At 62.7% G+C, this 115,343-nt stretch carries 98 protein-coding genes (1 of these 98 running past the window's edge); 49 read left to right on the top strand and 49 right to left on the bottom strand.

The features are described 5' to 3' along the window. Positions 1-841: the 3' end of an efflux RND transporter permease subunit gene (locus BUS42_RS19795; RefSeq protein ID WP_074309028.1), read on the top strand. Its footprint begins 2,324 nt before the window's first position; only the last 841 of its 3,165 coding nucleotides appear in the window; its start codon lies off the left edge, out of view; it ends in the stop codon at positions 839-841. Between the two features lie 271 nt (positions 842-1,112). Here the strand turns inward: BUS42_RS19795 and BUS42_RS19790 are convergent, their stop codons facing one another. From BUS42_RS19790 to BUS42_RS19780, 3 genes are all read right to left on the bottom strand, one after another. Next, positions 1,113-1,409, bottom strand: a complete 297-nt coding sequence (locus BUS42_RS19790) for a MoaD/ThiS family protein (protein ID WP_074311261.1) — start codon at positions 1,407-1,409, stop codon at positions 1,113-1,115. After that, entirely contained in the window at positions 1,409-2,524 is a 1,116-nt protein-coding gene (locus tag BUS42_RS19785; RefSeq protein ID WP_074309027.1) for a WD40/YVTN/BNR-like repeat-containing protein, read from the bottom strand. The genes BUS42_RS19790 and BUS42_RS19785 overlap by 1 nt, the downstream gene beginning before the upstream one ends. A gap of 631 nt (positions 2,525-3,155) precedes the next feature. Then, the gene (locus BUS42_RS19780; RefSeq protein ID WP_074309024.1) at positions 3,156-3,734 is read right to left on the bottom strand and encodes a cysteine hydrolase family protein; all 579 of its coding nucleotides are present in this window, start codon (positions 3,732-3,734) and stop codon (positions 3,156-3,158) included. 252 nt (positions 3,735-3,986) lie between these two features. Here BUS42_RS19780 and BUS42_RS19775 point away from each other — a divergent pair, with 252 nt between their 5' ends. Continuing rightward, positions 3,987-4,187: a hypothetical protein gene (locus BUS42_RS19775; protein ID WP_143206387.1), complete on the top strand. Its 201-nt coding sequence runs from the start codon at positions 3,987-3,989 to the stop codon at positions 4,185-4,187. Positions 4,188-4,227: 40 nt separating this feature from the next. Here the strand turns inward: BUS42_RS19775 and BUS42_RS19770 are convergent, their stop codons facing one another. From BUS42_RS19770 to BUS42_RS19760, 3 genes are all read right to left on the bottom strand, one after another. Further along, positions 4,228-5,469 carry an MFS transporter gene (locus tag BUS42_RS19770; protein ID WP_074311259.1) on the bottom strand — a complete coding sequence of 414 codons (1,242 nt, stop codon included), beginning with the start codon at positions 5,467-5,469 and terminating at the stop codon, positions 4,228-4,230. A 235-nt stretch (positions 5,470-5,704) separates the two neighbouring features. After that, the gene (locus tag BUS42_RS19765) at positions 5,705-6,655 is read right to left on the bottom strand and encodes a DUF1559 domain-containing protein (RefSeq protein WP_074309020.1); all 951 of its coding nucleotides are present in this window, start codon (positions 6,653-6,655) and stop codon (positions 5,705-5,707) included. Between the two features lie 149 nt (positions 6,656-6,804). Next, entirely contained in the window at positions 6,805-8,043 is a 1,239-nt protein-coding gene (locus tag BUS42_RS19760) for a cytochrome-c peroxidase (protein ID WP_254053622.1), read from the bottom strand. 463 nt (positions 8,044-8,506) lie between these two features. Between BUS42_RS19760 and BUS42_RS19755 the strand changes: the two genes are divergently transcribed. Beyond that, on the top strand, positions 8,507-9,703 hold the full coding sequence (locus BUS42_RS19755; protein WP_074309016.1) for a M4 family metallopeptidase: 1,197 nt from the start codon (positions 8,507-8,509) through the stop codon (positions 9,701-9,703). Between the two features lie 58 nt (positions 9,704-9,761). Beyond that, on the top strand, positions 9,762-10,079 hold the full coding sequence (locus BUS42_RS19750; protein ID WP_074309013.1) for a protealysin inhibitor emfourin: 318 nt from the start codon (positions 9,762-9,764) through the stop codon (positions 10,077-10,079). A gap of 275 nt (positions 10,080-10,354) precedes the next feature. On the opposite strand, the gene BUS42_RS19745 is transcribed toward BUS42_RS19750, so the two are convergent. Continuing rightward, the gene (locus tag BUS42_RS19745; protein WP_074309010.1) at positions 10,355-11,566 is read right to left on the bottom strand and encodes a cystathionine gamma-synthase family protein; all 1,212 of its coding nucleotides are present in this window, start codon (positions 11,564-11,566) and stop codon (positions 10,355-10,357) included. A gap of 804 nt (positions 11,567-12,370) precedes the next feature. On the opposite strand from BUS42_RS19745, the gene BUS42_RS19740 reads away from it, so the two are divergent. Beyond that, on the top strand, positions 12,371-13,468 hold the full coding sequence (locus BUS42_RS19740) for a DUF1559 domain-containing protein (RefSeq protein WP_074309006.1): 1,098 nt from the start codon (positions 12,371-12,373) through the stop codon (positions 13,466-13,468). Between the two features lie 42 nt (positions 13,469-13,510). On the opposite strand, the gene BUS42_RS19735 is transcribed toward BUS42_RS19740, so the two are convergent. Both BUS42_RS19735 and BUS42_RS19730 read right to left on the bottom strand, forming a co-directional pair. Further along, positions 13,511-13,972, bottom strand: coding sequence for an SRPBCC family protein (locus BUS42_RS19735; protein WP_074309004.1), 462 nt, complete (start codon positions 13,970-13,972; stop codon positions 13,511-13,513). Further along, the gene (locus tag BUS42_RS19730) at positions 13,965-14,294 is read right to left on the bottom strand and encodes an ArsR/SmtB family transcription factor (protein ID WP_074309002.1); all 330 of its coding nucleotides are present in this window, start codon (positions 14,292-14,294) and stop codon (positions 13,965-13,967) included. Before BUS42_RS19730 ends, BUS42_RS19735 begins: the two co-directional genes overlap by 8 nt. A gap of 360 nt (positions 14,295-14,654) precedes the next feature. On the opposite strand from BUS42_RS19730, the gene BUS42_RS19725 reads away from it, so the two are divergent. The 4 genes from BUS42_RS19725 (at position 14,655) to BUS42_RS19710 (ending at position 19,513) form a co-directional block, all read left to right on the top strand. Beyond that, a complete protein-coding gene (locus BUS42_RS19725) occupies positions 14,655-15,695 on the top strand; it encodes a DUF1559 family PulG-like putative transporter (protein WP_074308999.1) in 1,041 nt (346 codons plus the stop codon). A gap of 90 nt (positions 15,696-15,785) precedes the next feature. After that, positions 15,786-17,267: a metallophosphoesterase gene (locus tag BUS42_RS19720; RefSeq protein WP_074308996.1), complete on the top strand. Its 1,482-nt coding sequence runs from the start codon at positions 15,786-15,788 to the stop codon at positions 17,265-17,267. 268 nt (positions 17,268-17,535) lie between these two features. Continuing rightward, complete coding sequence (locus tag BUS42_RS19715) at positions 17,536-17,991, top strand: cupin domain-containing protein (protein WP_083670346.1); 456 nt, start codon at positions 17,536-17,538, stop codon at positions 17,989-17,991. Positions 17,992-18,583: 592 nt separating this feature from the next. Beyond that, the gene (locus BUS42_RS19710) at positions 18,584-19,513 is read left to right on the top strand and encodes a hypothetical protein (RefSeq protein WP_143206385.1); all 930 of its coding nucleotides are present in this window, start codon (positions 18,584-18,586) and stop codon (positions 19,511-19,513) included. A 560-nt stretch (positions 19,514-20,073) separates the two neighbouring features. On the opposite strand, the gene BUS42_RS19705 is transcribed toward BUS42_RS19710, so the two are convergent. The 5 genes from BUS42_RS19705 to BUS42_RS19685 form a co-directional block, all read right to left on the bottom strand. After that, positions 20,074-21,441, bottom strand: coding sequence for a transposase (locus tag BUS42_RS19705; protein WP_074304734.1), 1,368 nt, complete (start codon positions 21,439-21,441; stop codon positions 20,074-20,076). Positions 21,442-21,954: 513 nt separating this feature from the next. Continuing rightward, a complete protein-coding gene (locus tag BUS42_RS19700) occupies positions 21,955-22,356 on the bottom strand; it encodes a hypothetical protein (protein WP_074308991.1) in 402 nt (133 codons plus the stop codon). Between the two features lie 124 nt (positions 22,357-22,480). After that, positions 22,481-23,179 (bottom strand): hypothetical protein, encoded by a 699-nt coding sequence (locus tag BUS42_RS19695; RefSeq protein WP_074308989.1) that lies wholly within the window; start codon positions 23,177-23,179, stop codon positions 22,481-22,483. 386 nt (positions 23,180-23,565) lie between these two features. After that, on the bottom strand, positions 23,566-24,198 hold the full coding sequence (locus BUS42_RS19690) for a GNAT family N-acetyltransferase (protein WP_254053621.1): 633 nt from the start codon (positions 24,196-24,198) through the stop codon (positions 23,566-23,568). A gap of 439 nt (positions 24,199-24,637) precedes the next feature. Further along, complete coding sequence (locus BUS42_RS19685) at positions 24,638-25,642, bottom strand: phosphorylase family protein (RefSeq protein ID WP_074308987.1); 1,005 nt, start codon at positions 25,640-25,642, stop codon at positions 24,638-24,640. 661 nt (positions 25,643-26,303) lie between these two features. Between BUS42_RS19685 and BUS42_RS19680 the strand changes: the two genes are divergently transcribed. Beyond that, positions 26,304-27,677, top strand: coding sequence for a transposase (locus BUS42_RS19680; protein WP_074307590.1), 1,374 nt, complete (start codon positions 26,304-26,306; stop codon positions 27,675-27,677). A 124-nt stretch (positions 27,678-27,801) separates the two neighbouring features. Here the strand turns inward: BUS42_RS19680 and BUS42_RS44130 are convergent, their stop codons facing one another. Together BUS42_RS44130 and BUS42_RS19670 are read right to left on the bottom strand one after the other, a co-directional pair. Continuing rightward, complete coding sequence (locus BUS42_RS44130) at positions 27,802-28,218, bottom strand: hypothetical protein (protein WP_173878229.1); 417 nt, start codon at positions 28,216-28,218, stop codon at positions 27,802-27,804. Between the two features lie 493 nt (positions 28,219-28,711). Beyond that, entirely contained in the window at positions 28,712-29,551 is an 840-nt protein-coding gene (locus BUS42_RS19670) for an isocitrate lyase/PEP mutase family protein (RefSeq protein ID WP_074308983.1), read from the bottom strand. Between the two features lie 865 nt (positions 29,552-30,416). Here BUS42_RS19670 and BUS42_RS19660 point away from each other — a divergent pair. The 7 genes from BUS42_RS19660 to BUS42_RS43730 all read left to right on the top strand — a co-directional run bounded on the left by BUS42_RS19660 (position 30,417) and on the right by BUS42_RS43730 (position 35,375). Beyond that, a complete protein-coding gene (locus tag BUS42_RS19660) occupies positions 30,417-30,623 on the top strand; it encodes a hypothetical protein (RefSeq protein WP_074308980.1) in 207 nt (68 codons plus the stop codon). A 193-nt stretch (positions 30,624-30,816) separates the two neighbouring features. Next, positions 30,817-31,257: a hypothetical protein gene (locus tag BUS42_RS19655; RefSeq protein WP_074308978.1), complete on the top strand. Its 441-nt coding sequence runs from the start codon at positions 30,817-30,819 to the stop codon at positions 31,255-31,257. A 603-nt stretch (positions 31,258-31,860) separates the two neighbouring features. Continuing rightward, on the top strand, positions 31,861-32,622 hold the full coding sequence (locus BUS42_RS19645; RefSeq protein WP_074308974.1) for a dienelactone hydrolase family protein: 762 nt from the start codon (positions 31,861-31,863) through the stop codon (positions 32,620-32,622). 54 nt (positions 32,623-32,676) lie between these two features. Next, positions 32,677-33,015, top strand: coding sequence for an IS66 family insertion sequence element accessory protein TnpA (tnpA, locus tag BUS42_RS19640; protein WP_074306291.1), 339 nt, complete (start codon positions 32,677-32,679; stop codon positions 33,013-33,015). Continuing rightward, positions 33,009-33,377: an IS66 family insertion sequence element accessory protein TnpB gene (gene tnpB, locus BUS42_RS19635; RefSeq protein ID WP_074306290.1), complete on the top strand. Its 369-nt coding sequence runs from the start codon at positions 33,009-33,011 to the stop codon at positions 33,375-33,377. The genes tnpA and tnpB overlap by 7 nt, the downstream gene beginning before the upstream one ends. 72 nt (positions 33,378-33,449) lie before the next feature. After that, positions 33,450-35,108 carry an IS66 family transposase gene (gene tnpC / locus BUS42_RS19630; RefSeq protein WP_074308972.1) on the top strand — a complete coding sequence of 553 codons (1,659 nt, stop codon included), beginning with the start codon at positions 33,450-33,452 and terminating at the stop codon, positions 35,106-35,108. A 114-nt stretch (positions 35,109-35,222) separates the two neighbouring features. Further along, positions 35,223-35,375: a hypothetical protein gene (locus tag BUS42_RS43730; protein ID WP_159452261.1), complete on the top strand. Its 153-nt coding sequence runs from the start codon at positions 35,223-35,225 to the stop codon at positions 35,373-35,375. Positions 35,376-35,512: 137 nt separating this feature from the next. Here BUS42_RS43730 and BUS42_RS19625 read toward each other — a convergent pair whose 3' ends face one another. From BUS42_RS19625 to BUS42_RS19590, 8 genes are all read right to left on the bottom strand, one after another. Beyond that, the gene (locus tag BUS42_RS19625) at positions 35,513-36,064 is read right to left on the bottom strand and encodes a hypothetical protein (protein WP_074308970.1); all 552 of its coding nucleotides are present in this window, start codon (positions 36,062-36,064) and stop codon (positions 35,513-35,515) included. Positions 36,065-36,285: 221 nt separating this feature from the next. Continuing rightward, entirely contained in the window at positions 36,286-37,008 is a 723-nt protein-coding gene (locus BUS42_RS19620) for an REP-associated tyrosine transposase (protein WP_074308968.1), read from the bottom strand. A 222-nt stretch (positions 37,009-37,230) separates the two neighbouring features. Further along, a complete protein-coding gene (locus BUS42_RS19615) occupies positions 37,231-38,469 on the bottom strand; it encodes a hypothetical protein (protein WP_074308966.1) in 1,239 nt (412 codons plus the stop codon). A 15-nt stretch (positions 38,470-38,484) separates the two neighbouring features. Continuing rightward, positions 38,485-39,189: an HAD family hydrolase gene (locus BUS42_RS19610; RefSeq protein WP_074308964.1), complete on the bottom strand. Its 705-nt coding sequence runs from the start codon at positions 39,187-39,189 to the stop codon at positions 38,485-38,487. A gap of 459 nt (positions 39,190-39,648) precedes the next feature. Beyond that, complete coding sequence (locus BUS42_RS42870; RefSeq protein ID WP_159452260.1) at positions 39,649-40,884, bottom strand: DUF4062 domain-containing protein; 1,236 nt, start codon at positions 40,882-40,884, stop codon at positions 39,649-39,651. Positions 40,885-41,159: 275 nt separating this feature from the next. Then, positions 41,160-42,611 (bottom strand): P-loop ATPase, Sll1717 family, encoded by a 1,452-nt coding sequence (locus BUS42_RS19600; protein ID WP_074308960.1) that lies wholly within the window; start codon positions 42,609-42,611, stop codon positions 41,160-41,162. Between the two features lie 100 nt (positions 42,612-42,711). Then, on the bottom strand, positions 42,712-44,148 hold the full coding sequence (locus BUS42_RS19595; RefSeq protein ID WP_074308958.1) for a DUF1552 domain-containing protein: 1,437 nt from the start codon (positions 44,146-44,148) through the stop codon (positions 42,712-42,714). A 1-nt stretch (position 44,149) separates the two neighbouring features. Continuing rightward, a complete protein-coding gene (locus BUS42_RS19590) occupies positions 44,150-46,060 on the bottom strand; it encodes a DUF1592 domain-containing protein (RefSeq protein ID WP_074308955.1) in 1,911 nt (636 codons plus the stop codon). A 794-nt stretch (positions 46,061-46,854) separates the two neighbouring features. On the opposite strand from BUS42_RS19590, the gene BUS42_RS19585 reads away from it, so the two are divergent. Next, positions 46,855-47,340, top strand: coding sequence for a helix-turn-helix transcriptional regulator (locus tag BUS42_RS19585; protein WP_074308953.1), 486 nt, complete (start codon positions 46,855-46,857; stop codon positions 47,338-47,340). Positions 47,341-47,658: 318 nt separating this feature from the next. Then, positions 47,659-49,173 (top strand): carbohydrate porin, encoded by a 1,515-nt coding sequence (locus BUS42_RS19580; RefSeq protein WP_254053620.1) that lies wholly within the window; start codon positions 47,659-47,661, stop codon positions 49,171-49,173. 120 nt (positions 49,174-49,293) lie between these two features. Here BUS42_RS19580 and BUS42_RS19575 read toward each other — a convergent pair whose 3' ends face one another. Both BUS42_RS19575 and guaD read right to left on the bottom strand, forming a co-directional pair. Continuing rightward, a complete protein-coding gene (locus tag BUS42_RS19575; RefSeq protein ID WP_074308951.1) occupies positions 49,294-49,938 on the bottom strand; it encodes a putative antibiotic biosynthesis monooxygenase in 645 nt (214 codons plus the stop codon). A 214-nt stretch (positions 49,939-50,152) separates the two neighbouring features. After that, complete coding sequence (guaD, locus tag BUS42_RS19570) at positions 50,153-51,562, bottom strand: guanine deaminase (protein WP_074308949.1); 1,410 nt, start codon at positions 51,560-51,562, stop codon at positions 50,153-50,155. A 325-nt stretch (positions 51,563-51,887) separates the two neighbouring features. Here guaD and BUS42_RS19565 point away from each other — a divergent pair, with 325 nt between their 5' ends. Then, a complete protein-coding gene (locus BUS42_RS19565; protein ID WP_074308947.1) occupies positions 51,888-53,357 on the top strand; it encodes an RNA polymerase sigma factor in 1,470 nt (489 codons plus the stop codon). Between the two features lie 225 nt (positions 53,358-53,582). Here BUS42_RS19565 and BUS42_RS19560 read toward each other — a convergent pair whose 3' ends face one another. The 3 genes from BUS42_RS19560 to BUS42_RS19550 all read right to left on the bottom strand — a co-directional run bounded on the left by BUS42_RS19560 (position 53,583) and on the right by BUS42_RS19550 (position 56,121). Further along, the gene (locus tag BUS42_RS19560) at positions 53,583-54,926 is read right to left on the bottom strand and encodes an alpha/beta hydrolase family protein (RefSeq protein WP_083670342.1); all 1,344 of its coding nucleotides are present in this window, start codon (positions 54,924-54,926) and stop codon (positions 53,583-53,585) included. 189 nt (positions 54,927-55,115) lie between these two features. Then, positions 55,116-55,781, bottom strand: coding sequence for a hypothetical protein (locus tag BUS42_RS19555; RefSeq protein WP_074308946.1), 666 nt, complete (start codon positions 55,779-55,781; stop codon positions 55,116-55,118). Next, a complete protein-coding gene (locus BUS42_RS19550; RefSeq protein ID WP_074308944.1) occupies positions 55,759-56,121 on the bottom strand; it encodes a PadR family transcriptional regulator in 363 nt (120 codons plus the stop codon). The genes BUS42_RS19555 and BUS42_RS19550 overlap by 23 nt, the downstream gene beginning before the upstream one ends. 339 nt (positions 56,122-56,460) lie before the next feature. Between BUS42_RS19550 and BUS42_RS19545 the strand changes: the two genes are divergently transcribed. The 5 genes from BUS42_RS19545 (at position 56,461) to BUS42_RS19525 (ending at position 63,310) form a co-directional block, all read left to right on the top strand. Next, a complete protein-coding gene (locus tag BUS42_RS19545) occupies positions 56,461-57,168 on the top strand; it encodes a peroxiredoxin family protein (RefSeq protein ID WP_074308942.1) in 708 nt (235 codons plus the stop codon). A gap of 113 nt (positions 57,169-57,281) precedes the next feature. Beyond that, positions 57,282-58,910, top strand: a complete 1,629-nt coding sequence (locus BUS42_RS19540) for a hypothetical protein (RefSeq protein WP_074308940.1) — start codon at positions 57,282-57,284, stop codon at positions 58,908-58,910. Positions 58,911-59,085: 175 nt separating this feature from the next. Next, positions 59,086-60,330, top strand: coding sequence for an ABC transporter permease (locus tag BUS42_RS19535; RefSeq protein ID WP_074308938.1), 1,245 nt, complete (start codon positions 59,086-59,088; stop codon positions 60,328-60,330). Next, on the top strand, positions 60,330-61,769 hold the full coding sequence (locus BUS42_RS19530) for an ABC transporter ATP-binding protein (protein ID WP_074308936.1): 1,440 nt from the start codon (positions 60,330-60,332) through the stop codon (positions 61,767-61,769). The genes BUS42_RS19535 and BUS42_RS19530 overlap by 1 nt, the downstream gene beginning before the upstream one ends. A 140-nt stretch (positions 61,770-61,909) precedes the next feature. Continuing rightward, the gene (locus BUS42_RS19525; protein ID WP_074308934.1) at positions 61,910-63,310 is read left to right on the top strand and encodes a DUF1501 domain-containing protein; all 1,401 of its coding nucleotides are present in this window, start codon (positions 61,910-61,912) and stop codon (positions 63,308-63,310) included. A 250-nt stretch (positions 63,311-63,560) separates the two neighbouring features. Here BUS42_RS19525 and BUS42_RS19520 read toward each other — a convergent pair whose 3' ends face one another. Beyond that, positions 63,561-63,968, bottom strand: a complete 408-nt coding sequence (locus tag BUS42_RS19520) for a hypothetical protein (RefSeq protein ID WP_074308932.1) — start codon at positions 63,966-63,968, stop codon at positions 63,561-63,563. Between the two features lie 358 nt (positions 63,969-64,326). On the opposite strand from BUS42_RS19520, the gene BUS42_RS19515 reads away from it, so the two are divergent. From BUS42_RS19515 to BUS42_RS19505, 3 genes are all read left to right on the top strand, one after another. Continuing rightward, complete coding sequence (locus BUS42_RS19515; RefSeq protein ID WP_074308930.1) at positions 64,327-66,822, top strand: PSD1 and planctomycete cytochrome C domain-containing protein; 2,496 nt, start codon at positions 64,327-64,329, stop codon at positions 66,820-66,822. A 32-nt stretch (positions 66,823-66,854) separates the two neighbouring features. Next, the gene (locus tag BUS42_RS19510) at positions 66,855-68,222 is read left to right on the top strand and encodes a DUF1501 domain-containing protein (RefSeq protein ID WP_074308928.1); all 1,368 of its coding nucleotides are present in this window, start codon (positions 66,855-66,857) and stop codon (positions 68,220-68,222) included. 510 nt (positions 68,223-68,732) lie between these two features. After that, positions 68,733-70,103, top strand: coding sequence for an RNA polymerase sigma factor (locus tag BUS42_RS19505; protein WP_074308925.1), 1,371 nt, complete (start codon positions 68,733-68,735; stop codon positions 70,101-70,103). Between the two features lie 61 nt (positions 70,104-70,164). On the opposite strand, the gene BUS42_RS19500 is transcribed toward BUS42_RS19505, so the two are convergent. Then, positions 70,165-70,431, bottom strand: a complete 267-nt coding sequence (locus tag BUS42_RS19500) for a hypothetical protein (protein ID WP_074308923.1) — start codon at positions 70,429-70,431, stop codon at positions 70,165-70,167. 135 nt (positions 70,432-70,566) lie between these two features. After that, positions 70,567-70,995: a DUF2780 domain-containing protein gene (locus BUS42_RS19495; RefSeq protein WP_074308921.1), complete on the bottom strand. Its 429-nt coding sequence runs from the start codon at positions 70,993-70,995 to the stop codon at positions 70,567-70,569. 548 nt (positions 70,996-71,543) lie between these two features. Here BUS42_RS19495 and BUS42_RS19490 point away from each other — a divergent pair. Next, positions 71,544-71,810, top strand: a complete 267-nt coding sequence (locus BUS42_RS19490) for a hypothetical protein (protein WP_074308919.1) — start codon at positions 71,544-71,546, stop codon at positions 71,808-71,810. After that, positions 71,810-72,208 (top strand): HNH endonuclease, encoded by a 399-nt coding sequence (locus tag BUS42_RS46570; protein WP_074308918.1) that lies wholly within the window; start codon positions 71,810-71,812, stop codon positions 72,206-72,208. The genes BUS42_RS19490 and BUS42_RS46570 overlap by 1 nt, the downstream gene beginning before the upstream one ends. 224 nt (positions 72,209-72,432) lie before the next feature. Here the strand turns inward: BUS42_RS46570 and BUS42_RS19480 are convergent, their stop codons facing one another. The 3 genes from BUS42_RS19480 to BUS42_RS19470 are packed head-to-tail and all read right to left on the bottom strand — an operon-like array spanning position 72,433 to position 74,581. Then, positions 72,433-73,599 carry a hypothetical protein gene (locus tag BUS42_RS19480; protein WP_254053619.1) on the bottom strand — a complete coding sequence of 389 codons (1,167 nt, stop codon included), beginning with the start codon at positions 73,597-73,599 and terminating at the stop codon, positions 72,433-72,435. After that, positions 73,599-74,042, bottom strand: a complete 444-nt coding sequence (locus tag BUS42_RS19475; RefSeq protein ID WP_074308913.1) for a hypothetical protein — start codon at positions 74,040-74,042, stop codon at positions 73,599-73,601. The genes BUS42_RS19480 and BUS42_RS19475 overlap by 1 nt, the downstream gene beginning before the upstream one ends. Next, positions 74,039-74,581: an RNA polymerase sigma factor gene (locus BUS42_RS19470; RefSeq protein WP_254053618.1), complete on the bottom strand. Its 543-nt coding sequence runs from the start codon at positions 74,579-74,581 to the stop codon at positions 74,039-74,041. Before BUS42_RS19470 ends, BUS42_RS19475 begins: the two co-directional genes overlap by 4 nt. A gap of 659 nt (positions 74,582-75,240) precedes the next feature. On the opposite strand from BUS42_RS19470, the gene BUS42_RS19465 reads away from it, so the two are divergent. From BUS42_RS19465 to BUS42_RS19445, 5 genes are all read left to right on the top strand, one after another. Next, positions 75,241-76,206 carry an NHL repeat-containing protein gene (locus BUS42_RS19465; RefSeq protein ID WP_254053617.1) on the top strand — a complete coding sequence of 322 codons (966 nt, stop codon included), beginning with the start codon at positions 75,241-75,243 and terminating at the stop codon, positions 76,204-76,206. Between the two features lie 664 nt (positions 76,207-76,870). Then, complete coding sequence (locus BUS42_RS19460; protein ID WP_074308907.1) at positions 76,871-79,762, top strand: DUF1549 domain-containing protein; 2,892 nt, start codon at positions 76,871-76,873, stop codon at positions 79,760-79,762. Between the two features lie 53 nt (positions 79,763-79,815). Further along, positions 79,816-81,108, top strand: a complete 1,293-nt coding sequence (locus BUS42_RS19455; RefSeq protein ID WP_074308905.1) for a DUF1501 domain-containing protein — start codon at positions 79,816-79,818, stop codon at positions 81,106-81,108. Positions 81,109-81,166: 58 nt separating this feature from the next. After that, complete coding sequence (locus BUS42_RS19450) at positions 81,167-82,192, top strand: WD40 repeat domain-containing protein (RefSeq protein ID WP_074308903.1); 1,026 nt, start codon at positions 81,167-81,169, stop codon at positions 82,190-82,192. A gap of 534 nt (positions 82,193-82,726) precedes the next feature. Continuing rightward, a complete protein-coding gene (locus tag BUS42_RS19445; protein WP_074308901.1) occupies positions 82,727-84,613 on the top strand; it encodes a PQQ-binding-like beta-propeller repeat protein in 1,887 nt (628 codons plus the stop codon). Positions 84,614-84,692: 79 nt separating this feature from the next. On the opposite strand, the gene BUS42_RS19440 is transcribed toward BUS42_RS19445, so the two are convergent. Continuing rightward, positions 84,693-85,283 carry a riboflavin synthase gene (locus BUS42_RS19440; RefSeq protein WP_074311250.1) on the bottom strand — a complete coding sequence of 197 codons (591 nt, stop codon included), beginning with the start codon at positions 85,281-85,283 and terminating at the stop codon, positions 84,693-84,695. Between the two features lie 260 nt (positions 85,284-85,543). Here BUS42_RS19440 and BUS42_RS19435 point away from each other — a divergent pair, with 260 nt between their 5' ends. Further along, positions 85,544-86,455 carry an aldo/keto reductase gene (locus tag BUS42_RS19435; RefSeq protein ID WP_074308899.1) on the top strand — a complete coding sequence of 304 codons (912 nt, stop codon included), beginning with the start codon at positions 85,544-85,546 and terminating at the stop codon, positions 86,453-86,455. A gap of 119 nt (positions 86,456-86,574) precedes the next feature. Here BUS42_RS19435 and BUS42_RS19430 read toward each other — a convergent pair whose 3' ends face one another. Further along, a complete protein-coding gene (locus tag BUS42_RS19430; protein WP_074308896.1) occupies positions 86,575-88,134 on the bottom strand; it encodes an ArnT family glycosyltransferase in 1,560 nt (519 codons plus the stop codon). 33 nt (positions 88,135-88,167) lie between these two features. Beyond that, positions 88,168-88,983 (bottom strand): polyprenol monophosphomannose synthase, encoded by an 816-nt coding sequence (locus tag BUS42_RS19425; RefSeq protein ID WP_074308894.1) that lies wholly within the window; start codon positions 88,981-88,983, stop codon positions 88,168-88,170. A 245-nt stretch (positions 88,984-89,228) separates the two neighbouring features. Between BUS42_RS19425 and BUS42_RS19420 the strand changes: the two genes are divergently transcribed. The 3 genes from BUS42_RS19420 (at position 89,229) to BUS42_RS19410 (ending at position 92,501) form a co-directional block, all read left to right on the top strand. Continuing rightward, a complete protein-coding gene (locus tag BUS42_RS19420) occupies positions 89,229-89,633 on the top strand; it encodes a YkvA family protein (protein WP_074308892.1) in 405 nt (134 codons plus the stop codon). 194 nt (positions 89,634-89,827) lie between these two features. Beyond that, positions 89,828-91,198: a Gfo/Idh/MocA family protein gene (locus tag BUS42_RS19415; protein ID WP_074308890.1), complete on the top strand. Its 1,371-nt coding sequence runs from the start codon at positions 89,828-89,830 to the stop codon at positions 91,196-91,198. A 217-nt stretch (positions 91,199-91,415) separates the two neighbouring features. Beyond that, positions 91,416-92,501 carry a threonine aldolase family protein gene (locus tag BUS42_RS19410; RefSeq protein WP_074308887.1) on the top strand — a complete coding sequence of 362 codons (1,086 nt, stop codon included), beginning with the start codon at positions 91,416-91,418 and terminating at the stop codon, positions 92,499-92,501. 35 nt (positions 92,502-92,536) lie between these two features. Here the strand turns inward: BUS42_RS19410 and BUS42_RS19405 are convergent, their stop codons facing one another. Beyond that, positions 92,537-92,827, bottom strand: coding sequence for a ferredoxin family protein (locus BUS42_RS19405; protein ID WP_074308884.1), 291 nt, complete (start codon positions 92,825-92,827; stop codon positions 92,537-92,539). Between the two features lie 318 nt (positions 92,828-93,145). On the opposite strand from BUS42_RS19405, the gene BUS42_RS19400 reads away from it, so the two are divergent. The 4 genes from BUS42_RS19400 (at position 93,146) to BUS42_RS19385 (ending at position 96,792) form a co-directional block, all read left to right on the top strand. Then, positions 93,146-93,745: an RNA polymerase sigma factor gene (locus tag BUS42_RS19400; RefSeq protein WP_074308882.1), complete on the top strand. Its 600-nt coding sequence runs from the start codon at positions 93,146-93,148 to the stop codon at positions 93,743-93,745. Then, positions 93,738-95,033 (top strand): serine/threonine-protein kinase, encoded by a 1,296-nt coding sequence (locus BUS42_RS19395; RefSeq protein WP_074308880.1) that lies wholly within the window; start codon positions 93,738-93,740, stop codon positions 95,031-95,033. Before BUS42_RS19400 ends, BUS42_RS19395 begins: the two co-directional genes overlap by 8 nt. Positions 95,034-95,104: 71 nt before the next feature. Beyond that, positions 95,105-96,025: a nucleotidyltransferase domain-containing protein gene (locus tag BUS42_RS19390; RefSeq protein ID WP_074308878.1), complete on the top strand. Its 921-nt coding sequence runs from the start codon at positions 95,105-95,107 to the stop codon at positions 96,023-96,025. After that, positions 96,022-96,792: a nucleotidyltransferase domain-containing protein gene (locus tag BUS42_RS19385; RefSeq protein WP_074308876.1), complete on the top strand. Its 771-nt coding sequence runs from the start codon at positions 96,022-96,024 to the stop codon at positions 96,790-96,792. Before BUS42_RS19390 ends, BUS42_RS19385 begins: the two co-directional genes overlap by 4 nt. Positions 96,793-96,879: 87 nt before the next feature. Here BUS42_RS19385 and BUS42_RS19380 read toward each other — a convergent pair whose 3' ends face one another. After that, entirely contained in the window at positions 96,880-98,988 is a 2,109-nt protein-coding gene (locus BUS42_RS19380) for a M56 family metallopeptidase (protein ID WP_074308874.1), read from the bottom strand. Next, the gene (locus BUS42_RS19375) at positions 98,985-99,368 is read right to left on the bottom strand and encodes a BlaI/MecI/CopY family transcriptional regulator (protein WP_074308872.1); all 384 of its coding nucleotides are present in this window, start codon (positions 99,366-99,368) and stop codon (positions 98,985-98,987) included. Before BUS42_RS19375 ends, BUS42_RS19380 begins: the two co-directional genes overlap by 4 nt. 268 nt (positions 99,369-99,636) lie before the next feature. Between BUS42_RS19375 and BUS42_RS19370 the strand changes: the two genes are divergently transcribed. After that, a complete protein-coding gene (locus tag BUS42_RS19370) occupies positions 99,637-100,113 on the top strand; it encodes a carboxymuconolactone decarboxylase family protein (RefSeq protein ID WP_074308867.1) in 477 nt (158 codons plus the stop codon). After that, positions 100,113-100,970: a sigma-70 family RNA polymerase sigma factor gene (locus BUS42_RS19365; protein ID WP_074308865.1), complete on the top strand. Its 858-nt coding sequence runs from the start codon at positions 100,113-100,115 to the stop codon at positions 100,968-100,970. Before BUS42_RS19370 ends, BUS42_RS19365 begins: the two co-directional genes overlap by 1 nt. Positions 100,971-101,135: 165 nt before the next feature. Here the strand turns inward: BUS42_RS19365 and BUS42_RS19360 are convergent, their stop codons facing one another. Then, positions 101,136-102,386 carry an aldo/keto reductase gene (locus BUS42_RS19360; protein ID WP_074308863.1) on the bottom strand — a complete coding sequence of 417 codons (1,251 nt, stop codon included), beginning with the start codon at positions 102,384-102,386 and terminating at the stop codon, positions 101,136-101,138. Positions 102,387-102,850: 464 nt separating this feature from the next. Between BUS42_RS19360 and BUS42_RS19355 the strand changes: the two genes are divergently transcribed. Further along, complete coding sequence (locus tag BUS42_RS19355; protein ID WP_074308860.1) at positions 102,851-105,988, top strand: cellulase family glycosylhydrolase; 3,138 nt, start codon at positions 102,851-102,853, stop codon at positions 105,986-105,988. Positions 105,989-106,237: 249 nt separating this feature from the next. On the opposite strand, the gene BUS42_RS19350 is transcribed toward BUS42_RS19355, so the two are convergent. Then, a complete protein-coding gene (locus BUS42_RS19350) occupies positions 106,238-106,507 on the bottom strand; it encodes a PepSY domain-containing protein (protein WP_074308858.1) in 270 nt (89 codons plus the stop codon). Between the two features lies 1 nt (position 106,508). Next, on the bottom strand, positions 106,509-107,435 hold the full coding sequence (locus BUS42_RS19345; RefSeq protein ID WP_074308856.1) for a DUF1559 domain-containing protein: 927 nt from the start codon (positions 107,433-107,435) through the stop codon (positions 106,509-106,511). Between the two features lie 162 nt (positions 107,436-107,597). Here BUS42_RS19345 and BUS42_RS19340 point away from each other — a divergent pair, with 162 nt between their 5' ends. The 3 genes from BUS42_RS19340 (at position 107,598) to BUS42_RS19330 (ending at position 110,792) form a co-directional block, all read left to right on the top strand. Continuing rightward, entirely contained in the window at positions 107,598-108,269 is a 672-nt protein-coding gene (locus tag BUS42_RS19340) for a winged helix-turn-helix domain-containing protein (protein WP_074311249.1), read from the top strand. Further along, a complete protein-coding gene (locus tag BUS42_RS19335; RefSeq protein ID WP_074308854.1) occupies positions 108,250-109,677 on the top strand; it encodes a sensor histidine kinase in 1,428 nt (475 codons plus the stop codon). The genes BUS42_RS19340 and BUS42_RS19335 overlap by 20 nt, the downstream gene beginning before the upstream one ends. A 119-nt stretch (positions 109,678-109,796) precedes the next feature. After that, positions 109,797-110,792: an acrylyl-CoA reductase (NADPH) gene (locus tag BUS42_RS19330; RefSeq protein WP_074308851.1), complete on the top strand. Its 996-nt coding sequence runs from the start codon at positions 109,797-109,799 to the stop codon at positions 110,790-110,792. A gap of 126 nt (positions 110,793-110,918) precedes the next feature. Here BUS42_RS19330 and BUS42_RS19325 read toward each other — a convergent pair whose 3' ends face one another. The 5 genes from BUS42_RS19325 to BUS42_RS19310 form a co-directional block, all read right to left on the bottom strand. Beyond that, entirely contained in the window at positions 110,919-112,028 is a 1,110-nt protein-coding gene (locus BUS42_RS19325; protein ID WP_074308849.1) for an NAD(P)H-dependent flavin oxidoreductase, read from the bottom strand. Positions 112,029-112,067: 39 nt separating this feature from the next. After that, the gene (locus BUS42_RS19320; protein ID WP_074308846.1) at positions 112,068-112,424 is read right to left on the bottom strand and encodes a hypothetical protein; all 357 of its coding nucleotides are present in this window, start codon (positions 112,422-112,424) and stop codon (positions 112,068-112,070) included. A gap of 10 nt (positions 112,425-112,434) precedes the next feature. Continuing rightward, on the bottom strand, positions 112,435-112,641 hold the full coding sequence (locus BUS42_RS19315; protein WP_074308844.1) for a hypothetical protein: 207 nt from the start codon (positions 112,639-112,641) through the stop codon (positions 112,435-112,437). Positions 112,642-112,932: 291 nt separating this feature from the next. Next, a complete protein-coding gene (locus BUS42_RS46025; protein ID WP_256386177.1) occupies positions 112,933-113,061 on the bottom strand; it encodes a hypothetical protein in 129 nt (42 codons plus the stop codon). A 463-nt stretch (positions 113,062-113,524) separates the two neighbouring features. Then, a complete protein-coding gene (locus BUS42_RS19310) occupies positions 113,525-114,754 on the bottom strand; it encodes a carbonic anhydrase family protein (protein WP_074308842.1) in 1,230 nt (409 codons plus the stop codon). Between the last annotated feature and the right edge of the window lie 589 nt (positions 114,755-115,343).

Below are 115,343 nucleotides of genomic sequence, written 5' to 3'. Positions count from 1 at the left end.
CGCGCCGGAGTTCCGGCGGATCCCCGAGGATTTGGAGAATATGTTCGTCAAGAACGAGCAAGGGGAAATGGTCCCCTACTCCGCGTTCATGAAGCTCAAGAAGCGGCAGGGCTTGAACGAGATCAATCGCTACAACCTGTATCCCTCTGCCGCCATTCAAGGTGCACCGGCTACCGGCTATAGCAGCGGTCAAGCCATCAAGGCGATCGAAGAGGTCGCCGCCGAGACCTTGCCTCACGGTTATGACATCGGCTGGGAAGGCCTCTCTTATGACGAGGCGAACAAGGGGAACCTGGCGGTTTATATCTTCGCGATCGTCGTTGTCTTCGTCTATCTGGTGCTGGTGGGGCAATACGAGAGTTTCATGCTGCCGCTGGCCGTGATCCTGTCGCTTCCGGTCGGGCTCTTCGGTGCCTTCTTATTACTGAAGGTGATGGGGTTGTCCAACGACGTCTACGCCCAGATCGGTCTGGTCATGCTGGTCGGGCTGCTCGGCAAGAACGCGATTCTCATCGTCGAATTCGCGGTGCAACGGCGCCAGGAGGGCCTGAGCCTCAAGGAGGCGGCCATCGAAGGCGGAAAACTGCGGTTCCGGCCGATTCTGATGACCTCCTTCGCCTTCATCGCCGGTCTCCTTCCGTTGGTCGTTGCCACCGGCCCCGGAGCGATCGGAAACCGCACCATTGGCACCGCCTCAGTCGGCGGGATGCTCGTGGGCACCTTGATCGGGGTCTTGGTCATTCCCGGCCTTTATTACATCTTCGGTGTGATTGCCGAGAAGGGCCAACTCCTCCAGGACGAGGCGGATGAACCGCTGACCGAGGCCATCACGGCTCACTAAGGAACGGGCCGTAAATCGCTTGCCGATTTCAGGACGATTTACGGACGTGCCACGTCGGCTGGGTCTCGACCCAGCCGACTTTCGTGGGATGACAGCGGTTTGCCCTCGAGTCGCTCACGTCCATGTTGCTGGGGTCTCCGACCCCGGGGCAAAGGCCAGCAGACGGGGGGCACAGACCCCAGCGACAGAGAACGTTCAGAACTGGCGGTTCGGTCCCCATGATCCGTACGCCATCCAAAGCTAAACCACTGGAAACTCGGGACGTGATTTCTTAGCCGCCGGCGATGGCCCCCACGACCAAGAACGGCTCGGCCCCCGTGGCGATGGCGTCGGGGAGCGGGGTGTCCGGATGTTCGTGGGACAGGTCCTGCTCACAGGCGAAGAATCGTAAAAAGGGCCGGCGTCGTTGGGTTTCGTGGTCGCGGATCGTTCCGCGGAGCATTGGGAAGCGGACTTCGAGCGCGTCGAGGACCGAGCGCTGGGTGATCGGGGGCTCGACATGGAGCTCGGTTTCGCCATTGATGCGTGCCAGCGTCCGCAGATGGGTTGGGAGTACCACGCGGATGATCATGGCAGTGTCTGGACCTCGACGGAGAGGACGGCCGGAAGATCGCGGACGATGGGGACCCAGTTGTCGCCCGCATCCGCCGATGCGTACACCTGTCCCCCCGTGGTGCCGAAGTAGATCCCGCATGCGTCGAGCGAGTCAACGGCCATGGCGTCGCGGAGCACGTTGACGTAGCAGTCGCTTTGCGGCAGGCCGGCTGTGAGGGCTTCCCACTCGTTTCCGCCGGTCCGACTCCGATAGACGCGGAGCTTACCGTCGGGCGGGTAATGCTCGGAGTCGCTCTTGATCGGGACGACGTAGACGGTGTTCGGCTCATGCGAGTGGACGTCGATGGGAAACCCGAAATCGGACGGCAAGTTCCCGCTGATCTCGTGCCAGTTCTCCCCGGCGTCGTCGCTGCGCATGACGTCCCAGTGCTTCTGCATGAACAAGACGTCGGGACGCGCGGGGTGCAGGGCGATCCGGTGAACGCAATGGCCGACCTCCGCATTCGGGTCGGGAATGTACTGCGACCGCAGCCCTCGGTTCGTCGGCCGCCAGGTCTTGCCACCGTCGTCGGTCCGGAACACGCCGGCGGCGGAAATCGCGATGAAGATCCGCTCGGGGTTGCTCGGGTCGATGATGATCGAGTGCAGGCCCATCCCGCCGGCCCCCGGTTGCCAGCGCGGTCCCGACTCATGACCGCGGAGTCCGGGGAGTTCCTGCCACGTCCGGGCACCGTCGGCGGAATGGAACAGGGCGGCGTCCTCGACACCGGCGTAGACGGCCTCCGGATTGGTCAATGACGGTTCGAGATGCCAGACGCGCTTGAATTCCCACGGGTGCTGCGTGCCGTCGTACCACTGGTGGGTGCCGGGAACGCCGTCGTACTTGAACTCGTTGCCGACCGGTTCCCAGGTCTTGCCACCGTCGTCGGAGCGCTGAATCATCTGCCCGAACCAGCCGCTCGACTGCGACGCGTACAACCGGTCGGGGTTCACCGGAGAGCCCTTGAGGTGGTAAATTTCCCAGCCCGCAAAATGGGGGCCACTGATCTCCCACCGCTGGCGTTTGCCATCCGCCGTCAAGAGAAACGCGCCCTTGCGTGTGCCAACGAGTACCCGGACTTGGCTCATGCTTTACTCCTTTTTTTATCGCGTTTTCGTCAGGGGGACCCGAGGGTCGACCGCCCCAGGGTGGAAACGGCGTGGACACTCAGTAGTCGTCTGGCGTCGGTCGAATTCGACAACGACCAAAAGCGTGCGCCGGATTTTCTGGGCACGCACGCCGAGAAGCCACGTAACGGCATCCGGCGTAAGGTTTTGAGTTCTTCTGGTCTGTGCGCCGTCGCTTGGAAAAAAACAACGACCCGCCAGAGAGCGAGGAATTCCCCTCGTTCCTACGGTCCCCCGTGGGAATGCCGTCCCCGACGCTCCGCGTCGTCTGGCCGTCGCAAGCCGAGGACGCAGCGCGTCCCCGACTGCATTCCCACGGGGGACCGCTATGCCTTACCCACAAGTCGTAAGTCGTTAGCAATTCGGAGGTTACGGAAGGGGGCTGTGGCTCGAGCTGGATGCCACAACTGGAGGACTCTCAAGCGCTTGCGCCGATCACCCTCGCTGGACACCGGGCCAGCCCCCCACTTGTGGGTAAGGCATAGCGGGGGACCGTGGGAACGAGGCGCGAGAGGCTTCCTGGCCCTGGATCGGGTCGTTGTAACCGATGGGTGGGACGTTCGCGCTTCCGCCCCCTTGGCTCGCCTTATGTTTACGCCTGCGAGGAATCTGGCTTGGCTGACTTCCCCGCGAGGAACTCTTCGGTCGAGACTGAGCTCGCATAGCCGAAGCGGAGCGCTGACATGAAGGCCGCGTGCACTTGCTCGGCCGGGATCGGGACTCCGTTGAACTCAAGGTCACGCGAGGCGCAGGCGTCGTGAACGACGATGCAGTGGTAGCCGAAGTCGTTAGCCGCGCGAGTGGCTGCGTCGACGCACATGTGGCTCATCGCGCCGCAGATCACGACGTCCTCAATGCCGTTGCGGTCGAGGACTTCCTTGAGATCGGTTTCGCGAAAGGAATTGATGAAGTGTTTCAGAACCACATGCTCGCCGTCGAGATTCCGAACCTTCGAATGGATCTGGGCGCCCGCCGATCCTGGCGCAAAGAAGGGCGCATCGGCTGTCGGGAACTCGTGGCGGACGTGGACGACCAGATCACCTGCCGCACGCGCCGCGGCCAGGAGCCGGGCGGCGTTATCCGCGGCGGTTTCCATTCCACTCAGCTCCCAACGGCCGGCCGGGAAATAGTCATTCTGGATGTCGATCACGATCAGCGCACGCTTAGACATATTCTTAAGTCTCTCGCGTAAGATGTCAGGGAGGGAGACGACCGGCAAGGGCGGTCCGCAACGTAAAGTCACGATACCGTCGCTCTGCGCCGGGTGTCAAAGGTTCTCGTCGCGTTCACGAAGGCCCCGACGGTACGTCGAGCAGCCGGCTCGAGGGCTCGCGATTGCACTCAGTGACGGCCCCTGGCACCTTTGTTTTGCGCTCCCGGCGAATCCCTTCAGGCTCAGGCGAAGCCAACCGCGAATGACTTGTTGACGGATCGTTTCCGGTACGGACGATGGACCGGGATCGAACCCGTCGTACGCGGCGGGGAGGACGACGAGTTTCAGCAGCATGCTCGTGATCAGGCCGACGCCTCGGTCCGCTTCCTCAAGGATAGCGTCAGCATCCAGACGATCTGGTCGCTCGGGCCGCGGAGCGGGGGCGAAATCCTCAGCGCCGATAGCTATTGATGAAATGAATTGAGTGAATGCCCCGCTTGACCGTTGGGTCTCAACCGGGCTCCGGCAAGACCCCCTCCGGGGCCGATTCGCCTTCGTCCTCCGTCCGCCCGATCAGGCTTCGAGCGAAGCCAAGGAGCGGGACGGCGAGTTGCAGGCCGCAGACCGCGCAGACGCCCCCCCAGCCCCACCGCGACCAGGCGAACCCGCCCAGGATCGAGCCGACCCCGGCGCCGACGCAGCACGAGACCATGTAGATGGTGTTCAACCGGTTCTGAGCCTCGGGGCGCAAGGCATAGATCCGTGCCTGATTCGAGACGTGCGTCATCTGCATCCCGAGGTCGAGCAGGATGACCCCGGCCACGATCCCCCCGAGCCGATTCGAGCCGACCCAGAGCTCGAAGAACGAGGCCAGCATCAGGACGAGGCCGAGCACCGCCGTGAACCGGGAATCGCCCCGATCCGCGAGCTTGCCGACCAACGACGCGGCCAGGACCCCCACCACGCCCACCAGCCCGAACAGGCCGACGATCTCGCTCCCGTAGCGGAATGGGGGCTCGGCGAGGTGGAAGGCCAGCGTGGACCAGAACGCGAGGAAGACCCCGAACGTCGCCGAGCCAAACAGGCAGGCCTGCCGCAGCGCGGGCTCGGTTCGGACCATCTCCCAGAGCGAACCGATCAGGCGAGGATAGGTCAGCCCTGTGGTCGCCTTGTCCCTCGGCAACGCCCGCCGCAGGACCACCAGCAGGAGGATCGAAAGCCCGGCGGCGATCCCGTACATCGCCCGCCAGCCGAGGTATTGGCCGACGAACCCGCTCACCGTGCGCGACAAGAGGACGCCGATCAGAAGGCCGCCCTGCACCGTACCCACCACCCGCCCTCGTTCCCCGGGCGGGGCGAGGTGGGCGGCGAACGGGAGCAGCAGTTGCGGGGTGATCGTTGTGACCCCCAGCAAGAAACTCGCCACGGCCAGCAGCCCGAGCGTCGGGGCCACGGCCATCCCCACGAGCGCGACGATCACCGCGGTGAGCATCGCGACCACCAGCCCTCGCCGTTCCACCATGTCGCCCAACGGGGCGATCAGGAGCAGGCCGAGGGCATACCCGACCTGCGGCAGCGCCGGGATGTGGGCGACCCCACCCTCCCCGACGTGCAGGTCCCGGGCGATCTGGGGCAGGAGCGGCTGAACGTAATGCAAGTTGGCGACGGTGACGCCGCAGCCGATCGCCATCAATAAAGTGGTGCGGCGACCGAGGCGTCCGGCGCCGATCGGTTCTTCAAGTTCGGCATTCATGAGCAAAGGGTGGTGACCGAGTGGGTTTCCGGGCGGCGGATTCGTTCGCGCTCGAGTGGCGGCACTGAATGATAGGAGAATGCGTCAACCCTTCGGCCCTTGCCCATGACGGATTGAAAAAGAAAATCAATGCTTATGGAGGAGCTTGCCAAACGACTCGGAAGCCGTTTTGAGTGTCTCTCTGCTGGAGTGCCAAGCAAACGAGATCGGGAAAGAATTTGCGAATATCGCGTCTTCAATAACTGTCCGACGAGATGACCTCACCGCCTTGGCGGGTGAGCAGCGAGCCGAGGACCTCGATTGCCATCGTTTCCTTGAGGAACCGCACCGACCCGTCGGCCATCCCGACGTTGGCTCCGCCGGGATGGAAGCCGTAGATCCCGAACTGGTTCCCGCAGTTGATCGGGCACCGCCCCAAGTTTTTCGCGGCGCTGATCCAGTCCTTACCCGGATCGAAGCCCTTCACCGAGAACAGGTTGGCCTCGGCCCAGGCGCTGATCAGGACACTATTGCTTGCCGTCACACCCGAGCCGGGGACCATCGTCCGGCCCGATCGCCAGATTTGGGGCCGGCCGGCACATTCGACCAGCATGATCGTGTTGGAGGTCCCGTCGATGACCTCGCTGAGATTCCGCTGACCTTTCGCAGTGGTGCCCTGGAACACGCCGTCGACGCTGGGTGGCTGCGGACTCTGCATCAAGCCCGAGTCCCACATGGTGGAGGCGATGCCGGTGCTCGCCGCGTAGTCGGCGATTGCGGCCCCCCAACCCGGGGCCGGTTTCGTGACGAACGACGGATTGAGCCGGGGCCCGCTCGGCGTGCTCGGGCAGAGCATCGCGTTCATGTGGGTCTGGGCCGCCGTGCTGTTGTCGCCCGCGATGTGCGCCACCTGAATGTTGTAGCTCTGGTACAGGTTCGCTTGCTCGATGTACGGCAGGATCAGGGCGCCCCAGTAATAGGTCGGCTTGGTTTCCGAAGTCGGCAGGGCGTTGTTGGCGGAGTGGAAGTTGTGCACCGCCAGCCCCAATTGCTTGACGTGATTGGCACACTGGATCCGCCGCGCGGCCTCGCGCGCCGCCTGCACGGCGGGTAACAGCAAGGCGATCAGCACCGCGATGACCGCGATCACGACCAGCAGTTCAATGAGCGTGAAGCCGCCCCGGGAAGAATGAGGATTCCGATTCATGGTTCGTCGTCAGGGGATTGGGGCCGCAAGGCGGGGCGAGGCGGCGCCGGAACGAAGTCGCGGGGACCGCCCCGGGACCATCCTTGGGGGCCAGTGCTTGCGGGCTGAATCAAATCGGGAGCAAAGGACCGTTTCTCCCGGGTGCAAGTTTACTGAGGCCCCGGCGGGGGCGTCAAGTTGCGATTGAGATTCTGTATCAACTCGGGCGGACTGGGGGGGAGGATTGGCGGACGACGGAAGCCGCGGGGTTCGTTCAGGGATTCGAGGAAGGCTTTGAGGTCGGCGAGATCGCGATCGTTCAGGCCCAAGGGGCGGAGCCGCGGTGATTTGGTGGGGAACGGCGCGGCGTCCGGCTTCGGTGCGCCGGAGGGGCGGCGCAAGGTCGCCATCCCGGCGTTGTACATGCGCAACACCCCGTCGAGTTCGAAGACTCCGTTGTGCATGTAGGGCTTGGTGTTGCCGACGTTGCGGAGGCTGGGCGTGCGGAACCGGCCGACGTCGGCGGCGTCTCGGGTGATCCGGTAGCGGCCGAGGTCCTCGAGCTCCCGTCCGTAGTAGCTCAGGCCGAGGTCGTGGAACTGGCCGTCGCTGAAGGCCGGTCCGTTGTGGCAGTTCAGGCACCGCGCTGCGCCTCGGAACAGGTCGAGGCCGGCGATCGCCTCGTCGGTCAACGCTTGTGGATTGCCTTTGAGGAAGGCGTCGAACTTGCTCCGGCCGCCGACCAGCGTCCGCTCGAACGCGGCCAGGGCGAGGGCCACCGTATCGAGCGTCACGTCGTCTGCCCCGAACGCCTCCCGGAACGCCGGGCGGTAGCCGGGCACCTTGGCCACGGCCGCCACCGTCGCTTCGGCCGGGGCGTTCATCTCGTGCGGGTTCAGGATCACCGCGCGGGCCTGATCTTCGAGCGTCGCGGCCCGGCCGTCCCAGAATAGGCTCCGTGCCTGGCCGATGTTGAGCAGCCCCGGTGAGTTGCGCCGAAGTGCCTGGCGGTCGTGGCCGAACGACGTGGTCCGGCCGTCGGCCCACCCGAGGTCGGGGTCATGGCACGACGCGCACGCGATCTGCCCGCTGCCCGACAGCATCGGGTCGAAGAACAGCATCTTGCCCAGCGCCACTTTCGCCGCTGTCGGCGGGTTGGTGGCGGGGTGGGGCACCGGCGGCAAGATGCCCAACTCGACCCACTCCACCCCCGGGTCGACGTCCGGCTTGGGCCATTCCGCAGGAGGCCCCTGGTAGACCCGGCGCAACCCGGCGATCCGCTCCGCGCGAACGTCGGCGGACTCCTGGGGCCGGGGCGGGAGCCGGGGCAACCCCTTCTCCTGCCGCTCGGCCGTGGCGCCCGGGTCATCGTCGCCCCGGACGATCGCGGGGGCGCCCAGCAGCAACATGACCAAAACGCCCATCCCTAATGTCGATGTCCAGCGAACCAACCACCCTGATCGCATAACGCAACCGTCCTTAGCCTGGCTTCATTCATCGGTTCTGTGTTGAGACTGAATGTCATTGTCTCGAATGGCCGGTCGTTAAGTCCAGCCCAGGTCGACGCGTCCTGGCATTTCGGTGGAGTCGTTGGTCGTCGGCGTTCTTGGAAGATCAATGGCAACACAATATCCGCACGTGACGAGAATTTGTGGGCGTCATGACTTTAAAGATTATGAAATTCATGCAATGGCGTATTGTGGAAAATTTGAGCTATCGTTATGTTGGGTATTCAGTGATCCGCATGCCATTGATGGCAAAGCATGTTTCGATGGATCGTCGTCGAGCCCTTGTTGGGTGGGGGCCTCTTCATATCGAATGCCCCCTCGATTGCTCCGCGCTCTCGAACCCTTCGACGCAGGGAGACTGCTCATGAATCCGCACCATGACCCGATCCTGTGCATCGTCCCTCCCCACATCCTGCACGCCTTGGCCGCGAGCGACGATGAAAAACTTCGCGAGATCGGTCTGCGATCGTTGATCGCCTCATCCCGGCTGCGAGGGCGCCGCGATATCTTCGCCCAGTCGGCGCTGGGGACTCCAACCGGCACGTTGCGGCGAACCATCTACGACGCCAAGAACAACACCACGCTCCCTGGCGATCTTGTGCGGTCTGAAGGTGGACCCCTCTCGTCCGATCAGGCTGTCAATGAGGCATACGACGGCCTGGGCGCAACCTACAAGCTCTATTCCGACATCTATCACCGCAACTCGATCGATGATCTGGGCATGAGACTTGACGCCTCGGTTCACTTCGGCCAGGACTATGACAACGCCTTCTTCGATGGTCGGCAGATGGTCTTTGGCGATGGGGACGGCGTGATCTTCACCGGCTTTACCAAGGCGATCGACGTCATTGGCCACGAGCTGACGCATGGGGTCACCCAGTTCACCGCGGATCTCGAGTATCACGACCAATCCGGAGCGCTGAACGAGTCGATGTCTGACGTTTTCGGGTCACTCGTCAAGCAGTATTCGAAGAAGCAGACCGCCGCCAAGGCCGACTGGCTGATTGGCAGCGGCATCCTGGCCCCCGGTGTAAACGGCCAGGCGTTGCGCTCGATGAAGGCGCCGGGGACGGCCTACGACGACGACAGACTGGGTGGCAAGGACCCCCAACCGGCGCACATGAGCGACTACGTCGATTTGCCAAATACGGAGTCCGGCGACCACGGCGGTGTGCATATCAATTCAGGGATCCCCAACCATGCCTTCTATCTCGCCGCCGTCGCGATCGCCGGCCCGAGCGACAACGCCTGGGATGGGGCCGGCCTCATCTGGTACAACGCGCTGCTGCGGCTTTGGAGAACGGCTCAATTTCAGGATTGCGCCGATGTGACCCATGAGGTTGCGGGCACCCTTTTCGGGACGAATAGCGCGCAGCAGCAAGCCGTGGGACAGGCGTGGTCGAACGTCGGAATCGAGATCCAGGCCACCTCGGCCGCGGCCCGGAGTCGGGCGGCGAAGTCGCGGGGGCGTGCCGCTGCGAAGGCGTCAGGGAACGGCAACCTGAAGAAAGAGCTGGAGCATGCTTTGAGCGAGCTGTCGGGTATCATGGAACGAATGTAACCGGCGTGGCTTCGCTGATTCGATTCGTTGCGCTGGCGTTCGGCCAGGAAGAGGTGGCATGCGAGTGACTTACGAACGTGTTGGCGGCCAGCTTCCCTTCATGAAAAAGACCAACTCCATCGACACCGAAACGATGCCGGACAGCGAATCACGCGAGTTCCTCGAGCTTGCGGCTCGCTCCGGCATTCTGGGGATGGAGGATCGCCGGGTCGCCCCGTCAGCCGCCCGCGACCAATTCACTTATATTTTGACGGTTGAGGACGGCGGCAAGAGTCGTCGTGTCGAGGTGTCCGACACGGATATGCCCGCGTCGATTCGCCCTCTGATCGACTATTTCAGAGCACGAAAGGGCTCCGGTGGCCCGCGAAACCCGTAAAACCTGGGTCGGGCTTCCGGGGCGTGTCTCACGGCCAACTCACCTACACAGGCCCGAAAGGGTCTGTGTCTTTTCTTTGGCAAAAAATTGCATTTGTTGAATAGACCGTGGTCGGGACAAAAGGGCCTGCGAGGAAGCGACTCTCGACCTCGACCGTCGCGGCGGATTGACATGTAAGGCGAAGCCTATGCCTCCTCGGCCATTGCCGCGTTCACTCCGCCACGACCGCTTCGGAATTTGAAGCGGTCGGGGCAAGTTGGATTCTGCGGCCGATCTCAGGCGGACTGCGAGCCTTCCAGCGCCTGGTCGAGATCCGCGATCAGATCATCCACGTCCTCGATGCCGCACGAGTAGCGCACCAAGGTTTCGGGAATCCCCAGGGCGGCCCGCTCCTCGGCGGTCAGTTCGACGTGGGAGCCGGTCGCCGGGGGAGCGACCACGGTTTCCACCGCCCCGAGATTCGCGGCGCGGTGCGCCCAGCGGAGCCGGGGCAGGAACCGCTTGACCACGGCGAAGTCGCCGGGCAACTGGAAGCTGAGCACGCCGCCGAACCCGCCGGGCATCTGCCGCTTGGCGACGTCGTGGTTCGGGTGATCTTCCAGGCCGGGATAAAAAACATGCTCGACAAGCGGGTGGGCCCGCAAGTGGCGTGCGATCGCCAGGGCATTGTGGTTCTGGCGTTCCACCCGTAGCGCCAGCGTCTTCATCCCGCGGAGCAGCAGGTAGGCGGCATCGGCGTGCAGGGTCGCCCCCGTGATCTCCCGGCGCCGATAGATCGCCTTGATGAGCGCCGCGTCGCCCGCCGTCACGCCCCCCAGGGCATCGGCATGGCCACCGAGATATTTGGTCGCGCTATGGACCACCAGATGGGCGCCGAGCTCCAGCGGATGTTGATTGATCGGGGTCGCGAACGTATTGTCGACCACCACGATGGCTCCCTGCGCCCGTGCGCGAGCGGACAGGCGTTCGAGGTCGAGCACCTTGCAGGTCGGGTTGGTCGGGCTCTCCAGGTAGAGCACCCGTAAGCCGCCGTCGATCGCGGTCTCGATCGCCGCCTGGTCGGCCGTCTGGCAGAGCGTGACTTGCACCCCGACCCGCGGCAGAAACTCACTGAACAGGCGGTTGGTGCCGCCGTAAGTGTCGGTCACCGACACCACGCGCTGACCTGGCTCCAGCAAGGTGAACAAGGTGTCGCTGATCGCGGCCATGCCGGTCGAGAAGCTGGTGGCGGCCTCAGCCCCTTCCAGCACGCGCAGCTTCTCCTCGAAGACGGCGACGGTGGGATTGGTGTTTCGGCCGTAGATGTGCCCTTCGGTCTGCCCCAACGCGACCGATCGCCACTCGTCGAGGTCGTCATAACCGAACGAGACGCTGTGGACCACGGGAACCTGGGTGGCCCGTTGCATGTGGACACCCCCTTCACCCGCCCACACAGCCTGGGTGCGAGGATGCGGCTTGCCCTGGCGAGTCTGCTCTGAGTCGGACATTGACAGTGTTCCTGAACCTGGACGTCGCCGCAAGATCCGTGAAGCGACGTTGCCACCACGCCTGTGGTCTCGGGATTTTACGGCGGGACGCAGGTTGGGGTGTGTGGGTTCCGCGTGAAAGGGAGATCCGGGGCACGGGATCAATAATCAAGTCGTGTTGATTCGTTGCCCTCGTGCCAATCCCGAAAGGAACGACGGGGCGGTGTTGCACCACCTTCCCCCTCGGCCTTGGTCCTCTGGGGCAGCGTAGCGCTCGGGTCGTATCGAGCCGCCGACTCCTCCGACCAGGCCCTGCTTCATCGTACCGAGTGTTGCGTCGAGAAGCAAAGTTTGCCAATCGCAGTCCGGCTCCCTCCCGCCTGATCGATCCGTCTGAAAGCCGATTCCAATCCAAGGGGCCTACCCATTGGAGCTTGAACAAGCGGCAAGCGCGATGAATCCTGAGCATTTGGGTTCGCTCATGGTTGAAGGCCCATTCCTAAGCCATCGAGGAATCGCCGATGCGAACGCTGAACCCAAAAACTTGAGGGCGATTTGATTGATGAGGGGAAGAGGGCTTGCATGCAATCGCCGAAATCAGCAAGATAGGGATTCAGGAATCCCTTTCGGGTTTGAGGTTTCACGAGCGCAAAGAAGAGTTCACCTCTCGTCGCTTTCGAAGGCCCTTGGTTTTGGCACTCGTGTTCTCTCACGGGGATCGGTTGACCTGGAAGGGGGGGGGAACCCCGCCTGCGGATCGACGTGCTTGACGCGATGCGAGTACGCCGTTTCGGCTTTCTCATAAAAAAATAAGGGGAACAAGCGATGGTCGCAACCGGTTGCGGACGGGATCGAACGGCGTGGTCGCTCCGGCGGTTCGGCTTCACCCTGATCGAGCTCTTGGTGGTCATTGCGATCATCGGGGTCTTGGTGGCCCTTCTGCTCCCGGCCGTATCCAACGCCCGCGAGTCGGCCCGACGAGCGCAGTGTGTGAACAACCTGAAGCAGATCGGGATTGCGCTGTTGAATTACCACGATACGGTGGGTTGCTTTCCCCCCGGTCAGATTGGCGCTTCGGAATGGATGGTCTGGTCGGCCCACGCGATGCTCTTACCCTACCTGGAACAAAAGCCGCTCTACGACGCCGCCAATTTTGACTTTGGGATGGGCTGTCGGCCCGACGGCAAGGCGGTGGAAAACCGGACCGTGACCCGGACCAAGATCGACCTGTTTCTCTGCCCGTCCGACATCAATCGGCTGACCACCCCGGAGGGGCACAACAACTACGTAGGCAACAGCGGCAATGCGCTCGACTCGGCCTGTCACCCGGGTCGGTTCAGCGGGTTCTTCATTGGCCCGGACTTCAACTCGACCGAGGCCCAGGTCAAGGCGATCATCGACGTGACTGATGGGCTCAGCCAGTCGATCGCGTTCAGTGAACGCGTCAAAGGATTTAAGGATGCGAATTTTATCTATGATATATCGAAACCGTATATTACGGTTTATGTCGTTGATTTCGGTTTCATGGAATCCGCGATGTGGAGCCTTCCGGCGCCCTATGCCGATCGATGCCGCAGCCTCAAAATCCGCAACATGGCCAATGGCCATAGCTCGGGCATCATGACCGGAATGGGGTATTCGGCGGGGCAGGGGGGTGGGAGCGGTGGCTCCTGGGCCGTGGGCCTGCCGACACACACCCGCTATACCCATCTGATGACCCCGAATACCTGGAGTTGTGCCCCCACCGCCCCCGATTATCGGATGCACGGCGCGTTCACGGCCAGCAGTCGGCACCCGGGACTCGTCAACGCCCTGTTCGGCGACGGGGCGGTCCGATCGATCAAGGAATCGATCAATCGCGAACCCTGGTGGGCGCTCGGGACGATCGCCAACGGCGAGTCGATCTCCTCGGATCGCTATTGAAGGCAGGGATGCCCGGGGCCGAGATTCTGCCCGATCCCCAGTTCAGAGATCCTTGGGCCAGCGGCGGGTCTCTTCGAGGGATTCGCCGGTTTCGAGGAGGCTCTTGAGGCTGGCCAGGATCATCGGCCATCCGGTCGACGTCGCGTCGATCAGCTTCGAGTTGGCTTGCCCCATCTCGTGGGTGAGCGTGAGCTTGACCGCCTCGCCCTTCGCTTCGAGTTCGTAGGTCAGGCGCGAATGACCCTCGGCGTGCATCTCAGGGAAGAGTTCATTGCGCCACGAGAGGACGAGCCGCCGATGGGGCTCGATCTCGAGAATTTCGCCGCTGTCGCCGACTCGACCACCGGGAATCATCAGGCGCCACGAGGCGCCCGGCTTCCATTCGCACTCTTGCCAGGTTTCGCCCCAGAATTGCCGGGTGAACTCGGGCTCGATGAGCGCCTGCCACAGCTTCTCGGGCGTCGTGCGGATGTAGGTTACGTAGACGAATCGCGAATCAGCCATCGGTCTCTCCTTCCAGTCGCTTCTTGAGGTCGGCGAGCGCGCGCAGTCGCCCCCGCTCGAATTTCTCGATCCAGCGGTCGGCAATTTCGTGGATCGGCACCGGGTTGAGGTAGTGCAGCTTCTCGCGACCCCGCCAGATCGGCACGACCAGCGACGCCTCTTCCAGCACCTTGAGGTGCTTCGTCACGGCCTGACGGGACATCTCCATCTGTTCGCAGAGCTGCCCCAGCGTCTGACCGTTCTCCCGATGCAGCCGGTCAAGCAACAGTCGGCGGCCCGGGTCGGCCAGCGCTTTGAATACCTTGTCGAGATCAGCGTCCATCGCCTTATTGTGCAACCGCCGGGTTGCGTGTCAAGGCCGTCGAGTGGGTTTGCGGGCGAGAGACGGGGACGCAGCGAGTGGTTGCAGGAAAAAACGGACCAATTGTAATAATCGCATGTGTAAAAATAAGAATGTTACATTTGAATTTTCGGGTTATACGGCCGAGCCCCATTGAGGCGGTCCGCCGTCGTCGGGCATGGCGCCGGCTGGCGATCCTACCGGCTTCCCGCCGGTTCGTGGATTGGTGTTTCACGTAAAATTAATAAATGCTTTATATCAAGTTATTGGGTTTGTGCGGTAATCGGTCCTCTGCGTCGGCAGCTTGACGGCCGTTCTGATTCAATTAACCCCTGGTGCCCCATGAAGCGGAATGGCTTCACGTTGATCGAACTCCTTGTGGTGATCGCGATTATCGCCGTGCTGATTGCCTTGCTCCTGCCCGCCGTTCAGGCTGCCCGCGAGGCCGCCCGTCGGATGCAGTGCGTGAACAGTCTCAAGCAGATGGGCCTGGGGCTGCACAACTATGAGAGCTCGATCGGGGCCTTCCCGCCGGCCACGATCCTGACCTACGCCTCGGCCACCGCGACGAAGCCGATCTGGCAGGGTTCGTGGAGCATCAACGCCCGAATCGCTCCCTACCTGGAGCTCGGTCCGTTGTTCAACGCGATCAACTTCACGGGGACTTATAGCGACCCGTCGAACACCACCGTCAGCAACACGCCGGTCAATTTCCTCTTCTGCCCGAGCGACCCAGGCAGTCACATCGACAACGCGAGCTACGGCGGCACCCTGACCGCCACGAGCAGTTACGGCCAGTTCGTCGGCGATTGGTACGTCTGGTCGAACGGCGGCCCGATCAACCGGGGCCCCTTCGGGCCGAACGCCTCGCGCACGATCGCCCAGTTTACCGACGGCCTGAGCAACAGCATGTTCGCCTCGGAAGGGTATATCGGTCACCTCCAGGCGCGGAACTGCTATTCGAACCCGCAGAGTCCCCCGGGGATGAGCCCGAGCGTTGTCCCCGACCCGAGCGTCTCGATCACGACCCTCCAATCCCTGGTCAGCGCCTGTTCGGGGTCGGGCAAATTCGGCCTGAAATTGGGGCACACGCGGTGGACCAATGGCGGCGTCTACTACTCGGGCGTGACAACGGCCGTGCCGCCCAACACCAAGGTGACTTACCCCGGCTACAGCGGGCCGTTTGACTGGGTCAGCGTCGACGAGAACAACGGCGGCCCCACCTATGCGTCGTTGTCCGCCAGCAGCTACCATTCCGGCGGGGTGAACGTGCTCTTCGCCGACGGCTCCGTGAAGTTCGTGAAGGACTCGGTGAACGGCTTCACGTGGCGGGCTCTCGGCACGATCGCGGGCGGCGAGGTGATCTCGGCCGACGCTTACTGATTCGCCTTCATCGGGGGGCGAAGGCCGGCATTCACATTCTATCTACATCTGCCTGCGCAGAACATGCCATCACTTTTAGGATGCTACGCCATGAAGCTATCTCGCCCCTTGATCGCCTTGGCTTGGTCGCTCCTCGTCTTCGCTCCCCTGGTCCAGGCCGGTAACCCGACGCCCCGGGCCGTCTCGAATGCGCCCGACGGTGCCTTTGTCGTCAAACCCTATCTCCAAATCGGCCGTACCCCGGCCCCCGATACGCTTCAACTCCTCTGGCACGCTCCCGACACCGACACCGACACCGACGCCGACTGGTCCGTCGAGCACCGGGCTGCGGCCGACCGCCCCTGGGGGAAGGCCGACACTCTGGACTTCGTCCCTGTCGCAGTGGCGGGCATCGAGCCGCACCGAGTCTACCGCGCGGCCCTGACCGGCCTGGTGCCGGGCGGATCGTTCGCTTACCGAGTCCTCAAGGGAGGAGAGGCCGTTTTCTCGGCCGAGGCCCGCGCGCCCAAGAGGGCCGATCAGCCCTTCCGCTTCGTCGCCTTCGGCGACTGCGGAGCCGGGACCCCCGAGCAGAAGCCGCTGGCGCACCGGGCGTACCTGTCCAAGCCCGATCTCGCGGTGATCCCCGGCGACATGGTCTACGAGTACGGCCTGATCTCCGAGTACCGGGAGAAATTCTGGCCCGTCTACAACGCCGAGTCGCCCACCGAATCGGGCTCGCCCCTTCTCCGCTCGGTCCCGTTCGTCGCCGCGCCGGGGAACCACGACACCGAGATCCGTGATCTGGACAAGTATCCCGATGCCCTTGCCTATTATCTCGTCTGGGACCAGCCGCTCAACGGCCCGCTCGGGGAGGAAGGTGGCCCGTTCGTCCCGTCGCTGAAGGGGTCGGAGGCGAATCAGCGGGCGTTCACCAAGGCCGCCGGCAAGGCCTACCCGCGGATGACGAACTTTTCGTTCAACTACGGAAACGCCCACTGGACCATCGTCGACTCCAACCCCTATGTCGACTGGACCGACGCGAAGCTCAAGGAGTGGGTCGCCGCCGACCTCGCCTCCGCCAAGGACGCCACCTGGAGGTTTGTCGCCTTCCACCACCCTGGATTCAACTCGGCCAATGAGCATATCGAGCAGCAGCACATGAGGCTCCTGGCCCCGATCCTTGAGGCCGGTAAGGTCGACATCGTCTTCAGCGGTCACGTCCACAACTATCAGCGATCCTTCCCCCTCCGATTCGAGCCGCTGAAACAGGGGACGCTCATGGTCGGCGGCCGGGACCGCAAGACGGTCCGTGGCCGGGTCGTTCCCGGCCGGTGGACGCTCGATCAATCCTTCGACGGCAAGACCGACACCTCGCCGGAAGGCGTGATCTACATCGTCACCGGCGCCGGCGGCCAGAAGCTCTACAATCCCGAGCAGAATGACGACCCCGACTCCTGGCAGAAGTTCACCGACAAGTTCGTCTCCAACGCCCACTCCCTGACCGTGGCCGACGTCGACGGCAAGACCTTGACCATCCGTCAGCTCACCGCGGAAGGCAAGGAAGTTGACCGATTCGTCGTCACCAAATGACCCAAGTTCATGAATAGGATCTTTGAGAATTTTGCGGTGATCCGTGGGATGCCAGAGTTCGGCTCGCGTCCCCAGGTTAGCCCGGAGGGGGGCGCTCGAGGGACAGAGTGGCTCCTCTCCTGTTGGCCAGGCACCTCCCTATAGAAGGAAATGCGGGAAACCTGGATAATCCGTCAAGGTGGGCGGCTGACCGCCCATTTTTACTGAAACTCCCAGATGACCCACCTGAAGTGCCTGGCTACTCCTTTCTCTCGAAGGAGCCTCATCAATGATGCCATCCGTCCCTACGATCCTGACTCCCGACGAGGGCGTTCGATTCGCCGTCGGCCCGTTCGCCATCACCAGCCGGGTCCTTGGCAGCCAGTCGGGCGGAGCGTTCGAGCTCTACGAGCTCACCCTCGGCGCCGCCACGATCGACTACCACGTCCACGACACCATGGACGAAACGATCTGCGTCGTCGCCGGGGAGATCGAGTTCACCGTCGCCGGCCAAAAGTTCTCCCGGCCGGCAGGGTCGGTGGCATTCATCCCCCGAGGCGTCCACCACGGGTTCACCAACCACGGCCCGGCGCAGGCCACAGTCCTGATCCTGTTCACGCCGAGTCGAAACCAGAACGAATACTTCCGAGAACTCGAGCGGCTTTTCGCCGCTCCGACCCTGGACCTAGAGGTCCTGCAAACCCTCCAGCAGCAATTTGACCAGGCGTTGGTCCCGGCCGATTGAAGTAGCGCAAACGAAAGAATTTGTCAATGATGACTGACAGTCAGAAAAGTAATGTCCGCAATTTGCAGCCCCGGAGGGGCGACCGTCAATAGCCAGGGGCGCAAGCCCCTGGGAATCATGTTCAAACCAGGATTTTTGTAGCCCCGAAGGGGCGACCGTGAATCACCGAAGCCTGACGCGGACGGTCGCCCCTGCGGGGCTGCAAAAAAACAGACTTTACTTTCCTGACTCTCAGTAAAACCGGCGAGCGCGTGCGCAACGCGATGGTAAACCGCTGCAAGCAATGATACTTTTTTCTCCGCCCGCCCGCTCATCCCTCTCCCCAAGAGGACTTCCCTCCGGGCCGCCCCGGCCGCCTTGCTCCGCTGCTCCAGAATCAACACCGGTGAATGGGTCATCAAGAAGCCGGGCTGCCTCCTCGAGAAGCGAAGCGATCCACCCTCCTCTGGACCCTTCCAATCCTCCCCGCTCGAAGTTTCTTTTCGATTCGGCGCTAAACTTGCTTGCGATAGCCTTCCGATTCTTATTTAAGGGATCATAGGTCTGAATTTGTTGGGACAGGTTTCGTGGGTGAGAATCAGGGAGACAGACCATGCTTCAACGTACCAGGGCAATGCGACAAGTCCCCCGCCGTTCCCGGCGACTGGCCCCCGCAATTGATCGATTGGAGGGGCGAGCGTTGCTCTCGACCGCCCCGACCACCACGGCCAGCATCATGGGCCAGGCTGGGGCCAACGGGTATTACGTCAGCCCTGTGACGATCGACTTGACGGCGACCGAACCGAATGTCACTCCAGCCTCGCTGACGACGATGTATCGTGTGAACAATGGTCCGTTCACGGCAGGTAACCAGGTCGTCCTGACCGAGGACGGGACGGACGTCGTTCAGTTCTTCTCGGCCGATGCCAGCGGCAACGTCGAGGCGCCCCAAACCCTCTTCGTCAAGATCGACACGACGGCTCCCATCGTCACCGAGTCGGCCCAGCCCACGACCCTCTGGCCTCCGAACCACAAGTTCAGCACTGTGACCGTGACTGGGACCGCCATCGACAGTGTCTCCGGCATCAATGGCTCGCGGATTCTTTATTCGGTTCGCGACGAGTACGGCCAGGTGCAACCACAAGGGACAGCCGTGGTGAACGCGGACGGGACTTACTCCTTCAACGTCCAGCTCCAGGCGAGCCGAACCGGGCAAGACCGCGATGGTCGTCAGTACACGATCGTCGTCCGTGCGCAAAACGGGGCAGGCCTGGGCGCAACCCAGAGTACGATCGTGACGGTGCCGCACGACCAAGGACACGCGGGAGCGGGAGGCTCGGGATCCAGCGGCGGCGGCCACCGAGGTGGAAAGGGGAATCCGGGGCATGGTCGTGACCAACATCAAGGGGACGGGCATGGCCAAGGTCACGGGAATGGGAATGGGCACGCGAAGGGCCAAGGTCACGGGAACGGGAACGGGAACGGGAACGCGAATGGGCAAGGTCACGGGAATGGGAATGGGCACGGAAACAAACACGGTTGATTCCTGGTTCACGCGGACCCGACAAGAGCTCGAGCGAGCGTGGTCGTCGTGATCTTGAGCGTAGTTCCCTGGTCGCAGAAGTGGCTGTCCTGGTCGTACCCGGGCGCTGCGTCGCGGCCGTAGGGACGCGTAAACCTTCAAAACCTTTGCCCACCCGACCACGCGGATTGAGATCGAGGTGGCCGACCTCGAAATGGCCACGAGACCGACGGCCTTCCTCCCCCCTCTTTTTTTCAACGACCCGCCAAAGAGCGAGGAATCATCCTCGTTCCCACGGTCCTCCGTGGGAATGCCGTCCCCGACGCTCCGCGTCGTCTGGCCCTCGCAAGCCGAGGACGCAGAGCGTCCCAGACTGCATTTCCACGGGGGACCGTGGGAACGAGTCGCGAGCGGTTTTCTAAGCCGTTGGTCTCGGTTTTCTTTGATTTTCTGATGGGTGATCGCGGGGATGCATAGCCCACTGGGTGCCACGGGTTGTACTCAACCCGTGAGCGATTGCCAAGGTTTTTGGCTCACGGGTTGAGTACAACCCGTGGCACCCAACGTCGATTACTGATGCCTCATCCTACTGCACTCATGTGCTTGTTTAGCAAGGCTTTCTGTTCCTGAGTCAGGGTGTGGAGCACAGGCGGTTTCGGCGGCTTATGCGGTTTGCGACGAGGCCACTTGCGTGTGGCTTTCGGGCTCTTCTGCTTCCGGCACCCGGCGCGGCAGCCCGCGAGTCGCTTGTGGTAACACTTGGCCTTGGGTTTCACGGCCGCGTCGATCTCCTTGCGGATCTCGATCAGAACTTTGCGGGGGCTGATCACTGGGCCATCGGTCGCCGACGCCGACGCCGGCCGAAGCGCCAGGTCGGCATGCGCCAGGAGGATCTGCGTGGCCAGCAGTGACAACTCGGCCTCGCGATGCACCAAGGCCACCGTGCGGCTAGCGAGTTTCAATTTATTGATTATACGCTTGTATGTGCGAAATAGTCCTTCATTACGCCATCTCCAGCGGTAGAATTTGGCGGCCGTCGCCGCCGACATCCGGGCTGGGTCGAGGACGTCGGTCAGGAGCCAGACGTCGCGTTTGACCGACCCCTTACCCTTGCCCTTGGCCGGGATCCGGATCAAGCGGCATTGGATCGGCGCTTCCCCTTTCTTCTGGACATAGTTCGGCCAGTACAAGACAGGGCCTTCGGTCCAATCCTCCAGGTTCGCCACTTCGAGGGTGTAGAGGTCGACCCGCGACGACATCCGGAACAGGAACGATCGCTTGACACCGAGGATCGCCCGGACCAGATCGAAGCCCATATAAGCGGCGTCGCAGACGATCAGGGCCTCGGGCGAGAGGGTGGCGAGCAAGTGCCTCAAATGCTCTTGCTCGGCCGCGGTGCCCGGGCCGAGTCGCCACGACCAAAGCAGTCCCGTGGGCAAGTGGACGAACGCCGTCAGCCAGACGTTGGGGGCCGCGTCGTTCTTGCCGGCCTGCCCGAGTCCCCGTTCCAACTCGGGGGTGCGGGGGCACTCGATCCGCGAGCCGTCGCAGCCCATCGGCTCGAAGCCGTCGACAATCCGCCGCGACCCCAGTCGGGCGTGGATCTGTTGCCGAACCCCCGCGGCCAACGCCCTGAGTTGTCGCATGGGGACGCGTCGCATCGCTTTCTGGAAGCCGACGAGGGTCTTTCCCGGGCGTCTTCGCGACTCATGGCAGGCGACGTAGTATCCCCGGGCCTTCTCAAACCTCTCGGACTCGGAGTCGCCGGTGGCCCAGGTCATGGCGAGCATGACCACGACCAGTGGCTGGAGATCCCACCGCGGCGCCGACCGCCTTTGAGGAACAACCCCTCGGGCTTGCTTCCAGACCGTCGGGGTGAGAAACTGTCGGACATAGCCGATCAACGACTGCGGTTGCTGCAAGCCTTGCAGCGTCCGAGCTGCCTTCATCGCCGTTCTTCCTCAATCCAGGTGAGTGCCGGTTGCTAGCCGCACCCATCATGACGAAGAACGGCGATTTTTTGCCCCCCCTTCTCTCGAACGAACCGCAGCCACGGAGCGGCAGTAATTCTCTGGTCCGGTGAGAGTTACATCCGTTGTTGACGACGCCGAGTTACTGACGTTGCGTGGCACCCAGGGCTTGCACATCATTCAATATTAAGGAAGACCATGTCCACCTGCTTAGCTCTGGATCGGGTCGTTGTTTTTTTACTTTCCCAAGCTCCACCTTCGAATCAAGCAGGCTCTCCGCGCCGATGATCCGACACGGAATTCACTTCCAAGGGGAAATTATGATCTGAGACCGAATGATTTCGGGCGAATGGACTTCGCGGAGGAGAGGGAGAGGAAGTTGTTGATAAGTAGGCCGACGAAGCGATGGATTTTGGCCGATGGATCGATCCACCCTCGCCCCTGTGAGCCCATCATGCTCTCTCGACTTCTCCGCGTGGGTCAGTCTTTCGATCACCAGAGTTCCTCGTATTTGTTCCAGACGGCGAGTATCAGGATGAGGCCGTAGGGTGTCATATTCACGAGGGGGACGTTGAGCCTGCATGCTCTGATGAGGTCGGCCGAAAAGCTGACACAATCCCGCACGCAGACAACATAACTTCCGGTCGAGTATTGCCTGGCCACCTTTTCCCCAGCCTTGGCCAGGACCGTGTCGGTCACATGGATTCGGATGCCATGGTTCATGCGGTAGCTCTCGTCGTCGTGAAAGACCTTGCCGACCCTCGTGGCCGGCGACCGGTGCGTCGACGGCCCAAACCCGAGCCAGTCATCCTTATATTTGATATCATTAAACTCGAGCTTGCAGGCGCTATGAGGAACGGCCCCGGTGACACTGATAATGCTCAATTGACCCACGAGGGCCTCCTGGTAATCAGGGGGAGTGAGGAAGAAATCGGTGTCAGATCATCATGGCTTCGTATGCTGTCAGGCCAACAGAGGAATCATCAAGAATCATAGGATTTGACACCGAATGATTTGGTTAGCTCCCCACCGAGAAATAACCGGCGAAGACGGAGACGCTGAAGAGCGCTCCGCGATACCCCGAGATCGGCCGGTTCAGCCCGGTGGTATAAGGTGGCGGGCTCGTGCCGTTCGCGTTCCTGATGTTGATCGTCATGAAATTGCCCGTGGCGGCTCCGAAGTCGAACAGGACGGGAGCTGTGTTTTTTGGGATCGTCTTGACGATGGACTGCCCCGTGTTGTTCAGGTTCACGGTGACCGTCAGAGTCAGGGAGGTGTTGTTGGCGACCCGGACGCTATCGAGGCTCGACTGGGGCGCCACCACGCCCGGTCCGGGGAAAGCGGCGGCGTGCTTGCCGGTCACCCGGATCGCGCCGGTCGCGACCCCGGCGGCAACGTCCCGGTTCAGGTCGGCCAGGAGCAGCCGCACCGTCGCTCGCCCCGAGCCGGGTACAGCCGAGTTGAACGACGCCAAATCGCTGATCCAGGCGGACGCGAGCTCCGTTCTCCCAAACGGAATCCGTGTCGAAAGCCTTGTCAGGCTGTTCTCCGCCTGGGCGGTGTTGTGGGTCTTCGCCAGCCTCGCCACCACGGTTGCGACGTCGGCAGCGACGGTTTCATAGGTCCGTGAGGTCAGGACCGGGGTGAGCCCCGACAGCAACTGCCGCGACTCCACCGCCTCGACCTGCAACGTCGTACGCGCACTCGGCTTTCGCATGGATGTAGCCCTCCGCCCTCGATTGCCGGATCCCGTCTCGTGGAGTCGCCGCCCGCGACGGCTCCATGCGCTGGAGAGAGGGGCGGCGACCGAATCGAGTGTCTGTCTCTCCAGGATAGGCCATGTTAGCCGGTTTCAATCCGGTTGGTACCGTTTTCCAGAGCGCACGGGGTAGGTGACCTTGGTTAGATATTTTTGAGAAAGTAAATAAGTTATTGGTTGAATAAGTGGATGCCAAGTGCGAATTGCGGGAATGACCCGGTTTTTCGTAATCTCGGTGCCTGGTCGCCGGTCTTCTTCTTGTGTCATGGGCTGACTCCTGGCTGGGTGAAAAAGGACCAACCCCGCAGGATCGCCACGCTGACAAGTCGGGATTGAGCGATCGCTTACCCCATTGCTCGGGGGTCGCCGCTCCTCCGAATTCGATAGAGCACGTGTCGCCGCAACCTGTGTCCCACGGGCAACTTTGGATGGTCGAAGTCCTCCGCTTCCGACCGGGTCATTCCAATCCGCTCCATCACGGCCCGCGACCGGGTGTTGTCCGGCACGGTGAACGACACGATCTCGTCGAGCCCCAGCCGTTCGAAGCCGTAACGCAGCGCGCCACGCGCCGCCTCGGTGGCATAGCCTTTGCCCCAATGCGCGCGGGCAAGACGCCAGCCGATCTCGACGCAGGGGGTGAAGGGAGCCTCGAAGGTTTCGTGGTGCAGGCCGACGAAGCCGATGAACGAAGCGACGTCTGGAACCTCCAACGCCCAGAGACCGTAGCCCTGCCGGTCGAGCAAGTCGCGGAATCGGGTTGCGAGGGAATCGCTCTCCTGCCGGTTGAGCGTCTTCGAGAAATATTCCATCACCGCCGCGTCGGCGTTCATCGCGGCGAAGGGTTCAAGGTCGGCCTCGCACCAAGGGCGGAGCAGGAGCCGGTCGGAACGGAGGAAGCGGTCGGAAGTGGTTCCGTCGCCGTGCGAGAAGTCGCCGCCCATGATCGGTAGCCCTCGAACCTGGTCGCTCAAAATCATCCCAGCCTGTCCAGCACGGTGCGGTTGCCATCGGTGATTCAAGAACTACGAAATCAGGGTAACGATGATTTGCAAATCCGTGTTTTTTACTGTCGAAGCACGAGCAGCAAATCACCCGCGTGAAATATCCACACAGGAAAATGCTCCGATTCCAATTGTCAATTGCCCCATTGATCATTGAGGCCTGCGATCGAGAACGGGACCATTCCCCTCGTGTTCGGCACTCCGTTTGTTCTGCGGATTTCGACCTAAGCATGGACCCCTCGGCGCCATTGGGGCGAGCCACCGAGGGAGGCGTGTCGCAAACGAGGGAGTGGTGGGGCCACCCCTTGCCACGGAAATGATCCGAGCGGCCCCTTGAAGTGCCTGGCGACACTTCGGCTCGTGGAGAAGAACCCGTTTGCGCCGTGTCGGAGGCTTACTCCCGAGGCAGAACGATTCAATCGGTCGGGAGTGCGGCGAGCGCCTGGAACGTGATATCGATCATGCGATCGGTGTTTGCCGCGTGATTGGTGGCAAACCGGTTGTTTCGCCGATCGCCGATCGCGTTGCAGAACGACGTGAACAGGTGCCCCTGGCCGCAGAGCTTCGACGCGAGAACTGCATTCTCCATCTCGATCGCTTCGATCTTTCCGAAGGGCGCGACCGCTTTCATCGCGAAGAGAGCCTTGTCCAGGTCCGGCAAGCACGCTTGGAATCGGCTAACCGGGCGCCACTGTTCATCGTAGAATCCGGGACAGGTCACTCCGATTCCCACTGCGATCGGGAACCCCGCTTCGTTTGCCGATTGCTTCAGTGCGTCATTGAGCTGTTGCGAGGTGGAGTTCATGTACGGATAAAACACATCCCGTCTGTCGACCCACGGTGCGATCTGGTTCCGGACCGTAGCCCAGAAGGCTTCGAACAGGACATTCTCTTCCGGTGTCCGGTCGGGCCGTTTGATCATGTGGCCCCCGACATCCAGGCCGAAGGTGGCGGTGGTGATAATGCCTGAGCCGGGAGCGGTCTCCAACTGTCCGAATCCACAGGTTCCAATCCGCACAGCCCGGATCTGCGGGAAGCGCTCTCGACGACGTTGAGTCGTGAAGTCCATCTCGGTCAGGAAGATGGCTTCGTCGACGACGATCGCCGTACTGCCGACTCCCATATGAGTGGTAAATACCCCAACCTCGAGGCCGGTCTCGGGATCTTTGGCCCACACCGCATTCAGGTCGCGATTCGAGTTCGACGCGAACACTTGGAGACGTCTCTTCTCCACGATCCGCTCTTGTCGCTCCGGAGCCCCGACGAAGATCATGTTCACGACCGGCTTCTCACCGACAAAAGCAGGGAGTCGCACGTGATACGGTTGACCATTTTCGAGCACCAGGTCGCCGCCGGAAAATGGACCTGGGTTGTTGCGAAGCCAGGGGAACTTCTCAGTCAATGCGGCGCTGTTCAGCATTGCTCCCTCCTTGACGAAACACGGGAGTGGCAGAAAGAGGATGTTTATCAATAGCGATGTTGTTTGTGTCGTCTGGAATAGGGAATCACTTCCCACAGGAATAAGTTTATCCAGCTTGCGCAGGCAACGTCAAGAATGATAAATGTCCTTCGGATTGTCCCCGTGGGACGACTTTGAGTCTGCCCCAGAAGGCGAATCCCACCGGAGTTTTGACACTTCTCGCTGATCACCACCGGAGTTTTGACATAAATCTTGCTGTAAATGGCAGTGAATCACGTTTTTCTCATTCCCACGCTCCGCGTGGGAATGCCGTCTTGGACGCTCCGCGTCCTCTGGCGACCGACATTGCCAGAATCGAAGACGACGCAGAGCGTCGAAGACGGCATTCCCACGGAGGACCGTGGGAACGAGGGGGAATCTCGGTTCCATCCGTGGTGGTGATCAGCGAGAAGTCTCGGAGTTTTCGATGATCTGCCGGGTGCCATGCAACGTCAGTAACTCGGCGTCGTCAACAACGGATGTAACTCTCACCGGACCAGAGAATTACTGCCGCTCCGTGGCTGCGGTTCGTTCGAGAGAAGGGGGGGCAAAAAATCGCCGTTCTTCGTCATGATGGGTGCGGCTAGCAACCGGCACTCACCTGGATTGAGGAAGAACGGCGATGAAGGCAGCTCGGACGCTGCAAGGCTTGCAGCAACCGCAGTCGTTGATCGGCTATGTCCGACAGTTTCTCACCCCGACGGTCTGGAAGCAAGCCCGAGGGGTTGTTCCTCAAAGGCGGTCGGCGCCGCGGTGGGATCTCCAGCCACTGGTCGTGGTCATGCTCGCCATGACCTGGGCCACCGGCGACTCCGAGTCCGAGAGGTTTGAGAAGGCCCGGGGATACTACGTCGCCTGCCATGAGTCGCGAAGACGCCCGGGAAAGACCCTCGTCGGCTTCCAGAAGGCGATGCGACGCGTCCCCATGCGACAACTCAGGGCGTTGGCCGCGGGGGTTCGGCAACAGATCCACGCCCGACTGGGGTCGCGGCGGATTGTCGACGGCTTCGAGCCGATGGGCTGCGACGGCTCGCGGATCGAGTGCCCCCGCACCCCCGAGTTGGAACGGGGACTCGGGCAGGCCGGCAAGAACGACGCGGCCCCCAACGTCTGGCTGACGGCGTTCGTCCACTTGCCCACGGGACTGCTTTGGTCGTGGCGACTCGGCCCGGGCACCGCGGCCGAGCAAGAGCATTTGAGGCACTTGCTCGCCACCCTCTCGCCCGAGGCCCTGATCGTCTGCGACGCCGCTTATATGGGCTTCGATCTGGTCCGGGCGATCCTCGGTGTCAAGCGATCGTTCCTGTTCCGGATGTCGTCGCGGGTCGACCTCTACACCCTCGAAGTGGCGAACCTGGAGGATTGGACCGAAGGCCCTGTCTTGTACTGGCCGAACTATGTCCAGAAGAAAGGGGAAGCGCCGATCCAATGCCGCTTGATCCGGATCCCGGCCAAGGGCAAGGGTAAGGGGTCGGTCAAACGCGACGTCTGGCTCCTGACCGACGTCCTCGACCCAGCCCGGATGTCGGCGGCGACGGCCGCCAAATTCTACCGCTGGAGATGGCGTAATGAAGGACTATTTCGCACATACAAGCGTATAATCAATAAATTGAAACTCGCTAGCCGCACGGTGGCCTTGGTGCATCGCGAGGCCGAGTTGTCACTGCTGGCCACGCAGATCCTCCTGGCGCATGCCGACCTGGCGCTTCGGCCGGCGTCGGCGTCGGCGTCGGCGACCGATGGCCCAGTGATCAGCCCCCGCAAAGTTCTGATCGAGATCCGCAAGGAGATCGACGCGGCCGTGAAACCCAAGGCCAAGTGTTACCACAAGCGACTCGCGGGCTGCCGCGCCGGGTGCCGGAAGCAGAAGAGCCCGAAAGCCACACGCAAGTGGCCTCGTCGCAAACCGCATAAGCCGCCGAAACCGCCTGTGCTCCACACCCTGACTCAGGAACAGAAAGCCTTGCTAAACAAGCACATGAGTGCAGTAGGATGAGGCATCAGTAATCGACGTTGGGTGCCATGCGGTTCCGTACGCGGACCCCATGCGGGAATGCCTTGGCCTGGGCACCCAAACGTCCTTCCTTTCCCGGCTCAGCCTGACCTGCCGAGACAGACTCTTACTTGAGGTCTGATCCGAGATCGGGGAACGAGGTGGTCGAGAGCACGGTTCGTTTGGGCAAATCGATCACGCTGACCCGCTTCGCTCCCCCGCTCTCGTAGGCGACAACGAGGGTGGTCGGATCGCGGAGGGCCCGGCCGTAGTGTTTGCGAATGCCCGTGATCAGTTCCGTGTAACCGGAGCCACCGGCGTCTGAGACTCCGAGCGTGCGCAAGTCTTGTCCATCGAAGTCGCCGTCATGGTCCGTGTCTTGCTTCACGACGTCGAAGAGCCACCACTGCACACTCTCCCGGTCGTGAGTACCGGCCTTATCGACCGGTGTCCTGTCGAGAGCTTCCGGCAAGGCGACGGCCTCATTGATGGAATAGTCGTTCGTGGGGAGGAGACGGCGGATCGATTGGTTGTCGAGATTCAAGAAAACATAGTTATGCGTAGGGGAGTCTACCGAAGAATAACTCGAAAGGGACAAACCCCGATCATCGGCGATGGAGCGAATGGAGGCCATGAGAAAGGGCGCGCCGGGGACTCGATCGAAGTGCTCGAGAAACCTTGGGGCGTTCGCGTTCGCCCGCTTCGCGGCTGAGGAACTGGTCGTGACAGGTTTTTGAGTCAGTGCCTTTGACCCTCCCATAAATGCGATCCATATTCCCGTTCCAATAATGAGCGAGGCCAGGGCAAACTTGAATCGCCGTGGGATCAACCTTCGCGTCTTTGGATCCACCAGAAGCCTCCGGTTTCGAACGTCCAGCCTCGACACCAACGGCCGGAACATGTCACGCGATGAGTTTACGAACTTGAAAAGAAAAAGCCGACATTGGAAGTCGGTGGGAACAAGGGGGACCTCGCGCCGATCGTCAAGCGCCGATCGTCGCGAGGTCCCCCTTTCTGCGACCCCCGGTCTGCGCGACTCACGACGACGCGGTCTTCGCCGTTGCATCGCTCAACAGGCTCATGATCGTGCGATAACTGAGACCCTCTGCCGCAGGGGCGATATTCCCCCCGGCCAGCGCCGTGGCGGCGCCCTGGAGGCTTGCCATCGCATGGCAGTAAAGTGCCGAGCCGAGGCTGACACGCCGCACGCCGGCCGCCTGAAGTTCGGCGATCGGCACCGGGCCGGTCCCGGGCCCGATCAGCACGTTGACGGGTTTGGGGGCGACCGCCTTCACCACAGCTCGGATCGCGTCGATGTCCGGCAGAAGCGGCGCGTAGAGGACGTCGGCGCCCACATCGGCGAACGCGACGAGCCGTCGGATGGTGTCGTCCAGATCCGGCCTGCCGAATAAGTAGTTGTCCGTGCGCCCGGTCAGCATGATCCGCCCCTTCGCCACGCGGGCCGCTTGGCGGATCCGTTCGACGGCGTGATCGAAGTCATGGATCGGTTTCTCGGGGTGAGCCGTCGTGTCCTCGATACCAACCCCGGCCATCCCCGCCGCGATGGCAGCCTCGACGGTCGCGGCGCAATCCTCAGGGGCGGGGCCGAAACCGTCCTCGAGATCGGCATTGACGGGAAGTCCCGTCAGCCTGCCGAGCAAGGCCGCATTCTCGAGTGCCTCTGACTTGCTGACCGCATGCGCGCCGTCAGGACGCCCGAGCGCGAAGGCGATCGCGGCGGATGACGATCCCAACGCCTGGAACCCGGCCTGTTTCAGCAGCAGTGCGGAAACGCCATCCCATGCGTTCGGCATCACCACGCCGCCCTCCTGCTCATGGAGGGCGCGAAAGCGTTCATGGAGTTCCGGTTGTTTCACGACATCTCCTCCTCGCTTGATCCGTGGATGTCGAAGGGCACTCGCCTCAAATCGCCTGGATCGACCGGCGTACGCGATCACCGCCCCTTCTCGTCCGACATCGCCGAATCCCGTGCGTTGGGCCCGAGTATCTACTACAGGGACGAGCGAGACGACGATTTGGTGACAGCACGCGGTGATTTTGCCGGGAAGGGGGTGTCATGCCGAGAAAAGGGGATATCCGGCAATAATGCCGTTGTCTGGGGAAGATGGGGTGTAAGAGATCCTGCGGCTCGAGGTTCCCCTTAGCATCGCGGCCGTCCCTGATCGCGAAGACACGACTTCAACCCCAGTGATTTGGCCGTATCGCGCACCCACGTCTCCGAACCCAAGGGGCGGTCACGGCGAATTGCTGCGCGGATGGTTGTCCATTCCGCTTCGGTCATGAGCGCGTTGACGTCGACGATCGAGCCTTCGCCGCGGGGCGCTGGACCCGGGTCGAGTGTCGGTGCCGGGCCGATCCTCGAGAGGCTCGACCACCACCACCGTTCGGCTCGCTCCACCAATTCGGCCCGGAGGGGTTCCGCTCGATGGAGCGGAGGACGACTCGGAGGTGGTCGTCGCGTGACATGGCAAGAACGCGGTTTGCAGAGCGAAAATCGCATAGCGAGTATCAGTTCATCTGACTTGCGCAATCTACGTCATAAACGAGGAATGTGCCCTTTGCCTTTGTCCGATCGGTGCGCCATCTTCGTGGCATTCGACCAAGAGTCGATATGACCAGCCTGTGATCTGGCTTGCCGCGCGGTTCCGTGATATGTTTTTTTGACTCGGCGGGTCGGACCACCGCGCTTGGTCCTCAGGCGAGGTCAAAGGGGTTTCAACGATGTTCAGCTTCATCTTAGCGGCATTTACCATCGGCCTGGGGCTCAAGGCGTTCACCCCGGCCGGTCTACCTCTCAACAGTAAGAAGAACCTCACCGGCGTTCCCGCCAAGGTGATCGGGATCGTCTGCGTACTTCTAGGCGTTGCCTTGATTGTTGACGGGGTGTTCGGGACGATGCGGTTGGTTTCCCTCGGTACTGGCCGATAGGCTTCCCCGGCACCTGCCTCCAACGGCAGAACCCAGCGGCTCGTCGTTACTCGAAGACAAGGATTTAAGTAAGATGTCTCAGTGTTCCGAAGTAGGCACGATCAAATTGGTATTCAAGCCTGGAATTGCAAACTTGTCGGCCGGGGTCATCCTCGGTCTGTTGCTCATAGGAGGCGGGGTTTTCGGGTTAATCATGTCCACGAAGGCCGTGATCGTGTATCGTGGGGACTTCCCGCACGGGTACGGAGAATGGAGCTGGTTCGGCGTATTCTTGGTTTGGCTCGTGTCGATCCCCGCGATCCCCGGCGGCTGGTACCTCATCAAATGGATGCGCACCTTGATGTCGCTCAAGGTCGAGCTTGGCGGGCTCGGATTGTTGCTCACGGAACGTGATGGGCCGCGCACGATCCTCTGGGACAACATCGAAATGATGGAGGAACATCATTCGATTGAACTGAGGAATTACGGTCTTCCGCCGAGGGTGAATAAGAGTTTTATCGTGATTTCACGCGAAGGGGAACCGTTCTCGTTCGAGGAGAATTCGATCAAGGATTATCTCCTACTCGCCCGTATGATCCAGATCGAGACGGAACGTCGATCGATTCCCTGGACCATCGTGAATGACCGCTTTTAGCTCGGAAGAGGAAAAGGGGATAATCGGCGATTTGGCCGTTATCTGGGTAAGATCGGCAGTGAGAGATCCTGCCGCTCGAGGTCGCCTTGGCGCCGCGGCCGTCCCCTCCCCGATCGCGGAAACTCGATTTCAATCCCAGCGATTCGGCGGTATCGCGCACCCGCATCTCCGAACCCAAGGGGCGGTCGCGGCGGATCGACTCGCGGATCGTCGTGCATTCCGCTTCGGTCATCAGCGCGTTGACGTCCTCGGTCCAGCCTTCGCCGCGGGGTGCTGGACCCGGATCGAGCATCGGCGCCGGGCCGCCACTCGAGAGGCTGGGCCATCGCCGCCGGCGCATGGCATGGCAAGGATCCGTTTCGCATAGCGAAAATCGCAAAACTTACGTGAACTGATCAATGGTGCACAAGCCAGAGCAACAAGTAGGAATGTCACTTTGAAATCGTCTTGATCACAGCGTATTCTGGGTCGTATCATCGCCCATCAGAAACCCAACACACGGCCCAAGATCCAAGATGAGCCGTCCGATGAAGACGTAGGTCCGGACGGCTCGCAGTCCGGGCCGTTTGCCTCACCTCATACTCTTTCCGCTCGGAGTCTTGCATGAGCCCCTCTCGACGCCGGTCGTTTCCCTGGTACCTTGCGTTGGCGGCCGTGACGGTCGTCACGACCCTCGGCCCGCAAGCCCGCGCCCAGGGACTCAGCTACAGCGTGGACGGCACGTCCTACACGATGCAGCGTTCGCCCAAGCTGTCGGGCGCGACGAAACGGCCAGTCGTCGTGCTGCTCCACGGCATCGACGGACTCAGCGACTTCTCTCGCCCCCAGATCGAGGGCTTCGCCCGGGAGTTGGAAGCCCAGGGGTACGCGGTGTTCCTACCGACCTATTTTGATGCGAGTGACGGCGACCTGGGTAGCCTGTCCGCCCCGATTACGTCGGTCGTCACAACGCGGATTGCCCGCGTCGGGGAGTACGGCAAACGGGTGGCCGAGGCGGTGCGTGTCGCTCGGGCGGAGATGGACGTCGACTCCGCCCGCGTAGCGATCGTTGGCTTTTCGCTTGGCGGCGGACTGGCGCTGGAGCAGGCCGAGGCATCGAGCGGCGGGGTCAAGGCGGTCGTCGACTTCTTCGGCCACATCGGTTCTCCCGCCATCCTCACGAATGCCGGCAAGCTGCCGCCGACCCTCGTCTTCCACAATCACGCGGACGAGATCGTCTCCGCGTCCAACTCGAAGAACCTCATGGACAAGCTCGACAAGACGAATGTCATCCACGACGTTCACTTTCTCAATGACGAGGAAGGGGTGAAGCATCACCCCTTCAAGCCGAACGGCGAGGCCGACCAGATCGTGTGCGTCCGGTGAACCCCTTCTTGTGGCCCATGCTACGATCGGAGCATGGCCGAAAGGGGGTGAACGATGGGCCGAGTGGCAGGATCGAGAAACGGGCGGGAGCCGTACTGGCGGCTGGTTCTGGCCCGGTGGAAGCGGAGTGGACTGTCGGTCCGGGCGTTCTGCCTGGCCGAGGGCGTGAGTGCGCCGTCGTTTTATTGGTGGCGGAGGGAACTTCAGCGGCGCGACCAGCCCAAGCCCGCGTTTCTTCCTGTGCATGTGCTCGCCGACAAGGCTGAGTCGCCCGCCGGGAGCATCGAGGTCGTACTGGCCAACGGACGCTGCTTGCGGGTCGGGGCCGGGTTCGACCCCCAGACCCTCGTGCAAGTCGTTGAACTGCTCGAAGCCGGAGGACGGTCATGGTGAGCTTGGCTCCGACCGTCCGGATCTGGCTCGCGGCGCAGCCGGTCGATCTGCGAAAATCGTTCGACAGTTTGGCGGCCCTGGTCCGCGAAGGGCTCCAGGGCGATCCGCTCTCGGGAGACGTCTTCGTCTTCCGCAACAAGGCCGCCGATCGCATCAAGCTCTTGATCTGGGAAGAGGACGGATACGCGATCTGGTACAAGCGATTGGAAGCCGGCACCTTCCGCTTTCCGCCGACTCTGGAGGCTCAGCCACGCCTCGAGGTCCGCGCCGCGGACCTCGTCATGCTCCTCGAAGGGATCGACCTCTCGAGCGTGAAACGCGGCAAACGCTATCACCGACCCGTCCCCAGAGCCACGGTGTGAGTCCCCGGCCGGCCGCGGTGTTTTTCCGAAGAATCATCGAATAATATAAGGACCTCATACGTCTAAGAGGGCATGAGCGCAGACGCCCGCCCCATCACCCCTGAGACCCTTGCCGATCCCACGGCGACGTTGCCCAGTGATCCCGCCTTCCTCCAGCAGATGATCATCGAACTGCTCGCCGCCCTCCGCGACACACGGCGTCAGAACGAGGAATTGCAGCATCGCCTTGACCTCCTCTTGCGGCGGATCTACGGCCCACGCACCGAACGCTTCGACCCCAATCAGCCGCTGCTCATCCCCGACGCCTTCGAGCCGCTCGCCCCGGAACCGGAACCCGCGGCCACCGGCGACGCGGTCCCACCCGAGTCCGAACCGGGAGCGACCCCCGCGAAGAAGGCACGCCCCCACGGCCGCAGGCCCTTGCCCAAGGACCTCCGCCGCGAGCCTCGGGTCTATGAGTTGACCGAAGCCGAACGCCGCTGTCCGCAATGCGGCGAGACCCGGGCCCAGATCAGCGCCGAACGCAGCGAGCAGCTCGACTACGTGCCGGCGACCCTGTTCGTGGTCGAGCACGTGCGCTGCATTTACGCCTGCCCGCACTGCGAAGGTCAAGTCGTCACCGCCGGCAAGCCAGCCCAGCCGATCTCCAAGGGCTTGCCTGGACCGGGATTGCTCGCTCATGTGATCACGGAAAAGTATGCCGATCATATTCCGCTCCATCGCCAGGAACGCCGCCTGGCCCGGCAAGGGGTGGAGCTGTCACGCTCAACCCTCTGCGACTGGATGGCCGGCGCCGCCCAAACTCTCGAGCCGCTCTACGACCTGATGAAGACATTGATCCTGTTGTGCGGCACGATTCACACCGACGACACCTCGGTGAAGCTGCGGGACTCGGAGCGAAAGATTAAGGCCTTGGCCCGGCTCTGGATCTACTTCGGCGATTATCTTTATCCTTACAATGTTTTTGATTTCACGAGGAGCCGCAAGCGAGACGGTCCGAGTCTGTTTCTCAAGGGTTTTCGCGGTTATTTGCAGGCTGATGCCTTCAGCGGCTACGACGGCATCTACGCGGGCGGCAACGTCGTGGAGGTGGGTTGCAACGCCCACGCCCGCCGCAAGTTCGTCGAGGCGCAGAAGACGGACCTGGCGCGAGCGAGTACGGCCCTGGCCTACTACCGCCAGCTCTACGCGATCGAGAAGGGGATCAAAGCGGAGCTCGCCAAGCTGCCCGAGGACGCCGACGAGCCGACGCGGGCCGCGATTCGGCTGCGGGTCCGCCAGGAGCGGGCGGTGTCAGTTTGGGAGCGCCTCGAGAAGTGGCTGAAGGAGGAGCGACCGCAGGTGCTCCCCAAGAGTCCGATGGGAGGCGCAATCGGTTACATGGAGAACCACTGGGAGGCGTTGAAACGGTACACCAGCTCGGGCTACCTTTCGATCGACAACAACGTAGCCGAGCAACACATGAAAACGATTGCGACTGGACGAAAGAATTGGCTTTTCACCGGCAGTGAGACCGGCGGGAAGACGATGGCTGTGTTATTCAGCGTGGTGTCGAGTTGCCAGCGTCACGGTCATGACCCGTTCGTCTACTTGCGTGACGTGCTGTCCCGGTTGCCGACCCTTCCCAAAGAGAATCTGGCCGACCTTCTCCCCGACCGTTGGTCGCCTCCCCAAGTCGCCGATCCTCCGGCGACCCCAGAGGGTCCCATCGCCGACGGTTCCCCGAGCTGACAACGGCTCCCGCCGGCACTCGAAACGCGGCACGCTCCCACCGCGGAGTTCGGGCCAGGCTCGACACGGGTTGGAGAGCGCGTCGCGTCTGCTGACGCCGGATCATGACACCGCGTGGGGTTCCAACCGACGGTCACCAAATTGGCCAAGGCCCCTCGGCCAATTGCCAAGGGGGACGTGGTCCGCCGGACGCACACGCAATACCCCAGCAAGTCCACCGGCACGCGGCTCCCTGCGTCGGTCATCGCCTGGACGAAGGCGTCGTAATCGCCGGCCTTGTGGAAGACGGCCTCGCGGCGGTTGCCCCGATTGAGGACGTGATACCAGAGGCCAGCGACGGAGGCACGAGCGGTTCGCGGCATGCCACCACGATAATCGCCGTAGCTCCTGTTGTCAATAAAGTGCTATGTCCCCCTTTTTCTGCCCATCCCCATGTCTTTGGAGATGGCGTCCCCGATTTGTCTGTAGAGGGAAACCAAGTGCTGGGTGTTGACCGGCTTGTCAGCAAAACCTTGCCATTGTTGACCATCGGCATTGGTGGTTCTGGGGTCGGGTTTGAAAGGGTAGTATTGGGGATCCACATTAATTAACGCTTTTGCCCCATGACCTCCGTATATTGTAAAACTATCATGCATGAATTTATTGTATAATTGGATAAAATTGTCGGACCATACATAATAGTATGACCAGAATTCATGATCTGCATCTCGTTTTGCCTTAAGAATTTCCTCGGGCTTGCGTTCTAAGAAGTCCCCGACCATCAGGCGGTAGGAAAAGATGCGATTGATGAGCGGGCTGATTGTGCTGTAATGCTTAGCCTTTTCAGACAGAGCGGCCTCCTGAATTGTCTGGTGACGCAGAAACCTCGCTCCGAGATAGACGACCACTAAGGGCGTCGCGGCGGTTCCAATGGCTTGAATCGCATTGCAAACGATGTTGAACTGTGCGGCGGTCATGGCTCTGACCTCTTGGAGAGAATGCGACATTCGTCAACTTTGCCGGGGGGGCGGAGCGAATTTTTAATCGAATGGAGTTGAGGAACGATCTGCCAAAATTTCCTCCGTCCCTTTGTTTCCCGCGGAGGGGGTTACGCTCGATGGAGGCGAAAGAAGAAAAATCGGTGTCAGATCATAATATTTCCGATATTCGCTTCAGCGATTCATGAAAGCAAACAGCATCAATTTTTGATGGACGAGCTGTCGGAGGATGTCATCGACTTGTCTTTGCGGGGACGACCGCGGCGTCTGGCCGGCTCCAGCGGAGGCAGGCCGGGCCTCGACTCGGCCCAATCGGACGTGCCGAGCGGCTGACCCGTCAGGACCGAGCGGCGGATCGCCAGCAACTCCGCCTCCACTTGCGGGGCACATACCTTTTCACGCCAAGCGCGAGCGCATTCCTCCTCGTTTCTCCCCAGCGATCGCCATTCCGGCAGCGGCGACAAGAGGGGGTTCGGGCGGTTCTCGCCGTGCGCCGGGTAGCTTGACCAGGGATAGTCAGCGGGGTCGGTGACCATCTTCGCCCGGAGGGGATTCGCCTCGATGTAGCGAAGTACGACGATCAAATGGTCATCGTCCTGAACTACCGGGCTGCGGAACCGACCCTGCCAGACGTGCCCGACACCGCGGTAGCGTTTATGGTAGTGCCAGGTATGGGCGACCGTCAGCGACTGCATCACCCGGCTGATCGATTGGCCCGGCTCGGGGCGGATCAGCAAATGGAAGTGGTTGGTCATCAGGCAGTAGCCAAAGAGCCGGAAGGGATAGCGTGATTGCGTTTTGGCCAACGCATCAAGAAAGGCATGGTGGTCGTCTGTGTCGAGAAAGACGGGCTCGCGGTCATTGCCACGATTCATCACGTGGTAGACGAGGTTGTCGCAGATTGGTCGAGGAGGGCGTCCCATGAATCGATGCTAGGCAAGAAAACGTCTCGACTCAAGGAAAAATTATGATCTGACACCGAATTATTTTCTGATAGCAGTACCCAGCGGCCGAGGCGCGAGCGGTGCGTGGCATGGCAAGAATGGGCTTGCGAAGGGGGGAAGAGTGTCACGTGAGTAATCTTTCCAGCTTGCGCAGATTGCGTCAAGATATAGGAATGTCCAATTTTGATTTTCCAATCGAGCCTAAGGTTTCTTCGCCTCTTCGATGACCCTCAGTATTCGCGTTTGAAGAACGTGACGTTCGGATGCATGGTAGGTCTTGGTTACTTTTATTACGTGGTCATGCATTTTTTTAATAGTAGAAACGCCACTCCCGATTCGCCACGCAAGTCCCCATCCCGTCGGCACACTCACATACCATGAGGCAATGTGGCACGTCCATGAAAGGATCGTCCACTTATCCGGCCTGACTTCCAAGAGGATTCCAGTGAACTTGGGGTGTTGCTTCAAAACTCGGGACCTGACGATGGACTCCTCAATTCGTTCATAATTCTGATCCACGACGCTGACAATGCCGTGATATGTCTCGATGAAGGAAGCCCAGATTGCGTCGTTTTGAAGATCACAAACGATATCAAGCGCCTTAGGCCAAGGTAGATTCATCAGCACGGCCTGGAAATCTGGCCCCAGCAGTCCGTCTACCGAGCTCCAAAACACGTCTGGATCATGTGGGTTGATCCTGCCGTTTCTCGCTCTTTCCACAAACGGCATGCTGACCAGTCCGTTTGATCTGGACTCCCAATGGAGTAATTGCAACCTGTTGTACGCGCGTTTAACTGCCGGCTCGGCACATCCGGCACTGCTGAGTCGTGACACTATGCCATCAACGCTTATGAATCTTCTGCGATTATGGGCTAAATCCCGGATTTGGCCTACGAACGTGTCGGCTTGTGACCTGCCAAGTCCATCTCGAATGCACCTCTCAAGGTGGTTGCCAAAGGGAAGATTAATAGACAGATCCTTGATCACCAGCTCACGGAACCTAGCATCACGGCTCACCGTGGCTGGAAAGATGGAACCGTTATTTGTGAAGAGGCCATCGAGTTGCGCTCCTTGAGCGGAGATCTGCTCACCATGCTGCGTGTACTGCTCTAGCTCTCTCGCACTGCTTCGAGACGAGGCCCGGTCTCGGCTTAGCTTCTCCGTACGGTCGGCAATGTAATCAACGACCGTCGTCGAGTCTCCCAGGTGAATCTGTAAAACAGGCTGGAGAAGTGGTTGGGCCTGCGGGTTGAAGACCAATTTGTGCGAGACGCTGGACTGCCAGAAATCCGCGGGGTGGGCAACGACTTTCAGGCGTAGAAGCACATATGAAAGAAAAGACCGACGACAGAGCGCATCGTGAGGACCGGTCGCGTAGAGTCTAGCTTCTTCATCTGCCTCGATCCAATACACCGAGCCGTTGAGGGGTGGTAGGGACATTAAGTTACTCGTCAATTACTCGGAGGCCCGAATGGTTTGAGTTATCGATTTCAACACGCTTGGCAAGTCCGAGCTGGCAGCTTGATAGACGCGAGTATCAGTCAGACTACCTTTGCGAAAGAACAGCCCGAGGCTCGTTGGATGATCCTCAGCAATAATCTTCACAAGACTACATTTGGGTAAAACCTCCGCTGCCGTAAGCAGACGATCATCTCGATTATCGATGTAGATCAGGTGCGTTTCTTCATTGGGCACGCAGGCCTTCACTTTCTCCCAGAATTCGTGGTGCCCCTTGCTTGCTAGGCAGCGATCCAGCGTAAAAACCTCGTCGAATTCCGTAAGATTTATTCCCGCCGCCCGAAGTTTAAACTCGACAACCCACTGCGTCGCATCCGATGCCAGCCAACAGCTTCCGGCGTAGTGGCTGGATTGAAGCGATTCCAACACACTCGGCATAGGACAGATCAGTTGCCTCACCTGCTCGTGAAACGACTTCCACTCATCGGTAAGCCCTAGCGCGGAACAGTGAAGGCCATAATCATGCCACCTTGGATGATCGCGGTGGGTTCGCAGCGTGGACAACCACAAACGCTCGGCTTCCTTTCGCGACAGATGCCTATCAATCCCAATTGTTTGTACAATAAGATCACTCACAGCTCGTTCAAAATCAAGACTTTCCACCAGAACGCCATCGAGATCGAAAATGAAACAGAATTTCATAGCCTTCGATACCTGGCCATTGTTCTCGCTAGTACTGAATTACCGCATTCGGAGACGAAAAAGGGACATTCGTGAACGCCATGAAGCGAAGCGCAACCCTAATTGCACCATAGCCTTAGAGGCGATTATGCCCAGATCACGACGAATGAAGCTTTATGACTGCATGACTTGGCTTGATCGAAAGAGGCTTGTTTCCTAGTTAAATAGAGTGTTCTACACGTCAGCGATATTTCGTGACAAGCCAGATGAATCCGGCCGCAAGCTGCTCGCAGTTAACGACTTACGCCTTCGCTTCATGCCATTCGGGACATTCGTCAATTTTGCCGCTATCTGGGCAAAATGGGATACTATGATGAGTTTCACAGGGATAATCTTATCCAGCTTGCGCAGATTGCGTCAAGATATAGGAATGTCCCCTTTGAATTTTCCCTTTTTGGGGGGGTAGGCCATCTCTATGCACTATCCAGGGGCGTCTACATTTCCGTCAGCAGCTTGTATATCCTCTTGAAAGTTATGAAGTTCTGCTGCAGATTTTTCGATCTGCATGAGCAGTTTTTGCTGATCATTTAGTGTGGTTATAAAAGACCTAAGAGATGAGGATACTGCTCGTTTTGCTTTATTGAGCTCTGATGTGAGACTCGGCAAAGAAGCTACGATATTGAGGAAGTCGCGGATTTGGGTCTCGACCGATGACAAGGTGCTTTGAAGACTTTGGATTGCTGCAAATGATTCAGCAGCTTCGTCTCGTCGCGATTGATTTTGATAGAGCTCTGGCCAGAGGGAGATCGCTTGAGATAATGCGCTCAACCCAATCTGCATTAAATTGCGTAATTTGGGTACATCTCTGTCAAGTTTCATAGCGTAATCATTCATGTCTTTTGCGGCTTTTGCGATTATCTGCTTGGCTAAAGCCCGGGGAACCTGGCCTGCATTTGTCGCCATTTGGGTGCGGGTTGTGTGCCCGACAAGCTTGTTCCCAATCGCTTCGGTCGATTTTGCAATTCTAAGCGTGATGATGTTTGCTTCATTGAAACTGTCTTCAAATTGCTCGTTCAATTCGAATAGCCCCACCTCAACTTCCTCGGGAGGCTCTCTGCGATCATTGGGCATGCTTGCAGCTGATTCTTCTCTAGTGGATTTCGTTCTCTGTGGCAGAATTGCTTTGCTTTGCCAATCTTGAACAACTCGCGCAAGATGAAGTCGCATCAAGTTTGCAAAGTCATCTGGTGATTCGAACCGCCAATGCAGGCCACCCTCGTCGCCTAGTGATTTTCGAAAGTCCGCTACCCTGCCAAGCTGTTCTGCATCGACTTGGCTCGGTGAAACAGGTGTGTCTTTAAAATAAAACATTAAATGCATTCTGGAATTGTCTTGATCCCATCTCGCTTTGGCTCTCAGAAATTCTTCCTGAGTTCCTGACTCCGCCCGACCAGTAGGAGTTCCGAATCGATGCCACATTATTCCAATGAAAATATCAATGTCATCGGGCAATTGTTGATTTATGACGTCCTGGGCATCTTCGCCAAATCCAGGATAGGCATGTGTCTCCCAACGCACTAAATCTAAGCGTACACCGAGGGATCTGCTCCACGTATGATTCAGATCCCCAATTACTTCTTCAAGTCGGGTTCTCTCTAAGCTTACATCCGATGGAGAGGCAACAAAAACTGATAAAATGCTTTCCTGTCGTGGCATTTGTCTGTCCTCAGTCGGGTGATCGAAAAAAGACATTCGTCAATATTGTCGTTGCCTGTGGAATTTAAGCAAGTATAGATGAGAAGAAACCGGTCGCGGAAAGGGGACATTCGTCAATTTTGCCGCTATCTGGGCAAAAGGGGTTACTACGAAGAGTCTCACAGGGATAATCTTATCCAGCTTGCGCAGACTGCTTCAAGAATTAGGAATGTCCCCTTTGAATTTCCCTGGAAAGGTATAAGATATCCTTTCTGGATTTTCCGCTGCTTCGTTCCCTATATGTCGTCCAGTGCAGTAACCACGTCTTTATTTCTCCCGGGCTGCAATGCCCATCGATAAGCAGGGTGGATTTCCCAATCGTATCCAAAATCGACAAAGGATGATGAAAGGTATCTGCTTTCTTCAAAATATTGGCGTTCGATATTTGAATCGGTTTCCTTTCTTGCTGTTAAGAAATTTACCTTATACAGAAACGCGGCAAGTTCTTTGTCGGTAGCCTCTCTCCCATTGTGGAATACAAATTGTCTCTGATTCGACTGGATGTTGTTGATTTTTGCTAATAGTGCTGCTGTGGTGTAAATGAACGGTTTCGCGACTCGTTTCTTTTGAGTAGTCGGTCTCATATTTAATAAGAGAATGTCAATATTTGGAAGTTCGGTTCTGTATTCGTTGATGGTGTCCTGGAGGCGGCCTTGTGAGTATTGGTCAAATGCCGAAGTGAAATCCTGCGTTTCGATGATTGCTCCGCGACGTTCTTGCGTTTTCTGTGCAGCCAAAGTGCAAAGCTTTACAAGGTCTCGAGGGCGTCTTCGAATTAATGACATGAGCATTCGATGGGTGGGAATTCTTGACCATCCTCCGTGGCCGTAGTATGTTGGATTCATAACTCGTTCCAGCAAATTGGCAAGGGTGGATTGACCCATTGCTGTCAGCTCATCTTCGTTGAATTCTCGGCCAAGAAATGACTGAACTCTCTTCACCAACATTGCAAGAATCTCGTGATTCGTCCATGAGTACCATATCACCGATCCCTCAACTTTGTCTGTGGACTCGTCTGACGTGCGAACCAAATAATAGACATCTGATCTTAACGCAATGCGGAATTGTACGCCTGGATGTTCTTTGATCATATCTCTAGTTGCGTTCAGCAGTGACGAAAGCCTTGTAATGCTCTCGGCGTTAGCCGTCCATCCTCTGTCGAGATCGTCTATATAGACACGCACTTTGCGATGATGGAGAATTCCTTTGGCGAACTCACGTTTGCTAGCATTGATGTCAATAAATTTGTCAAGTTTTGGTTTTAATATTCGAGTTATTGCGTCGATTAGGCTGATGCCTTTCCATGTGTTTTCCGTGACAGAATCATTTTGGCTGTTTCCAAGTGCTTTCATGACCTTGTCGAAAATAATCCGAGCCAGCCCCTCTTTCCAGTTTCGGATTGATTCAAGGACGGATGCGGAAGTGGCGATTTCGTGGACGTCGTCCGGTCGGAGTAGAATTGCAACGGTGTGTGACTCGGCATCTTCTTGTTGTGCCACTTCGAATAGAGCAGATTTTCCAATTCCTTTATGGCCGACAAGAATTCTTAACGGTAAATCAGATGATGAACGTGAATAAATATTGCCTTTGAAATAGTAATCACGAAGTCGTTGAGGATTCTCATCCTCGGCTGCTTCATGACCAAACAGTTGTTGAATTGAATCGTCATCGAACTTTAGAGTTTTCATGATTTGGTGATTTTGGCTTTGGGCTCGGCAATAGGGACATTCGCCAATATCGTCGACGTCTGGTGGACTTAGTCGAGTATAGGCGAGCCGAAGCCGGCGATCAACTCGGGCCGGGCGAGTATTCCGGATTGTCGAGTCCAGGTAGGGGCCCAGAGCTATCCGCGAACCGCTCGACCGGCACTCCAACCCGATCGAGCATCGACACATAGAGGTTGCACAAAGGAGTGTCCTTAGCATAAGCGACGTGCCGCCCAGGCGATAGGGTGCCGCCGGCGCGGCCAGCTAAAACCGTCGGCAAGTCGTGGGGGTCGTGCTGGTTGCCGTCGCGGAGGGCGGAGCCGCAGAGGACCATGCTGTGGTCGAGGAGGGTGCCTTCGCCTTCGCGGATTTGCTTCATCCGGTCGAGGAGGTAGGCGCACTGTTCGAGGTGCCACATCGTGATCCGCTGGTATTGGGCCATCTTCTCGGGGTCGTTCTCGTGGTGTGAGAGCTCGTGGTGGCCCCCTTTGACGCCCTCGACGAACGAGAAGTTTTTGTTGCTGACCGAGTTGCCGAACATGAACGTGGCGATGCGGGTGGAATCGGTTTGCAGCGAGAGGAGCAGGATGTCGAGCATGAGCCGGACGTGGTCGGTGTGGTTCATCGACCGCTCGCGTAACCGGCCGGGGTCGTGTTTATACGTGTCGACGCGGCCGCCGAGGGTTTCGATGTCTTTGCGGGCTTGCGGGTCGTCGCGGTAGCGGGCGCGGCGGTCGCTGGCTTCGTAGGTGATGCGCTTCTCGACGGCGCGGACCGAGTCGAGGTACTCGTCGAGCTTGCGGCGGTCGTGCTGGCCGACCTGGTCGCGGAGGGCTTTCGTGTCGTCGGCGACGAGGTCGAGGACGCTCAGGTCGTCACGCCCGGCGCGGCCGGCGGCGTGGGAGCGGAAGAGGCGGTCGAAGGCGAGTGATGGGTTGATCTCGCGGGCGACCGGGGTGGTCGGGCTCGACCAGGAGATGTGCGAGCCGTAGAGCCGGGTGTAGCCGACGTTGGTGTCGACGCCGGTCGTGACCGGCTCGACGCCGAGCTCGAGCGACGGGATCGGGGTCTGCACGCCGATCCGCTTGGCCGCGAGCTGGTCCATCGAGACGCCCCCCGCGTTCAGGTCGGCGCCCGTCGTGCGGTGGATCGTCGTGCCGGTCAGCCAGGCGGCGTCCTTGACGTAATGGCCGTCACCGGTGAACGTCCCTTGATTGCTCAAGCGGCTGAGCACGAGGATGTCGTCCTTGAACCGGGCCAACGGCTCGAGGATCGGGGAGAGCGCGAAGTCCTTGCCCTGGCTGGTCGGGGTCCAAGTCTTCGGGTTGCAGCCGTTGGGCCAGAACAGGCAGGCCATCCGGACCGGCGGTTTGTCGTCAATGGGGGCGCCGCTGGTGGGAGAGGTGGCGGCCAGGGCGGTCGCGAGGGGGCGCATCGCCTCCAGCAAGGGGAGGCCGACCATCGCGCCTGCACCTCGAAGGACGGTTCGCCGGGTGATCGGTCGGTTTTTGAGACTCATGTCAGTGCGCCCCTTGCCGTTCGTTGCGCCGGTTCTGGAACGGGAAGCTCTTGGCCACCGCGACGATCAAGGCCGTTCCGCGGTGTTCGTTCGCTTCCAGCTCCGCCATGACTTGTTTCACGGTCGGGATGTCGTAGTATTCCACGCCCCGCCTGAGGGCGTAAGCGAGCATGCGCTCGACGAGGTTGCGGAGGAAGAGCTCGCGCTTCGACGCGGCCAGGATCGCCTTCAAGGCCGCCGCGCCTGAGAAATCTTCGCCGGTCGTCAGCTTGCCCGAGGCGTCGACCGGCTCGTCGTTGATCTTGTCGCGCCAGCGGCCGAGGACGTCGAAGTTCTCGAGGCCGAAGCCGAGCGGGTCGAGCCGGGCGTGGCACGAGGCGCAGTTGACGTCCTTGCGGTGCTGCTCGAGCCGCTGGCGGAAGGTCATGCCGTCCTTGACCCGGTCGTCGGGCGGGAGCGCCTTGATCATGGGAGGCGGCGGGGGCGGGGGCGTGCCGAGGATTTCTTCGAGCACCCACTTGCCGCGGAGCACCGGGCTGGTCCGCCTCGGGTACGAGGTGAGGGTCAGCACGGCCGCCATGCCGAGCACGCCGCCTCGGTTGCGATCCTTGAGCGCGACCCGGCGGAAGTCGGGGCCGGTCACGCCTTCGATGCCGTAGTGCTTGGCCAGACGCTCGTTGAGGTACGTGTACTCGGAGTCGAGCAGCTCGAGGACCGGGCGGTCGTCGCGGAAGAGCGCGTGGCAGTAGGCGATCGCTTCCTCGGCCATCGCGTCGCGGAGCTCGGCCGTGTACTCGGGGAAGAGCCGCTTGTCGGGCTCGGCGAGCTCGGCCAGGTTGGCGACGCGGAGCCACTGGCCGGCGAAGTCCTCGGCCAGCGCCCGCGACTTCGGGTCGGCGAGCATCCGCCGCACTTGCCCCTCGAGGACGGCCGGGTCGTGCAGGCGGCCGGCGTCGGCGAGGTCGGAGAGCGCGTCGTCGGGCATCGACGACCAGAGGAAGTACGAGAGTCGGCAGGCGAGCTCGTGGTCGGAGACGGTGTACGGGGCGTCGGGGTCGGCTTTGGCGTCGGTCTTGGCCTTGGTGTCGGACCGGTCGCGCTCGACGAGGTAGAGGAAGTTCGGCGAGACGAGCGAGGCGCGGAGGGCGAGTCGGACGGCGTCGTCGAAGCTGTCGCCGCGGGCGTCGGCGTGGTGGAAGAGGCGGAGCAGGCGGTCGACTTCGAGGTCGCTGACCGGGCGGCGGAAGGCGCGGCGGGCGAAGGTCGCGACGCAGCGGCGGGCGGCTTGCTCTTTGGAGAGGTCGGGGCCGGGGCGGGCGATCAGGTAGCGGGCCGGGTCGGCCTCGGCGAGCACGCCGGCGGCGGCGGTCAGGTATTTTTCGAGGAGGATCGGGGGGACGAAGAGGGTGGCCGCGTTGTTGTCGAACCCGCCTCCGCCGCCGCCGTCGGCGGGGAAGGTCTGGGCCGGGCGGGCATCGACGCCGAGCAAGTCGCGGACGGTGTTGTTGTACTGCCGGCGCGTCAGGCGCTGAACGATGCTGGGGCCGGGGTCGTTGACCCCTTCGATGGCGTCGAGGACGGCCTGAATCGAGGTGGCCGCCCGCTGCCGCTCGTCCTCGTTGGGGCCGGCCTTGTTGCCCGGCGGCGGCATCGAGCGCTCGGTCAGGGCGTCGAGCACCTTGACCCAGAGCTCGGGATCGCCGCGGAGTGCCTCCTCGTCCGCGAACTTCGCGAGGTTGACGCCCCCCTTCGGCTTCTTTTCGCCGTGACAGCGCAGGCAGTGCTTCTGGAGCAGCGGCTGGACGTTGAGGTCGAAGCCGTCACCCCGGGCCGGGGCCGGAGCCTGAAGCAGCAGAGTCAGCAGTGCCGTGGCCAAGGCCGGCGACCACCGGGCGGTTGCGGTTCGGGGCATAGCGGGTTCCCGGTCGAGGCAGGGCAGGGCGGTCGATCTAGCGGGGTGGCGCAGTGCGGTTGCAATTCGGTGCGGGCGGGCTCGTCGTCTCCATCCCACGGGATTGCATTCTAGGGAGCGACAATCCTGTCATGATTGTACCTATTATTTGCGGCTAAGCCACTCCGGATCGCCGCGGGGCGAATTTGCATGGTCCGACTCTTGTCGGGTGGGGACGGCCCACCAGGTTTCGTCTAGGAAAAACGAAGAGTGGCCTGTGCCCGTCAATCCGGTCGGTGTCGCTCCGAAGGGCTGAAGGATTAAATTTAGATTTGATCTCATTTTGCTTTCATGGGCTTGCGTCCCTGGTTATGAACGGTCGCCCCTTCGGGCTGCAACGGACCCGTTAACTCATAAATCGAGTCTGTCGCAAAGAAACCGGGCCGTCTGTCTGCTCCGGAGGGTGAAATTCGCGGGAGAAACTCGTTCCCACGCTCTGCGTGGGAACGAGATCCCGGTATCCTTGCTACGGTCTCATTTGTGGTGATGGTGCCGAACCGATATGCCTCAGAGTGACCGACTTCGTCCCGCCGGGCTGACTGGCAATTCGTGGGAGAAACTTGTTCTCACGCTCTGCGTGGGAATGAGATCCCGGTTTCCTGCCACAGTCTCGAATATTATGTGATTTTTGTGATTAAGACGTGATGATTCTCTATAAAACGTGTTGCGTTTTGATTTTGAATTCATGGCACTTGGGAATCATTCGCCGTTGTGTCGACGGCGTGTCGTGCGCGGCACCAGTGAGGGAGATGACCATGTCGAGAGTGAAGCGGTGGAATGTCGGCCTGGCGGCGAGCGCCTGGGAGATCCTGGCCGCCGTTCTGAGCGCGGCCCAGCGGCAGGAGGTGGGGAGCCGAGCCCACGACCTGGTGCGGCGGGCGAAGCTGATCCTTGAGGAGCAGCGCGAGGGTTTGCCGGTGATCGCCGAGGTTGCGGCGGCCCTGGGACTGAGCCCCAGCCACCTCCAGCACCTGTTCAAGCAACAGACCGGGCAGTCCCCCTATCAGTACCATCTCCAGTTGAAGATCCAGCGGGCGGCCGAGATGCTTCGCGGGTCCGACTTGCCGGTCAAGCAGATCGCGCAGATCTTGCAATTCCGGAGCGTGTACCACTTTTCGACCCTCTTCAAGAAGAAGACCGGGCTGTCGCCCAGCGGGTGGCGGGCCGACAGTCAGGGCGGAGAAAGGCTCGAAGCTTCGGATGAGACGGTGCTGCCACCTCGGGACCAGAAGCGCCGTTGAGCCTTCTGAAGCTCAACGAACGATCGGTGGGAACGTCACCAACACCAGGTCTGGCCGCTCGTCGGCGCTACGAACCGGCTTGTTGTTTCCATAAAAGACGTTGAATGCGGCCCGTTTTGGCGGAACTGATAGGGCTCGCAAGAGGTGCGACTGGAAATCACTGCTGGATTGGCTCAATGCCTACGACCCTTGCGGTCGATGCTGAGTGAGTGAAAAGCCGTCAATCGCGAGAGACCGTGCCTTTCTCGAGATTCCGACGAGGCGTGCCATCTTTTGTTCGCCTTTGCTCACGATCGCACTCAATCTTCGAGTTGAGATTTGCTAAAATCTTGGATCATCTTGATTGCGGCGAGCCTCGGTTCCGGCGTGCCCGAGGAGCGAGGACCCGAACCCGGGCGGGGTGGGGCAACCTCGGTCGTTGCGCGGCCCGAGGATGCCATCAAGCCAAGGATCGATGCGGGTTTGACGCGAGTGGCGGATCCGCCGAGCCGATTCGGTGGGCCGGCGGCTCCGCCTGCCGAGGGGCCAGGGGCAGGGGGGGCGAATGGGGGGCCGGACGGTGGCAATCCGCCGACGGTGGGCGGAGCGGGCAGCACGGCCATCAGTGCGAACCCGGCCGCGGTGAACATTTTGACCGGGACGGCGGCGTTGGGCCGCTTCTTCGGGCTCAAGGACGAATCGGGGATCCGGCTGGGGGGGCTCTGGGTCGGCGACGCCAGTGGCGTCGTCGCCGGCGGGCGGCATCCGGGAGATTGGGGGCTCAACAGCCTGACGGTCTTCGACCTCAGCTTCGACAGCGAGAAGCTCGGGGGCTGGAAGGGGGGGATGCTCGGCACCCAGTTCCTCCAGTTCAGCGGCCAGCCGACCAACGACCTCGCGGGCGCATTCCCAGGGTTTGACTCGCTCGAGGTGGTGCCTCCGTTGGTTCGCCAGGAGCTCTACCAGCTCTGGTATCGCCAGTCGTTGTGGGATGACCGGCTCGTCTTCCGGATCGGTAAGTTGGTTCCCACCTATGACTTCAATAACGTGGTGCGGCCCGTGCCGGTGCAGGACGCCGACGCGGCGATCCCGGCGGTCTCGGGCTTGATCTACACCCCGATCTTCGTGAACCCGACGATGCTCGGCAAGATTCCGGGCTATTACAACTCGGCCACCGGGCTCACGGTCTCGCTCGCTCCCACGAAGAAAACCTATCTGAATTATGGCGTTTACGACGGGAACCTGGCCTTGAACCGACAGACCGGGCTCGAAGGCCCGCATTTCAACGGCTACTACTTCCACATCGGGGAGGCTGGGTTTGCCTACCGCGCCGGCGCCCAGCGCAAGCCGGGGAACTTCGGCATCGGTTTCTGGGGGCAGACCGGCATGCTGAAGGCGTTTGACCACTCCATGGTCCATGGCGCCAACGGCATGTACTTCTTCGGCGCCCAGCGGCTCTGGTTCCGCCACCCCGGGCGCGACAACAGCGGGGTCAGCGGCTTCTACCAGTTCGGCGCGAACAACTCCAACACGATGCTCGCCCGCCAGTACTTCGGCGGTGGGTTCACCGGCTTCGGCCTGGTCCCCGGCCGCCCCGATGACTCCATGGGTTGCGGCCTCGCCTGGACCTTTATGAACACCGACCCCAACGCCGGCCGTGTGTTCTTCCCCGATGCGCCTAAGGGGCCCATGCCGCTCAGCCCGAGCCAGCTCATGATGTCCGTTTACTACCAGATGCAGTTGTTCCCCGGCTGCTTCTTTCAGCCCAACCTCACGTACATCCCGACCCCGGGGCAGAACGAAGCCATTCCCTCCGCGCTCGCCGTGACCTTTCGCCTCGTCGTCCTCTTTTAAGAGGTATGCGGCCGATCTCGGCGATTTCCCGGAAGGTCGGGTAGCCCGGGCCCGTGACGTTGTAGGCGCCTCGTGTGATCGTTGAGTTTTGAAACGAAAGCTGTGCAGAAGTCGTGATAACTATCCTGTGGCCAGCCGGAAGAGGGCGGTCAGCACGGCGAGGGTGAGAAGCACGAGGCCGAGACCGCCGAGGGTCATGACCTTCTCGCGATCCCCATGCGCGTGGAGCCAGGGGCCGAGCACGCGGGTCAGGATCGGCATGACGCCCCATTGGAGGATGGAGACGCTGAGGGCGTTGCCGATCAGCATCGACACCGCCAACCCCAATGGCGACGTGTAGGGGCCGACGAAGATCGTCAGCAGCATCACCGTGGGGAAAAGTCCGAGGAGGACGGTCAGGACCATTTTCCAGGCGGGGGGCGCGGCCTCAGGACTGCGGCCCATCCCGGCGAACCAGGGGCCGAAGCCGCCTTGGACTTTTTTCAGGTCGAAGGCCCCGACCTTCGCCTTGAGCGCCGCGAGCCGTTGGGTTCGGACGGGCGATTGGAGCCACTCGTCGAGTGACGAATCGTCCTCGAAATGGATCAGGACGACCCACTCGTCCCGCTGGCCTTCGGCCGGGGGGAAGACGTCGGTGCCGCAGTAGCCGCGAAAGGCCTCGGCGGTTTCGGTGACGTCGCGCTGCCAGTCGAGAAACCAGTCCACGTCGGCCGCGGGAATCGTCTGCACCACAACGGCGGAGGCTCGGGAGAGACGCACGTCCACGCTTGAGTTCCTCAATTCAATAAAGTCGAACAGAAGAGACGTACGCCTCGGGCCGCCTTGCGGCGAAGGCGGCCCGGAGGAGTCTTTTTGAGACTGTCGCAAGGATCCCGGGATCTCGTTCCCACGCAGAGCGTGGGAACGTGTTTCTCCCGCAAATTTCGGCCTCCGGGGCAGGCAGACGGCTCGGTTTCCTTGCGGCAGACTCATCTGTTTATCAAACGCCTGCTTTTTTGTAAGCACGTTTGCCGGCGATCCAGGTCTCGTCGATGTTGCGGTCGTCGCCGACCGACATGACTCCGAAGAGGAGTTGAGCGGCCTGGTCGATGGTCTCGGGGGTCTCGCTGGTGGTGATGAGCGACTGATGCCACCGCATGGCCGACTGGCCCGCATTCCAGTCGAGGACCACGAAGTCGGCCTCCTTGCCCTTGTCGAAGTTGCCCAGCAACTCGTCGAGGTAGAGGGCGCGGGCGCCGCCGAGCGTGGCCAGGTAGAACGCGCGATAGGGGCCGAGCTTGTTGCGGTCGGCCTCGGCGAGGTCTTGCTCGCGCGGGTTGACCGAGCCGTCGAGCATCGTGTTGTTACACATGCCGACCTTATACGCTTCTTCCAGGACGCGAATCATGCTGAAGGCATTGCCGCCCCCCATGTCGCAGCCCAGGGAAACGCGGACGGGGTGCTCGGGGTCGGTCGCCCGGCCGAGCCGGAACAAGCCGCTCCCCAGGAAGAGGTTCGAGAGCGGGCAGAAGCAGACCGAGGCGCCCGCCTTCGAGAACCGGCGGAACTCGTCGTTGGACAGCCAGACGGCGTGCCCCGCGGTGAATTTCGGCCCGAGGAGCCCGTGCTTCTCGTGGACGTGGGTGTAGTCGGTGCAGTCGGGGTAGTTCTCGCGTGCCGAGCGGATCTCGGACGGGTTTTCCGAGATGTGGGTGTTGACCCAGCAGTCGGGATACTTCGTCTTCAACTGGCTGCAACGGTCCATCATCTCGGACGTACAGCCCACGGCGAATCGGGGCGTGATCGCGTAAAGGTTGCGGCCTTTGCGATGGTAACGCTCGATCAGACGCTCGGATTCGTTGTAGAAGTCGTCGGGCGTGATACAGAAGTCGTCGGGCGCAAACCGGTCGATGCCGGTCAGGCCCGAGATCACGCGCATCTCGCGCCGGGTGGCTTCGTCGAAGAACTCCTCGGTCGAGACCGGGCTGCTGGTGGTGAACGCCTGGCAGGTTGTGGTGCCGCCGGCCAGCAGGGCGTCGAAGAAGTGTTTGGCCGCTTCGCGCGCGTAGTCGCGGTCGCGATATTTGAGCTCTTCGGGGAAGATCCAGTTCTGGAGCCAGTCGAGCAATTGGCTGCCGTAGGCGCCCAGCACGCGGACCTGGGGGAAGTGGATATGCCCGTCGATGAAGCCGGGGAGGATCAGGCGATTCTTGATGTGGGTGATCGGAACCCCCGGGTGGCGGGGCGCGACCTCTTCGAAGTCGCCGAAATCCACGACCCGACCGTCCTTGACCACGAGCAAGCCGTCTGGGGTGTACCGGGCGGCCTCATGCTCGCGTCCCTGGTGCTTCCAAGGGTCATCGACAAAATCGAAGAATGAGCCGCGAATCGCAGAACTAGCGCCCGCCATCAGTCTGGCTCCGTTCGAGGAGGCTGAGTGCAGCGAAACGCGACGTCGCGTGTGGACTGCCTCGGGAATCCTAGTGTATTCCCCGCCTACACACTATTAGCACAGGATTTTGAGCGTGGCGGTAAAACGCGGGACGGAGTCCGCTTTCGATCGATAATCCCATGATATTTTAGGAGCCATGATTCATGTCAAAAAAGACAAAAAGCCGGAGAATTGATCGTCCAATTCTTGGCTCCCGCGATTTTTTCAAGACAATCGTGGCGGGATCGGTTCCCCGGGAGGCACTACTCAGGAAGCGAACGGTGGGTCGGGGAGGTTCGAATCGATGACGAGCGGGCCATCGGGCGCGTTGCTCATGAAGCAGCTTCGCGCCCTCTGCGACGGCGGGGCGGTCGGGGGGTTGGCGGACGGGCCGTTGCTGGACCGGTTCCTCGGCCGCCGCGACGCCTCGGCTGAGGCGGCGTTCGGAGCCTTGGTCGAGCGGCATGGGCCGATGGTCTTTCGGGTCTGTCGCGCGATCCTTCGCGATCCGCATGACGCCGAGGACGCTTCGCAGGCGGTCTTCCTCATTCTGGCGCGGCGGGCCGGGGCGATCCGGAATCGCGACTCGGTGGCGAGCTGGCTCTTCGGGGTCGCCTGCCGCGTATCGGCCCGAGCCAAGGTCGACGCGGCCCGCCGCCGCGAGCGCGAGTGGCGCGGAGCCGAGCGTGCCGCGCAGACGGCCAGCGCGGACCGAGGCTCGTCCGAAGCCCGCGAGCGGCTCTATGAGGAACTCGAGCGGCTGCCCGAAGCGTACCGGGCGGTGATCGTACTCTGCGACCTCGAAGGTCTGACCCACGAGCAGGCTGCGCACCAGCTTCGAGGGTCAGTCAGGACGGTCCAGAGGCGGCTCGAGCAAGGGCGGCAACGACTGCGACGGCGACTTTCCTCGCAAACCGCCTCGCTTGCGAGCGGCCTGCCAATCGCGCCGGAGGCCGTTTCGGCGGCCTGCGTCGAAACTACGGCCCGGGCCGCAGTCTGGTTTGTGACGAATCCAGGGATGCTGACGGCCGGTTCGGTTCCGGCGTCGGTTGTCACGCTTGCCGAAGGAGTACTCAAGACCATGGCTCTGAATACGCTCAAGTTGACCGCGATCGCCTGCTTCTCGGCCGGCATCGTTGCGGGAGGGCTCGTCACCCAGGTTCGTAGCGCCGCCGGTCCGCCGCCGGCCGCCAGTCCGCCCCGCACCGAGATCGACCCCGGACCGCGGGTCGTCGCTGCCCTCGCACCGGCCGAGAAGGAGAAGGAGAAGGCGAAGGAGGCGGTCCGCGAACTCACGCTCGACGACGGCAAGCCGGCCGGCAAGAAGAGCATCGCCGGGAGCGGTCATGCCGTCCGGTTCGAATCCCCGGGCGACGGCTGGACGCTCACCTCGGTCCGTCTCCACGGCTCTCGGTACGGGTATCCCAAACCCCCTAACGAGGACTTCACGGTCTACCTTTGCGATGAGAACTTCCAGCAGATCGCCGCCTTCCCGTTCCCCTACTCCACCTTCAAACGAGGGCCGGAGGATTGGGTCAGAATGGCCTTGAAGCCGACCAAGGTCCCCGCCAAGTTCATCGTTTGCGTCGGGTTCAACCCCGCCGCGACGAAAGGGGTGTATGTCAGCCACGACGGGCAAAAGAAGAAGAAGGATGGGGACAGCCCTTCGTCGTTCACCGGCCTCCCCGGCGATACACCGCAGCCCTTCGCCCAGGGAAACTGGCTGATCCGGGTTCGCCTCGAGCCTCCGAAGAAAGCCGGCACCTCCGGCTGACCGTGACAACCAGCCACCGTACGAGACGAGGCGGCCCCATCCCGAAGAGAGGGAATGGCGGAGCAGCGTCTCTCGCCGATGAAAAGGGGCAAGGCGGTCCCAAGACAGGTGAGCTCCCTGACTTCATATAAGCCAGGGAACCGCCCCCCTATGCGGTCTGAGTATTTGTGATTACGAACTGAAAATAGGGAAGAATTATAGAGGTCTTCCAAAGAGGACTTGGTTTCAAGTCGTCGGCGTCGAGAACCAGACCCCTCGGTACGGTCGGGCGGTTCTATTGAACAAGGGCGATTGCCGGCCGAACAGGGTCATGTTGAGGAACTCTGTCAGGTACGTCTCGACCGCCTGAATGCCCTTTGACCCGGCTGGGCCGTCGGGCGAGGCGGAGCGTTGCAGTTCCAGGTCGGTGAAGCTCGAATGATGGAAGCCGTCGAAGACGACTCGGTAGCCGCCCGCTCGGATTGTCGCGGCGATCCCGGCCGTGTCGAGCGCGGCCTGATCGACCATTTGCTGATAGAGGCGGCGGTTCAGGCCGGACTGCTTGAGCTGCTGGGACGTCGGGTCGGAGGCGGCCAGGAACAGGAACGGCTTGCCGACGCCTGCGGTCTGGACGGGGCCCCACAAGGTGCCGTCGAGGTCGGCCCCGGTTCGGAACCGTGGGTCGGTGGCCACGAGCTGCGCCGCGGCGGCTCCGCCCAGCGAGTGGCCGACGACGGCGACATGGAGCAAGTCCAGGCGACCACGGAGCGGGCTCGGGACGGCTCCTGCGTTCATTCGCTCCAGTTGGTCGAGCACCGTGCGGGCGTCGGCCGCGACGATCTCGGTTTCCAGGACGCTCTCCGTCACGAGGCGATCGAACGGGAGCGTTTCGATGTCCGGCAGGCGCGACGGGACGACCCGGCCGTCGGGGAAGGCTGTGACGTCCGAGACCCCTGTGGGATTGACCCCCGCCACGACGTAGCCTCGGCTGGCCAGGTCCTCCGCATAGGCGGTGTAGAACTCGGGGGTTGAGCCTCGGCCTGGCAGAAGCACGATCACCGGGTAGGCCTGTTGCCGAGGCGACACCGGCGCACCGATCCACGCATGAGTCCGGATCGATGTCAGCATCTGCCGGACGTCATCGACGCTCAGCGTCGGGTCGGAACCCTCGTTGAGGTCGGCCGTCACGAACGGTGCGAACGCGTCGACGTTCGGGACGTAGGGGGCGCGCGGCGTCCCTGGCCGCATCCGCCCCGCCGGATACCAGAGCGTGACCATCAGGTCGCGCTGGGCGTTCGGGGCGGCCGAGAACGGGTCAGGACGCGCCGGGTCCACGACCTCGATCGAGGTTTGCCCCACCGGGTGAGGTCCGGACGGCCTCGGCAGGACGAGCGGGCTCGTTGCCTGGTTCCGGGCTTCGGCGATCGGGATGGTCTTTGCGCTCGCGACTTCGACTTCGCTGGCAGGCATCAGGTTCGGCGCTGCCAAGGGGGCCCGCAGTCCGCTGCTCAAGAGCGACCTTGATTCCAGCGATTCGACGGAGAAGTTCCCCGCGCGACGGGGGCGCGGCCGAAGTGGTAAGTGGTTCATGGTTCAGAGGACTCCTTGGGGTCTGGGAAAAGAAGGCATGCGGCGACGGGCACGCCCCTCGAGCCGAACGACTCGGGTGCGACGCCTTCTCACGGACAATTCCCGGTTTCCTCGGCGCGCGGAGCCCCCCGGCCGGCCGGCCTGTTGGACGGATCGGACCAGCGAGAGGCGACCCCTTTTGCACAGGGCTTAACTGAAGAGGGGGACGACCGCCCGAGCCCTGCGGATCCGGTCGAGGCCGGCGAACGACAAGCCAACGGCTCCGGTGATGGCTGCCTGCGCCACGCGGTGGAGCTCGTTGGGGGGAATGAGCTCGACGAACAACTCCACGGGGGCCGCGGGCCTCAGCGGATCGAACCCGGTGACGATCAAGGCTGCGAAGCCAGCGACCAGCAGGCCGAGGGTCAGGAACCAGCCGAGGGGCCGGCCGCAGCCGCGGTAGACCGCCCACCCGCCGATGACGACCGCTAGCGGGGAGACGTATCCGATCAAACGCACCGACGCGATCGCCACCCAGGCAACCACCGGGTGATCGGGCCGGCCGAACGCCCAGGCCAGCCCTACCAGGCTGGCAACGACCACCACCGCATGCGCGAGCAGGCCGGCGACGACGAGAAGCAAAGGCAGGATCACGAACGCGGCCAGGGGGTGGCGGCCCGCGAACGAGCTCGACCGGTAGGCCAAGACGGCCGCCCCGGCGATTTCCTCGGCCGTGCCGAGCCGTTCCTCCGCCTGGTCGCCGAGCTCCTCGGCATGGTCGCTGAGCTCCGTCAGCAACCGGTCGGCGTACGCGGGCGGCAGCCCGTTGCGCACCACCTCCGACCAGACCCGCTCAAGCCATGGCCGTGCCGGCATCGCCCCCTCCTTGAAGCACCCGGTTGACGGACGCAACCACGGCTTCCCATGCCGAAGTGGATTGGGTCAGCCGCTGGAGCCCGGCCGCCGTCACCCGGTAGACGATTCGGGTCCGCTTCCCCGCCTGCACCGACTCCCCGACGAGCAGCCCGTCCCGTTCCAGCCGGTGCAAAATCGGATAAATACACCCTTCGCCGAACTCAAGCTGGGTGTCGGTCGCTCGCGCAATCGATCGCACCAGCTCGTACCCGTGCATGGGCGTCCGAGCCAGCAGTTGCAGCACGAGCAGCTCCGGGACCCCATTGAGGAAGTCCGGGTTCGTTGGTTTGAGTTTGCTCATGCCGGCAGTATATACCTCGAGGTTCAAGGTAATCAAGCCGGTTCTGGGCGTGTCTTGCCGCCAGGAGTTTTGGGAGGGGCGGGGGACCCATTCTGGTCCGGTCCGTTTGGTTCAGATCAGGGGCCGTCGCGGGGGCAGCAGCGGAAACGGGTTCTGCTTGGAAATATGTTGTGATCGTTGGCAAAGACGGTTATCGTCCCAATTGTTGATTTTGGAAGTTGCACCGATCTCTCGGGATTTTCATTTCGCCGATGCACGCATTGGGATGATGCGGATTGATTGTGGGTTAGGCACGCTTGGTTGTTCGCGTCTTAATGGCTCGGCAGTGTAGGAATCCTGATGCCGATCCCTCTTCATCAGATTCGGACGCTGAGTCGCTCGAGCCGGACGCCTTGGCTCATTCTGGTTCTCCTGGTGTGCGCGACCGTGGGGTGGTCGCTCTGCCGTTCCGCTTCGCTCGACGTCGCTCGGACGCAGGCCGCGCTTTCGCGAACGACGGAGATTGCAAACAAGCGTGTTCATTACGTGACGCCCCGGCAATTGCTCGCCTCGAACGCGATGATGGATCGAAAGTTGTCAGCGCTCTCGGCGTTGGGCGACGACGGAGAGCGGCGCGACTGGCCGGAGCTGAGTGCCGGTCAACCCGTCGTCTTCGTGTTCGTCAAGGAAGGGTGTCCGTGCAACGTCGACTTCGAGCCGTTCTTCCACCGCGTCGAACGCCTCTATCGTGGGAGCGTTCGGTTCGCGGCGGTCATCGATGGCGATGTCGCGGCGGCGCGGGCCTATGCGGAGGAATTAAATGTCCCCTATCCGGTCCTGGCGGACCCTGAGCACGCACTGATCCGGAAGTTTGGGGCCGAGAATGGCGGCTATGTGGCGCTGCTGGCCGGGGACGGCACGATCGAAGGCTTTTGGCCCGGTTGCTCGGCCGACGGGCTCCGCGACCTCGGCCGGCGGATCGCTCGACTGGGAGAGATTGAAGAACGCCCACTCGACGTTTCCGGCATGACCCGTCCCTTGATTACGGGATGCCCGTTCGAGCTTTAAACGCAAAAAAACCATTCGTTTATATTTTTGGCGTCAGAGATGGCTTTGTTTGGGAATGCTCTTTTCGCCGTTCCGGAGCAGTCCCCACTTCCTGAGTTAAGGAGGCCGCCAAGGTGTCACCCTCATTTTATGAGAAACTCTCACGTCGCCGGCTGTTCAAGTACGGGGCCGCCGGCCTGACGGGCCTGGGCGCATACCGCGGTCTGCGGGCGCTGGGGACGGCCGCCGACGAGAAGGATCAACGGATCGTCGAGCCCACGAATATGGGTGGAGTCAAGGTCGAGCTCCCGCCTTACATTCTCCTTTCGCCGACGAAGTTGGGGGGCGGCACGCACGCGGTCAACACCCAGTCGATGAAGCAGCTTGCCTGGATCTCGTACTGGAACTACGGCGATACCTGCCCGATCTCGCACCACCTCTGCGCGTATCCGGCCGACGACGGCAAGGACCCGTTCAATGGCTTCGAGTTCATCAACTCGGCCCAGGGGGGTGAAAACGTGCTGATGTACGGCATTCCCACCCGGATCAAGGAGATGGGCCTGCTCGACCCGATTTACGGCCAGGGCAATCAGCTCTACCGCGTCCGCTACGACGGCAAGACCGGCCAGATGGAACTGATGGAGAACGTGGCCGAGACCACCGGGGTCGGCCTGGGAGTTCATACGACGGTCTACCCCGACGCCAGCGGATTCAGTTGCGCTGACGGTCAGAAAGACGTGGCCGCGTTCTTCAGCCGGGCCAGGGGACCTTCCGAGAAGACCAAGGTGCTCGCCGCGTTCAAGGCCGACTGGATCGCCAAGTCTCCCTACCTGGGGGAGAGCTGGGTGAAGGGGGGGACGATCCGGCTTCAGCGGCTCACCCCCTCGAAGGAAGAAGCGGGCGGGCTCCACTCCGCCGACGGTTATTACGACTACCGGGGGAGCAAGGGCAACAAGATCAACTACGAGATGGCCCCGATGGCTGAGCTCCTGGTCGAGCGCGGTCAGATCCCGGGCGACGCGCCCCACACCCTGACCGGACTCGACTTCGCGCTCCACGACCCGCGCGACCGATTCTCGGTCCTGGGCCTGCGGATGTGCGGCGGCGGGATCATCCTCGATCGGGCGAACTGGGAGCCGGTCTGCTTCATCAGTGCCGATGAGAATGGGAAGGATAACTACCCGCTCAAGAAGGTCAGCAGCAACCCGGATACCTGGGAGGTGACCCTCGACGGGGTCAGCAACCCGATCCACGAGTCGGGTTTCAACCCAACGATCGACCCGCCCGTCTTCTGCATGATGAACAACCTCCGGGCCAACAACGTCGCCATCATGGACGTGCGCGACGCCGACCCGCGCAAATGGAAGCGGCAGACCTTTCTCCGCGACGACGAATGGGTGGGAGAATATCCCTCCCCGTTTCACATCGGCTATTCGGTCGACGGCACCAAGTGTTTCTTCACCGTACTTCGGCCCAAGCCAATGCGAAGCGATATTTTTGTTGCCGACACGTCCACATGGAAAGTGATCAAGAAGTTTCGGAACATTGGTGTCGACTTGCAGACCTTGGCGGTCTCGCCTTGCGGCAAGTTCGTCTTCGCCATCTTCAGCGGGTTTCAGCGCCTGGAATCGGGCATCTTCGTCTTCCGTCAAGATACGCTCGAGCCACTCGGGTACATGCCCAATTTCGGCGGCCACCACGACTGCGTTCTCGTGCCAAAGAACACGCAAGAGCTGAAGTTCAGCCGCGTTTGCCAGGTCTAGAGCGGTTCCCGACCGGCTGGCGCACGGAAAAAGGGGACAGGCACCCGGCCTCCAAAGTGTTCGGCGAGATTCAAGGGCTCAGGGGCCGGGAGCCAGTCCCCTTTTTCCTCCGCTGTGCGCAATGCAAAGGAAAACCGCTCTAAGTCTCGCTCGCCTGGGAATCAAAAACCGAGAAATGAACATCACGCGATCGTCTCGACTCTTCTTCCGCTTGGCGATCCAGGGACTGGGCCATCGTCCGCTCCGGGCGGCCCTGCTGGCGCTGGCGGTCGCGGTGGGGGGCGCCTCGGTTTTCACGGCCACCGTGCTCCGTCGGGCGATCCAGAACAGTGCCGGAACGAGCCTGGATCGGCTGGGGGCCGACCTGATGGTCGTCTCCAAGGGGGCGACGGTCAACCTCACGGCCGCCTTGCTGACCGTCGAGCCCACCGAGGCGACGATCGATCCCACCACGATCGCGGCCCTCGCGGCACTCCCCGGGGTTGACGTGGCCGCGCCCCAGCGCTATTTCGGACTCCCCAGCGCCAGTGCCGACGCGTCGCACGGCGGCGGACAGATCGAGGACTTGATCGCGTTCGACCCGGACCGTGACTTCACCGTGCGCCCCTGGCTGATCGAGTCGCTGGGGCGCCGTTTTCGCCGGGGCGACCTGATCGTCGGCGGCCGGCGGCCCGAGACGGTCGGCGGCACGGTCAGGCTGTTCAATCGCGACTTTACCGTCTACGGGCGACTCGCCCTCACCGGGGTCGGCCCGTTCGAGCGTGCGATGTTCGCCTCGTTCGCGACCGTTTCTGATATCGCGCAGGCCGCTCGAGTTCTGTCGGGGCGCGCGTTCGCGACGGGCCTCGACACCGACCGCGCCACGGCCCTGCTTGTGCGGCTTCGGGTGGGGGCGACCCCGGAACAGTTCCGGTTCGCGGCGGCGCGGCGGCCCCACGTCCAGGTGGTCGCGGGCAACGGGCTGAGCACCTCCGTTCGCCAGGCCCTGCGGCTGGTCCTGGGGGGCTCGGTCGTCTTCTCCGGCCTGATCTTATTCACCACGGCCTTGATGGTGGCCGCTCTCTACACCGGCCTCCTCAGCGAGCGACGACGCGAGCTCGGTCTGCTGCTGGCGGTCGGGATGCGCCCCCTCCAACTCGTCGGGCTGATCCTGGCCGAGGCCGCCCTGACGACCGGCCTCGGAGGGGTCTGCGGGGTCGTTCTCGGGGCAGGGGGCCTGATCCTCTTCGAACGGACCCTCGGCTATCAGTTCCAGCAGTATCAGGTCCCATTCGTCCTGCCCGGCCCGGCGTTCTTGATCGGCGCGGGGGTGGTCAGCAGCCTGCTCTGTGCCGTCGTAGGGCTCGCCGGCGCGGTGCTGCCGGCCTGGCGTGCCGGTCGCGCTGAGCCCTATGCGCTGGTCCGTGGGGAGGGGGCCTGATGCTCGTCTCCACGCGTGGCCTGGGGCGGACCTACCACACGATCCGCGGGCCGATCGTCGCGGTCGATGGCGTCGACCTGGAGATCGAACCTGGGGAATTCGTCGTGATCTGCGGGCGGTCGGGCTCCGGGAAGTCGACGCTCCTGGGGATGATCGGAGGGCTTTGCCGCCCCTCGGCGGGCCTGGTCTCGATCGGCGGCACGGACCTCCACGCGCTCTCGCCCAAGGGCCTGGCTGACTTCCGTGCCCGCCGTCTCGGCTTTTTGTTCCAGTTCGCCGGGCTCTTGCCGAACCTCCGCGCGATCGACAATGTGGCGCTTCCCGCCCTCCTCGGCGCCGTGGAGCAACCCGACGCCTACGAGCGGGCGCGGGACCTGCTCGGTCAGGTCGGCCTGGCCGAGCGTTGGGACGCCTATCCGGGCGAACTCTCGGGCGGCCAGCAACGCCGAGTCGCCGTCGCCCGCGCGCTGATCAACCGGCCCGCCCTGCTGCTGGCTGACGAACCGACCAACGACCTCGACGAACAGGCCGAGTGGGAAGTGCTCAGTCTGTTGCAGGACCTCCACCGATCGCACGCGACGACCCTGGTCGTCGTCACCCACGACCAGGCGCTGGCGGCCCGGGCCGACCGCGTGGTGACCCTCCGGTCGGGGCGCATCGTCTCGGCCCCACGCCCTGCCCACGTGCTTGCCGAGGTTGCGTCCCGCAACGCCGCGGTGGCCGTCGCGGACTCCGCGCCGGCCGGCCCTGACGGCCCGTTCGAGGCCGGGCCGGACGCCTTGGCGGCGGTCGTGCCGACGCCGCCGGGGGCCGGGTTTGTTCGGTTCCTCCTCGGGTTTCTCGGATGGGTCGCCGTCGCCGCCGGGGCGCTCTACGCCTGCGACACCCTCTCGGCCCGATTCCAAGGGCAGGCCATCGAGCGGCGGGTCACCGAGCGCAAGAAGGCGGAAGAGCTGGCGATGCAGCAACTCCGCGCTGACATCCACGACGTCGTCTATCAACCCGATGGCGGCTATGAGGTCACGATCTACCTCGAGAACTTTGCGCCGGACAAGCCGTTCTACGTGCTCGGTCCCGAGCTCCGCGCCTTCGTCCAGGTCGACCGGGGCTGGCAGCCGATCCCGATCCGTCGGGCCGACCCCGACAATGACAACGACCGGGTGCAGGACGTTCGAGGCGGCCGCCGGCTTGTCCCGTTCACACTTCGGATCGACATCGATCGCTATGACGAGCTGATCGCCGGTTACTTTCACCTCCGACTCACCAGCGTCATGGTCGTCAGCGAGTCCGCCGAGCCCACGGATGACCTCTTTGAACGGACCGACGACTACTACGTCTACCTGAAGCCCCAGCGGCTCAGCGACGACGACATCCGCGCCCGGAACCAATGGAAACCAGGCGCCATCGTCCCGCGCTGGATCCCGATGCCCGCCCACTGAACCTCCGAAAGTCTCCCCCTTCAGCCCAGTCCTGTTGGCAGCGCGTGGAGAGCCGCTTCGACCTTTCCCGTTGTGACCCCTCCGGTTAAACTAAGGTTCAAGAACAGGGATGCGCCTGATCAAAAGAGCCGAGGTCGACCATGCCCGCGACTGCCTCCCGACGTGAGATCCTCCGAGCCGGCCTCGCCGGGTTTGGCATGTTGTCACTCCCGGGGATGCTCCGGCTCCGCGAGGCGTCGGCCGCCACGGTCGCGCCGCGCGAGCGGACGGCGGTGATCGTGGTCTGGCTCCGCGGTGGGTGCAGCCACCTCGACACCTACGACCCCAAGCCCGACGCCCCGAGCGAGTTCCGCGGCCCGTTCGCCACGATCGAGACGAAGACGCCCGGCTTGCAGTTCACGGAGCTGATCCCGCGTCAGGCGGCGATCTCCGATCGCTTCACCGTGCTCCGCTCCTTGGCCCACACCGGGGGCGGCCACCCGGCCGGCTCGCTGCAACTCCTCAGCGGCGACCCCGACGCCCAGGATAAGCCGGGGCCGAAATACCCCGATTTCATGTCGGTGGCCCACTACTTGCGATCCGACTCCCGGCGCGCGCTTCCGAACTACATCGGCGTCAACCCGATCACGCGGTACGATAACTTTCAGATCGCCGGGCCGGCCTATCTTGGCGGGTCTTACGAGCCGTTCGCGCTCCATGGTGATCCCAGTGCGCCCGATTTCCGGGTGCCGAACGTGGGGCTCTCTCACCCGTCTCAGGCCGACCGGCTCCGTGGTCGGCTCCGGCTCAGCCACTCGTTCGACGACTTCCGGCGCGATCTTGACGCCTCCGGCACGGTCGAGGCCATCGATCGATTCGAGTCGCAGGCGCTCGACCTGCTGACCAGCCCGGAGGCCGCCCGCGCGTTCGACCTGACCCGGGAAGACCCGAAGCTCCGCGAGCGGTACGGCCTGAACCAGTGGGGCCAGCAGTGCCTGATGGCCCGGCGGCTGGTGGAGGCGGGTGTCGAGGTGGTTACGACCACGTTCGACGGCCCCCTCTGCGGTCGGGTGGCGAACTGGGACGACCACGCCGTGAACCACCACGTGTTCGACGCTCTCAAGTTCCGCGCCACCTATTTCGACCAGGCGGTCTCGGCCTTGATTGAAGATGTTTACGCCCGTGGCCTCGACAAGCGCGTGCTCGTCGTCGTGACCGGCGAGTTCGGCCGGACCCCTCGAATCAGCTACGTCGCCAGCAGCGGCGGCGGCCAGGCGAGCGCCCCGGCGGGAACCGTACAGCCGGGCCGCGACCACTGGCCACGCGCCAACTCGATGATCTGGGCGGGCGGTGGCATCACGACCGGCCGGGTGATCGGCGCCACCGACCGTCGCGGCGAAGACGTGACCGACCGCCGAGTCGGCCCGCAAGACTTCCTCGCCACCATCTACCAGCACCTCGGCATCGACTACGCCAGCGTCACCATCCCCGACCACGCCGGCCGCCCCACCCCGATCGTCACCAACGGCCAGGCGATTCCCGAGTTGATCGCCACCGCATGACCGGCCCGTTGCAAGCTCAAGCTTCGTGGGCGGTCGTAACTGGTGTCAGAGTCTGTCCCATAAGTGGAACAAGTGGGTGCCAGACGACGTAGCAAGGGGATGAGAACCCATCACTACCCCAGCGACATCACCGACGTCGGAGGCGTTCATCAAGCTGGCGAGGATCCAGCTGATGCTCCATCGCCTTGAGCCCTCGGACGTGGGCGACGAATTCCATCATCCGAGGCCGCTGGCGGCATGATGTCGATATTCAGCAGGCCCGCCCGTCGGGACGATCCATGCCGTTGAGTTTGCCCCTGGGAGTAGGGGGCGCCTTGTCGAGAACGGCGGCCGAGGGTTCGAGGATGAGTTGTTTGCGCTTTCGGTCGACAGTGAGCCATCGCGTCACATCGTCGGCCGGGAGTAGTGCGGACCAATCGATTTCCTCAACTGAGAGTACCGACCGATTGAGCAGCAGCGTAAACGCCCATAGCTCATCATAGTTGGTACCGATCACCAACCAGGCACGGCCGAGAATGCAGGGGCTCGGGCCGTCGAGGATGTATTGGTCCGGCACGAAGCCATCACACCAGTAAAAGCGACCGACGATGTGACTGAGCCCGGCGAGTTCGTCGCAGACGCGATACTCGAGTCTCCCCCAATAGTCGGATTCGTCCACGGGATCTTATCCCCTCATCGCCAAGAGAATCTATGGCAGTAGAACGCAACCAGCCTCCAGTAATTCTAACGCGAGCGGAGCTGCCTATCACCCTTATGGGACAGACTCTGAGCCGCCGTGATCAGGCTTGGGGACGGTTCCCGCGCGGTTTTCGCCCGCCTCGGAATCGAATTCAGCAGGCGAGCTTCCCGGACGCAAGGGCGGCCCACCAGTTGGGCTTCCTCTTCCTCACTTCCTTCGAGAAATTCCCTGGATTCATTCTTCCGTTGCGGTCGCGACGATAGTATTGTGGAGCTTCGTTGGAAGCTTGTTTAACAGACGGTCTGCTCCCGCGGTCGGAGCGCGGAGGTGCCTCGAAATGAGCCGGACGACTCTGAGTCTGAGCCTGGTCCTGGCAACGGGCTTGCTGGCCGGGGGATCAAATGCCTGGGCGGGCACGCCTGACGCGGCGTCGGAGAGCTTTTTTGAGCTCAAGGTGCGGCCGGTGCTCGCCAGCACGTGCGTGAAGTGCCACGGCGCGAAAAAGGCGAGCGGCGGGCTCCGGCTCGACTCACGGGAGGCGATGCTGGCCGGCGGCGAGAATGGTCCGGCCCTGGTCCCGGGCGATCCCGAGGGGAGCCTGCTGATTCAGGCGGTCCGTCACGCTGACGAATCGCTCAAGATGCCCCCCACCAAGCCGCTTCAGAAGACGGTCCAGGACGACCTGGTCGCGTGGGTTGCCGCCGGTGCCCCTTGGCCGAAGGCCGCTGCGGCGAAGCCGATCGAGGGGCAGGCGCACTGGGCGTTCGAGCCGCTGCGGGCCGTCGTGCCACCCGGAGATTCCACCGGCTGGGGCACTCAGCCGATCGACCGGTTCATCGCCGCGGGGCAGCAGGCCAAGGGGCTCCACCCGGTCGCGAAAGCCGACCGTCGCGCCTTGGTCCGCCGAGCATACTTTGACCTGATCGGCCTGCCGCCCGAGCCCGATCGGGTCGAGGCGTTCGTGGCCGATGAGCGGCCGGACGCCTTTGCTCGGCTGGTCGAGGAGTTGCTTGCATCGCCCGGCTACGGCGAGCGCTGGGGACGGTACTGGCTCGACCTCGCGCGGTATGCCGACACGGCCGGGGATAACTCCGACTACCCGATCCGCGAGGCTTACCTCTATCGCGACTACGTGATCGACGCATTCAATGCCGACATTCCGTACGACCGGTTCCTCCACGAGCAGATCGCGGGCGACATTCTGGCCGGAGACGGCCCAAGCGACGACTACGCCCGCCGGGTCATCGCCACCGGGTTTGTCGCCCAGGCGAAGCGGTTCGGCACGACGAAGCTCGAGGACATCCACCAGATCATCGAAGACACGCTCAATACGACCGGCCAGGTCGTGCTCGGGCTCTCCCTCCGCTGCGCCCGCTGCCACGACCACAAGTTCGACCCGATCACGGCCCGCGACTACTACGCGCTCTACGGCTTCTTCGCAGGCGCCAAATATCCGTTCGCCGGGGCCGAGGAAGACCGCAAGCCGAGCGAGTTCGCGCCGCTCGTGCCGCCGGACCGGCTCAAGGACTTCGAGACGAAGCAAGCCGAGCACCTCGCCCGGCTCAAGGCGAACCTTGCCGAGGCCGAGACCCGCGGCGAGGCCACGAAGCGGGTGCGCGACCTCGGCTTTGCGGTGGCCGAGGCGGAGTTTCTCGCGGGCGCGGCCGGGACGAGCGAACGGGCCGAGGCGCTCGAGACCGCGAAGGTCGAGCTGGCCAAGGCCATCCGGAACCGCGAGAGCCAACTCCACCAACTTCGCGGCGAGATCAAGCAGGTCACCGAGGCGGGGCCGCTGGCCCTCGCCCCCTCGGCCTACGCCGTCCGCGACGGCAATCCGACCGACGTGAAACTGCAAGTCGGCGGCGACCCGCACAAGCTCGGCGAACTCGTCACGCGCGGAGTTCCCAAGGTGCTTGAACCCGACGGGACCATCGACCTGCCCGCGACGGGCAGTGGCCGGCTCGCGCTGGCCCGCTGGCTCACCGAGGGCGCGCCGCGGCACCTGACCGCCCGGGTGATGGTCAACCGGATCTGGCAGCACCACTTCGGCAAAGCGATCGTGGCGACCCCCTCCGACTTCGGCCTCCGAGGCATCCCGCCGACCCACCCCGAATTGCTCGACTGGCTGGCCGCCGACTTCATCGCCCAAGGGTGGTCGGTCAAGGCGATCCACCGTCGGATCATGCTCTCGGAGACCTATCAGCTTGCCTCCGAACATGATTCGGCCGATGCGGCGATCGACACCGGCAACACCTACTACTGGCGGTTCGATCGCCGCCCCCTGGATGCCGAAGCGCTGCGCGACAGCCTGCTCGCCCTGGGGGGCAACCTGCAACGCGACCGACCGGGGCCGCAGCCGTTTCCCGACGTGAACACATGGAGGTATACCGCGCACCACCAGTTCAAGGCGCTCTACCCGTCGGAGCACAGGAGCGTCTACCTGATGGTGCAGCGACTCCACCCGCACCCGTACCTGGCCCTCTTCAACGGCCCTGATACGAGTGTGACGACCCCCGCTCGCGATAGCTCGACCGTCGCCTTGCAGGCGCTCTACCTCCTGAACAACCCGTTCGTGCACGACCAGTCGCAACGGTTCGCGGGTCGATTGCTCGCCGATGGGGCCGACCTGTCGGCGCGACTCCGGCTCGCCTACCTTCGCGCGTTCGGCCGCGTACCGACGGCCGACGAACAGAACAGGGCAGGGGCGTTCCTGACGCGTTACGAACGGAGCCTCGCCGACGAAGGGGTGCCCGCCGACCGCCGCCCTGGCGAGGCCTGGGCCGGCTTGACCCGGGCGCTACTTGCTTCCAACGAATTCCTCTATGTCGACTGACTGAAGCACGACCGAAAGGGAGGAGCCAGGACATGGCGCTTGAATCGCCCAACCGGAGGTCCGTGCTCCGCCAGGCCTCGGCATTTGCCATGGCCGGCGGTCTGGGGCTCTATCGTCAGCTCTCGATCGCCGCCGCGGCGAACGCGGGGCACCCGCTCGCGCCTCGACCAGGCCACTTCCCGGCCAAGGCGAAGCACCTGATCGTCTTCTTTATGACGGGTGGATTTTCGCATCTCGATACGTTTGATTATAAGCCGAAGTTGCAACAAGACCATGACAAGAAGGTTGGCAACCGCAAGGTGCTGGCCTCGCCCTACAAGTTCCGGCCGCGGGGGGCGAGCGGCAAGATGGTCAGTGAGCTGTTCGAGCACGTCGGCGGCGTCATTGACGACGTCTGCTTCCTGCACACGGTCCACGGCGACTCGGCCGGACACTCGGCTGCGACCCTGGGCATGCACACCGGCTCGGTCACGATCCCGATGCCGAGCATCGGCTCGTGGGTGAGCTACGGCCTGGGCACGCTCAACACGAACCTGCCTTCGTTCGTGGTGCTGGCGGCGAAAGAGCCGTACAACGGGTTCCAGGTCTGGGACTCGAACTTCCTGCCCGCCTACCACAAAGGGGTGCGGGTGGTCCCGGGCCCAAGCCCCCTTCCCGATGCCAAGAGCCCGATCGCGTCGGTCACGAGGCGGGAGCTCGAGGGCCTGATGCTTCGCGACCTCAACGAGGCCCACCTCACGGCCCGCGACGGCGACGTCGCCCTGGCGTCGCGGATGACCACGTTCGACACCGCCTACGGCCTGATGCGCGAAGCGCCCGAAGCGTTCGACCTGGGCCGGGAGTCGCGCACCTCCTTGGAATCGTACGGCGCGAAGGCCGACGACCCCGGCTCGTTCGCCGCCCAGTGCGTCGTGGCCCGCCGCTTGATCGAACGCGGGGTGCGGGTCGTCGAATTGTTCGACGTCGGCTCGAACACGAACTGGGACAGCCACAATGACATCGACGACCACCGCGCCCTGTCGCGCAACATCGATCGGCCGATGGCTGCGCTGGTGAACGACCTGAAACAGCGCGGTTTGCTCGAGGAGACCTTGATCGTCGGCTGCTCCGAGTTCGGCCGGACCCCCTGGCAAGACCTGACTCCCAAAGGCCGGGGCCACCACAGCCGCTGCTTCACCTGCTTCCTGGTCGGTGGCGGCGTGAAGGGCGGGTTCAGCTTCGGCGTCTCCGACGAGTACGGCGACGGCCCGGCCGAGAACCCGGTCCACGTCCACGACCTCCACGCCACCATCCTGCATCTGATGGGACTCGACCACACCCGCCTGACCTACCGCTACTCGGGCCGCGACTTCCGGCTCACCGACGTCCACGGGAACGTGGTTCGTGACGTAATCGCGTGAAGATGAATTGCTGTTCCGCAAGTGTGCGGTGAGCGATAAGTCGAAGGGGCGGACCGAGGCGAAATTCGCATCGATCCGCCCTGGCCGTCGGTTCGGCAATGGGCAACCCCAACGGCGGAGTCTGTCGCCCTGTTGCCGGGGGACTCCTCGTCCATCGGAAGCCAGGGAGCGATCCGCTCCCCGCTCGCCTTTGCAAGGCGAGCGAAGACCAAAACGACCCAGGGACGGCACCGATCGTGGTGCCAGGGATTTCGCCCGCTTGGACGTCGAGCGGGGAGCGGATCGCTCCCTGGCTTTGGGCCTTTGCATAGGCTGGTTCCTTTGTCACCGTGGCAACGGCACCGGGTTGATTCCCCACATCGGGCCGGCGTGAGGATCGCTCACCGGGCGACTCCAATCGAAACCGCAGGCCCTGGAATTCGATCGAGTCAGGAAAGTTTTTTGAAAGCGCCGGCGTGTCTCATGGCACTATTGGCCATGAGACGCGTTATGGGGAGAGAGGTTAAGGAGATGACGATCGAGAGGGACGGCGGATTGCTCCGGTCGGTCAGGAGCCTCTTTGAGGCGGGGACGACCGGGGGGCTGACCGACGGACAACTGCTCGACCGGTTCCTCACCCATCGGGATGAGGCGGCGTTCGAGGCGTTGGTGACCCGGCACGGTCCGATGGTGTTCGACGTCTGCCGCAACGTGCTCAACGATCCCCACGACGCGGAGGACGCCTTTCAGGCCACCTTCCTGATCCTGGCATGGCGGGCCGGGTCGATCCGACTGCGGGATTCGCTCGGGAGCTGGCTCTTCGGGGTCGCCCGACGCGCCGCGAACCGGTTGAGAACGGATCAGGCGCGTCGCCGCGGCCATGAGCGAAAGGTCGCGGTGAGGACGGAGACAGGAGCCGACCGCAACGGAACGCCCCTGGATCTCTCCCTGCTCCACGAAGAGGTGGGCCGGCTTCCGGAGAAATACCGCGAGCCGGTGATCCTCTGCTATCTCGAGGGCCTGACCTATGAGGCGGCCGCGGATCGGCTGGACTGCCCTGTGGGGACGATCAGCGTGCGGTTGATGAGGGCCAAGGAGCGGTTGAAGTCGCGTCTGCTGCGTCGAGGTTGGATGGTCCCTGGCGAGCTTCCTGGCGTCGGGATCATCCCGAGAGCGGCGGTCCCTCCTGCGCTCGTGGAGGCCACGACGCAAACAGCGTTGACGCTCACGACCGGCCAGGGTGTTTTCACGGGCGTGATTTCAATAACAGTGCTGACACTCACTCAAGGAGTTATCGGATCCATGTTAATGACCAAATTGAAGCTCGCCGCGATGGGCGCTGTGGCGCTGGTTCTGCTCGGGGTCGGCGGGAGGACCCTGATCGGGCAGCAGGAGACCGCGGGCCAGCCGAAGCCGGAATCCGTGCCGGCTGACCTCGCCAAGTCGTCGCCCACCGAGGCGGCCCCCGACGACATTGCCGCACTCAAGAAACTGGTCGAGTCGGCCCGCCGTCGCCGGGAGGTTCAGCAGCCGTTTTACGACCAAGGACGGATCAGCCTTGACCGATTTCTCGACGCATTAACCCAGGAGAAGAACGCCGAGTTGCAACTCGCCATCACTCCGGATGAGAAAGTGGCTGCGGTTGCGGAGTACCTTGATCGAGTCGAGGAAGTGGCGAAGAAGGCGCGACTGTTACACGAGGCTGCGCGGGGCACTGTTGCGGACATCGCGGAAGTGGAGCTACGCTATGCGCAAGGCGAGATGGAACTGCGACGTGCCCGGACATCCATGGGCCCCCTCGATCTCGAGTCGCTGGATCGACGTGTTCGCGCCCTTGAAACGAAACTGGACCTGATTTTGCGGTCACTTCCCCCCGCTCGGTCCCCTCGTCCTTCCAATTAAATCGTGAATGCAAATTCGGTTCGGGTACGTAAGGACCCCCACCTATGTGGAAATTTTCCGATTAAAGGGTCGAGAACGAGGCCTCCGAAAACCCTGACCGCGAACTGACGGAGACCGACTCGACCTTGATCGTAAATGCGTCTCCGCCGTCGACCTGGAGGCGGAAGGTCTTTCCGTCCATGACGCCTTGCATAAACGACTCGTTGTCTGGTAACTCGAATTGTCCGGAACGGGTCCCGGGGGCTTCTTCCGGGGACTCGATCGTTCCCTCAACTTCGGTAATGGCCTGGCCGTCTTCATCGGCCAATGACGCGTGGAACGGCTCCATGACTTGGTGACCTCCTCATGGATCAATCGGATTCGCCAACGGGACGACCCTCCCCGAGTGGGTCGCCGCGCCGTAACGGTGGTTGGGTCGGGACCGCCCGCAACGCAACCCAAACGCGGGCCGTTGCGTGTTGGCTCAGCCGTCGCTGGCCTCGGCCGGTGTTGCGAGTGTGGGGAGCGCCTCCTTGACCTGTTTGAGAAGCTCGGCGGGGAGGATCGCCTTGAGTTGCTCGAACGCCTGGGGGAGGAACTTCTCGATCTGCTCGGCGCTGAAGCCGGCGTGGGAGAGTCCCGTCAGCAGGTGGGGCCCGTGCTCGGCGTGGCTGCCGAACAGTTTGCCGGCCAAGCCCGTGACCATGCCCAGGAGGCCCGAGCCCGTCCCCCCTGGTTCGGGCTCATGGGCCGAGAGCAACTCCGATGCGCCTGGGATGGCGGCTTGCAGTTTGCTGAAGAGGTCGGGCGGGAGACTCTTCTGGAGGAAAGTCAGCAAGGTCCCGAGACCCTTCTTGACCATCTCGCCGTCGATCCCGGTTTGTGAGGACAGTGCAGTGACGAGGTCGGTCATCGCAATCGCTCCTCTTTTGTGGTTCGTCGGACGCTGCGGGTCAGTCACGAGCGACAACGGATCAGGGCCGGCCGCGAGGGTGTGGTGGCCCTCGGTCCAGGGCCGACGACGGAACGGAGAGGGCGCTGGGGCCGCCGAACAAGGACGGCCCGGATCCCGCCGGCCGTAGATCGAGGCCGATGGTGTTACTGTCGCAGAGAGCGAGGTCGACGGGGTTCCCTTACTTATCACTTGCCAGGCTCTCGGCCGCAAGTCAAATCATCAGAATTTGCAAGATCGCTGAATTTCATCGTGCCGATGGCGCCGACCTCGGGGTTTGGGGGTCGGTTTTCGGTCGACTTGCCAGCGAAGGTCGTGTCTTGTGAGGCCGGGACGAGGCTGCTTCTCTGAAATCGTTCAGGATGTTTCAATTTGCCGGAAGTGATACGCTAGGTGAAAGGTGCTCAGGGACAAAAAGGCCGGGGGCCGAGTATGGACCCAGCCACCCAGACGTGAGCAACACAGCGGTAAACCGCTGTGGGCCGGCAGATTTTGAGAGTGAGGGCCAGATGAATCCGACACCGACGAACGTTCTTTCTCAACTTCTCGAGCCGGTCGGTCAGATGATGCCCGTCGAATTCGCCAACCAACTGTTGGCCATGCGGGCGACACCTGAGGTGCAGACCCGAATTGACGAACTGGCCGAAAAGAGTAATGAAGGTGAACTCACCGACGAGGAGCGGGCTGAGTATCTTGCCTACGTCGACGCTATTGATGTTATCAGCATTCTTCAGGCCAAGGCCCGGTCGGTACTGGCCCAGCGGCCGAACGGCTGATGGATGCCGCGACCCGGCGGCTCGTTCGCCAGAGAGCCCACGAGCGATGCGAATATTGTCGTCTGCCCCAGGCGGCCCAGCCATTCGTCGCCTTTCACGTTGAACACATCATTGCGAGGCAGCATGGCGGGGGAGACAACCCGGACAATCTTTGTGTCGCCTGTGAACGATGCAACGCATTCAAGGGGCCGAATCTTACGGGCATTGATCCCGAGACCGGAAGCATCGAGCGACTTTTTGACCCCAGGCATCAACTCTGGGGCGAGCATTTTGCGTTTCGGGACCCGGCAATTTCGGGCCTTACGCCGGTCGGCAGAACGACTGTCGAAGTACTCGCTATGAATGAGGGGCGGCGGGTTCAGCTTCGGGCCGAACTCCTAGCCCGCGGCGAATTTTAGTCCTGCGAGAAAATCGGTGTCAATACTTAATTTTACGCGGACAAATCTAAATGAACATTGATTGTTGATGGATGTATTGCCGTGTTTCAGGACCGCTGACAAAAACAGCTTCTTGATTTCTGAGGGGACGGGTGGTCCGATTCCGGGAAGTCGTTTCGTCAGCGTTCCCAACGGTTGCAAGCGGGTTGGATGAAGGTGCGGAAAGTGCAGGTCACCCCGATCCGTCACTTATTCCCTGGTCCCACCGTCAGCGTCACCGGCTGATTCTGGAAGAGCAGCTTCGATTTCAGTTCGAACCCCTTGCCCAGGGGGCGATACTCAAACGGCCCGGCCCCGAACGGATCCTTGATGTCCTTGAGCTTGTCGGGACCGCCGCGGACCACGGCGATCGCCGCCTTGAGCATTGTCAGCCTGGCCTCGTTCCGACGTAGAGTGACGAGGACCGTGTCCGAGGTCGTGAGGAAGTAGGCCGCGAGCGGATGGGCGGCCTCGGTCTTTTTCTTGAACTCCGGGTATCGTGCGTCGAACTCGGCCGTGGGCAAGGCGACCAAGGCCGCCAGGTCGTCGCAGACGGGTAACAAGTCTTCCGTCAACTGGACGGCCCGCTCGATCGTATCGACGCGGTTGATGACGTCCAGGCCCCCCGGCCGATCCGTTGCGTCCTTCCAGACTTTTCTCCAGGCTCCCTTTTTTCTCGCTTCCGCGGTCCGCATCTTCTCGATCAGCCAGCGGATCGTATGTTCCTTCTCCATGGTCAGGTACGCCTGCTGGAACGTTGCGCCCGGTGGCAGCGTTTCGTAAGCGGACAGGATTCCGGGGGCGAGCGCTTGCAGATCCGGTAGGTTGGCGGCCATCAGGTCGATCGCCGTCCCCTCGATCAGGTAACGCACCAGGATGCTGATGACGATGGGGTCGGAGCCGACGTGGCGGGCCAGGGCCAGAATGGCGGCGGCGTCCTCGGCGGCGGCCTCGACGTGGCCCTGCGCGATCTCGTGCCGCGCGTGGAGGGCGGCCAGGCGGGCCAGGTCTCGGGCCTTGGCGAGGTGCGGGAGAAGGAGGCCCATGCCGTCTTGGTAATCCAGGCCCCAGTCGCAGTCGCGCAATTTCGCCCCGCGGAGCAGGGACTGACGACTCTCCCCGAATGCGGCGATGAGCTCGAGCGCCGGGCCGTCGAGGGGGATCTTGTTCCAGTCCGCGAGGCGATTCTCCTGGTTCTTGTCGAGGCTCGGCATCAGGGCGAAGGCTTGCCAGTACTTCAGGGCCGCGTTGGCTGCGAGGCTGTGCCCGGCGTCACGGGGCGGTGGGTCCACTGCGGCGGCGGAGGCGCTCGGCAGGGCGAGCGCCAGGCTCAGGGCCATCGAGATTGCGACGAGGTTTCCGCTTCGCATCATCAGAGTTCTCCTGTGAGGGCTCGTCCTTCGGGGTCGGGCCGGTGGAACGCGCGGGTGCGCACGAGTTGGGGGTCGAGTCCGTGGTCGCGGACGGCGTGCCGATCGAGCAGGCGATCCAGGGCTTCGGGCGATTGGGCGAGGGCCTCTCGATAGGCACGGAGCGAGGGCAACCTGTCTTCAGGTCGATCGGGTGGTACGGGCAGGGGGGTGACGATGGCCGGCTTGGTGTCGGCGCCACGGTCGCCGCCTCGTCCGAGGAGGAGGGCCAGCAGGCAAGCGGCGGCGGTCAGTCCGCCGGCGAGGGCGATCCTCCCGAATCGTCGGTTCATCTTGGTCGTGGAGCCGGCCAGCCGATCGGCGACGCGTCGCTTCAGGTCGGTCGAGAGCTCCGTGGGGCGAAAGGCCCGCAGTTCGGTTTCGAGCGGGTCGGGGATCTCGTTCATGGGGTCGGCTCCTCAGCCAGCCGTTCGCGCAGCTTGGCCAGTGCGTAGCGGTAGCGGGACGCGGCGGTGTTGACCGAGATCTGCGCGGCTTCGGCGATCTGCGGGAAAGAGAGGCCGCCCCAGACCTTCATCACCAGCACCTCGCGCTGGGGCTCGGGCAGGCTCCGGAGAACGGCCTCAATCGCTTCCCGGCGCTCTTCTTGCCCCAGCGGGCCGGTCAGCGAGTCCTCGGCTTCCGCTTCCGGGCGGGCCGCGACCTCCTCCCGCCTCGACCGTCGCTCCCGGCTGCGCTGCCAGTTCAGGGCGCAGTGCTGTACGCAGGTGTAAAGATAGGCGGTCGGATCGTTCGCCCGCTGGCGAGATCGCCAGAAGCGAACGAACGCTTCCTGCACGACGTCCTCGGCGTCGGCTCGGCTCGCCACGCGTTGCCGCGCCAGCAGGACCAGCGTCGCGCCGTGTCGGTCGAGCCAGGCTTCCCATTCATCCGGATCGCCCGCCATTGCATCACCCTCGGCCTCAGACAGAAGTCTCTCTCTCAACTAGACCCCGCCGGACCGGTCTCCTGTCTAATCACCGGGCCCCGAATTCACGAGGCGGAACCTGGAAATTCGTGAATACGGCCATTCGGATTCAACGCCTGGCCCGTGAGAGCGAATTCTCTTGCCGTTGTAGCGGGGGGGGGGGTGGGGGGGGCCAGTCCGCTTCGTCGCAACTTCCCCTCGGTCAATGGCTCACGGGTTGAGAATGACCGTGGCACCCAGGAGCAGTCGCATGGCCGAGACGACCTATCAGAAAATCAAGCATCACCGTGGCCCGCCGCTTCAGCGACTTATTTTGAAAACATCGAATGTGTTTGTTTTCTGTTTGTCGAATGTGCATAATTTTCTTGATAGTTTGAATTAAGGAGTTCATGGATATGGGCAAGGCTTGACTCCGGAAGTGCGACGGCGTAATAATCCTAATTAGTTTGCTGCTGATTTTGCTCGCTTCTGGTCTGCACGGAGGGTCAACGATGTTGCATCATCCGCGCCCGCGTACCCCCCTATCGCGAGCTGTCCGTCCGTCGATTGAAGGTCTTGAATCCCGCGAGGTCATGAGTGCGATGATGGTCCCGCACGCGGAGATCTCCACATTGCGCGCGGGGCATCAGCATGCTGTTTCGACCATCGCCCAACTTCCCAACGCACCGAGTCGAACGGTGTCCACGGTTCCTGCCACTGGCGATGTGAACCCGTACGGGGTCGTGTTCGTCCCCCTCGGGTTTGCCCGCGGCGGGACGATCCGGCATGGGGACGTGCTGGTCTCGAACTTCAACAACAGTGACAACTTGCAGGGCACGGGCACGACCATCATGCGGGTCACGCCCAACAACCAGGCCTCGGTCTTCTTCCAGGCCCCGGCGGGGTCGGGCCTGACGACCGCGCTGGGGGTGCTCAAGCGTGGGTTCGTGTTGGTCGGCAACGTCCCAAGCACCGATGGCACCTCCGCGACTGCGATGGCCGGCTCACTCATGGTTCTCGACAAGCACGGTAAGCTCGTCGCGAACCTGACCAACCCCAACCTGCTGAACGGGCCGTGGGACCTCACCGTCTTTGACCAGGGCAATCGCGCCTCGGTGTTCGTCTCGAACGTGCTCAGCGGGACCGTGACCCGGCTGAACCTACGGCTGCCGGCAGGGGGAGGGGTCCAGGTGGTTTCGGAGACCCAGATCGCCTCGGGTTACACCCACCAGGGCGATCCGGCCGCGTTCGAGATCGGTCCGACCGGCCTGGTCTATGACCACGCGACGGATACCCTCTTCGTCGCCTCGACGGGCGACAACGCCGTCTATGCGGTGCCACACGCCGGCCGGACCCAGGTCGACGGCGGGACCGGCACGGTGATCTACCAGGATGACGCCCACCTCCACGGCCCGCTCGGGATGACCACGGCTGCCGACGGCAACCTGATCGTCGCCAACGGCGACGCCGTTAACCCCGATCCGAACAACCCGAGCACGCTGGTCGAATTTACCCGCCGGGGCCAGTTCGTCGGCCAGTTCTCGCTCAGCACCAGCCCCGGAGGCGCGTTCGGCATCGCCACCGCGCCGGACGGAACGCAGCTCGCGGCCGTGAACGACATCACCAACTCGGTCACGATCTGGAGGATTCGCCGCAAGAGCTAACCGAGTCGCGATCGGCGGCCTGGCCGAGAGAGCTGAGCCCGTTCCCAGGCCGCCCTGATTCGCTCGCCCTTGTCGGGATCTCCGCCCCTGCGCCATCCTTACTGAATGCTGTCGGAATTGTATCCGTGACATACCAATAAAGGCATGTCGTTGCGCGTGTCAGACGCTTGCCAGGCCTGTCAGTCACCGGTCTGATTCCACGGAAGCAGGCCTTCGCTCCCGCCCGATTGTGCGATCGGCTCCGGCCACCCCTCCCGTTGTGCGTCTTGCTTCACCGTTGGCCCGAAAGGCCACCCGATTCGATGGCCGTTGGTAAAGAATTCGGGTGGGAGGACATTTCGGGGGTTTACGTTCGCCTGGTTTTGTGTTAAACCGGTGTTGGATAGGCCGGTCGAGACGCTGCCAAGGCCCTGTTTTGCACTCCGTTGCGCGGGTTTCGAGGGGACCTCGTCATCGCCTTCGGAAACAGAGGGGCTGGGTGAGCCGACCGGTTTTGAGTGCCCCACCGAGCTTTCGGGTGATGGTGACGACAGCCCCTGTCGTCGCAAGTGCGAAGAGCAACCGAAGGCTCACGACGACGGTCCCGAGAGACTGCCCTCCTGCCAGGTACTCGTGGATTTCCTCCCTCCTCAATGGGTTCGTGCAACGCGCGAGGCTCTCACCGATGAATCGCCTCCCCCTACGACTCGATCGATGCGCTTACTCCATGCTCTGTGCGATGGGTTTGCTGACGTCCACGGCCCGCGCGGCGGACGCTCCCGCCCCGCCGTTGCGTGAACGCATCGATCAGGTGATCGACGCGAGTCACGTCGGCCCGCCGGTGGCGCTGGCCGGTGACGCGGAGTTCTTGCGGCGCGTTTCGCTCGACCTGACGGGGATGCCCCCGTCTTCGGAAGAACTGCGGGCCTTCCTGGCGGACGCGGCGGCCGATAAGCGGGGCAGGGCGGTCGACCGGTTGCTGGAGAGCCCGCTCTACGGCCGGCACCTGGCGACGACGCTCGACGTGATGCTGATGGAGCGGCGGCCGAATCAGAATGTCACGGCCGATGAGTGGCAGAACTACTTGCTCCAGGCCGCGCGTGAGAACAGGCCGCTCAACCAGGTGCTGAAAGAAGTTCTGAGTGCCGACGGCGCCGACGCCAAGCTCAGGCCCGCCGCGCGGTTTTACCTGGACCGCGGTTCGGAGCCGAACCTGATCACACGCGACGTCGGGCGGATCTTTTTCGGCCGCGATATGCAGTGTGCTCAGTGCCATAATCACCCGGTGATCGACGATTATCAGCAGTCGGACTACCACGGTCTGGTCGCCTTCTTCATGCCCGCGTATGCACTCGTTCGCAAAGAGGGGGGCAAGGATCAGACCGTATTCGCCGAGAAGGTGGGGGGCGACCTCACGTTTGACTCGGTGTTCGTTAAAAATGATAAGCATTTGACGGGGCCTCGGATCCTCGGCGAGACGGAGCTGGTTGAACCCGTGTTTCCGCCCGGTGAGGAATACCAGGTCAAGCCCGCCGACAACATTCTCCCCGTGCCCAAATTCAGTCGAAGGGCTCAGCTTGCTTCGCACGTGACCGGGGGGACGAACCGGGCCTTTAATGAAAATATCGCCAACCGACTCTGGGCGATGTTGATGGGACGAGGGCTGGTGCATCCCCTCGACCTGCACCACCCGGCCAACCCGCCGAGCCACCCGGAATTGATGGCGCTTCTGGCCGATGAGCTGGTTGCCCGGAACTACGATACCAAGGCCTTTCTCCGTGAGCTGGCGCTGACCAGGGCCTATCAGAGGGCCATCGACCTGCCCGCGGATCAGGCCCCACCCCACCCCGAAGCGGTGGCCCCGACGCTCGCGGAACTCAAGACGCATACCGACGCGTTCACCGCGACGTACGAAGCGGCGAAGAAAGCGTACAGCCAGGCGATCAAGGATTGGCACGCCGCCGAAACCACGCTCGTTCCGGCCGCGGCCGAGCAAGACCAAGCCCTGGCCAAACATGCGGCTGTCGGCAAGAAACAGGCCGACGCTCAGAAGGCGGTCAATGATCTTCTCGCCCAGATCAACGCACGCGAGGATCTGGGGAAGACGCTCGCGGAGGCCGCCGGCAAGGCGCAAGAAGTCGTCAAGAAGCTGCCGACGGAGAAGGACCTGGCCGCCGCGGCTCAGAAGTTTGTCGACCGTTCTAACGCCGTGATTGCCGAAGTGGCCGCCTTGAAGAAGACGAGTCCGGAAAAGGCCGTCGCCCTTACGAAAGCGGGCGAGGAACTGGCGGCCGCGGTCAAGCCGGTCGAGGTCGCGCGGGCCAAGGCGCTGCCGCTCCGCGAAGCGGTGCGGCAGAAGGAACAAGTGGTGCTTGACGCCCGTCGCAAGACGGCCGAGAGCAAGGTCGCGCTCGAGCGGCACAAGCGGCAACTCGAGCGGCTCGAAACCTTCGCCCAGCGCGAGACGCTGCGCGGGCAGGCTGTGGCGGTCGCCCAGGCGATTGTCAGCAGCCGTGAGGCGGTCACCCAGGCCCAGAAGCTCGCGACCGAATTCGAGCCGGATCTGGTGCAACATCAAGCGAAGGTGAAGGCGGCGGACCAGGCCCGGCTCGCGTTGGAGAAAACCAAGAGTGAGGCGCAGGCCGCCTTGACCCAACAGCAGAAGGTCGTGGCGAGCGTCGTCGCGGCGCTCACCGCGACCGACGCGGCCCGGCAACAATTGCCCGATGACCCGACCTTGACCGAGGCCGCCCAGAAGCTCAAGGCGAAGGCCGACGAGTTGCGATCGGTCGAGGCCACCCGAACCGCCCAGCGCGATGCCGCCGTGGTGGAGCTCAAGAAAGGGGCCGAGGCGCTCGCCCTGGCGAACCAAGGGCTCGACGCGTCGATGGCCGAGAAGGCCCGCCGCGCCGCCGCCGTGGCGTCCGCACAAAAGAAGCAGGCCGACGACGAGTCGCAGGCGAAGACATTGGAGTCGGAAATCGCCACCGCGACCGAGCAACTGGCCACGCTCCAATCCAATGACTTCGACATGGCCCAGCTCAAGCCGCTCACCCCCGAGCAGATGTGCTGGAGCCTGCTCAAGGTCACCGGTGTCTACGACCGCCAGCGCCAGGCCGAGGAGGCGGAGCTGAACAAGACGAAGCCGCTGGACGACGCGGCGAAGAACGACCCGGCCCAGGTCCGCGCCCGGGCGTTGGAGCTGGAACAACGCACCTTCGACAAGCTGAAGGGGAACGTCGCCTCCTTCGTGACGGTCTACGGGGCAGGGGCCGGCCAGCCGCAGAATGACTTCTTCGCCACGGCCGACCAGGCCTTGTTCGCGGCCAACGGCGGCCTGGTGAACGGCTGGGTGGCGCCCGCCGCCGGGAACGTCTCCGAACGCATGGCCGCGGAAAAGGCCGCCGAGAAAGCTGCGGAAGATCTGTATCTGACCGTCCTCACGCGGTTGCCAAGCCCCGAAGAGTCGGCCGACGTGGTCCGGGTCTTCACCGAGCAGGCTGCGAACAAGCCGGCGGCCGTCCAGGAGCTGGTCTGGGGACTGCTGACGTCGGCTGAGTTCCGATTCAATCACTGACGCTTTTTTTTTGGTTTGGCCGAACGCTTGCTGGAAAGAAAGGCCCGTGAATTATGAAATGCGCATACGCTTGCAACTCATCCGAGCACGTCGTGGCGAGACGCGGTTTCCTGGCCGGCCTGGCGGCGACGGCGGCCGGGTCGGTGGTCGGGGGGCTGGGCGTCTTCGCGAGTCCGCTCGCGGCCGCTCAGTTGCAGGGCGACCAGAAGCGAGTGGTCGTCTTTAACATGCACGGCGGCTTGAGCCAGCTCGAGAGTTGGGACCCCAAGCCGGGGACGGATACCGGCGGCCCGTTCCGGGCGATCGAGACCTCGGTCCCCGGCATCCGGATCTCCGAGCTCTTGCCGAACGTCGCCAAGCAGATGCACCACCTTTGCCTGGTCCGCGGGGTGAACACGAGCGAGGATGACCACGGCAAGGGGGCCTACATGATGCTCACCGGCCGTCGCCAGACCCCCGCCGCCGACTATCCGTACTTCGGGGCCGTCTGCGCCAAGGCCATGACCCCCCAAGACAGCGCCCTGCCCGGGCACATCATCATCACGCCCGGCGGTGGCGGCGGTCGTGGCAACGACTCCGCCTATCTCGGCCCGATGTATTCGAGCATCGCCCTGGGCAACGGCAACCCGCCTCAGAACACGACCAGGCCCGGCCAGGTCACCGAGCCGATGGACGCTGCCCGCAACGACTTCCGCAAACGGGGCAATGACCGCTTCCTGAGCCGGCGCCGCACGGCCTTGACCGAGGCTTATGTCTATTCCTATGAGCAAGCCGCCCAGCTCATGAAGCAACGCGAGGTGTTCGACGTCACCAAGGAGCCGGCGAAAGATCACGACCGTTACGGCAAGCACGACTTCGGGCGCCACTGCCTGCTCGCCCGCCGGCTCCTCGAAAAAGGCGTGACGTTTGTTCAAGTCTCGCACTCGAACTACGACACGCATAACGAGAATTTCAATTTTCACATCGAGCAGCTCGGCGAGTTCGATACTTCGTTTGCGACGTTCGTGGCCGACCTGGCCGACCGAGGGATGCTCGAGAGCACCCTGATCGTCGTCCTTTCGGAGTTCGGCCGGACGCCGAACATCAACCTCTACTATGGCCGCGACCACTGGTCGCATGCCTGGACGGTGGTGATGGCCGGCTCCAAAGTCCAGCGCGGCGTCGCCTACGGCAAAACCAACGACAAGGGGACGGAAGTCGTGGACGGTCAGGTCGACCATGCCAACCTCTTCCACACTTACCTCCAGGCCGTGGGGGTCGACTCGACCGACTCGTTCGACATCGAAGGGCGCGACGTCCCGATCGCCGACCCCGCCTCGAGGATGATCAAGCAAATCCTGTCTTGATCGACGGTTGAGTGGTTGTATCGAGTTCAGGCGAATGATGAAGTGAAAAGGTGCCGTTATGAATGCCCAGGCCGCTACCGTTCCCGCCGGGTTTGATCCCAAGCTCGCTCATGTCGCCGCCCAGTGGCCCACCGAGAGGCCGGTGGTGAGTTGCCGGTTCGAGCCCAAGGGCCGATTCGTGTTCTGCGGGCTCGAGAGTTCCACGGTGCAACGGTTCGACCTGGCCGACGGCAAGCGCTTGCTCTTTCCCGGCGGTCATGAGTCGTGGGTCTTCTCGTTCGCGTTCACCGCCGACGGGGTGACGACCTTCAGCGGCGGTGGCGATGGGCGGATCACGGCCTGGGAGACGGCGTCGAGTGCCCCTCAGCCGATCCGGAAGATCGAAGCCCATCAGGGCTGGATCCGGGCGCTGAGCGTCAGTCCCGACGGCAGTCTGCTGGCTTCGGGCGGCAATGATAAGATGGTTCGGATCTGGGAGGCGGCGACGGGCAAGCTGGTCCGCGAGCTGGCGGGGCACACGGGGCACGTCTACTCGTTGGGTTTCCACCCGAACGGGAAAACGATCCTGAGCGGCGACCTGCTCGGCGCGGTCAAGCAGTGGGATCTCGCCTCGGGCAACCTCGCCGGGGCGTTCGACGCCAAGCCGCTGCACACGTACGAAGCGGGCCAGCAAGTCGATTTCGGGGGGATCCGCGGGCTGGCCATCACGCCCGACGGCAAGTTCGTGGCCGCGGGAGGGCTTCACAAAGCCACCAACCCGCTGGGGGCCGTTCACGAGCCGATCGCGATCCTGTTTGAAGGGGAAAGCCGCAAGAATGTGCGAACCCTTCTGGCGGACGGCATCACCGGGGGCGTGATCTGGCGATTGCACTTCCTGGCCGACGGCAGCCTCCTGGGGGCCTGCGGGGGGAGCAACGGCGGCCTGCTGCTCTTCTGGAAGACCGACGCCGACAAGGACTACCACCGGTTTGGCCTGCCCAACATCCTCAGGGACATGGACGTCCATCCCGACGGCCTCCGAATTGCCTCGGCCCACCACGACGGCCACGTCCGAATCACCCGCCTCGCCGCCAAAACGGCCTGAGCCGAGTGCGTTGCCGCGAGCAAGCGGCCAGGGCGACCGGCCAACCGCCCCGAGGGATTTACCCTGCATCTCTGGAAGCAACGGCCCCATTGGGCTTGCCTTTCCTGGCCGATCCTGGGACCGCGGGCGGGTCCGCACACGGTCCCAGGGAAATCAACCCCAAGGAAATGTGAACCACGGTGGAAACCGCGCTCAGGCCGAGCGTCCCGGTGTCTCCCGTCCGGCTGAGTCGGGTGGCAACGTCCCGGGATCGACAGATCGGCAGGATCGACAGATCGGCAGGCACGGAAAATAGGGAATTTGCGGGCTTCAGGTCAAGAAAAGACCCGAGACGACGTGAAGCCGGGGTGCGCAGGGAACCGACATCAGTCACAGGTAGGGAGACTTGCGCGGATTCGTTCGGAGGAACGAGGGTCGGCTCAGCGTCCTGTCTTCGAGCCATCCGAGCGTGGCGCGTAGGGTCGAACCTTGCTTGGTCGATGACGCTGTGGTGTGGTCCACCGACCCACTGGTCGCTTCTCTCGGAGCCGTGAGATGAGGGAGCTTCTCCGGGCTTTGCCCCGCCGCCTGCAAGGCGACCGACCCGTGCCGCGCCGTCGGGCGTTCCGACCCGGAGCAGAGTCACTCGAGCTCCGCCAGTTGCTCGCGACCGACGTATTAACTTATCATAACGATAATGCCCGTACCGGTCAGAATCTGTCCGAGGGTGTTCTCAACGCGGCCACCTTGAACCCCGGCTCGTTCGGCAAGCTCTTCAGCTACCCGGTTGACGGCGATATCTACGCTCAGCCCCTCTACGACACGGGGGTCTTGATCAACAGGACCTTGCATGACGTGGTCTACGTCGCGACGACGCACGGCAGCGTCTACGCCTTCGACGCGACCAGCAACCTGGGCCCCAACGCCGGTCCGCTCTGGGCCACAAGCCTGATTAACCCGGCGGCGGGGGTCACCACGGTCACCGGCTCGGACCTCGATACGACCAACTTTACCGAGTTGGGGATCGTGGGAACGCCGGTGATCGATAAGGCGTCGGGAACGCTCTACGTCGACGTGATGACGAAGGTGAACACCACGTCGGGACCGCTCATTGAGCACAGGCTCCACGCCCTCGACATCACCACGGGCCAGGAGAAATTCGGTGGCCCGGTGGCCGTGCAGGCCACGGTTCCCGGAACGGGCGACGGCGGCGACACGGTGACGTTCAACGCGTCGAAACAGCTTCAGCGCTCCGCTCTTCTGCTGAACAACGGCGTGCTCTACGTCGCGTTCGCCTCGTTCAACAACGTCCCGTACCACGGCTGGCTGATGGCGTACAACGCCTCCAATCTCCAGCCGGTCGGCGTCTTCTGCGTCACGCCCAACAGCCGCCAGGGGAGTATCTGGATGAGTGGCGGTGGCCCTGCCGCCGACGGCTCCGGGAATGTGTACGTGGCGACGGCCAACGGCAAATTCAGTGGCGACACCGGAGGCTCGGACTACGGCGACAGCGTCCTCAGGCTCGTCACCGGGAGTAACGGGCTGCAAATGGCCGACTACTACTCCCCTTCCAACCAGCAGCTCCTCGACAGCCAGGACCAGGACCTCGGCTCAGGGGGCGTGGTGCTTCTGCCCAACCAGGCGGGAGGGGCGCTGCCGTTGATGGTCGCCGCGGATAAGAACGGCACGATCTACCTCCTCAATCGCGATAACCTGGGCGGCTTCCACTCCGACTCCGACCAGATCGTCCACAAAACAGCGGCAGGCACCATCGGGATCCTGAACAGCGATAGCAACCTCTGGCTCGGCGCGTACAGCACCCCGGCCTACTACAACAACAAGCTCTATTACGCCGCCCCCGGCGACTCTCTGAAGGCTTTCCCGGTCGCGGGTGGCCAGATCGCCGACGCCCCCGAGAGCGTCTCCAGCAACAAGTTCACCTATCCCGGTTCGACTCCCAGCATCTCGGCCAACGGCACGATCGGCGGGATCGTCTGGGTGCTCGAGAACGGCGAAACCTCGGCCGTCCTCCGCGCCTACGATGCCTCGAACGTCGCCAATGAGCTCTACAACAGCCAGATGTCCGGCGCCCGCGACCAGCTTGGCTCCGGCGTGAAGTTCGCCACGCCGACGGTCGCCGACAGCAAGGTCTTCGTGGGCGGACACGGCCAGTTGACCGTGTTCGGCGACCTGCGCAGCGCCTACGTCAACGCCCAGCGTAGCCTCTGGTCCCAAGGCTTCAAGCAGAACCAGGTCTACTTGATGCTCGGGTCGAGCCCCAACTTCGTCTGGCATCCCGCCACGCCCGCGCTGACGAGACTCCTCGATCAGCAGGCGAAGAATGGCCTCCCAAAGCCGATGCCGAAGCCGCGCCGCGGACCCATTCATCCGGCCGGACCGCGCCTCACGTCACCCCGGCCAATCCGCCCGCGGTCCCAATAAAACGTGGGGAATCTCACCACGGAAAACACGACAACGGATTCATTGTCCGTGTTTTCCGTGGGTCGGTGTTCGCGGGCGATCAACCGACGGCCATCAGTTTCGCAACATGTCTGGCGATCATGTCGGTCTCGATATTCACACGGCCTCCCACCCGCACGCCCCCCAGGGTGGTCACGGCCAGCGTGTGCGGGATGAGCATGACCGAAAAGCCGTCGGGTTCGACGCCCACCAAGGTCAGGCTCACGCCGTCGACCGCGATCGAGCCTTTGGGAACCATCAAGGACGTCCAGCTCGGGTCGATCCCGAAGGCGAGGAACTCCCACTCTCCTTCGGTCCTGCGCTCGCGAAGCACGGCCGTCGTGTCGATGTGCCCCTGGACGAAGTGGCCCCCGAGTCGGTCACCGGCCCGGAGCGAGCGTTCCAGGTTGACCCGATCGCCCGGACCCGCCGCTCCCAGGTTGGTCCGGAGCAACGTCTCGGGACCGGCCTGCATGACGAACCGTTCCCCCTCGGCCGCGACGACCGTCAGGCAACAGCCGTTGACCGCCACGCTCTCCCCCAGAGCCAGCGGCTCGACCAGCCCGGGCCAGGCCAGCGTCAGGCGCCGCCCCGGCCCTTCTTCATCCACGCGTTCGATGGAACCGAGAACCTCGACCAGACCTGTGAACACAATCATCCTCTCCTGACCTGGAAACATGGGCCGAACCTCATGCGAGCGGGTGATCGGCGAGCGCTCCATTCCCGCCCCGTCTCCTCGGGCGGGATCGCCCTGGCGCGATCGTCCCGAGCCGAGCGACGCTCCTCCCGTTCCAGGTTATGGTAGCACAGTCACGCGAACGTTAGAATCAGGCCAAAGCCTCGGCCGTCCCAATCGGTCGAGCGGCCCGTCTTCCTCTCGGTCCGAAACCTGGACACCGGAGATCGAGTGCCATGACTCCCCTGAACCGCCGTGACTTCCTCGCCCGGACGACCGTGGCGACCACCGCCCTGGCCGCCGCGACCGCGACTGCCACAACCACGACGGCCCGGGCCGCCCGGGCGAACCTCCCCAAGAGCCCGACCGATAAGGTGACGCTGGGCAAGTCCGGCGTCCAGGTCTCGCTCATCGGCATGGGCACGGGCAGCCATGGCAACGGCCAGGCGAGCAATCAGACCAAACTCGGGGTCAAGGAATTCACCAAGGTCGTCCGCCATGCCCTCGACCGCGGCATCTGCTTCTTTGACGTCGCCGACCAGTACGGCTCGCACGTCTATCTCCGCGAAGCGCTCAAGGGGGTCCCTCGCGAGTCGTACGTCATCCAGACCAAGACCCACGCGACCCAGGTCCCCGACTGCCGGAGTCACCTCGAACGTTACCGGATGGAACTCGGGGTCGACTACATCGACATTGTCCTGCTCCACTGCATGACCAAGAAGGGCTGGCCCGCCGAGAACAAGGGGTCGATGGACTACCTCCGCGAGGCCAAGGAGCAGAAGATCATCCGCGCCCACGGCACGAGCTGCCACGGCATGGACCCGCTCCGCACGGCCGCCAAGGACCCGTTCGTCGAGATCGACCTGGCGCGGATCAACCCCGAAGGTCTGATCATGGACGACAAGCGGCCCGACGAGGTCGTCTCGCAGCTCGAAGAGATGCACCTCGCCGGCAAAGGGGTCGTTGGCATGAAGATCTTCGGCGAAGGGGCGATGAAAGAAGCCGAGCGCCGGGACGCCTCGCTCCGCTTCGTCCTTGGCCTGGGCACCGTCAACGCCTTCATCATCGGCCTCGAGTCGACCGCCCAGATCGACGACCTCCTGACCCGCACCGCCGACGCCCTCGCGTTCGTCGCCCAAAAAGCCTGACGCCTGGCAGTGAACCCCATTTCGCAGGCCCCAACGCAGCGACCGTCAAGATCGAGCCAACGACTGGCTCGATCTTGACGGTCGCTGCTCCGTTCTGCCTCGCTCCGGGCCTGCCCCATTTACATTCCGGAAGTACGGGCCGGTTTCGGAGAAAGGCCCCCGACGGAAATCGGCGTTCGCTTCCAGACCTTGTAATCCGCGGATTCCAACCAGGCCTCATTGGCCATGATCGGTTCGAACCCCAGCGATTCGAGGTTGGCGTCTTTGAGGAGGTTTTGGGTGGAGTCGCTGACGTCGATGAGGTAATCCGCCTCGAGTAGCTCCTTCCGGACATGGTCCGGCGGAGTGACGGGATAGACACCATTGACGAGATGGGTGTCGTACTCGGAGAAGATGTTGAGTCCCAGGTAGCCGACCGCATAGAACGGAATCGTCGGGTCCTCGGGACAGATCACCTTGCCGGGAAGTCGCTTGACGAGATCAACGACCTTCCAATAGGCCTGATCATGATTGGATCTGGCGATGAGCAACGGTTGCCGGGTCGACAGTCGCGGGAAGGCCGTCAGCATCATGAGCAAGGCCACGAAGACTCCGAGCATCAAACGCGATGGTAGGCCCGCCGTGGCGTTGCTGTTCAGGAAATTCAAAAGCCTTGGTAATCGGAGGGCGCAGAAGGCCATCAGCGGGAAGAGGGCCGGCAAGAGGCTATTGGCGACCCCCCCCGCCTTCGCGGACGAGATCGCCGCAAACGGGATCGAGACCACGAGCACGGCCGCAAGCCAGGGCAGACGCGGATCTTTGCGGAACGAGGCCGCGTCGAACATCAGCATCTCGCCGAGCAGGACGAGGAAGAGCGGCGTATCCAGGAGCAATTCCCAACCGTTCCGCACGGCGGGGAGCCAGCGGAGCCCGAACTTTTTCGGGATCACCATCATGTAGTAATAGACCGCCGGCGAGAAGATTTTCAGGCTGAAGATCACCCCGAGCATCACGGCGAACGGAAGGATCGCCAGGAGGCATTCCGAGAGGGTCGGCCTTCGCCCGCGCAAGATCAGGGCGATCGGCGGTACGACCGCAAAGGTCGCCGCGGTCTGCTTGAAGAAGAATCCCGTCACGATGAACGCGGAACCGAGCACGACAAGTTGCCAGCGGCGGGTCTCCTGGCCATGGCCGATCGCCAGGACGCCCATGGCCGCAAACATCAGGGCCGTCATGTCGGGCCGGTTCTCAGCGAAATAGTGGAACGAGCGGAAGTTCACCCCGAGAATGATCGCCCACGACAACACGATGGTCCACTTGGGACGGTCCCCCCTCATGGTCACCGCCAAGAGGGTCACTGTGACCAGAGCCGAGATCAAGGATATGAGCCGGCCCGCGATATTATTGGGCCCAACCCAGCGGAAGACCTCGCCTTGCGCATACAAGGCTAATGCCCCATACACGTGTGTCGAGTGTCCATCCGAAGACATCTCGTAGACGGGCATTCCTTTGATGGCCCGCCAGGACTCGAGGATCTCCGTGGCTTCCCATGGGTTTCGTGGCGCTTCGGCACGCACCAGGCGCTGGAGATTCATGGCGTTGATGAGGCAGATCAGTGCAGCCGCCCCAAAGAGAGGGGCGAGGCAGAGCCAACGCTTCCACGGAAAAGCGTCGTTGGATCCCCTGGAATGATCCGACATTCAAGCCTCTCTCACTCGATTCATGGATGCAATTTAGGATTGGGAGCCGGAGAGCAGCGACGCGGAGTTCCGGGTTCCCACCCTTCCCAAGCAGCGGTCGAAGCCAAGCTGGAGGATGATCCGAAGTGCCGCGACAACCTCGAGCTTATTGATCTTCGAGACGCCCGAGCGGCGATTTTCGAACAAGATGGGAGTCTCGCCGATTCGGCCGCCAGCTTGCCGGCACCAGAACAGGATCTCCTCCATGAAGGAGTATCCGCGCGACCGCACCCGGCTGAGATCGAGCTGGGCGAGGGTCGAGACGCGGTAGCAACGGAAGGCGCCGCTGTTGTCTTTGGACTGGAGCCCGAGCAAGAGCCGGGCATACCAGTTGATCCCCGCGCTCATCAGCTTCCGCTTGAGTCCGAACTCACCTTCGACCCCGCCCCCCGCGACGTAGCGCGACCCGATCATGACGTCGTTCTCGCTCATGCCGGCCAAGAGCGACGGGATGAACCGGGGTGGGTGGCTGAAATCGGCATCGAGGTTCAGGAGATAGTCGTACCCGTTCTCGATGGCGAATTGCATGGCGGCCAAGGTCGCCGTCCCCAACCCGAGCTTCTTCGGGCGGTGGATGACGTGGATCCGCTCGGGCTGGCTCGCTCGCAACTCGTCGGCAATCCTGCCGGTGCCGTCGGGCGAATTGTCGTCGATGATCAGGAGAGTCGCCTGGGGCGCATACTCGCGGATCGCTTCGGCGAGCGGGACCAAGTTATCCACTTCGTTATAGGTCGCGAGCGAAACCAGCAGGCGTTTCGGGATTGAAGACGGAGTGGAAGCCTGAGCAGGAATGCGGTGGGAGGCGATCATAGTCAGCCCATCCTTGAGCAATCGGGAAACGCAACTTGGTACTCCTTCGCGCCGCAGTTATTTATAGTCAAGTCGAGGCAAAAGAGTCAAGTCTGTGGGGTTTTTAGCCGAGACGGAGAATCAAGCCGACACCCGAGCGAACAAACACCACTGCGGAAACGAAAAAACACGAGGCGGGCTCCTACAATTCCACAGCGGATGAGCGTGATGGACACCATCATGGCGCGAGAACCGGAGCGAATGTCATGGAAAATCGCTGGTTGATCCCGTTCAAGAAGGGGGTGCGCCCCGAGGACTATGTGGGGCACGATGAGGCGAGGAACGAGCACGTGGTTCGCGAGGGGTTCCTGGCCAAGGCCAAGCGGTCGTTGAACCGGCTGCCCCTGGCGCACGAGACCGTGGCGCTCTACTTCTGCCTGCTCGACCCCAAGACCCCGCTCTGGGTCAAGGGGATTGTCGGAGCGGCCTTGGCCTACTTCATCCTCCCCCTGGACGCCATCCCCGACTTCCTGCCGCTGGCCGGCTTCAGCGACGACGCCGGTGTCCTGGCCGCCGCCTTGACGGCCGTCTCGGCGCACATCACCGACGAGCACCGTGCCCGCGCCCGGGCCTGGATGGCGGTGGAGATCATCCCCCAGGGGGCGGTCTAAAGCGGTTCACCTTCGAGTGGCTCGCATCCGAGTGGCGTTCCGAACACGACCGAGGGGCTTGAGCCGGACGGAGCGGGGACGGGACCACCCTCTATCTCGTCTCCTCCGGCAATGATAGTTTCGCGGTCCGGAAAGCCACGCTCCGCGTCGTGGAGCGGAATCAATGACTCGGGTCTTCCCTCAAGGAGCATCGCATGAGCCGTCGTATCGATCGACGCCGTTTCTTGCAGGCCTCATCCCTGGCGGGCTTCGGTATCCTGCTGCCCGGACCTTGGGCGCATGGACAGGGCCGGTCTCCGAATGAGAAGCTCAACTTCGCCTGCATCGGCGTCGGCGGCAAGGGTTCCAGCGACACCGACCACGTGGCCGCGCTCGGCAACATCGTCGCCCTCTGCGACATTGACTCGGACCGGCTCGGGAAGAAGGCCGAGCGGCACTCCGAGGCGAAAACGTACAGCGACTTCCGCAAGCTGCTCGACGAGCTCGCCCCCAAAATCGACGCCGTGGTCGTGAGCACGCCCGACCACACGCACGCGGCCGCGGCCCTCATGGCGATGCGGCTCGGGAAGCACGTCTACTGCCAGAAGCCGCTGGCGCACTCCCCCTACGAGGCGCGCCTGATGCGCGAGACGGCGGCCGAACGAAAGGTCGCGACCCAGATGGGCAACCAGGGGACATCCCACCCCGGGTTCCGCGATGGAATCGAGCTGATCCGCTCGGGTGTCGTCGGGCCGATCCGCGAGGTCCACGTCTGGACCAACCGGCCGTTCAAGTATTGGAAGCAGGCCCCCGACATTGTCGCCCGCCCCACAGAGACCGTTTCGGTCCCGCCGCACGTCGCCTGGGACCTGTTCCTCGGCCCCGCGCCCGAACGTCCTTACAACCCGGTCTACCACCCTCACAACTGGCGCGGCTGGTGGGACTTCGGCACCGGAGCCATGGGAGACATGGCCTGCCACACCGCCAACCTGACCTTCATGGCGCTCAAGCTCGGCCTGCCGACCCGCGTCTCGTCCACCAGCGGCGAGTTGAACCCCGAGACCTATCCCGCCTGGGCGACGATCACCTACGAGTTCCCCGCGCGTGACGACCTCCCGGCGGTCAAGCTCACCTGGTACGAAGGCGCGCGCGACGGGGCCCGCAACTTGCCCCCCGCCGCCCTCTTCCACGGAGAAACGCCCTCCGACAGCGGCTCACTGCTCGTCGGTGAGAAAGGTTCGATCTTCTCGCCGAGCGACTACGGCGCCGAGCAGAGGCTCCTGCCGGCCAAGCAGTTCGAGGCCAAGCAGAGCGAGCTCACCAAGGCCCAGCAGCGCGATCGGAACAAGAATGCCGACGCCGCCCACAAGGCCGAGTGGGTCCGCGCGATCAAGGAAGGCGACCCCAAGATCGCCTACTCCAACTTCGACTACTCCGGCCGGCTGACCGAGGCCATGCTCCTGGGCAACGTCTCCGTCCGCCTCGGTAAGTCGATCGAGTACGACGCCGTCACCGGCCAGGTCACCAACTGCCCTGAAGCCGCCCAATTCGTCCGCCCCGAATTCCGCCGCGGCTGGACGATCTGAACGGAACCGCGAATCCTCCCTCATCCTCTTCGACCGCGGTCGATGAGGATGAGGGAGGGCAACCCCATCAACGTTGTCCACGCACATAAAGGATCACGGATTCCCAGGGGTTCCCGACCGATTCCCAAGGCGCATGGTTCGAATGGCGTAGCCATTTTGACTCTTGGCGATTACGTTTGTTGCTGGCCGACGACAAGCGAATCACCAGGAGATGTCCATGGGTGAGATTTCAATAACGGCGGACCGGCATCAGTTCGCAAGCGACAACTACGCTGGGGCTTGCCCTGAGGCCTGGCAGGCCATGGCCGAGGCGAACCGGGGACATGCCCCCGCCTACGGCGATGACGACTGGACCGCCCGCGCTTCGGGACTCCTCCGCGAGCTGTTCGAGGTCGATTGCGAAGTCTTCTTCGTGTTCAACGGCACGGCCGCCAACGCCTTGGCCCTGGCCTCGCTCTGTCAGTCGTACCACGGCATCATCTGCCACGAGCTGGCGCACGTCGAGACCGACGAGTGCGGCGCTCCCGAGTTCTTCTCCAACGGGACCAAGATCCTTCTCGCCCAAGGCGAGGCCGGTCGGATCCACCCGGAAGCGGTCCATCAACTCGTCACGAAACGAAGCGACATCCACTATCCCAAGCCGCGCGTACTGAGCCTGACGCAAGCCACCGAGGTTGGCACCGTCTACTCGGTCGCCCAGCTCCAAGCTCTTCAAGAGGTCGCCCAGCGCCACGGCTTGCGCGTCCACATGGACGGAGCCCGGTTCTCGAACGCCGTGGCCGCCGCGGGCGTTGCCCCTAAGGACCTGACCTGGAAGGTGGGTGTCGACGTCCTCTGCTTCGGCGGGACCAAGATCGGGATGGCGTTCGGCGAGGCGATCGTCTTCTTCAACCGCGAGCTGGCCCACGAGTTCGCCTACCGCTGCAAGCAGGCCGGGCAACTCGCCTCGAAGATGCGGTTCCTGGCCGCGCAGTGGGTCGGCATCCTCGAGTCGGGGGCCTGGCTTCGCAACGCGACCCAGGCGAATCGGTGCGCCTTGCTGCTGGAATCGCGGCTCCGCGAAATCCCGGGGCTGGAAATCCTCTGGGATTGCGAGGCGAACTCCGTGTTCGTCATGATCCCGGAAGAAATCCGCAACCAGCTCCGGGCAAAAGGCTGGCGGTTCTATACCTTCATCGGCGGCGGCGCCCGGCTGATGTGCTCGTGGGACACCACGGAAGCGGACGTCGAAGCGATCGTCCATGACATCAAAGAACTCATGAATCAACGCTCAGTCAAAACGGGGACACGGGTGGAGGTCTAATAACCCGTGTCGCCCCGAAAGAAAACGGCCGAAGTTTATGAGTTCGCGTCGCGCCGAGCATTCGGCTCCTTTCGATCGACGATCGAAGGGCAGATCTCGGCCATCTCCCGATTGAGCGGCACGAATTCCTTCCAAGCCTCCGGCACATCGTCTTCGTAATAGATCGCGTCGACCGGGCACTCGGCCCGGCACGCATCGCAATCCGTGCATTCGTCGGGGGCGATGTAGAGCATTTGCTCCCCCTCGCGGAAGCAGTCGCAGGGGCAGACGACGACGCAATCGGTGTATTTGCAGCCAAAGCAGGGCGCGGTCACGACGTAGGCCACGGTTCGCTCCTGGGTTCATGAGGATGTTGTCTCGACCCGGTCATGCCGTTTCCAACGCGGGAGCGGCCAAGTGCGAGCCGGAATTCGTGAGAATCAAACAAGGGCGACTGCCGTGGCTGACAACCAGAGTGGCCCGGCCACAAGAGGGCCGGCTCCCACCCAGCGATCAACCCTCCTCCTGGCTCCTCCCCCCCTGGGACCGCGGGCGACCCGCCCGCTCTTCAATTCGATTTCATTCCAATCAAGAGTGGGCGGGTCGCCTGCGGTCCCAGGGGGGGGGAGAGGTGTCGGCGACTCTTAAGAAGGGAGCCATCTCCGATGGAAAAGGATGATGCGAAGGCCACCTGGACATCGCTCGTCCTGCTGGAACGATTCCGGAGCGGTGATGACCAAGCGGCCGAGGCGCTCTTCGCTCGCTACTTCGAACGGCTGATCGCGCTGGCACGGAGCCGGCTCTCGCCTCGGCTGGCCGGGCGGACCGATCCCGAAGAGATCGCGCTCTCGGCCTATCGGAGCTTCTTCGTCGAAGCGCGTGAGGGTCGCTACGCCTTGAACCGGGGCGGTGATCTCTGGCGACTCCTCTCATCGATTGCCAAGCACAAGCTGCTTCATCAAGTCAGACACCATCGTGCGGACCGACGATCGATCGACGTCGAAATCCCCTTCGATCAGGCCGTGGAAGGTCGGCAGATCGGTCGCCAATATGAACCCACGCCGGAAGAGGCCGCCGCACTCGCGGACGAAGTCGAACGGGTTCTCTCCCACCTGGACCCCTTTGGCCGGCGCGTGCTGGAACTCCGGTTGCAAGGCTTACAGCTCTCGGAGATCGCCGAAGACACCGGCCGCTCGGAACGCTCGGTCCGTCGTTCACTCGCCCAGATCCGTGCACTCCTGAGCGGGCGGCTCACTGATGCCTGACCATGCCCATGACCAGGAATTTGAACGACGAGTCCTCCGGTTCGAGCAAGCCTGGCAACTGAACGACATATGTGAAATTGCAGACTTTTTGATCACGCCCTTCGCGATTCACGATTCCGATCGCTTACTCGTCGAGCTGATTTGCATCGACCTGGAGTACCGCCAGCAAAGTGTCGAGGCCAGTGAACCGGTCACTCTCACGCATTATGTCGAAGCGTTCCCGGAACTCATTTCTCTCGATCGACTCCCGCTCGAGCTCATCGCTGAAGAGTACAGGGTGCGATCTCGCTGGGGAGATCGGCCGTCCCATGCAGAGTTTCTGTCCCGATTTCAGGAGCGGCGAGAATCGATTCGGGCGGAGCTGGTCCGGATCGATGACGAGCTTGCAGCGGAGGGAAATCCGGCGCCTCGACCTGCTCCGAGAATCCCGCCCGCCTGGGAAGAGCCGGAGTTCCTTCCCGAGGTTCCGTGGCTCTCACACACCGAATTCCTGCTGCGGCGGCTCATTGGCGCTGGGAGGATGGGAAAGGTGTACGAGGCCCGGCCCGCCAACAACGCCCACGGTGCCGTTGCCGTGAAATTCCTCCGAAAAGGCTTTTTACGTCATCCCCAAGTGGTCCGACGTTTCCTCGGCGAGGCGCTGACGATTGGCAAGCTCCGCCATCCGAACATCGTCGGAACCCAGGGACTCGGGCGCACCTCGGGCGGGTCGTACTTCATCGTCATGGATTTCGTGGCAGGACCCAACCTCGCCGAGCTCGGCATGCGGAAGGCGATCACCGTGCCCGAGGCCGTACGCTGGGTTATGGAAACATGCAAGGCAGTCGAGCACGCCCATGCGATGGGGATCGTCCATTGCGACCTCAAGCCCGCCAATCTCCTCCTTGACGAGTCCGGCAAAATCAAGGTGACGGACTTCGGCCTCGCGCGTTCACTCACCGAGGACACGCCATGGACGGCCGAGGTCGAGGGGACCGCTCCCTTCATGGCGCCCGAGCAGGCGTCCCGAAGCTGGGGTCCGATCGACGCGCGCACGGATGTTTACGGCCTCGGCGCCGTATTCTTCACGCTATTAACAGGTCGGCCGCCAATCATCGGTCGGCGGTTGCCGGATATTCTCGCTCAGGTCGTCGCGGGCACACCGGTCGTCGCGGCGATCGACCTTCGTCCCGAGCTCCCGAAATCAATCAGCGATCTATGCCGGACGTGTCTCTCCAAACCGCCTGAGCTACGATATCAGACGGTCAAGGACCTTCACTCGGCGCTGGCTCGCTTGCAAGATTTCTGAGTTCAACCGAACCAAGTGACCAGGCAGAGGCTCCGCTATCAAAGACGATCGTCGCTGAGGAGTCACACGCCGTGAGCACGCTGCAACGCCTGACCGACCGCGGCTTGGCCAAACCGCCAAGGTGGCTGCCGGGGAACGTCCAGTACGAAACCATCATGGGCTCGATGGCCTACGGGGTCTCCTCGGACACGAGCGACATTGACATTTACGGCTGGGCGATCCCGATGAAGGAGGAGGTCTTCCCTCATCTCCGCGGAGAGATCCAGGGCTTCGGCCACGAGGCCAAGCGGTTCGGAGTCTATCAGGAGCACCACATCCATGACGTGGACAGCCTCGGAGGGCGTGGGCGCACCTATGACCTGGCGATCTTCGGCATCGTGAAGTTCTTCACCCTGGCGATGGAGAACAACCCGAACATCATCGACGCGCTGTTCACGCCCGCCCACTGCGTGGTGCACAGCACCCGCGTCGGCAACCTCGTGCGTGAGAACCGCCGGCTGTTCCTCCACAAAGGAGCGTGGCCCAAGTTCAAAGGATACGCGTATAGCCAGTTGCACAAGCTGGCGATCAAACAGCCGCGGGGCAAGCGCGCCGAGCTGGTCGCCAAGCATGGCTATGACACCAAGTTCGCCTACCACGTCGTCCGGCTTCTGGGGGAAGTTGAACAAATCCTCATTGAAGGGGACATCGACCTTCAGCGCCACAACGAACACTTGAAGGCGATCCGCCGCGGCGAATGGACCGAGGATCGACTCCGCCAGTGGGCCGCCGACAAGGAGGCCCACCTCGAAAGGGCCTACGCCGAGAGCACGCTCCGCCCAACCCCTGACCAGGCTCAGATCAGGACGTTGTTGCTTCAATGCCTGGAGGAGCACTACGGCAGCCTGGCCGACTGCCTCGTCGACCCCGATCGCGCGGTCGTCGCCTTGCGAAACATCCAAGGCGAGCTCGATCGGGTCAAAGACTTACTGTCCCCGGGAGGTGCCTCATGAACGTCCAGGAACGTCTCCAAGCCGAAGTCGCCCGGCATCCGTTCCCCTTGGTCTTCGCCACGATCAGCGGAGCGCACCTCTACGGCTTCCCCTCCCCCGACTCAGACTTCGACCTCCGCGGCTGTCACCTGCTGCCGGTCCGGGATGTGGTGGGCCTCGACCCCGGCCGGGAGACGGTCGAGTCGTCAACGACCACGGATCAGATCGAAGTGGACCTGGTCACCCACGACGCCAAGAAATTCTTCGCCATGCTGCTCAAGAAGAACGGCTATGTACTCGAGCAGTTATACTCACCTCTCGTTGTTCACACGACGCCCGCACACGAAGAGCTCAAGGCCGTCGCAGGCCGTTGCCTCACCAGGCACCACAGCCATCACTACTTCGGGTTCGCCGAAACCCAGTGGCGGCTGTTCGAGAAAGAGAACCCGAGGCGGGTCAAGCCGCTCCTCTACGTCTACCGCGTGTTGCTGACCGGCCTCCACCTCATGAAAACAGGGCAAGTCGAGGCGAACCTCGTGCATCTCAACGAAGAAGCCCGCTTGCCCCACGTCAACGACCTGATCGCCCGTAAGCTGGCAGGGCCGGAGAAGTCGACCTTGAACGATTCCGACCTCGATTTCCATCGTCGCGAGTACGAGCGGCTTCGAGCCGAACTCGAGGCCGCCCATCAGGCCAGCACACTCCCCGAGGAACCGTCCGCGCGGACGGATTTGAACGACTTGCTCGTCCGGCTGAGGATGGGATCGGTCATCCCGAGTGAGAATTGATCGGCCGGCCGGGAGCAGAGTCCCGACCGGCCCTCGGCGATCCAACCTTGATGCGCACAGAGCGAGCGACCGTTAGCCGCATGCTGATTAGAACCCACCAGCAGCGACCAACGCGGCGAAGTCCGCGATCGTCCCCAGACCGGAGGTGCGGAGGACCACCGACTGGCCGTCCCGCTCGACGCGGCAGTTCGTCACCAGGTCGAGGAACATTCGTCGCGCCCGCTCTTCGCTCTTATCCGTCGAAGCGACAGCACCAGGATCGCCCGCTCTTTCACGGAGCGATTTGAGAAACGTGGGGATCGCGCGGGCGGTCGACTCGCTGGCGGCGGTATCACCCAGGGTCGCAACGCCGCCGAACCGGATCTCATCGCTGTTGTCGAGACTAAACGTCAAAAGGCCGCCATCCTTGAATAGGTTCGAGACCTCGGGATGGTCGGGATCGTCGAGGGAGGCTGTCCGCAACAGACCATCGCGACTATCAAACGCGGCCACAAAAAGCCCGCGGAGGGAACGGTCCCAGCCCTTCCCCTGCGCGAACACCGGCGACGCCGAAGTTTGGCGACGCAAGAGTTGGAGCATTCGCTTTTCACCGGCAAACACGATCGTTCGATCGTCGGGGAAGTAAAGACAACCGTCCGGGCCGAGCGCGGGGATCTTCACCCTGTAGTACACGCGGCTTCCCTCGTGAACCTCGGTCAATACTTGCTGAAAGGTACGGCAGAGCCCCATCCAATCAACCGGCTGAGTCGTCCGGGCCGACAGCACGTCCCCTAAGGTGAACCTCCAGCGCGGCTTCTCGTCACGATACCGGGTGATCTGGACAAGGCCCATCACCTCCTCGAACATCTCAACCCTGAGCGGCCCCTGCCCAGGTTTGGCGGGGTCAAACCCAAACGCGATCGCGGCCTTCGTCCATTCCTGGGCTATCAGCAGGTTCAGCATGGTACGGTAGGTTCCCATACCCGCTCGACGGAACGTGGCCGCCGGCCGGAACGCCATGAAGCCCTGAGCACCTTCCGGCAGGTACGTCAGGTCAAAGGGTTCGCCCTGAACCTGGTCGTCCGGCCGGGACTCCCGCGCCACTGCCTTGACCGCGTTGTCCACCTTGTTGTCGGTGTCATCACCACGAGCCGGCCCCTGAAGTGTCAAGACACCGCAGGTGACGCCCAGTAACAGCAACGCCGAAACGCCACGACGCGGCAATGACCAAGGCCGATCCATCGACACGCTTTCATCACGTAACATCGCGATCCTCCTGATCAAATTCCCCTTCGCCGGCAAGAACGTCCTCGCCGGCCAGCACGGAATCCGTCCGTCTTGCCGCAGCGCCAGCCGCGACAGGGAAAGCAAGTAACGCGGTCGACCGCCCGCAAGCCGAGCCCCCAGGGCATCGGCCGCCAGCTCCTGTTCCCACTGGAGCCGCGCCGCCAACCAGTGGACCAGAGGGTGATAGAAGTGCATCGCCAGCGCGAGCCGCGCCACCACGCCCATCGCATAATCAGACCGGCAAACGTGCGCCAGCTCATGAGCAAACACCGCACGACGCTCGGGCTCGTCCCATGACCGCCAGTCGTCGGGCAAGAGCACAAACACACGACGCCAACCCGCCGTCGCCGGGGTCGTCAACTCCGCGGCTTCGCGAACCGCGACCCGCCGCCGGCAACCCAGCGAGTCGCGAAGCTCCTCGATCAGATCGTTCAGCTCCGGGGCATCCACCGGCCGCGACCGCCGGACACACCGATGAACCGCCCAGAGACCGATCATCAGATGGAGCAACCCCACGCCCGTCCCCGCCAGGGCGACGGCCGCCAGCGCACTCCCCCATGGCCGACAACGCGCCGCGGGCTCGGCCGCCGTCGTCTCGAGCCGCTGCCACACGCTCCGCAAGACCGCGAACGACCCGCCGATACCTCGGCCTTCGTCCTCGCGAAGCTCACCCGAGGAGTCGTCCCCGCGAACCGCGATCGCCACCGATGGCGACGGCGCGGTCTTGGGGATCGGGCGAGTGGTCCCCCCACCGCGTGGAACGAACGTCAGCAAGCTCACGACCACGACCAGCCCGAGACTCAGCGATGCCACCCACGTGCCCGAGGCCGGGCTCCGTCGCGACGCCACTACGTACAAACCGGTCGCCGGAATTAATAAGAGAGAAACCTGGACCGCGCTCCAGGCCAAGGTCAGACCCAGGTCGTTCATCGGTCTTGCTCCTTCAAGATCCGTTCGAGCAGGCTCCGCTCCTCGGCCGTGAGCGTCCGTTGCTCCACGAGCTGCTTCAAAAGCTGCGCACGTGAACCGCGAAACACGCGTTGAAGCAGGTCGCCCAAAAGCCGACCCGAAACATCCTCATGCGAGCGCGCAGCCTTGTAACAGAACGGCCGCTCCTCGTTGAGCTGGCGGAGGAAACCCTTGTCGGCCAACCCCCGGATCAGGTTGGCAATCGTCGTGTACGTCCGGTCCAGACCCGCCGCCGCCAGCCGGTCGCGCGTCTCGGCCGCCGTCGCCTCACCATGCCGCCAAAAGACATGCATGACTTCCAGCTCACGCTCCGTCAGATCCTTCGCAGGCGGGCGTCCCATGCCAGGGCCCTCCGTTTGCTGATTTGGTATTTCAAATTTGGTTTCCATAATCTAACAGCGATCGCGGTTCTGTCAACGCGACCTGACGGGTTCGTGAAGCCATTGCGCCGGAACCGTTCCGGTGAGTTGGCACAGCCCCGAGTGTTGCCTGCTCTCTCCGGCGGTTACTCCTATCGCATGATGTCGGGGGGCAGAAAAATCTTTGGCATGTCACTTTGGCGGATCCTGGCTCGTCTTCATGGTGGCACTAACAGAAAGGAAGCCAATCATGACTGCCAAAATTGATCTCTTCGCCGCGGCCCCTTCGCTGATGAGGGATTGGCAACGCACATCGATCCAACTTGCCGCCGCCGCCAGCTTCGAGCCGAGCCTCACCGAACTCGTGAAGCTGCGGGCCTCCCAGATCAACGGCTGCGCCAACTGCATCAATCTCCATGCCGTCGAAGCGCGCGAGAATGGCGAAACCGAGCAGCGCATCTACCTGCTGCCGGCCTGGCGGGAGGCCCCTTGTTACACGGATCGCGAACGCGCGGCTCTCGGCTGGACTGAGGCCATGACGCGGCTCTCCGAAGGACGTGAGCACGTGAGCGCCTACGAAGCCCTGAAGGCCCAGTTCACGGAGGAGGAACAGGTCAAGCTCACCTTGACGATCAATATCATCAACGGGTGGAACCGCATCGCGGTCGGTTTCGGCCTGTTTGCCGACCCGGCGACGATCGCAGCCGCCCGGGTGGCCGCCATCTGATGGCGAACGCGTCGGCCGATGATGCCGCGGCTGGTTTCGGCCAGTTGCGTCCGAAGCTCATGCGGGTTGCGTACCGCATGCTTGGCTCCGTGTCGGACGCCGAGGACATCGTCCAGGAGGCCTTCATCCGTTGGATGAAGGCCGACCGGAGCGAGGTGCGTAGCCCTGAGGCTTTCCTGCGCCGTACGGTTACGCGCCTCAGTCTCGACCAGCTCAAATCCGCACGGCGTCAGCGCGAGAGCTATGTCGGTCCCTGGCTTCCCGATCCCATCGTGGAAGAGGACGACCAGGAAGACGTCACCTTGCCGCTGATGCTTGTGCTGGAACGTCTTTCCCCGCTCGAGCGTGCCGCCTTTCTGCTGCACGATGTGTTCGGGCTGGGATTCGAGGAGGTTGCAGCGACCATCCAGCGCGACCCAGCGACCTGCCGCCAACTCGCTGGCCGCGCGCGCACCCATGTCCGTGAGGCGAGACCTCGTTACCAGGCGGAAAAAGAACGGGGTCTCGCACTTGCCGAGGCCTTTTTCATCGCCTCACGTAGCGGCGACATGAAGGCGCTTGGGGCGATGTTGGCGGCGGATGTCAGCCTTCATGCCGACGGCGGCGGCAAGCGTCCGGCAGCCACGGAGCCGATCTACGGCTTCGATGCTGTCATGAAGGTTCATGAATATCTGGCGACTCATTTCCGAGAGAATGGTTCGAAACTGGTTCGTGCCGGTTTCGTCAACGGATTGCCCGGTTTCATCACGCTCGAGGCCGATGGTGAACTTTCGACGACCGCGCTCGATATCGAGGACGGAACGGTCGCGGCAATCTATGTGGTGAGGAATCCCGACAAGCTGAGGCATCTGCATTAGATCCACCGTCAAGCCAGGGAAACTCCGGGCCGAACGGCACGAAGAGTCTGTCGCAAGGAAACTGGGCCGTCTGTCTGCCCCGGAGGCCGAATTTCGCGGGAGAAACTCATTCCCACGCAGAGCGTGGGAACGAGTTCCGGCTCGAAAATCAAAGCACATCTAGGCTCAAGCCAAGTGTCGATTTACCTCGGGCAAGAGCTTGGCGAAGTCGAGCTTGCCGGGGCAGGCTTCGCGGGCGGCTTCGAGGTCGGCGCCCGCCCAGTCGCGAGCGGCGTCGGTCATGTTGGCGAACTGGCGGCGGGCCTCGGTGCGATGACCGTGGTGCTCGTGGTAGGTCAGGAACCGGGTCAGGTTGCCGAGCTCGGCCTGGGTGCCGGCGGCTACTGAGCAGCGGCCGTCGCAATCGGCGCAGAGGGTCTGGCCGGCGGCGAGGACGGCGTCGCGAAGTTGGAGGATGTCGGTCGTTTTGAGCGGTTCGTAGCGGCGGGCGGCGTCGGTGTTCTCGCGGATCTGGTCGGTGTTCTTCATCGAGACGCACGAGGCGCTGATGCGTTCGTCGGTCCAGATCGCATGCAGGAGCCCCTGGAACGGGGTCAGGTTGCGATCGGCGAGCATCGGCACCTTGCGCTGAACGTCTTCGAGGATGTTGCCGTTGTACTTGTCACCGAACTGTTTGCCGGCGATCTGCTTCATCGTGATCAGGCCGATCCCCTTGTTCCAGCAGGCGTCGAGCGCCTTGTTGAGGGCCGAGTCCTTATCGAGCCAGGGGGTGTACTGAAGCATGATCGCGTCGACGATCCCGCCGTCGGCGGCCGCCTGGATGATCTGGGCGCGGTTCTTGTGATGCGTCGAGAAGCCGACGAACTTGGCCTTGCCCGACTTCCGGATCGCCTCGGCCGTCTCCTTGAACTCCTGGCTCTTCACGAAGTTCATCGCATCGTCAAGGCTGTGTTCATCTCCCAAGCCGTGGATAAAGAAGAGGTCGATGAAGTCGGTCCCGAGGCTCGCCAGCCGCTCGTCGACCATCTTCATCATCTCGCCAGGCCCTTTGGGCATGTCCTTGGTGACGAGGAAGATCTGCTTGCGGATCTCGGGGACCTGCTCGAACCACTTCTTGAAGGCGGGCTCGGTGCCGTAGACCTTGGCGGTGTCGAAGACGCGGATCCCGCTGGCGAAGGCCGTTCGGAAGAGGCGGTCGAGGCTTTCGCTCCGCACGGCCCCTTGATCCAGTAGGGTGATGTTGACCCCGGTCTTGCCAAGCGGTCGCGTGGGAATCACCCCGGTCTTGGCAGCAGCGTCCTGGGCCTGGGCCACACCCGCAGCGCCGGGGGCCAGGCTCATGGCCGAGGCCGTGGCCAACGCGCCGGTCTGCAGAAACGTCCGCCGGTTGGTGCTGTCCATCGCTTCGTGGGCCATCGGTTCTCAACTCCTCGTGGGACGGGTCGTTGAACCCAACGGCCCGTGGATGATGGAAGGAACGCGCCCGAACCATGAAATATCACGAGAGATTACGGGGCTCTTATCCATGAAGCGTCTCGACATGATCGGTACGCCTGTCCCGTGACATCAGGAGACCTCGGCCGCCATCTTACCACAACCGCTCCACGTGCCGGCAAGCCGGTGCACACGGTGACGCAATCCGGTTCCCATCGGTCCCGCACCACGGTTCCCTGAGGGGATCGACCTCGAATCCGGTCCGCCAGGGCGAGGCGTGCCACCGCCGACAGTCCGGTTTTCTCAACACCAGAGCCGCCCTTTTGGGTGAGCCGCTTGAAGTCCGACCGAGCGAGGCCTACCATGGCAATGTCACGCATGCATGCAAGCAATTGGTCTGGTTTGTAGAGATTCCGACATCGTGATTTCCCTTCCAGGAGTCCGTGATGCTCGATTCCAGGCTGCCCTTCCGCCGTCGTTGCATGGTCGCGCGTCGTCACGCCCTACTCTCGATGGAGGCGCTCGAGGTTCGCGACCTGCTCGCGGTGGCGATTGTTGCGGCCCCGCTCTCGGCGGTTAGCGTTTCGGCCACGTTCTCGGTCGTCAACGACTGGGGGACGGGGTTCACCGGCAGCATGGCGGTCGCCAACAACAGTTCGAACGCCATCAACGGCTGGACACTCGAGTTCGACTTCGCCGCGAATCTGACCCAAATCTGGAACGCGAAGATCGTCAGTCACGTCGGCGATCATTACGTCCTGCAAGATGCCGGTTACAACGCGACGATCGCCCCCGGACAAACCACGACGTTTGGTTTCAACGGTGCGCCCGGACACATCACCGCAGCGCCAACCCACTATGTGCTCAATGGAACACAACTTGGTGGAGGCGGCCCCGCTCCAGTTCAGTCAGCTCCCACGGTGGCTGTCCCCGCTGCCGCCGCAACAAGTTCTGTGATCGGGAAGACGGTGGCGCTTACCGTCCTGGGCGCGGACGATGGCGGTGAACCGAGCCTGACCTACCGGTGGACGACCGTCGGCACGCCCCCAGCTCCGGTCTCCTTGAGCGCCAACAACGCGAACGCCGCCAAGAATACGGTCGCCACGTTCAGCAAGGCGGGGGCGTATGCGTTCCAGGTGACGATCACCGACGCGGCGGGGCTGAGCGTCACCAGCAACGTCAATCTCACGGTCGCCCAGACCTTGACCGCCGTGGTCGTCAGTCCGGCCACGGCGACGGTCGCTGCAACCGCCACGCAATCGTTCACCGCCCAGGCACTCGACCAGTTCGCCAACCCCCTGGCGACCCAGCCGACGTTTACCTGGTCCCTCGCCAGCGGCGCGGGGACGATCAGCGGATCGGGCCTGTACACCGCCCCGGCGGCGGCGGCCAGCGCCACGGTCCGGGCCGTCGCGGCCGGTGTCGGCGGCACATCGAGTATCACGATCAATTCCCCCGCGACTCCAGGCACCGCCTCGGCGGTCTACAGCGTCGCGAGCGACTGGGGGAGTGGTTTCACCGGCAATCTCGCGCTCACTAACACCGGCTCAACGTCGATCAATGGATGGACACTCGAGTTTGACTTTCCCGCGACCATCACTCAGATCTGGAACGCGAAGATCGTCAGCCACGTCGGCAACCATTACGTGCTCCAAGATCTCGGCTACAACGCCACGATCGCCCCCGGTCAGGCGACCTCGTTCGGGTTCAACGGCCAGCCAGGCGGGAACGCGGGGACTCCGACCCACTATGTTCTCAACGGGGTCGCGCTGAGCGGCGGGGCCACGGTCCTCCCGGCGCTCTCGACAAGCGACCTGACGGTGTCGGTCGGCAGCACCGCCACGCAGGCGCTCTTCACGGTAACCTTGACTCAACCGGCGACGACTCCGATCTCCGTCGCTTATACCACGGCCGACGGGACCGCCAAGTCGGCCACCGACTACCAGGCCGTCAGCGGTACACTTCAGTTCAGAGCCGGGCAGACGACGCAAACGATCGCCGTCCCCATTTATGCCATCATCACGGCAAACAAGCCCGACATCACATTTTCACTGGTTCTCTCCAACCCCAATGGCGCCACGCTCGCGCGGACGATCGCCGTTGGCACGATCCATGACGTTTCCACGGCGCCGGCTACTCCGCCGACGATCCGCATCGGTAACGTCACGGTGACGGAACCGAGCGGCCAGGCCACGTCCGGCTTCTTCCAGACCGCCGGCAATCAGATCGTCAACAGCCAAGGGACCTCCGTCAAAATCGCCGGAATCAACTGGTTCGGCTTCGAGACCGGGAACTACGTTCCGCACGGTCTCTGGGCACGCAATTATCAGGACATGATGAACCAGATGAAGCAGCTTGGCTTCAACACGATCCGGATGCCGTTCTCGAATGCGATCTTCAACCCGGCCAACGTCCCGAACAGCATCAACTTCAGTCTGAACCCCGACTTCCAAGGGCTCAGTAGCCTGCAAATCCTCGACAAGATCGTTTCCTATGCCGGGCAACTCGGCCTCCGGATCATTCTCGACCACCATAGCGCCTTGCCCGACAATCATGCCAACGAACCGCTCTGGTACATCCCCGGCGACGCGAACAACTCGGAACAAGTCTGGATCAACAACTGGGTCGCACTCGCCCAGCGCTACGCGGGGAACCCCACCGTCATCGGGGCCGATCTCCAGAACGAGCCGCACGGGCAGGCGAGTTGGGGCGACGGCAACCTCGCGACCGACTGGCGGCTGGCCGCGCAACGCGCGGGCAATGCGGTCCTGGCGGCCAACCCGAACTGGCTGATCTTCGTCGAGGGGGTCGAGTCGTACAACGGCCAGAGCACCTGGTGGGGAGGCAACCTGATGGGCGCCGGGCCGCATCCGGTCGTCCTGAACGTGCCCAACCGCGTGGTCTATTCGCCGCACGACTACCCGGCCTCAGTCTACAACCAGTCCTGGTTCAACGCGGCCAATTACCCCAACAACTTGACGTCCGTCTGGAATCAATACTGGGGCTACTTGTATCAAGACAATATTGCGCCCGTCTGGCTGGGCGAGTTCGGCAGCAAGCTGCAAACGACCTCCGACCAGCAATGGTATCAGCAAATCACCAGCTATCTCGGCAATACGACGAGCAGTCCTTCCGTTGCGGGCCAGCGAGGGATGAGCTGGACCTGGTGGTCGTGGAACCCGAACTCAACCGATACCGGGGGCATCCTCCAGGACGACTGGAAGACGGCCAGCCAGAGCAAGGTCCAAGGCCTGATCCCGCTCGAGTTTGCCTTTCCAACGACGAGCGGCCCGGTAACCGTCACGGCGACGTTCGTCGTGACCCTCTCCGCCCCGAGCACGCAAACGGTGACCGTCGCCTATTCGACCGCCAACGGCACCGCCAGTTCGGGCACCGACTACGTGGCGACGAATGGAACCTTGACCTTCGCTCCAGGCCAAACACAAGCCACCGTGAGTGTCACGATCCTCTACGACCCCACGCTCACCCACGACGCCACCTTCTTCGTCCTCCTGACAAATCCGACCCATTCCACCTTGGACGGAACCGGCCAGGGGACCGGCATCATCCATGCCGGAGCCTGACGCCAGGCGGGCCCGCACTCGGCTTGGCTTTACCCTATGATCAAATAAAATGTTAGCAAGGATACCGGGATCTCATTCCCACGCTCTGCGTGGGAATGCCGTCCGCGACGCTCCGCGTCGTCTTGTCTTCCCCGGCGGGTGGGGCCGCCGAGCGTGGGAATGAGTTTCTCCCGCGAATTTCGGCCTCCGGGGCAGACAGACGGCCCGGTTTCCTTGCGAAAGACCCCCACAAATCTCTATTTATCCATGTCATTCAATTCCGAGAACTTCACCCGTGGTGGAAACTTCCACCTCGCGGACCTTGCCTCGCTTGTCCTTGCCCCGGACCTCGTAGGCATCCTTCCCCTCAACCTTCATTTTGTAGACCGTATCGAAGGTGTATCCGGGCAGTTCTCGTCGAGCGACATCCAGGATCTGGACGGGAACTTGCTCGATGGGGACAATCTCATCACTCTCGGGCTCGCTCGAGCAGCCCAGAACGAAGACCATCAACGCAATCGCAGAAAACGTCTTTTTCACTTCAGAATTCTCCCGAGACAACCTCGGCTCCGGCTCGCGTGGCCAGGGCCCGAAACGTTTTGTTCGTCATCGTGGTCTTGAGAAACATGACATGGCCGTCGGCGAACAGGAAGTTCACTCCCCCGGGGTGACGACTATAAAACTGGTTGACTTCACCGTTCGGGTCGCCCGGTCCAAGGCGGCCGCCGGCATGGCCGAGGATCATGCCGGGGCCCCCCTCCGCTCGTGGGTAACCCACGCCGTCGTTGTTCACGGGGAAGAGGACCGCATTGGTGATGGAACCCACCCAGGTGGCTTCGCCAAGGCTGTGCGACCGCTCTCCTACGGCCAGGGTCTGCGAGGTGCCGTCGCTGATGTCACGCAGCGCGACGTGGCTATCACGGAAGAAGAGGCCGTCGCCATCCAATCCCGGGTCGCTGGTCCCATAGACACCGACGTCATTCGAAGGGGCAACCTCACAGATGCGCTGGGTGGGTGCGCCGCTGGGGTTCCGGACCATCGCCCACCAGGAGGGGGGGACGGTATCCGACGGGCAGAGAAAGGCCGCGATGAGCGATAATCGACTCGTCAGGTTCGCGGTCTCCTCAATGGCCAGGCTGAAATTCAACGTGTCGAAGAGCGGCTTTTGTTCCATTTGGGGCAGAAGCATGGCGGCCCACCCCCAACCGGGCCCGAGGTCCGTGCCGTCCGCTTGAAACGCCGAGACGTAACCGGGCGGGAACAGATGATGGGTACTCTCGTAATGATGAAGAGCCAGGCCGATTTGCTTCAGATTATTGACGCACTGGGCCCGCCGCGCGGCTTCGCGGGCGGCCTGGACCGCAGGCAAAAGCAGGGCGATCAGCAACGCGATAATGCTGATGACCACGAGAAGCTCGATCAGGGTGAACGCACGACTTTGAGCCTGCGTGCGGTCGGCGCATCGCATGGGAGACCTCCAGCGGACCGGGTGGACACGGAGGCAGGATAGTCCGTCGACATGGCGTCAACATGGCTCGAAGATGACGGCTTTGTAATATTCCAAGGCCAACGACCGGCCGCAGTCTAGAATATGGGCCAAGTTCCCCTCGGCCCCGGACGCGAATCACTGATGCGTGTGCTCGTTGTCGAAGATAACCCGGACATGGGCGCCCATCTCGAGCAGGGCCTCCGCGAGCACGGGTTCGCCGTGGATCTCGTGGTCGATGGCAAACGGGGCTTTGAGTACGCCTCGACCGGGGTCTATGACTTGCTGATCCTCGATCGGATGCTCCCCGGCCGCGACGGGCTCGCGATCCTTCGAAGCCTTCGGGCCGCGGGAGTACCGACCCCGGCCATCTTTCTGACGGCCCGAAGCGCCGTCACCGACCGGGTGGAAGGGCTCGATGCCGGGGCGGACGATTACCTCGTCAAGCCATTCTCGTTCGCCGAGCTGCTGGCCAGAATCCGGGTCGTGCTCCGAAGAGGACCTGAGATCCAACCCCCGATCCTCCGGGTCGGTGACCTCAGGCTTGACCCAACCACCCGCCTGGTCGAGCGCGGCGGGGAGCCGATCGAGCTGTCGGCCAAGCAGTTCGCTCTGCTCCACTACCTGATGCGGCACGTCGGGCAAGTCGTGAGCCGAACCATGATCCAGGAACACGTCTGGAATTACGACTTCGACGGGCTCACCAACGTCGTGGACGTCCACATCAACCGGCTCAGGAACAAGGTGGACCGGGGTTTCGACCGGCCGCTGATCCATACGCTCCGGGGGGTCGGCTATGTGCTTCGCGAAGAGTAGGCCGCTCGGCCTCCGGACCCGGCTCACGCTCTGGACGAGCCTCGTGCTGGCCGTGTCGCTGGCCGCCGGATTCGCCTGGGTTCATCACGGCCTCCGCAAGGTCCTCGAAGCGCGAAACGACGCGTTCCTCGAGCGCAAGGCCACGGAACTGCTGGCGGGGGTCGCCGACCACCGTCCGGAGCGCACTTCCGTCCTCGTTGCAGAAATCGAACGCGAGGTCGCAGCCTATGAGGCGGAGGGCCTGATCGTCGTGGTTCGCGACGGACCGCGGATCTCGGTGGCCCCGGGCACCGACGCCGCGCGGCGGCTCGCCGACCAGCCGGTTCCGCCCGGACCCCCTCGGACCCTCGATCTCATCGACTCCAATGCCCCACTCCGGGTGCTCCATGCCCCCTCGGAGCAAGTCGGACTCTCGCTTCAACTGGGGATTTCGCTCGCGGAGACCGAGGCCACACTCGCCGAGTTCGCCCGGAACGTGGCCGGGGGCTCGCTCGTCTTCCTCGTCGTCGCCGTCGCGGGGGGCCTGTTCCTCTCGCGCCAGGCGCTCCGCCCCGTCGCCGAGAGCATTCGCACCGCCAGGCGTCTCGACCCCGCGAACCTCTCGGAGCGCCTCCCTCGGACCGGGGCCAATGACGAGCTCGACGAGCTCGCCGGCACCATCAACGGGCTACTGGACCGGCTTGCCGCCTACCATGCCCAGGTCATCCGGTTCACCGCCGACGCCTCGCACGAGCTACGAAGCCCCCTCGCGGCAATGCGTGCGGCCGTCGAGGTCGCCCTCCAAAGGCCCCGTGAAATCCACGAGTACCGCAATGTCCTCGCATCGCTCGGCGAGCAATGCGAACGGCTCACGAGCCTGGTCAACGGCCTACTCCTCCTGGCGCGGGCGGACGCCGGCGAGATCCCGCTCTGTGCGAAGGCCCTCGACCTGACCGCTCTGGCGGAAGAGGTTGCCGAGATGTTCGAGTTCCTCGCCGAGGAGCGTGAAATTCAGCTCGTCACCGAAACGACGGGCCCGGTGTCGGTCCTGGGCGATCGGTCGCGACTCTGGCAACTCGTGACGAACCTCCTCGATAACGCCATCCGGTTCACGGAACCGTCGGGTTCGGTCACGCTCCGGGTCGAAGCGGTCGGGGATCGTGCTCTGCTCCGGGTGCAGGATACCGGCAAGGGGATCGCTCCCGACCACCTTCCCCACGTCTTCGAGCGGTTCTACCAGGAAGATGCCGCACGGACCTCGGGAGGCTGCGGGCTGGGCCTGAGCATTTGCCACTGGATTGTCAAGGCCCACGGCGGGACCATCGAAGCCGAGAGCCGCGACGGCCAAGGGACGGCGTTCATGGTCGCTCTACCGTTGATGCCGGCGGGGGCTCCTCTGGTTTCGACGGAGACCTCGAAAACCTGCTGATCCTACCGGATTGCAGGAATTGAAGTGCCGGGTATCCGGCCAGCGGCATTCTTGTCATCCTTCTACTTACCAACCCGTCCCGGGCTTGAGATCAAGTCAGAGCCACAAGGAAAAGACCGATGTTTCGAGGCTTGCTGATCGAGAACAGTGACGCTGGTTACGGAACGAAGCTGACGGAACTCGAGGACTCGCAACTGCCCGAGGGCGACGTGACGGTGCGGGTGGCCTACTCGACGCTGAATTATAAGGATGCGCTGGCGATCACGGGCAAGTCCCCGGTCGTTCGCCGCTTCCCGATGGTGCCGGGCATCGACCTGGTCGGCGCGGTGGAGTCGAGCCGCCATGCCAATTTCGCGGTCGGTGACCTCGTCTTGCTGAACGGCTGGGGCGTTGGCGAGGTCCACTGGGGTGGTCTTGCCGAGCGGGCCAGGCTGCGCGGCGACTGGTTGATTCCCGTCCCCCAAGGGTTTACTCCGCGACAGACGATGGCCATCGGCACCGCGGGCTATACGGCCATGCTCGCCCTGATCGCCCTCGAACGGAACGGCGTAACACCCGACAAAGGCGATGTGCTCGTCACGGGCGCGGGCGGAGGTGTGGGCGGCATCGCGATCGCGTTGCTCCATCAACGCGGCTACACTGTCGTGGCATCGACCGGTCGACTTGCCGAAACCGACTACCTCAAGAGCCTGGGGGCTGACGAGGTGGTCGACCGTGCCCTGTTCTCCTCGCCCGGCAAGCCGCTGGGAAGAGAACGATGGGCCGGCGCGATCGACAGCGTCGGGAGTCACACCTTAGCGAACGTCTGTGCGACTGTCCGCTATGGCGGCACCGTCGCGGCGTGCGGGCTGGCTCAAGGCATGGACTTCCCCGCGACCGTCGCGCCTTTCATTTTGCGCGGCGTGACGCTCGCGGGGATCGATAGCGTCTACCGGCCTGTGCCGGACCGGCTCGAAGCCTGGCGCCGGCTGGCAAGCGACCTCGACACGCAGAAGCTCGATCTGCTCACCCATGAAATCGGCCTGACCGACGTGATTGCCACCGCCCCGACGATGCTGGAGGGGGCAATTCGAGGGCGTCTGGTGGTGGCCGTCGACCCCAGTGTGACAGGATAATCGAAGCCTTTTTTTTCCACGGTGGGCTGTGCCCACCCTACAAGAGGATAAATTTCAAAAATATCTTGTCTTGTCGGGTGGGCACGGTCCACCCTCTTCGTCCTACCCCTGACAAAGACAGGGAGGTTACGCTCCCTGCTCGCCTTCCTGATTGATGAAGAGGTTCTCGGCAAGTCGCGAAAGTGCTTGCTCCATCTCGGATCGGAGCTCCGCGACGAGCGTTGCCGCGGGCAGGGAGCGGGCCAGAACGGCGGCCTGCCCAGCCCACTGGGCGCCGAAGCCGGCCTCGCCGGCCGCCTTCGCGGCTGTGTTCAGCGCTTTCCCGGCATCGTAGGCGATCGGGTAGGCCGGAACCATGCCCGGCTCGGCTTGCTCACCGAGCGCTGTGAAGCGGTTGGCGATGCATCGGGCGGGCCGGCCGGAGATCGCCGTTGTCATCACGGTATGCTCGGATGCGGAGCTCAGGAGCGCGGCCCGATAGCCCGGGTCAGCCGCGGACTCCGGGCACGCGACGAACGCGGTTCCGAGTTGAACGGCGCTGGCGCCGAGGGCGAGACAGGCGGCGATGCCGGCACCATCCATGATGCCGCCGGCCGCGATCACGGGGAGCTCCAAACGCAGGACGAGCAAGCGGGTCAGAGCGATCGTTCCCAATCGATCATCGGGCGCATCGGGATCGAACACGCCGCGGTGGCCGCCCGCTTCGAAGCCTTGCGCCACGACCGCGTCGATCCCGGCGGCGGCGATGGCTTGCGCCTCGTTCAGGCTGGTGGCCGTGGCGAGCAGCACGATCCCCGCGTCACGCAAGGCCGCGATTTGCTCGGCCGGAGGAAGGCCGAAGTGGAAGCTGACGACCTTGGGCCGCTCCTCGAGAAGCATGGTGAGCTTCGCGTCATCCGCGACGAAGCTCGTGTAAATCTCCCTCAACTCGGCCGGCGGCTGCGCACCAAGGCGAAGAAAATCCGGGGCCAGTCGCGCGAGCCAAGCCGCCTCTCGAGGCCGATCCGCGATCGCGGGCCGGTTGCAGAACAGGTTGACGTTGAACGGACGATCCGACGCGGCCCGCACCGCCGCGATCATCCCGCGTGCCGTCTCGGCATCCGAGGCGCCCACCCCGATCGACCCCAGACCGCCGGAGTTCGAGACCGCGGCGGCCATCGCCGGGGTCGAAACGCCGGCCATCGGGGCTTGAATGATCGGGAGGCTGAAGCCGATCTTCCGAAGCAACGCGTTCATGCCCGGCCTCCTTATTTGCATCAGCACATCAACTATTATCTATTTGCGACCCTTGGAAGCAGGATGGGGGCGATTGCGATCGCCCAGGTAGTAGCCAATGGCGAGCGTGACCAGGGGCAGGATCGATTGGAGCATGAACTTGACCAGCTCCGACCCCTTCTCGAACGTGGCGTCGGTCCGGTAGAACAGGAAGAACATCGCGGTGAAGCTGAGCGCGTACACGCCCCCGAAAATCATCAGCACCCATCGCACAATCGCCAGCGACGCGATCTGCTCGGACCCGACGACCGGGTCTTCCTTCCACTCCGATTTGACGATCTCCTTTTTGAGGTCAATCCGCACCGGATTCGGGCTTGGACTCGGGCTCGGAACATCTCTGGGCGTGATTCCATTCATTGGAAAAGGCTCACTCGATTCCCACGATCTCTTTGATCACCTTGTCACCCTTCACAACACCGAGTGAGTTGCCATCCTTGCTTTCCCGGATGGCCACCTCCAGCAGCGCCAGGGCCGTCTTCAAAACCCCCGACTTGGTCGTGCCGAGCGCATCGGCCATCTCCTCCAAGACCTTGGTCTGCCGATCGTTAAACTGAACATTCAGCTTGTTCGCCATGAATATCCTCAAGGATCGCAGCATCTGACAACCGTGCCGGCCGCGAAGGTCAAGGCTCAACATTAAGCCTAAACAAGCGTCTTTTGCCGATTCGACCAGGAAACGAGTGGCCGGTCGACCGCTGTTGAACGCAGAAAGGCTCGACAGTAGTCACGAAGTGACCCCATGTCGAGCCGCATATTGGGGACCAGCCCTTCCTTCCGCTCTCCTCCCCCCTGGGACCGCGGGCGTCCCGCCCGCATTTTTGATTTCCCTGCGAAGGTGGTTGTCCCCTACCTTCGAAAAGGGGTCTCAAAGCTTCAGCCAGGAAATGATCGGCAGGTGCGACAGCTTGATCGCGATGTAGAGGACCAGGAAGCCTGCGCTATAGGCCACCAGAGCGGTTTCGGCCAGAACTTCGGAGAGATGTGCGCGTGTCATGCTGAAGCCCCTCCCGGGTAGTCCCTTCCCAAGAAAGTCAGGGATGGACGGCTCCCCGCGTCGATGGCGGAAGGCTGCCCCTTCGATTTGGTCTGATTTCCTTGGCCTCGTCTCCTGAGGACCGGCGGTGCGCCGGTGATCCTTCGTCTGGGGATTCCTTTGCTTATGTTATTTTGAATTCCCAGCGTTCATTCTTCGTCGCATCGACCCACGATTCAAGGCCGACGTGCGGGGATGCCGTTCGATCTCCCCGCGCCGCGGAGGGATCCTCGATTTTTAATTGTGATGAAATTGTGAAGAAAGTCCATCCAAGACCGTTCTCATCGTCCCATTTTTGATTCAGGCAGGAGCGCCGCGTTGTGGTGTGGCGGGGGTACGAGGTGGGTCGACCGATGGCACGGAATCCACTCGACGGGAGCCCAATGCCACCGGCCAGGTCATGGAATCGACCTTGGGGACGGGGTCAAACGTTCGAGGTCGTGGTGGAGGCGGTGGCGAGCTCGTGCCGAACCGCGTTGCGCGGCGCGAAGGTGAAGTTGGCTCCGCCGATCGACTGTCCTTGATAGTTCACGTCGATGTTGAACTGATTGGCTTGTCGGCCGTTGGTCGGCTGGAGCGGTCGGTTGTTGGGGAGGAAGCCGGCGCCGTTGGCCACGGCTTCATACTGGTGGAGTTGCTGGGCGTCGAGCGTGATGGGCGTCGAGAGCACGAGCCAATTGACGGTCTGTGAGAGCGGGGGCGTGGTGAGCGACCCTTCATAGAACCAGCCCTCGAGGTTCGACGGCAGGAGGCCGGCGAAATCGATCGGAGTGGCGATCGTCGTCGTGGAGTTGGGCGAGGTCAGATGCGCGGAGGCGGCATCAAGGATGGGCTGGAGCGCCGCATTGTGCGACCCGAGCTGAAGGAAAACGGCCACGACGGTCTCCGCGCCCGAAGCGCTGACGTTCACGAAGTGCTCCTCCATCGGGTACGTATACCCGGCCACCTGGTTCTCCGCGGTGTCGTGGTAGTGGAACTGCGACAGCTCGTAGGTTTGGCCGTCGAGGACGATCGAGTCACTGGTGGAGCTGTTGAACTGGGCCTGGATCTGGGCGCCGTTGTTGATGATCGCCTTGGGGGTTGCGTCATTGTAGTGGATGGAGAGGACCTGGCTGAGGTCGATCGGCGCCCCCGTGATGTTGATCGGCGATTCAAACGGGAGCGCTCCCGCCGGCGCGATCTTCGACCAGGCCGCGGGCCCCACCGGACCGTTGGCCGGGTTATTGTTGCCGGTCCGATAGTTCCAGTTCGCCCCCGCGTAGGGCTTTCCCGTCAGCGGGTTCGTGGCATATGCACCCGTGGGGGCCATGTTGTCGAAAGTTGGCGATGTTTGGATGAATCGCTTCGGCGTAACGGCATGAACAACGTACGGCGCGGGGTCGGCCGACTTGACGTGGAACGCATAGCGGCCCCTGGGGCCGGTGTGCGTGGTCGCCACGACCTGCCCGTTCGAGCCGACTAGTTGGACGGTGACCTTGCCGAGCCCGTGCCCGTTGACCTCATTGAGGATCTGGCCGGCGATGGTCCCGAACGGCTGGGCCATGGTGGCGTGAGAGCCGCTCAGGGCGAGTCGAGTTTCCAGTCCCTCGACGTTCGGAGCCACTCGGTTCCTTCGCGCATGGTTGAGATTCTTGATCTGGCCAAGCGTTTGCATGGCTGTCGCTCGCTCCTCAGATGTCGGATTCGTTCAGACGGATTCGTCAACGCTCTGGGGGGGAGCAAATCGGTGGGGGGGAGGATCTGCGAGGGGGGGATAGGATGGGGGGGGGCAAATCGCCTGCATTCTACACAAACAAACACCGATGTCAAAACATGAGACAGAACTTGGATGATTCCGGGAGCCTCGGCGGCGAAACCTGGTGGACTCCAATCGTCTTGTCTTCTGGTAGGTTCGTGCCCAAACTGCCCAACTGATGGACCATGCCCTCATGTAGGGTGGGCACGGCCCACCGGGTTTTACTTCTTGTAGGCGATACCGGAGAGAGTAGGGGGGGCGTCCTCACCTCGAAAACCGACGGTTTGAATCCATGCTTGCGGATTTCCGTTGGACACGCTCCACAAGGGCTGGAGACCAGCGGCTGGCCTCGGCGTGGCGGGCTTTCCCATTCAAGGGCGAAACCGGATGGGCCGTGCCCACCCTATACAGGGGAGCGGACTTGCTTGTTGGTCACGCGTACGCGAGGCGGCCCGACACGTGGTCGCCGACCTCGGTTCGCGAAAAAGCGAGCGATTCGGCAGTGGAG

Source organism: Singulisphaera sp. GP187 (assembly GCF_900129635.1).
In the GTDB taxonomy this organism is placed as follows: domain Bacteria; phylum Planctomycetota; class Planctomycetia; order Isosphaerales; family Isosphaeraceae; genus Singulisphaera.
This window is presented reverse-complemented; position numbering and strand designations above follow the sequence as displayed.

Bases quoted from the DNA above. Each gene is read 5' to 3' on its own strand.
- BUS42_RS19785 (WP_074309027.1), bottom strand. From the start codon at position 2,524: ATGAGCCAAGTCCGGGTACTCGTTGGCACACGCAAGGGCGCGTTTCTC.
- BUS42_RS19780 (WP_074309024.1), bottom strand. From the start codon at position 3,734: ATGTCTAAGCGTGCGCTGATCGTGATCGACATCCAGAATGACTATTTC.
- BUS42_RS19770 (WP_074311259.1), bottom strand. From the start codon at position 5,469: ATGAATGCCGAACTTGAAGAACCGATCGGCGCCGGACGCCTCGGTCGC.
- BUS42_RS19765 (WP_074309020.1), bottom strand. From the start codon at position 6,655: ATGAATCGGAATCCTCATTCTTCCCGGGGCGGCTTCACGCTCATTGAA.
- BUS42_RS19760 (WP_254053622.1), bottom strand. From the start codon at position 8,043: ATGTTGCTGCTGGGCGCCCCCGCGATCGTCCGGGGCGACGATGACCCG.
- BUS42_RS19755 (WP_074309016.1), top strand. From the start codon at position 8,507: ATGAATCCGCACCATGACCCGATCCTGTGCATCGTCCCTCCCCACATC.
- BUS42_RS19750 (WP_074309013.1), top strand. From the start codon at position 9,762: ATGCGAGTGACTTACGAACGTGTTGGCGGCCAGCTTCCCTTCATGAAA.
- BUS42_RS19745 (WP_074309010.1), bottom strand. From the start codon at position 11,566: ATGTCCGACTCAGAGCAGACTCGCCAGGGCAAGCCGCATCCTCGCACC.
- BUS42_RS19740 (WP_074309006.1), top strand. From the start codon at position 12,371: ATGGTCGCAACCGGTTGCGGACGGGATCGAACGGCGTGGTCGCTCCGG.
- BUS42_RS19735 (WP_074309004.1), bottom strand. From the start codon at position 13,972: ATGGCTGATTCGCGATTCGTCTACGTAACCTACATCCGCACGACGCCC.
- BUS42_RS19730 (WP_074309002.1), bottom strand. From the start codon at position 14,294: ATGGACGCTGATCTCGACAAGGTATTCAAAGCGCTGGCCGACCCGGGC.
- BUS42_RS19725 (WP_074308999.1), top strand. From the start codon at position 14,655: ATGAAGCGGAATGGCTTCACGTTGATCGAACTCCTTGTGGTGATCGCG.
- BUS42_RS19720 (WP_074308996.1), top strand. From the start codon at position 15,786: ATGAAGCTATCTCGCCCCTTGATCGCCTTGGCTTGGTCGCTCCTCGTC.
- BUS42_RS19715 (WP_083670346.1), top strand. From the start codon at position 17,536: ATGATGCCATCCGTCCCTACGATCCTGACTCCCGACGAGGGCGTTCGA.
- BUS42_RS19710 (WP_143206385.1), top strand. From the start codon at position 18,584: ATGCTTCAACGTACCAGGGCAATGCGACAAGTCCCCCGCCGTTCCCGG.
- BUS42_RS19705 (WP_074304734.1), bottom strand. From the start codon at position 21,441: ATGAAGGCAGCTCGGACGCTGCAAGGCTTGCAGCAACCGCAGTCGTTG.
- BUS42_RS19695 (WP_074308989.1), bottom strand. From the start codon at position 23,179: ATGCGAAAGCCGAGTGCGCGTACGACGTTGCAGGTCGAGGCGGTGGAG.
- BUS42_RS19690 (WP_254053621.1), bottom strand. From the start codon at position 24,198: ATGATTTTGAGCGACCAGGTTCGAGGGCTACCGATCATGGGCGGCGAC.
- BUS42_RS19685 (WP_074308987.1), bottom strand. From the start codon at position 25,642: ATGCTGAACAGCGCCGCATTGACTGAGAAGTTCCCCTGGCTTCGCAAC.
- BUS42_RS19680 (WP_074307590.1), top strand. From the start codon at position 26,304: ATGAAGGCAGCTCGGACGCTGCAAGGCTTGCAGCAACCGCAGTCGTTG.
- BUS42_RS19660 (WP_074308980.1), top strand. From the start codon at position 30,417: ATGTTCAGCTTCATCTTAGCGGCATTTACCATCGGCCTGGGGCTCAAG.
- BUS42_RS19655 (WP_074308978.1), top strand. From the start codon at position 30,817: ATGTCCACGAAGGCCGTGATCGTGTATCGTGGGGACTTCCCGCACGGG.
- BUS42_RS19645 (WP_074308974.1), top strand. From the start codon at position 31,861: ATGAGCCCCTCTCGACGCCGGTCGTTTCCCTGGTACCTTGCGTTGGCG.
- tnpA (WP_074306291.1), top strand. From the start codon at position 32,677: ATGGGCCGAGTGGCAGGATCGAGAAACGGGCGGGAGCCGTACTGGCGG.
- tnpB (WP_074306290.1), top strand. From the start codon at position 33,009: ATGGTGAGCTTGGCTCCGACCGTCCGGATCTGGCTCGCGGCGCAGCCG.
- tnpC (WP_074308972.1), top strand. From the start codon at position 33,450: ATGAGCGCAGACGCCCGCCCCATCACCCCTGAGACCCTTGCCGATCCC.
- BUS42_RS19625 (WP_074308970.1), bottom strand. From the start codon at position 36,064: ATGACCGCCGCACAGTTCAACATCGTTTGCAATGCGATTCAAGCCATT.
- BUS42_RS19620 (WP_074308968.1), bottom strand. From the start codon at position 37,008: ATGGGACGCCCTCCTCGACCAATCTGCGACAACCTCGTCTACCACGTG.
- BUS42_RS19615 (WP_074308966.1), bottom strand. From the start codon at position 38,469: ATGTCCCTACCACCCCTCAACGGCTCGGTGTATTGGATCGAGGCAGAT.
- BUS42_RS19610 (WP_074308964.1), bottom strand. From the start codon at position 39,189: ATGAAATTCTGTTTCATTTTCGATCTCGATGGCGTTCTGGTGGAAAGT.
- BUS42_RS42870 (WP_159452260.1), bottom strand. From the start codon at position 40,884: ATGCCACGACAGGAAAGCATTTTATCAGTTTTTGTTGCCTCTCCATCG.
- BUS42_RS19600 (WP_074308960.1), bottom strand. From the start codon at position 42,611: ATGAAAACTCTAAAGTTCGATGACGATTCAATTCAACAACTGTTTGGT.
- BUS42_RS19595 (WP_074308958.1), bottom strand. From the start codon at position 44,148: ATGAGTCTCAAAAACCGACCGATCACCCGGCGAACCGTCCTTCGAGGT.
- BUS42_RS19590 (WP_074308955.1), bottom strand. From the start codon at position 46,060: ATGCCCCGAACCGCAACCGCCCGGTGGTCGCCGGCCTTGGCCACGGCA.
- BUS42_RS19585 (WP_074308953.1), top strand. From the start codon at position 46,855: ATGTCGAGAGTGAAGCGGTGGAATGTCGGCCTGGCGGCGAGCGCCTGG.
- guaD (WP_074308949.1), bottom strand. From the start codon at position 51,562: ATGGCGGGCGCTAGTTCTGCGATTCGCGGCTCATTCTTCGATTTTGTC.
- BUS42_RS19565 (WP_074308947.1), top strand. From the start codon at position 51,888: ATGACGAGCGGGCCATCGGGCGCGTTGCTCATGAAGCAGCTTCGCGCC.
- BUS42_RS19560 (WP_083670342.1), bottom strand. From the start codon at position 54,926: ATGAACCACTTACCACTTCGGCCGCGCCCCCGTCGCGCGGGGAACTTC.
- BUS42_RS19555 (WP_074308946.1), bottom strand. From the start codon at position 55,781: ATGCCGGCACGGCCATGGCTTGAGCGGGTCTGGTCGGAGGTGGTGCGC.
- BUS42_RS19550 (WP_074308944.1), bottom strand. From the start codon at position 56,121: ATGAGCAAACTCAAACCAACGAACCCGGACTTCCTCAATGGGGTCCCG.
- BUS42_RS19545 (WP_074308942.1), top strand. From the start codon at position 56,461: ATGCCGATCCCTCTTCATCAGATTCGGACGCTGAGTCGCTCGAGCCGG.
- BUS42_RS19535 (WP_074308938.1), top strand. From the start codon at position 59,086: ATGAACATCACGCGATCGTCTCGACTCTTCTTCCGCTTGGCGATCCAG.
- BUS42_RS19530 (WP_074308936.1), top strand. From the start codon at position 60,330: ATGCTCGTCTCCACGCGTGGCCTGGGGCGGACCTACCACACGATCCGC.
- BUS42_RS19525 (WP_074308934.1), top strand. From the start codon at position 61,910: ATGCCCGCGACTGCCTCCCGACGTGAGATCCTCCGAGCCGGCCTCGCC.
- BUS42_RS19515 (WP_074308930.1), top strand. From the start codon at position 64,327: ATGAGCCGGACGACTCTGAGTCTGAGCCTGGTCCTGGCAACGGGCTTG.
- BUS42_RS19510 (WP_074308928.1), top strand. From the start codon at position 66,855: ATGGCGCTTGAATCGCCCAACCGGAGGTCCGTGCTCCGCCAGGCCTCG.
- BUS42_RS19505 (WP_074308925.1), top strand. From the start codon at position 68,733: ATGACGATCGAGAGGGACGGCGGATTGCTCCGGTCGGTCAGGAGCCTC.
- BUS42_RS19500 (WP_074308923.1), bottom strand. From the start codon at position 70,431: ATGGAGCCGTTCCACGCGTCATTGGCCGATGAAGACGGCCAGGCCATT.
- BUS42_RS19495 (WP_074308921.1), bottom strand. From the start codon at position 70,995: ATGACCGACCTCGTCACTGCACTGTCCTCACAAACCGGGATCGACGGC.
- BUS42_RS19490 (WP_074308919.1), top strand. From the start codon at position 71,544: ATGAATCCGACACCGACGAACGTTCTTTCTCAACTTCTCGAGCCGGTC.
- BUS42_RS46570 (WP_074308918.1), top strand. From the start codon at position 71,810: ATGGATGCCGCGACCCGGCGGCTCGTTCGCCAGAGAGCCCACGAGCGA.
- BUS42_RS19480 (WP_254053619.1), bottom strand. From the start codon at position 73,599: ATGATGCGAAGCGGAAACCTCGTCGCAATCTCGATGGCCCTGAGCCTG.
- BUS42_RS19475 (WP_074308913.1), bottom strand. From the start codon at position 74,042: ATGAACGAGATCCCCGACCCGCTCGAAACCGAACTGCGGGCCTTTCGC.
- BUS42_RS19460 (WP_074308907.1), top strand. From the start codon at position 76,871: ATGAATCGCCTCCCCCTACGACTCGATCGATGCGCTTACTCCATGCTC.
- BUS42_RS19455 (WP_074308905.1), top strand. From the start codon at position 79,816: ATGAAATGCGCATACGCTTGCAACTCATCCGAGCACGTCGTGGCGAGA.
- BUS42_RS19450 (WP_074308903.1), top strand. From the start codon at position 81,167: ATGAATGCCCAGGCCGCTACCGTTCCCGCCGGGTTTGATCCCAAGCTC.
- BUS42_RS19445 (WP_074308901.1), top strand. From the start codon at position 82,727: ATGAGGGAGCTTCTCCGGGCTTTGCCCCGCCGCCTGCAAGGCGACCGA.
- BUS42_RS19435 (WP_074308899.1), top strand. From the start codon at position 85,544: ATGACTCCCCTGAACCGCCGTGACTTCCTCGCCCGGACGACCGTGGCG.
- BUS42_RS19430 (WP_074308896.1), bottom strand. From the start codon at position 88,134: ATGTCGGATCATTCCAGGGGATCCAACGACGCTTTTCCGTGGAAGCGT.
- BUS42_RS19425 (WP_074308894.1), bottom strand. From the start codon at position 88,983: ATGATCGCCTCCCACCGCATTCCTGCTCAGGCTTCCACTCCGTCTTCA.
- BUS42_RS19420 (WP_074308892.1), top strand. From the start codon at position 89,229: ATGGAAAATCGCTGGTTGATCCCGTTCAAGAAGGGGGTGCGCCCCGAG.
- BUS42_RS19415 (WP_074308890.1), top strand. From the start codon at position 89,828: ATGAGCCGTCGTATCGATCGACGCCGTTTCTTGCAGGCCTCATCCCTG.
- BUS42_RS19410 (WP_074308887.1), top strand. From the start codon at position 91,416: ATGGGTGAGATTTCAATAACGGCGGACCGGCATCAGTTCGCAAGCGAC.
- BUS42_RS19400 (WP_074308882.1), top strand. From the start codon at position 93,146: ATGGAAAAGGATGATGCGAAGGCCACCTGGACATCGCTCGTCCTGCTG.
- BUS42_RS19395 (WP_074308880.1), top strand. From the start codon at position 93,738: ATGCCTGACCATGCCCATGACCAGGAATTTGAACGACGAGTCCTCCGG.
- BUS42_RS19385 (WP_074308876.1), top strand. From the start codon at position 96,022: ATGAACGTCCAGGAACGTCTCCAAGCCGAAGTCGCCCGGCATCCGTTC.
- BUS42_RS19380 (WP_074308874.1), bottom strand. From the start codon at position 98,988: ATGAACGACCTGGGTCTGACCTTGGCCTGGAGCGCGGTCCAGGTTTCT.
- BUS42_RS19375 (WP_074308872.1), bottom strand. From the start codon at position 99,368: ATGGGACGCCCGCCTGCGAAGGATCTGACGGAGCGTGAGCTGGAAGTC.
- BUS42_RS19370 (WP_074308867.1), top strand. From the start codon at position 99,637: ATGACTGCCAAAATTGATCTCTTCGCCGCGGCCCCTTCGCTGATGAGG.
- BUS42_RS19365 (WP_074308865.1), top strand. From the start codon at position 100,113: ATGGCGAACGCGTCGGCCGATGATGCCGCGGCTGGTTTCGGCCAGTTG.
- BUS42_RS19360 (WP_074308863.1), bottom strand. From the start codon at position 102,386: ATGGCCCACGAAGCGATGGACAGCACCAACCGGCGGACGTTTCTGCAG.
- BUS42_RS19355 (WP_074308860.1), top strand. From the start codon at position 102,851: ATGCTCGATTCCAGGCTGCCCTTCCGCCGTCGTTGCATGGTCGCGCGT.
- BUS42_RS19345 (WP_074308856.1), bottom strand. From the start codon at position 107,435: ATGCGATGCGCCGACCGCACGCAGGCTCAAAGTCGTGCGTTCACCCTG.
- BUS42_RS19340 (WP_074311249.1), top strand. From the start codon at position 107,598: ATGCGTGTGCTCGTTGTCGAAGATAACCCGGACATGGGCGCCCATCTC.
- BUS42_RS19335 (WP_074308854.1), top strand. From the start codon at position 108,250: ATGTGCTTCGCGAAGAGTAGGCCGCTCGGCCTCCGGACCCGGCTCACG.
- BUS42_RS19330 (WP_074308851.1), top strand. From the start codon at position 109,797: ATGTTTCGAGGCTTGCTGATCGAGAACAGTGACGCTGGTTACGGAACG.
- BUS42_RS19325 (WP_074308849.1), bottom strand. From the start codon at position 112,028: ATGAACGCGTTGCTTCGGAAGATCGGCTTCAGCCTCCCGATCATTCAA.
- BUS42_RS19320 (WP_074308846.1), bottom strand. From the start codon at position 112,424: ATGAATGGAATCACGCCCAGAGATGTTCCGAGCCCGAGTCCAAGCCCG.
- BUS42_RS19315 (WP_074308844.1), bottom strand. From the start codon at position 112,641: ATGGCGAACAAGCTGAATGTTCAGTTTAACGATCGGCAGACCAAGGTC.
- BUS42_RS46025 (WP_256386177.1), bottom strand. From the start codon at position 113,061: ATGACACGCGCACATCTCTCCGAAGTTCTGGCCGAAACCGCTCTGGTG.
- BUS42_RS19310 (WP_074308842.1), bottom strand. From the start codon at position 114,754: ATGCAAACGCTTGGCCAGATCAAGAATCTCAACCATGCGCGAAGGAAC.